Genomic DNA, 115,343 nt, shown 5'->3' on the forward strand with positions numbered 1-115,343 from the left:
AACTTTTGATAAAACAAATTTGATGTTATTAAATTCATTTGCAGAAAAGAATTCAGCACTTTTTAAATGAGCATCTCTTTTTTCATTTTCAGTATTGATTGAATTTACATCAATTTCACCAACAAGTGATTTTAATGTTTTTGTTTTTTCATCATATTCGAATGTTCCATTAAATTTATTAAATTTACCAATAACATTTGAAATCATCATATGTTTTACTTTAAATCCAACATTTGAATGACTTACATCAACATTATATGTACCTGCAAAAAGAGCACTTGAAGCGATAACAGAGGCTAATCCTAATTTTAAAAATTTCATTTTTTTATTCCTTATTTTTTTATAATATATTACTAATTAGTACTTTTAAAGCAAAAAAATATTTAATTTGCTTTGTAAACCTTATTTAATAAATCATATAAAGTATCTAATTCCTCATCACTTAAAACTTCTAAAGCTTTATTTAAATTTTTTGCGTGATTTGGGAAAACTTCTTCAATAATATCTTTACCTTTTTGAGTAATTGATAAAATTGATGCTCTACTATCATTTGGGTCTTTTATTGAAGTAATCCATCCATCTCTTTTTAGATTTCTTACAACAACAGTGATATTTCCTGGTGTACTCATTGTTAATTTTGTGATTGAGCCAATATTTAAATCACCTAGATGATATAAAGCTTCTAATACTTTAAATTGATTAAACGTTAGATTATGTTTTGATAAATAATTTACAGTTAAATTGTTGATTTTTAAACTTGTTCTTTCTAATCTAACAACAGTTTTCATAGATTTATCAGTTCTATAACCATAAGATTTTAAACTTTTATTATTCATTTACATACTCCTTGCAGAATTATATTACTAATTAGTAGTAAATGTCAATAGTAAAATGAAAATTTTTAAATTTTTTTGAAAAATATTGCTTAACCAATTAATAAACTATATTTAGATAAAATGCTTCGTTTTGCTATAAAGAATGAAAAAATAAGGATAATAAAATGCTATTAACACCAGGTCCAACTCCTGTACCAGAATTTGTTAGAAAAGCAATGTCAGATGTAACAATACATCATAGAACTGAAGAGTTTGAAGCAATTTTTAAAAATACTAGAGAATTATTATTAGAATTATATGGAATGCCTGAAGTTGTAATGTTAGCTTCAAGTGGAACAGGTGCTATGGAGGCATGTGTAACAAATCTTACACATAAAAAAGCACTTACTATTAACTCTGGAAAATTTGGTGAAAGATTCGGAAAAATTTGTTCAGCTTTTGGAATAGAATATACTGAAATTAAAAATGAATGGAATACACCCGTATCAGTTGAAGCCGTAGTTGAAGCTGTAAAAGCTGATTCTTCTATTGATGCTATTTTTATTCAGATTTGTGAAAGTGCTGGAGGATTAAGACATCCTGTTGAGCAAATTGCAACTGAAGTTAAAAAAATTAATAAAGATATTATGATTATTGCTGATGGAATCACTGCTGTTGGTGTTGAAAAAATTGATACTACAAATCTTGATGCTGTTGTAACAGGGAGTCAAAAAGCTTTAATGTTACCTCCAGGTCTTGCAATGATTGGTTTATCAAATGAGGCAATTAAAAAAATTGATTCAAAACCAAGAGGTTATTACTTTAATCTTTCAATTGAAATTAAAAAACAAAGAACAAATACAACAGCTTGGACAGCAGCAACTACACTTATTATTGGTTTAGGTGCAATTTTAGAAAAATTAAAAGAAGATGGATTTGATAATTTATATAAACAAACAGCTTTAAGAGCAAATGCAACAAGAGAAGCATTAAAAGCTATTGGTTTTGAAATTTATCCAAAAGTTCCAGCAGATGCAATGACAACAGTTTATACTGAACAATCAAGTGCAATTAGAAAGATATTAAAAAATAAATATAATGTAAATATCGCAGGTGGACAAGATCATTTAGCTGGTAAGATTTTTAGAATTAATCATATGGGATTAGTTGAAGATTATGAAGCTTCATGGGCTGTAAATGCTGTTGAATTGGCACTTGATGATTTAGGTATTAGAACATTTGATGGAACTGCAAATAAAGTTTTTGCATCAAATATGTTTAAAGGGAACTAATAAGAATGATTTTTGAACACGAAATTCCAAAAGGGAGTCGATTATACTTTGGTTCAACGGCGAAAAAGAAGCGGGTATTAGAAAATAAAGTTTGTGAAATTTTAGATAGTGCAGGATTTGAAGAGATTTTAACACCAAATTTTTCTTATTCTCAACATCAAGCAATTGCAAATGAAAGAAAACTAATAAAATTTTCTGATGAACAAAATGAACAAGTATCTTTACGAGCTGATTCTACTTTAGATGTGGTAAGAATAATTACAAAAAGATTAGGAAGAACAACAGCTCACAAAAAATGGTTTTATGTTCAACCTATATTTACTTATCCATCAAAAGAAGAGTACCAAATTGGATGTGAGTGGATAGATCATGATAATATTTCTGATATTATGAATTTAACAGCAAATATTTTAAAAGCACTACAAATAGAACCGATTTTACAAATATCAAATATAAATATTCCAAAATTAATTGCTAGTGAATTAAATATTGATATAGATTTATTAAAAAATGGTGAAATAGCATCACTATTTAAATTAAATTGCGATTGGTTAAACAGATTAATTAAAGTAAAAGATATAAAAAGTTTGGAAAGTGTTATAGAAATGGTTCCAAATAGTATAAAAAAAGAGTTAGAAAAGTTAGTTCAAAAAGCGAAAGAAGTAGATTATTCTAATATAATCATTGCACCACTTTATTATGGAACTCTAAGATACTATAATGGGATTTACTATAGAGTGATACATGAAAATTTAACTTTATGCAAAGGTGGAATGTACTCAAGTGAAGGAATGAGTTCATTAGGTTTTGCACTATATACAGATAATTTATTAAAAATTTTAGAGGATTAAGAATGAGCGCAGATGTAATAGTTGGTATTCAATGGGGAGATGAGGGAAAAGGTAAAATAGTTGACATGTTAGCACAAAAGTATGACATGGTTTGCAGAAGCCAAGGTGGTCACAATGCTGGTCATACAATTTGGGTTGATGGTGTTAAGTATGCTTTACATTTAATTCCTTCAGGAGTATTAAATCCAAATGCAATAAATGTAATTGGAAATGGTGTAGTTTTATCACCTGAAAATATTATTGAAGAAATGAGTCAATTTAAAAATTTAGAAGGAAGATTATTTATCTCAGATAAAGCACATTTAAATCTACCATATCACGCTTTAATTGATCAAGCTAAAGAAAAATTAAGAGGGGCAAAAGCTATTGGAACAACTGGAAAAGGAATAGGTCCAGCGTATTCAGATAAAATCAATAGGGTAGGGCATAGAGTTGGAGAACTTTTAAATCCTACTAAATTAGCTAAATCAATTTTAGAATATTTCGAACAAAATAGAGCAATATTTGATGTATTAGAAATTGCAACTCCTAAAGAAAAAGAATTAATAGAAGAGTTGACTTCTTATAAAGAAAAAATAGCACCATTTATTACAAATACAACAAATATGGTTTGGAAAGCTTTAGATGAAGGTAAAAAAATATTACTAGAAGGTGCCCAAGGAACAATGTTAGACATTGACCATGGAACATATCCTTATGTTACATCATCTTCAACTGTTAGTGCTGGTTCTTGTGCAGGTCTTGGAGTAAATCCAAAAGATGTTGGAGTAGTTACAGGAATAGTAAAAGCTTATTGTACAAGAGTTGGAAATGGACCTTTCCCAAGTGAAGACTTTGGTGATGAAGGTGAAACTATGGCTCAAGTTGGAAAAGAGTTTGGAACAACTACAGGAAGAAAAAGAAGATGTGGTTGGTTTGATGCAGTTGCAGTTAAATATGCTGCAAGATTAAATGGTTGTGATCAATTAGCTTTAATGAAACTTGATGTTTTAGATGGATTTGAAAAAATTAAAATTTGTGTAGCTTATGAATTGAATGGTGAAAAAATTGATTATGTTCCAACTTGTTTAGAAAATGTAAAAGCTATTTATGAAGAGATTGAAGGTTGGGAAAGTGTTGTTGGGATCAGAGATTTTGATCTACTTCCAATTAATGCAAAAAAATATATAGAAAAAATCGAAGAGGTTACTTCTGTTAAAGTTGGAATAGTTTCAACTTCTCCAGAAAGAGTTGATACAATTATAAGGGGGTAGAAAATATGAGGTTAAAATTACATCATACGCCGTATGTCTCGAGAAGAATAACAAGAGATTTAGCTAGTTGTGACTTTGTAGAAATAAGAAAAGACAAACAAAGTATAGAATCTGAAATTGAAAAAATACTTGATGAAGATATTGAAAAAGAGTTTTCTTTAGATGAAAAAGTGCAAGAAATTTTAGATGCACAAGAAGAAGAAATCGAGTATTTGAATGCAGATAGAAGACAGCTTTTTTGGATGACAAAAAAAAGATTAGCAAATGATTATGGTGTTATTTTAAATAATGAAGATAGATTTTCAGATATTGCTCATAAAATATTAGATTATTTATGGGAAGAAGATTTTATTCATTATACTTGTTCAGATAATCAAATAAAAAACGTTATATTTGCTTCTTTAGATGATTTTATAAAAGGTTTTGAGAAAGCGGATAGTGAAGTAATAAATAAATTAAAGAATTATAAAAGAAAACTAATCCCCGGTACAGAAGATTATGATTTAGTTTATCATAGATTATATGAAGAAGAATTAGTAAAAAGAGGATTAATATAAATGCAAAAAGTATGGATATATTTAGAAAATGGAATTTTTTTAGAAGCAAAATCTTTTGGTGCAACGGGTACAGCTGTTGGAGAAATAGTTTTTAATACTTCATTAACTGGTTATCAAGAAATAATTTCTGATCCTTCTTATGCTGGTCAATTTATTACTTTTACAATGCCAGAAATTGGAAATGTAGGAGTAAATGATGATGATATGGAAAGTAAAGTTTGTCACTGTAAAGGTGTGTTAGTTAGAAATTATCATAATGATTACTCAAACTATAGAGCTCAAAATAACTTAGATTCTTTACTAAAAGAGCATGGTGTTTTAGGAATTTGTGATATTGACACAAGATATTTAACTAAAATGATTAGAGATGAAGGAGCTATGATGATGATAGCTTCAACAGAAATTTCTTCTAAAGAGGAACTAGCGAAACAATTAAAAGCAAGTCCTAGAATAGAAGATATAAATTATATTGAATTAGTTTCTACAAAAGAATCATTTATTCATAAATCAGGAGCTTGGAATCACGCAATTAAAGCTTATGATAAAGCTGTAATGAGTGATAAAAAAGTTGTTGTTATCGATTTTGGTGTTAAAAGAAATATTTTAAATGAATTAGTTCAAGCAGGACTTGAAGTTGAAGTTGTACCTTCAAACTTTAAAGGTGAAGATTTAATTGCAAGATTTGAATCAAAAGAGATAGGTGGAGTATTCTTATCAAATGGGCCAGGAGATCCACTTACTCTTGTAAATGAGAAAAAAGAAGTTCAAAAACTTATAAATGCAAATATTCCTATGTTTGCTATTTGTTTAGGTCATCAAATGCTTTCTATTGCTCATGGATATGATACTTATAAACTAAAATTCGGTCAACACGGTGGTAACCATCCAGTTGCAAATAATGGTGTAGTTGAAATTACTGCTCAAAATCATAACTATAATGTTCCTGATAATATTGTTGAGATTGCTGATATTACACATATCAATTTATTTGATAATACAATTGAAGGTGTTAAATATAAAAATAAAGAGATTTTTTCAGTTCAACATCACCCAGAAGCAAGTCCTGGACCACATGAGTCAAAATATATCTTCAAACAATTTGCAGATATTGTAAAATAATTGAAATAAAAAAAGGGGAAGGTTTAAAAACTTCCCCTTTTTTTGATTAGTTAAGTTTATTATAAAACAAACTTCTCAATCAACTGATAAACTCCAGCTGTAGCAATTCCAGCAGCAATTCCAGCAACAATATCATCCCCCATTACACCTAGACCACCCTTTACATCTCTGTCGATTTTACCTATAATTGAAGGCTTCCAAATATCAAATAATCTAAAAAATATAAAAGCAAGTGGAGCCATATAAATTAAGTTTTCATTATTAATTCCACAGATTGATAAAGCTATCCACATTCCTACAAGTTCATCAATCACAATTTCACTATTATCATGAATTCCTGATTCTTTTTCATATGCATCAATTTGTTTTATTGCAATAACCGTTATTAATAAAGATAATAAAAAAAGTGTAGAAACATGTAAAATTTGTAGTAAAAATAATCCTAAAATCAAAGAAACAAAAGAACCCACAGTTCCTGGAGCTTTAGGGCTTAATCCACTAAAACCTACTGTTAAAAAGAATCTTCTTAAATTCATATATTATCCTTTATTTTTTCTTTTCAATATCAAGTTTTTTTCTTTTTTCCCAAAGAGATTTTCTTGATATTCCTAATTTTTTTGATAATTCAGTGTCAGGATATTTATTTTGGTATGAAATAACCATCATTTTAACATAGTCATTAATAGTCATAATATTTGAATTACCTAATAAAATCTTTTCGTTATTAAACTCTATTTTTCTATGTGGAAATTCTTCTTCAGGCTCTAGTGTTGACACAATACAATTTTTATCTTCAATTAATTTATTGATTTGTTCTTTCATATTCTTTTTTAAAGTATGATAATCTGTTAAATAAATGATAGTTTTACCTTGAATAGCATTCATTTGTTTTTGCCAATTTGAAGAAGTTAAGGAAATAAAACAAATAGGTAAATCCATTTTTCTAGCTAATTCAAAAACAAGCTTATCCGCACATTTTTGAGAATTTGTTTCTATTAAAGTTGGAAATGATGGTGGAAGTAAAATTTCACTTGTATCAATATCTGACATTGTAAAATTAAAATAATCTCTTAAAGTTTGTAACTCTCTTCTAATACTTCTACACTCTTTATAATGATAAATTTTTCTTACTAATTCATCCATAATAAACGGTTTCATAATATAATCTTTAGCCCCATCTTTAATAGGATTTGTTACTGTTTCATCAGAAATATAAGATACAAGAAGAAGAATTATAGAAGTTTCACTATATCGTTTGATTATATTTTTACATAAACTAGATGGAAGAGAAGTTGAAAGTAAAATAGTATCGTAATCTTTTGTTAGATTATCAATATTCGGTGATTCAATATAATCACAACTATGTCCATCATCAAGTAATCTTGAAACAACTTTTTGTGCTAGATAGATTTCATTTTCGATAATTAATATATTCATTTTTGTTTCCAATTATAATATTTCAATGTAGCAATACTTTGTACAGCAACTCCTTCAGCTCTACCAATAAATCCAAGCTTTTCCGCAGTTGTAGCTTTGATATTGATAAACTGTTTTTCAAGTCCTAAAAGTTTTACCATTGAATTTTTTATATCATTTTTAAAAGGATTGATTTTTGGTTTTTGTGCAATAATGGTTAAATCAATATTTACTATTTCATAACCAACATTATTGACAAAAGTTACAATCTCATCTAATAGAATTTTTGAATCTATTCCTTTATACTTTTCATCAGTATCAGGAAAAAATTCACCAATGTCTCCAGCTCCACATGCTCCTAATAATGCATCGATAACTGAATGTATTAAAACATCACCATCACTATGTGCTTTAAAACCATAATCATAAGGAAGTTTAATTCCACCAAGATACATATCTTTATTTTCTTCAAAAGCATGAATATCAAAACCAGTACCAGTAAAAAAATTATTTGATGGTTCTTTTAGACATGGTAAATCATCTAATTCATCACCTAAAGTTAATTTTTTACTATCAATACTTCCTTGAACATATTTTATTGTTCCATTTATATTTTTAATTGCAGAACTTTCATCAGTAAATTCTATTTTTGTATTTAGTGCAGATTTTAATATTTGTGTATTTGAAAGTTGAGGAGTTTGAATTAATTTTACATTATCTCTGTTAATTGTATCATTTTCATAAATTACAGTATCTGTAACATTTAGAATGGGAACTATACAATTGGCATTTTCTTTTTCAATTAAAAGAGTTTCTATCACATATTTGGGAATGCAAGCTCTTGCTACATCACTTATCATTACATATTTTGTTGTTACAAATTTTAGACAGTTTAGTATTGATTGTTGTCTTGTTGTTCCACCTTTGACAAAAGTAAATTCATCAGTGAAGTTTTTCATATAATCTAATTCAGTTTCATGAGAAGCAATGATAATTTTATTAAATTGTGAAAAAGAAGCTAATCTTTTTGTCACATGTAACCATAAAGGTTCATTACCTATTCTAATCCACTGCTTTTTAGTTTTGTGTTCAAATCTTGAAGAATTGCCTGCACATAGAACTATAAGTGTAACATCTAACAACAAAAACCCCTTTGTGTAAAAAAGTTACAAATTATAATATATACTAACTTAGCATAAGTTAAGAATTTTGACCAATAACCTCTTTTATAACATCAATTGAGTTAATAAAATGCTCAACATCAAAGTCGTAAAGTACAACTTTTTCTAAAGCTTTTTCAATGTTTTTATCACTTAATGGGTATCTTACATCACACAAGATTTTAACAATTTGTAAAATTTGAGCTTTTTTCTTAAAAGATTCTGGACAATTTTCTATATCTTCTGTAAATGCTATAGGAAAAATTATGTTGTGACTTAAATTCCAATGTTTAAAGATATTTGCAGTAATTCTTGCACAGGTAAAACCTGTAAATTTTTCTTCGCACAAACTTGTATCTTTAGTTTCTTCTAACTCTTTTAAAAATTCTTCAGTCTTTTTTTCATTTTGAATTACTTGTGAAATTACGAATTTACCAACTTCTTGAAGAAAAGCAGGAAGTAATAGTTCATTTTTTAGGTCAAAATTTATAGTAGAAACCCAAGTATTAACGATATTACTAGCAAGTGAACTTGAAAAAATAAAATCATCATTAGTTACAGCATAAGCTAGTAAATTTGATTTGATAGTGTTGCTAATTGAAGAACCAATAGCAATTGAAATAGCAAATTTTATACCTAAAAGGTTTATTGCACGACTTAAAGTATCAACTTTACTTCTAAAACCAAACATACTTGAATTTGCAATTTTTAAAATATTTGCGACAATTAATGGGTCTTTATTTAATATTTCTACTAATTTATTTGTATCTGTACTATCTAATTTTCTAAAATTATCAAGTTCTATGATATTGTTTGGAAGAGGAGGCAAAGATGTAATTTCTTTAATTAATTTCTTTCTCATAAATATCCTAAATTTTTTAATAAGTTAATTCAAAATCATCGTCACTAAGATAAAATTTTATATCTTTTTGATCAAAGCTTTTAAAAATAATACTAAATTCATCTTTTATAAATTTTGTATATCGTTCTAAAATTAGATTAAAAATCTTTTCATTTATTTTTGAATAAAGTAATTTAATCAAGTATTTATGATTTATTTTAATAACATATTTTTCAAATTCATAATCAAAAGTATCAATTTGTTCTACTTCTGAAATAAAAATTTTACATAAACCATAAAAAATTTTTGTTGTTAGAAAGTCGACTAAAATATTTATAGTTTCATCTATACTCAAAGAATTAATCTCTATTCTTTTTTTGATAATTTCTATTTCTTGATATAATTCAAAATCTTTTAGTATAAAAAAATCGTCTAAAAAATTTTCTCTTACATAATCTTTTGTAAATTGAAGGTTTTCTAATATTTTTGCATTTATTTTTTCATAATTTATTTCTAAAATATCAAAATCATTTAATAAAATAAATAAAGCATATAATTTTTTTGCTTCTTCTATTTTTTCTTCATGTGTAGAATAAATAAGTGAAATATTAAGAAAAATTTTTGAACAAATAGAAATAAGATGAAAATCAAAAGTATTTTGAAGAATATATTTAGAAATTTTTTCTAATATTTCATTTAGTTCATTATCAAATTTAGAATTTTTGAATTTTGTTATAAATAAATCAAATATTGCTAATTTAAAAAATTCATGATAATCGTTTTTTATTACTTTTGAATTTACTAAAATTTGGGTGATATGACTATATTTAAAATCTTCAATATCCGATATGAAAAATAAAATTCTATAAATAGTTTCTAAATTTCTATTATCAAAATCTTTATCTGAAAGAATAAAATCTTCAATAACCCAATGATAATCCAATTTTTTGTCAAAATTTAAATCTGAATTATAATTGTACAACAAAGAACTAAGTAATGTTTTTTCAAATTCTTCAATATTTTTTGCAATTTTAATTTCATTTTCTATAGAAAACTTTTTATAATAAACTTTCAAGATTTTTTGAAAATAAGGATTATCAAAAAATCTTGGAGAGTTAGGTATATTTCTTAATTTTTTTAATAATTTAAGTAATAAAATTGAAGAATAATTTTTGAAAATCAAAAACTCTGCATCTTCTGAAATATCATTTTCATAGCCGAAATTGTTGTTTTTTGATAACATAAAACCATCTTCTTGTCTTTCAAGACATAGAAGGTATTTTTCAAAACTTTTACTTAAATCATCTTCTTCCACAGGTATTTCATCTAAATGAGAAAAATAATATAAATATTTTCCTTGAATATTATTTATTTTACTTAATTCTCTATCATTTAAAGAAATAGTAAATTTTATAATATTTATTGTTTCTGTCATTAAATCGATGATTTGATTAACGCTTTTTTTTCTAATTAAATCAATAGAATTAATAGTACATAATTGAATTAATGTTTTTAATAAAATTATATAAGAATCAAAAGTTAACGAAAATAAAACTTTATTTTCTAAAAATAGTGTTCTTAAATGTTCTTCATAAAATCTAAAAACTTTTGAAATAGCTTCTAAATCATAATTATAATAAGAATTTAGAATATTATCATCTGAACCAATAGTTGAAATGTATGCAAGTACATTTATATCTTTTATAAAATGAATATTGTCATCTTTTGTAAGATTTTTTAACTTCTTTTCTAAAAAAATATTTATTTGCTCTTTTAAAAAAATATTATTCAAAAAAATATTTTTCAAATCATTTGGTAAACTTTTTTTATTTTTATGTAATTCTAAAATAAAATTTATCAGATATAAATAACTTTTTTCAGTTGAAGCAATTAATTGATTTTCATTTTCTAAAATATTGTATTTTTCGATAACTAATTCAATTTCATTAATATACTTTTGTTGCTCTAACTCTTTTTGAGTATACAACGAAAAATTAGGAGAGTTATCTAATTGTTTATCATCTAACAAAATAACCTCCTAATATATATTTCTTAATTATTATATAGAAAAGAAACTTATATGAATAATAATTTCAAAATATCTAAAGCACTTAAGCTTATATAAATATATTTGGCTATAATCTAGCTACAAATATAAATAAATACTATAGGATTTTAAAATGAGAAATTGGTTAGACAATCATAAAAATGACAAAATTAGAACTCAAATGTATTATGCAAAAAAAGGAATTATTACTCCAGATATGGAATATGTAGCAAAAATCGAAAAGCTAGAACCAGAACTTGTAAGAAGTGAAATAGCTAGAGGAAGATTAATAATTCCTGCAAATGTAAATCATAAACATTTAGTTCCAATGTCAATTGGTATTGCATCTTCATGCAAAATCAATGCAAATATCGGTTCATCTGCACTAGCATCTAATGTTGAAGGTGAAATAGAAAAAGTTGACGTATGTTTAAAATATGGTGCAGATACAATTATGGATCTAAGTACAGGTGGTGATTTAGACATGATAAGAACTGCTGTTATTCAGCACTCAACAGTGCCAATTGGAACAGTACCAATTTATCAAATTTTACACGATTGTAAGGATAAAATAGAAGATTTATCTATTGATGTAATGTTAAAAGTTCTAGAAAAACAAGCTCAACAAGGTGTTTCTTACTTTACAATTCACGCTGGATTCTTACTTGAATTTATGCCTCACGTTGCAAAAAGAAAAATGGGAATAGTTTCAAGAGGTGGTTCTTTAATGGCTGCTTGGATGATGCATTATCATAAAGAAAATCCTTTTTATGAAGCATTTGATGATATTTTAGAAATTTGTAGAAAATATGATGTTTCTTTATCTTTAGGAGATTCTTTAAGACCTGGATGTTTAGCTGATGCCTCAGATGAAGCACAATTAAGAGAGTTAAAAGTTCTTGGTGAATTAACTTTAAGAGCTTGGGAAAAAGATGTTCAAGTTATGATTGAAGGTCCAGGTCACGTTCCTTTAAATCAAATTGAAAGAAATATGAAATTAGAAAAAGAGTATTGTCATGAAGCACCGTTTTATATATTAGGACCACTTACAACTGATATTGCTGCTGGATATGATCATATTTCATCTGCTATTGGTGCAGCTGTTGGTGGATGGCATGGTGCATCTATGTTATGTTATGTAACTCCAAAAGAACACTTAGGTTTACCAAATGCAGAAGATGTTAGAAACGGAATTATTGCATATAAAATTGCTGCTCACTCAGCTGATATTGCAAGAGGTAGAAAAGGTGCAAGAGATATTGATGATGAAATGTCAGATGCAAGATATGGATTTGATTGGAATAAACAGTTTGAATTGTGTTTAGATCCGGAGCGAGCAAAAGAGTATCATGATGAAACTTTACCTCAGGATGTATTTAAAGAAGCAGAATTCTGCTCAATGTGTGGACCAAAATTCTGCTCATACAAAATTACTCAAAAAATTGTAAAAGAGCATGGTCAAGCAATGATTGATATTGCTGGATAATTAAGATAAAAATTATCCTATTTAAAATATAATGTCAGACTTTTAAATATTATAAGGAATATTATATGACTAATGTAGAAATTATTAAAAAAGAATTAGAAAATATTAAATATCCAGGCTTTGCAAAATCAATTGTAGAGTTTGGATTTGTGAAAGAAGTACAGTTAGATGGTAATAATTGTTTTATCAATTTAGATATTACTTCAACAGCACCAGAAGTTGAAGCTCAACTAAGAAAAGAAATTACAGCACTTAAGTCATTAAGTGGAATAAATGTAACGCTTAATTTTAATAAACCAAAAGAACAAGTTCAACAAAGCAATAGTGTAAGTGGTAAAAATATTGCTCCTCAAATTAAAAAAGTTGTTATGGTTAGTTCTGGAAAAGGTGGAGTTGGGAAATCAACTACAACAGTAAATCTTGCAATTGCAACAGCAATGCAAGGTAAAAGAGTTGGTATTTTAGATGCTGACATTTATGGACCAAATATTCCTAGAATGATGGGATTAAATGGAAAAGAAGTAGAAATAGTTGGAGATAAAGCGAAACCATTAAATGCATATGGAGTTGACGTAATGTCAATGGGAATATTAATGGAAGAAGGACAAGCTCTTATTTGGAGAGGTGCTATGATTATGAAAGCTATCCAACAACTTTTAAGAGATATTTTATGGGAAGAATTAGATATTTTATTTATTGATATGCCTCCAGGAACTGGTGATGCTCAATTAACTTTAGCTCAAAGTGTTCCTGTTAGTGCAGGAATCAATGTAACAACACCACAACATGTAGCTCTTGATGATTCAAGAAGAAGTTTAGATATGTTCAAAAAACTTCATATACCAGTTGCTGGAATTGTTGAAAATATGAGTGGATTTATTTGTCCTTCATGTAAAACTGAGTCTGATATTTTTGGAATGGGAACTTGTGAAGAGTTAGCAAAACAATATAATACTCAAGTACTGGGAAATCTTCCAATTGAGCCTGCTATTAGGGAAGGTGGAGATAGTGGTAAGCCAATAGTTTATTTTAATCCAGAATCAATCTCAGCAAAAAGATATATGATTGCAGCTGATAAATTAATTTCATTTTTAAATTCACAAGATGAAGTTTCTAATGCAGCAATCCAGCCAATAATGCCTGCTGGTGTAAGTGCTTGTTCTCCTGAAGGACAAAAAATAAAAGAAGAACATGAAAAAGCTCAAAAATCAAGTGGTAGTTGTGGGACAGGATGTGGTTGTCATTAATTAAATAAAAAAAGAGTTATAACTCTTTTTTTATCCACATTTATAATATTCTTCGAATAGCTCTTCAACTTTTTCTGTTACAAGCTTTTCATGCCAATTATGTCTTTTGGCAAATAGTTTTATTTCAAAATCTCTTTGTTCTTTAGAACAGAAAAAATATAGTTTTTTTACAAATGGTTTAGGTATTGAAATTACTATTTTTTGGAAAAAGCTCTCTTTACATTCAGCTGAACAAAAAACCTTCGAGATAGGTATTTTTTTAGAGCAGTATTGACAACAATTTGTCATAATAACTCCTTTAATATTTTTTAAAATTTACATTATAACAAGGCATAATTAAACGCAACTTAGTTGCATTTAATTATGCAAAAAAATTATGATTCTTTTCTTGAATTTTTCTCTTCAATTCCAGACATACCAAATCTTCTTGCTAGCTCTTGTTTTACTCTATCGGGACTAATATTTTTACTTGCAAGTGCTACTAATACATGGTAAGCAATATCGGCTGCTTCGTAAATGATTTCTTCTTCATTATTGTCTTTTATTGCAAAAGTAAATTCTCCTGCTTCTTCAACAACTTTTTTAAGCATAGAATTTTGTTTACCTTGTAAAAGTTTTGCAGTATATGATTTTGTAGAATTTTCATTTTTTCTTTCACAAATTGTATGATACAAAGTATCAATTACACCATATGCAGCAGTAGTATTAACTTCAACATCACTAATTATTTCATTTGTTTTTAAATTTGTATAAAAACATGATTTTCTTCCTGTATGACAGGCAACACCTTCTTGATTTACTTTTAGTAATAAAGTATCATTATCGCAGTCAACTAAAATTTCAACAATTTCTTGAAGATGATTTGAACTTTCACCTTTTTTCCAGATTCGTTGACGGCTTCTACTAAAGTAGTGTGCATAATTAGTTTTTATTGTTAATTCAAGAGCTTCTTTATTCATATAAGCTAACATTAAAACTTCGTTTGTATTAGCATCTTGAGTAATTACAGGAATTAGATTGCCCATTTTTTCCCAATCTATTTTATCCAATTGTTCCATTTTAATTTCCTTTAAAATTTCGTGCCAACATCAATTCTTTATTTATATAAATATTAATTCCAAAATCATAGTTAGATTTAATATCATTATTTTTTTCTCTTTGTATTTATTTATCTCTTTATATTTTAAATTTTCATCATATTTTACTTCGGGTTTAATCTTTAAAATAGATTTGATTTCCTTCTCATAAATCGAAGGAATTAAGAGAAAATGGAGAGTAAAAATAAGTTTTAAATATTTTTTTCCCATGATGTTAAAGAAGCAGTAATAACTGCTTCTTTAATTATTGATTTACTGATGTATCTCTTATTTTATCTTTTGAGTCAATCCAAATATTTGGAGTTGATCCACCTGGTGTTAAGAAAATTTTAGCATCTTTGTTTTCTCTAAGTGCTTCATTAAATTTTCCTTGAACTTCTATTTGTTGCATTTGTAATAAATTTTGTGTTAAAGATAATGCAATTTCTTTGTTTGCTGCTGCTTGAGCTTTTGCTTCAATAGTTACAGCATCAGCTCTACCTTGCGCTTCAATTCTTTTTGCTTCAGCTTCTCCATTTGCAAGAGCTGCTCTTTTTTCAGCTTCTTGTTTTGCTCTTAAAACTTCGTATCTAACTCTTTCAGATTCTTGATTTGCAATTTGAACTCTTTCGATTTGTTCTTTTATTTTTGCTGGAAGTACAATCTCTCTTAATTGAACTGATTCAATTGAAACTGGTTTCCCTTCAAGTGATTCAATTTGTGATCTAATACCATTTTCAATCATAGTAGCAATTTCATTTCTTTTTGTTGGTAACTCTTCTGCATTAAATCCACCAACAACATTTCTCACAATATTTCTTACCACTGGATTTACAATTTTATCTTCCCATGCTGATCCCCAAGTTGCAATAGTTGCAGGAGCTCCAGGTGCAGTCAATCTATATTGAACAGTAAGTTCAATAGAAACAGGTAAACCTCTTGCATCTAAAATATTAATTGCAGGATTACTTCTAATACTTTGGTCAAAACCAGTACTAGTTTCAATAGTAGCAAAATTCATAAGTCTAACTTTTGTATCAACAACTGTAACTTTTTGGTATCCAGGAAGAATAAAGTGAAAACCTGGATTTAATGGTTGATCATCATATTTACCTAATGTTTGTTTGATTCCTACATTACCTGATTCGATAGTCATAAATGGTTTAAATAAAAATAAAGCTCCAATAATAATAATTACTAAATAGAGCATTCCAGCTTTTTTTCCAAAATTCTTGAAAAATTCTGGTGTTTCAAATGGTGGTTGATAATTTCCCCCTCCATTTGAACCTCCAGAATTATTTTGTTGTCTGTTTTTAAAATAGTCGTTGTCTATTGGCATATTTTTCCTTATATTAAGTATTTAATGGGTTATATTAATTAAGTTTAGTTAACGTATGTTAAATACTTTAAATATTTTTCATTTTTCCCAGCTACCACATCAAAGTAAGCAGATTGAATTTTTTCAGTAATTGGTCCTCTTGAACCACAACCTATAATTCTTGCATCTACATCTCTAATTGGTGTAATTTCAGCAGCAGTTCCTGTAAAGAAAGCTTCATCTGCAATATAAACTTCTTCTCTACTGATTCTTCTTCTTACAACTTCAATTCCCATATCAGCAGCTAATTCAATAACTGTTGCTTGAGTGATTGATTCAAGTGAATTATCATTTGGAGGAGTAATTAGTTTTCCATCTCTAACGATAAAAAAGCAAGCACCAGAAGCCTCTGCAATATAACCTTGGTCATCTCTTAATAATGCTTCATCATATCCAGCTTCAACTGCTTCATATTTTGCCATTTGAGAATTTAAATAATTTGCAACTGCTTTTGCTTTACCCATTCCTGAAGTATTTGGAGTTCTTGTAAAAGATGAAATTTTAACTCTTACACCTTTTTTTAAACCTTCTTCTCCTAAATAAGCTCCCCATTCCCAAGCTGCAACACTTACTTTTACGGGAGCTTCTTTATGATAAAGTCCCATTACACCGTAACCTAAATATACTAAAGGTCGAATATAAGCACCTTCAAATAATTCATTCTTTTGTAATAATTGAATTTGTGCTTTATTTAATTCTTCTAAAGAAAAAGGTACATGCATAAGTGTCATTTTTGAAGAATTTAGTAATCTTTGTGTATGTTCATTAAGTTTAAAAATAGCACATCTTCCATCCACAGTTTTATATGCTTTTGTACCTTCAATAGCACCATTACCATAATGAAGTGTATGACTTAAAACATGTACATTTGCTTCATGCCAATTTACAAAATCTCCATCCATCCATATATATTTTGCTTCAGTCATTTCCTAAAATCCTAATGGTTAAATTTTTTGATTATATTTTATCTAAGATAATTAAAATTAACTCTTAAATGACTTTTTACTCAGAAATTTAAGAGTATTAAATGTACTATTAAAAAAATAAAATAAATAAGGTATAAAAATTATGATTAAAAATATTTTAACTATATTTCTTTTGTTAATTCTTTTTACTGCTTGTTCAACAAATCAATTAAGTTTAAATATAGAAAAAAAAATTGAAAGAGAAAAAGTCTCAGTTGAACTTTTAAATGAGATAAGTTTTATCCTTGTATTATTAAAACAAAATAATTTAGAAGTAATTAACAGTAAATTAATAAATCCCAAATTTGGTGTGTATAAAGTCTATAAAGATGATAATACTAATAAAATAACTTTTACACATTCTTTACAAATAGATGAAATTAGTAATGAAGTTGATTCTTTTGAAATAAAACAAGAGGTGGTTACTTTCAATTGTAGTCCTGATAATGATGCATTTTATGGTTGGAGTAAAGAAGGCACTTTTTTAACACCATATATTAAACCTTATTTATCAAAAATAATGAATGAAGAAAATAAAATAAACATAAATAAATATAAAGAAGATGAGTTAAAAAGAGTTGAATTAATAGAAAAAACAAGTTATGAACTTATAGTAACTTATAATAAAATATTTTATTTAACAAAGATAGATAATAATTGGTATATTACATTAATTGATGAAGTGAAAACTAACTGCAGTAAATAAATGCAACTAAGTTGCAAATAAGAATTCTCTGTTATAATTAAAACTAAAAAAAGAGAATAAAATATGAATACAATACAATCAAATATAGCAAATTTACCTACAAGATATGGAAAATTCAAAATAAAAGCTTATAAACAAGGAACTCAAGAACATTTAGCAATTATGAGTCAAGATTTTGAGACACTTGAATCACCTTATGTAAGGATTCACTCAGAATGTTTAACCGGAGATACTTTAGGAAGTTTAAAGTGTGATTGCCAAAATCAACTTGATTTATCATTAAAATTTATAGCTCAAAATGGTGGATTAGTGATTTATCACAGACAAGAAGGAAGAAATATAGGTTTGGTTAATAAAGTAAATGCTTATGCACTTCAAGACCAAGGAAGAAATACAATAGAAGCAAATTTAGAATTAGGCTTCAAAGAAGATGAAAGAGATTACTCTATTGTAGGACATATCTTTAGAGATTTAGATATAAAAAAATTAAAGTTAATTACAAATAATCCTGAAAAAATGCAGTATGTCGATAGTTTAGGTGTAGAAATAATAGAAAGAATTCCTGCAATTACTAAATCAAACAAATATAATGAAGGTTATTTATCTACTAAAAAAAATAAAATGGGGCATTTACTATAATTTTAATTTAATATAAAAAATAGTAAAAAACTCTTATTTAAAAAATAAAGGTAATAAAAATGAGTCAAAAAGAGTTTTGGAATAGTAAATTTTCAACTGAAGAATTTTTTTATGGACTACATCCAAATGAATTTTTAGCTTCACATTTAGAAACTTTTAAAGAACATAAAAAAATGTTATGTTTAGGTGAAGGTGAAGGAAGAAATGCAATCTTTTTTGCAAAAAAAGGATTTGAAATTACAGCGATAGATGCTTCTGATATAGGTTTATCTAAGTTAGCTAAAAGAGCAGAAGAAGAAAAATTAAATATAAAAACAGTATGTTTAGATTTAAACCACTGGGAAGTAACTGAAAAATATGATGTGATTATGGCTTCGTATTTACATATGTACAAAAATGAAAGAGAGATCTTATTTAAAAAAATTGAAGATTCTTTAAATAAAAATGGTTACTTTGTAGGAGAGTTTTTTTCTACAAAACAGCTTACATATAATAGTGGTGGACCTAAAGATTTAGATTTATTGTATACCGTTGAAGATTTTTTAAATCATTTTGATTCTTGTAAAAAAGAGGTTGTTGAAGAACTTATTGTTTTAGATGAAGGAAAAGGTCATCAAGGCGAGGCTTGCGTTATAAGAGTTGTTATTCAAAAAATTTGATTTAACAACTTTTAACCACTCTTTATATATACTATCTAATAAATATTATCAAATATAATTATAATTAACAAAAGAGAATTAATGAAAGAATTAATAGAAAATTTAATTAGTAAAAAGGTACTAATTATTGATGGAGCTATGGGAACACAGCTTCAAATTGCAGATATAAAAAAGGAAGAATGGCTTTTTGAGGATTTAGATTTAGAAGGATGTAATGAACTTTTAAATTTAACTGCTCCACATATTTTGGAAACTATTCATGATAATTATGCAAAAGCTGGTGCTGATTTAATTTGTACAAATACTTTTGGTTCTATGCCTTGGGTTTTAGATGAATATAATATCGGACATATGTCTTATGAATTATCAAAATTAGGTGCAAGTTTAGTAAAAAAATCTTGTGAAAAATATAGCACACCTGAAAAACCTAGATTTGCTGTAGCATCAATTGGACCTGGAACAAAACTTCCATCACTTGGTCATATAAAATATGATGAGATGTATGAAGGTTATAAAATCATGGCTAAAGGTTTAGTTGATGGTGGAACTGATATCTTTTTACTTGAAACATGCCAAGATCCACTTCAAATAAAAGCAGCACTTCATGCACTAAATGATGTGGCACCACAAATTCCAATAATGGTTTCTGTTACGATTGAGTTAAGTGGAACTATGCTTATTGGAACAGATGCAATGACAATTGCTGCTATTATGGCACCATTTAATATTTTATCTTTAGGATTTAACTGTGGAACTGGACCTGTTCAAGTTCATAAACATATTAAAACATTAAGCCAAGTTTGTAAGTTTCCAATATCAGTTCACTCAAATGCAGGACTTCCTCAAAATAGAGGTGGAAAAACTTATTATCCAATGCAACCGGAAGAGTTTACAGCACATCAAAAAGAGTTTTTAAAAATAAATGGAGTTTCATTTTTAGGTGGTTGTTGTGGTACCACTCCTGAACATATTGAAGCTTTGGCAATTGCAGTTGATGGAATGGTACCACTTAAACCTTGTGGATTTTTAAAAGCTTCATTAGCAAGTTTATTTAATACAGTTCCTTTAAAACAAGAACCAGCACCACTTTTAATTGGTGAGAGAAGTAATGCAACTGGAAGTAAAGCATTTAGAGAACTCTTAAAAGAGAATGATTATGAAGGAACATTAAGTGTTGGTCAACAGCAAGTAAGAGCTGGTGCTCATGTAATTGACGTTTCTGTTGGGTTTGCTGGACGTGATGAGAGATTTGATATGGATGAGGTTGTATCACTTTATTCACAAAAAATTTCACTACCACTAATGCCTGATTCAACTCAAATATTGGCACTTGAAGCTGCTTTAAAACAAATTGGTGGAAGATGTATCATCAACTCAGTAAATCTTGAAGATGGAGAAGAAAAGTTTGATGCTGTTTGTAAATTAGCTAAAAAATTTGGAGCAGCACTTGTTTGTCTAGTAATTGATGAAATTGGAATGGCGAAATCAGTAGAAAGAAAGCTTGAAGTTGCAGAAAGAATCTATGATTTATGTGTAAATAGACATGGATTTGACTCTGCTGATTTAGTATTTGATATGCTTACATTTACAATTGGTTCAGGTGATGATGAATATAGAAATGCAGGTATTGATACTCTTGAAGCAATTAGAGAGTTCCAAATCAGACATCCAGAAGTTGGAACTACTTTAGGATTATCAAATATCTCTTTTGGTTTAGCAGCAAATGCTAGAATTTATCTAAATTCTATCTATCTTGACCATTGTGTAAAAGCTGGATTAACAAGTGCCATTGTAAATGTAAAACATATTTTACCTCTAAATAAAATTAGTGATGAAGATAGAAAAGCTTGTGATGATTTAATTTTTAATAATCAAGAGAATGGTGACCCACTGTTTAAATTTATCGAACATTTTTCAAACGTTGGAGCACAAGAAGAACAAAGTGATGAAGAGTATCAAAAACTAGAACCAATTGAGAAAGTTAAAAAACTATTACTTGATGGAGATAAAGATAGATTATTACCACTTGTTGAAGAGTTAAGACATACAGTTCAACCAGAAATCATTGTAAACGAGTGGTTGATAGATGGTATGAAAATTATTGGAGAGTTATTTGGTAGTGGGCAAATGCAGTTACCATTTGTACTTCAAAGTGCTGAAACTATGAAAGCAACTGTAGATGCACTTAATCCTTATTTACCAAAACAAGAAAAAGCTAGTGAAACAACATTAATTCTTGGAACTGTAAAAGGTGATGTTCATGATGTTGGTAAAAACTTAGTTGATATTATTCTTTCAAATAATGGATTTAAAGTTGTAAATATTGGTATAAAAGCTGGTTTAGATACTTTTGTTGAAAAGCTTCAAGAGCATAATGCTCATGCTATTGGAATGAGTGGATTACTTGTTAAATCAACAGCAGTTATGAAAGAGAATCTTGAAGAGTTACAAAAAATGGGAATTAAAGTTCCTGTTTTACTTGGTGGGGCAGCACTTACTAAAAACTTTATTGATGAGTATTGTAGACCTTATTATGATGGACCAATTTTTTATTGTAGAGATGCTTTTGATGGTGTTGTTTCTATGCAAAGAATTGAAAAAGGTGATGAAAATAATACTGCACTTGCTGCTGATTTAATCCAAATTCATGATACAAGCAATAGAGTTGAAGAAGAAGTTGTAGAAATTCCACCTTATGAAGAGATTCCAATGCCCCAACGTGGAAAATTTGTATTTCCTCCAATTTGGGAGAGAATAACAAAAACTGGAAAAGAACTAGATAAAGAGTTGATTTTTAAATGGATAAATCACAGGGTTTTATTTAGACAAAGATGGGGATATAAAAGAGGTAAACAAGATTCTGAAACTTTCTTAAAATATGAAAGAGAAGTTGTTGAGCCAACTTATGAAGCTTTAAAAGCTGAATTAGTTGATAAAGATATTTTTGATCCAATTGCTATTTATGCTTATTATCCTTGTATTTCACACGATAATAAACTTTATATTTTTGATAGAAAATATCTGTTTAACTCTTTAGAAGAGTCTAAAAATGTACCGCCACTAGATGAAGCAATAAAAGTTTTAGAGTTTCCAAGACAAAAAAGAAAACCATTTAGATGTATTGCAGATTTCTTTGCAAATGATAGACTTGATGTTGTTGCCTTTACACTTGCTAGTGCTGGACTTAAAATCTCTGATTATGAAAGAAGTTTATACGATAAAGGTGAATTTAGTAAATATTATCAAGTTCATGGTCTTGGAGTTGAACTTGCTGAAGCTTTAGCTGAGGTTTTACACAAGCAAATAAGACTTGATTTGGATATTGTGCCAAAAGAGGGACATACTTTAAATGACGTTCAAATGAAACAATATGTAGGTTGTAGATATTCTCCAGGATATGCAGCTTGTCCAGATTTAGCTATGAATAGAGATATTTTTGATTTACTAAATCCAGAAGAGTTTGGAATAGAATTATCTGAAACATTCCAAATGCATCCAGAACAAACAACTTGTGCAATAGTTGTAACAAACCCAGAAGCTAACTACTATAATATCTAGGAGTTTTTCTCTTAGATTATTTTTATTATATCAATCAATTAGGAATTAAAATTGTCAAATAGTGCAAAAGGATTACTCCTTACATCTTTAGGTGTATTTATAATGAGTTTAGAATCATTATTTATAAAATTTACGAACATATCATCTTTTCTTTTTTCATTTTATATTGGAATATTTATGTTCGCGTCAATGGCTTCAACATTTTTATTTAAAGATTTTGATTATTTAAAAAAGGCTTTGAAAACTTCATTTCCTTTTTTAATTATTTGTTCAACTTTTATGGCTGTTTCAAATATATTTTTTATAACAGCAGTAAAAACAACAACAGTTGCAAATGTGGTGATTATATTTAGTACATCAGCACTTTTTTCTGCTTTAATTGGATATGTAATCTATAAAGAAAAAGTAAATAAAAATATCTTTTATGCCTCTTTTTTTATGTTTATTGGATTATTTATAATATTCAATGATAAGTTAGAAATAGGAAGTGTAAAAGGTAATATATTTGCTTTATTGTGTACCTTATTATTTTCTGTATCTTTTGTTTTATTATCAAAATATAAAGATATGAATAGGGTTGTTTTAACTGCATTTAGTGGAGCTATTTTAAGTATCATTGCATATTTTTTCTGTGATGAATTAGCAATTGATTTTAAAACATTGATGATAGTAATGATTATGGGATTGTTAATAAGTCCAATTTCAAGGGTATTATTAGGAAATGGAGCAAAATATATAAATGCTAGCGAAGTATCACTTTTGATGTTAATAGAAACAATAATGGCACCAATTTGGGTTTGGATATTTTTAGATGAAGTTCCAAGTTCTTATACTTTTATAGGTGGTTCTATAATTGTAATTACACTTATAATAAACTCTTTATATACTTTAAAAAGAGAGAATAAACTTCCTAATTAAGGAAGTTTATTACATTTCGTACATTTCGCATCAAGACTATATTTACCAGCACCAATAAACATAATAGAAATAGAAGCTAAAAGATAAATCAAAGGAAGTTCAATAACTGGACCACCAGTTTTTCCTAAAGTGAAAATATCTGCGCTATGAGCTAAAAATATTGCAAAAACCATAGTTAAAGCAAAAAACAGAGATGAAATTCTCGTAAATAAACCAAAAATTATAAAAATAGGAAAAACTATCTCTCCAAAATAAACTCCATATGCAATAAATTCAGGTAAACCAGCATTTGTAACTAAAAACTTTATTCCATCAATTCCATTAAATAGTTTTGTAAATCCATGAAATAACATAAGACCAGCAATACTTAATCTTAAGATTAATTTACCAATATCTTCGTTTAAAGAACAAGCTAATTTATTCTCACAACTTATCATAATAATTCCTTTTATTTTTAATTTTTGGATTTATATCTTTTTAATATTAAGTAACTGTTTAGTATGATGATTAAATAACAAAAAATTTAAATTTTCTAAAAAGGATTTCGCATGACATATACATATTTTAATCCAACAGTTATAGAGTTTGGTGAGGGAAAAATAAAATCAATAACAAAATATATTGATAAAGATTTAAAAGTATTAGTTGTTTATGGTGGAGGAAGTATCAAAAAAAATGGAGTTTTTGAGCAAGTTTCAAAAGCTTTAGAAGGTTATACTTGGTTTGAATTTGGTGGAGTAGAACCAAATCCCTCTGTTGAAACTTTAAATAAAGCAGTTGCTTTAATCAAAGAAAAAAATATAGATTTTGTTTTAGCTGTTGGTGGTGGTTCAGTTATTGATGGAAGTAAATATTTAGTATCTAGTGCACTTTATGATGGAGATGGATGGGACTTTTTAGAGGGTAAAGATGTAAAAAATGCTTTACCTTTAGGTGCCATCTTAACAATTCCTGCTACAGGAAGTGAATCAAATGGAACAGCTGTTATTTCAAAAAAATCAACAAATGAAAAAAGATATTTTGCATCATCTTTAACTTATCCTAAATTTGCAATTTTAGACCCAAGTATAATGAGTAGTTTAGATGATAGACAACTTGCAAATGGTTTAGTTGATGCTTTTGTTCATACTTGTGAACAATATTTAACTTATCCAAATAGTTCACTTTTACACGATGGCTATGCTCAGACTATTTTAAGAGGTTTATATACTTTATCTTTAAATTGGCAAAATAGAAGAACTATATTATGGCAAGAGAACCTAATGCTATTAGCTAATCAGGCTTTAAATGGATTTATAGGTTCAGGAGTTCCACAAGATTGGGCAACACATATGATTGGACATGAAATTACAGCATTTTATGGACTTGATCATGCAAGAAGTTTAGCAGTTGTTCAACCACATCTTTTAAGAGTAATGATTGAAGATAAAAAAGAAAAATTAACTCAAATGGGAAAAGAAGTTTTTGATATGCCACATAATTATGAAATGGTAGTTGAAGCAATAGAATATATGTATCATAGTATAGGAGTTTCTACAAAACTAAAAGATTATGATATTGATAATAAAGTTATTGAAAATATAACAGGAGCACTAAGAAAACATGGGATGAATGCAATAGGTGAAAAAGGAAATTTAACTTTAGATAAAGTTGCAGTTATTTTAGAAAATTCTATTAAATAAGTTGAAGTAGCTAAATGGCTACTTTAATGTTTTTTGTAATACTTTATCGTGATATTTACTAAGTGATAATAAAGCTATAATTGAACCAACTAAAGCCCAAGTCATATCACTTTGAGTATCCCAAATATAACCTTGTGTTCCTAAAAAATCATTTGCAGCATCATTTGTAGTAATTGCAACTAACCATTCAACAATTTCATATAAAGCTGAAAGTGCTAAACAAAAGCAGATTATAAAAAAATTTCTCCAAACATTTGTATTTATGATATTTTTTCTAATAATTAGTTCTCTTGCAATCATTGCAGGAACAAATCCTTGTGCTAGATGTCCGATTTTATCATAGTTATTTCTATCTTGATTTAAAAATTCTTTCACATAATCAAAAAAAGGAACTTCTGCATAAGTATAGTGACCACCAATCATCAAAATAATACAATGCATTAAAATCAGAAAATAGATTAAATTTGTAAATTGAAATTTTTTATATGTAATAAAAAGAACAATAAAACCAATGATTGCGGGAAATACTTCTAAAAACCAAGTAAATAAATCTTTTGGATTTATAAGTGACCAAATGAAAAAAGAAAAATAGATAAAAATCCAGATTTTAATCATTATTAATTTCTAGTGGTAAAGTTATAGTAAATTCTGCTCCTAAATACTCTTTATCATTGTAAAAAAATGTATTATTTGATACTTCAATTTTGCCTTTTAAATGTTTATCAATTAATAATTTACTCATATAAAGTCCAATTCCTGTACCATTAAATTTATGTTTTGTAGTAAAATATGGTTCGAATACTTTATCAATAATTTTTTCATCAATACCTTTTGCATTATCTTTGATTTTGATGATTAGATTATTTTCTTCTGTATAAATATAGATAAAAATATATCTTTTTTCTTTTATATCAATTTTTTCTTTTAATGCATCTTTTGCATTTACTAAAATATTCATAAGTACTTGAATAAGTTCATTTTCTAATGATAAAAATTTTGTTTCTTGAGTATTTTTTATTACTACAACTTTGTGTGTATTTAGAGTTGGAGACATTAAATCAAGAGCTTTATTTATAACTTGGGTTATACTTATTTCTGAAATAATTTTTTCATTACTAAAAAAATTTCTAAAATCATCAATAGTATTTGAAAGGTAAGTAGTGGCTTGTTTTATATGATTTATTGATTGAAAAAATTCTTCATCATCTAAAGAATTAAATCTTTTTTTTAGTTCAATTCCTGATGCACAAACACTTATTGTAGAAAGTGGTTGTCTCCACTGATGGGCAATATTTTCAAGCATTTCTCCCATTGAAGCCATTCTTGATTGTTGGATTAAAATTCTATTTTTTTCTTCATTTTTTTTGATTTCTAAACTTATTTTTTTTGATAATTTTTTATTTAATTTTTTCAATAAATATTGTCTATAAATCACCACTAAAGCTAAAATAAAAATAATTATAGAGATTAAAAGTTTATAATTTATATCTTTTTGATAATTGATTGAAATCCATTTATTTAAAATTTCTTGTTTTTGAGCAGATGAAATATCTTCAATTGCTTTATTTAAAATAGAATTTAAAATAGGTTCATCATTTCTTGAGCCAATTCCCAAATTCCAAGTATCATCAAATTTTCCAGTGATTTTTAATTGACCTATATAATTATTTTGTATTTGGTATCCAACTGTTGCTAAACTTCCAATGAATCCAAATATTTCACCTTTTTCTACAAGTTTTAATCCTTCATTGATATTTGGAACATCAATAAAATGAATATTTGGATGTTTTATTTTCAATATTTCAGCATAAGCATAATTACTAACAATTGCAAGTTTCTGGTCTTTTATTTGTTCTAAATTATCAATAAATGGAGCATTGATATTTGCAGCAATTACCAAAGGAGTTGTCAAATAAGGAATAGTAAAATTTAGATATTTTTCTCGTTCAGGAGTTGACATAACAAGTGAAAAAATATCACACTTCTTTTCTTTTCCTTTTTTCATAGATTCATTCCAAGTTTTTGTAGGAACTAAAACAATTGGAGTTTGAATTTTATTTTCAATAATTTTTATATAATCAGCAGCAATTCCAATATGTTTATTATTCTCAATTTTCTCAAAAGGCATCCAATTGGGATCAACACACATCGTAATTTTAGCTTTCTTTTTTAAATATCTTTTTTCTTCATTTGTTAGAAAAATGTTATTCTCTAGGTGTTTTGCATAAATTAAATCATCAACATCTATTTTATTATTTAATAATCCCATAACTCTATATGTATTTATAATAAGATTTATTTTTTCAGTTGTTATTGTTCCTATTTTTCCATTTTTGTCATAAACTAATTTTTTCATTTCATTTGCTTCGAAAAGTAAACTAGCTAAACTTTTATTTTGACTATTATATTTATTTAAAATAAGATTTACTGTTTCCTCTATATTTTCAAAAGCATATTCCCAACCTTTGATAGTTGCTTTATAAAAATCTTTTACTATTTCTGGATTATTTTGTGCAAACTCATTAGTTGTAAATATAAGCTCTTCATAAAAATCAAAACCATAATCTTTTGGGTTAAAAATAGTACTTTCATAACCTTTTTCTCTAAGAATAAAAGGTTCATTTGTTGTATATGCAAGCATTAAATCAGTTTTTTTATTTATCAAATCATCAACATTAAAAGAGTGATTTATCAAGTTTAAATCCGATAAATTTACACCTTTACTTGTAAGCATAGATGAAAAAGTAGCAAATCTTTCTTGTTCATTTGTAATCATTAAGGTTTTATTTTTTATATCATTTAAATATTTTAATTTGGAGTCTTTTAAAGCTAATAAAATTAAAGGAGATGATTGGAAAATTGAACCTAATAATACAATATTTTTTCCATTAGATTTGTCAACAATCAAAGAACTAGAATTTGTACCAAAATCAGCTTTTTTATTTATAACTTCATCTAATACACTTATAGAAGAGTTATACTTTTTCAGTTCAACATCAAGACCAACATCTTTATAAAAACCTTTCTCTTTTGCTACATAAAAACCTGCAAATTGGAATTGGTCAAGCCACATTAATTGAACAGAAGTTTTTTTCAATGTTGAAGCTTTCAAAAATGAAAAAGAGATAAAAAGTAATATAAAGATATAAATTAGTTTTTTTATTGGAAAACCTTTTTTACAATTTTTAACACAATATTATAACAAACTAAGATAAAATAACGAATTATTAAAATTAGGAAAATAAATGTCTAAAGAAAAAACAATAAAAAATAAAATCTTAGAGTATATCTATGTGGTTTCTAAGCAACCAATTTTATTAAAAGATTTATTAGTTGCCAATAGACAGTACAATGAAGGAATGCATGTAGACCCAATAAAATTAGGATTTAGATTGATTCTAATGAGAGCATATGTAGTATATATAGGAATAGTTTTAGCTATTTTAGTACCTATTTCTTTTTTAACTCATAAAGCTTTGGCAAAAATTGATCCACATATTTCTATTTTAGGAGCTATGGTAATAACTGCTGCAATATTTATGGGTTTTAATTTTTTTAGAGATAAAATGAGAGATATAATGACAAAAGAACTGATACAAAAGTCTTGGAAATTACACTTCCCATTTTTTTCTTATGAAGAGTATTCTATGAAAATTGATGAAATTTTTGATAATTCTATAAAAGATGAAGTTTCAAAAAGAGATTTAGAAAAATATATATTAGATAAACTAACTACTCTTTAGTAGCTAGTTTATTTTTTTTCTAAAATTGTATTTAAAGCTAGTTTTGTATTTTCCCATCTATTTTGAGCATTTAACATAACAAGTAAAATATCTTTTTTATCTTTTTTCGCTCTTGCAATCAAACAAGGTCCAGCTTGATTTGTATATCCAGTTTTTACACCAATTACATATTTATCTCTATCTAACATTTTATTACTTGTATGAACTTTATAAAGTCTTTTTGTATTTGTTGCTTTGAACGCATAAGAGTTTAATTTTACAATAGAGTTAAATGTTTTATTTCTGATTGCATATTCTGTTAATTTTAATAAATCATTTGCAGTTGTTTTATGAGCTTTTGCATCAAATCCACATGGATTTACAAAGTTTGTATTTTTCATTCCAAGTTTTTTTGCTTTTGCATTCATCATATTTACAAATTTTTGTTTATTTCCATTTCCTAAATAAATTGCAATTGCAGTTGCAGCGTCATTTGCTGATTTTATAAGTGCTGCGTGAACTAAATCTTTTAGATAAAATTTTTCACCAACTTTAAAATTTAAAATAGTTGGTTCTACTTTTTTCATTTCAGCAGTGATTGTAACTATATTATTCATCTTTTTACTTTCAATTGCAAGCATCGCAGTCATTATTTTTGTAAGACTAGCTGGACTTACCAATTGATTTGCATCTTTTGAAAAGATAGTTTTTTTTGTATTTAAATCCTTAACAATAATAGAATCTAAATCTTTTTGAATCTTCTGAAAAACTTTTGTATCATTATATGAAAATGCCATTGTTGGAACTAAAACTAGAAAAAGAATAGAGAAAAAAAACTTCATTTAAACACCTATTTGGAAATTTGATTTAAGACAGAGACAAATCTTTAGTGAAATTATATACAAATTTGCTTTTTTTTTAGTAAAAAAATTGGTTTATTTATCATACAAAGCAAAAGCTTCTGTATTTCTTTGTTTTTTGAGTTCCATATCAATAAATTTTCCAATCAAATTTTGCTCTTGTTTTGTGGCTAATGTTATTTTTCTTTTAACTGGACGATGTTCATATATGAAAAAATTTGCTTCATACATAGAAAGTCTTATAGGTGTTGCAATCGCATAAGAACTCATAATAAAATTATCTTTACAAAGATTGGAAATATCATCAAAATACTCTTTTGTCCAAAGTTCAAAGTTTACATCACTAGAAAAGGCATCTTGGTAAACAATGTCAAAAGAGTTTTTTTCTAAATTTTTTATATACTCTCTTGCATTTCCTATAAAAACTTCTATTTTGATTTTTTCATCTTCATATTTAGAAGTTTGTGAAATAGAATCTATGATATGTTTAATATTTTCAAACTCTTTTGGAAATGGAAAATCTTTTAAAGATTTAATCAAATTCCCATCAAGCTCAGGTGAATAAAAATTTAGTTTAACATCAAGATTATTTTGTAAAACATAATAAATAGTAGAAAAAGTGTTATATCCAATTCCAAAACAAATATCTAAAATAGTTAGCTCTTTTTTATCTTGATGAAATGTAAAAGTAGGGATTATGTGTTTTGTTAAAGCTTCATTTATAGCACCATCATCAGGATTATGATAGTGTTGCTTATAAAATTGAGAGAAAAGTGTATTTGAGCCATCTTTTGTAGAAACTATTGAGTTTATATTATCTTGCAAATTTAATTTTCCAATTTATAAGCCATTGTCCCAATGGTGCATCTTTTTAGCAGTAAAAATATAAACATCATCAAAAAGGTCAATACAATTTGGTGCTTGAAAACCTATACTTTCTAATAAATCTAAAATTTCATATCTATTATCATTTGATATTTTTTCTAAGATGATTATATTTCCTGAGTTTTCCAAAGCTTTATACATAAGTTTTAAAATCTCTTCTTGATTTTTACAATATGAAAGAATATCACCTAAGATTACGTATTCAAACTCTCTTGCTGTTGCTTTTAATTTGGCACTTGAATCATCTAAAAAAGGAATATATTTTATCTGACCTTGATTTTTTTCTTTGATTTCTTCTAATGTAGAATCAACCAAACCTAAAGAGTTATCTATATGTAAAATAGCAATATTTGTATAATCACTAAATAACTCTTTAAAAAGATTTAGTTTTTCTTGCACTTTTTAGTTTCCTAAAGATTTTAATTTATCATCTGATAAATATAATTTTTCATTTGACATAACACCAATATCTGCTTTTAAAATATCTCTTGCTATATCTTTTGCTTCATCAAGTGAGTGCATTGCACATGTTCCACATTGGAAAATATTTAATTCTGGAATATCACTTTGTTTTTCAACTTTTAAAACATCTTCCATTGCTTTTTTCCAAGCAACGGCAACTTCTTTTTCACTTGGAGTTCCAATTAAACTCATATAAAAACCAGTTCTACAACCCATAGGAGAAACGTCGATGATTTCAACTGTTGGAGAGTTTAGATGATTTCTAATAAATCCAGCAAAAAGATGCTCTAATGTGTGAATACCTTTTTCACTCATCATTGATTGATTTGGTACACAAAATCTTAAATCAAAAACTGTAATATTATCACCTTTTGGAGTTTTCATCGTTTTTGCAACTCTAACAGCAGGTGCCGGCATAATCGTATGGTCAACTCTAAAACTATCTAATAATGGCATAAAAAATCCTTCAAATTTAAAATCTATAAAAATATTGAAGGATTATATCCAAAGAAATGTAAAGGGGTATTAAATCGTAGATTTGTAGTTTGTAAGCATATTTTTTAGATATTTTGTTGCTTGAACTTTTTGGTAATAAGTAAATATGATAATAAAAATAATTCCAATTCCATAGGTAAAAGGAATAGCAAGTATTACTAAAATGGCTAAAATAAGTGTATCGTGAAGTTCTGCATTTACCAAAACTTGTGAAGATTTATCTTTTTTGTTTGTTGAAGTTGTGATTTTTAGGTTGTATTTTAGATATGTATTTATATTGCATTTTGCTATAGATAAACTCTCTTTTTCTATCTTTGTATCATAATCTTTATCTTTTAGAAACTGCTTTTTTACGAACTCAAATAAAGATTTGTTTCCTTCTTTTAGATTTATCTCTTCTTGAAACTCTACATCAAACATACCCATAAATAGCCTTTTTTATTTTGAGTATAACAAAAAAATGAAAATGAATAAAATGTTATTTGTATATAAAATAATCTATTGTATAAAAAAGATGAATATAAGAAAAAGAGAAAATAAATAATATTTTAACTAAGATTAGTAATAAAAATAATAACAAAAGAGTTTTTTATGGAATTGGTTTATTTGTGGGTAAAGAATTATAAGAATATAGTAGAACAAGGATTTAATTTTTCACCTAGATTTAGGTGTGAGTATGATGAAGATACTAAAGAATTAAAAATTATCGATAAAGATGAAACGGGTGAATTTTATCCTAAAAACTTTTTTGGTGATAATATAAATGTAACTGCTATTGTCGGAGAAAATGGAAGTGGGAAAAGCAGTTTATTATTAGGAATTACTAATAGCAAAATAATTATTAGAAGAGATAATCAATTCTATACGAATGATTTTACTAGTGAAATTCATAAGTTTACTAATATAAACAGAGAAAAAGACTATGATATTATTTATATGGATTTTGATTTAATAAAAATTAATCCTATAACAGATTTTTGGGATTTTAGTCAACAGAATATTTATGATAAAAATTTATATAAAAGAATTGAAAATAACTTCTCAGGAAATGTAAATTTTAATATAATTAAATACAAAGAAAATTTTTACAATTTAATTATCAAATATAATGATTCTTTTTTATCTGAATTATTTTTTTACAATCCAATTGAAATAAGATTATCTGATTTTATAAAAACTATTCCTTTTCAGGATAGTCAATCCAAATATATCAATGATAAAATAAAATCTGTACAAAGTAAAAAATACTCAAAAATTAAATTTCTGACTTTTTTATATTCAAAAATTAAAAATAATCCAGAACTATCTAAATTAAAACATTTCGATGATGACATAAGTATTTTAGAAAAAGAACAAGATATTTTAAATTATAGTAGATTTAGTAATCAAGAAGAAATAGATAATATTTATAAGCTATTGCAAGTATTAGAAAATAAAAAAATTCATAAATTCTCAATTGAAGATTTTTATAAGCAAATATATAATGAAAATCGGGAGGCTTTTTTTAAACTAACAGAGCTTGGTTATTTAGAAGTGAATTTGAAAGATAAAACAGGTAGAGAATATTTTGATTTAAGCCAAGGAGAAAGAAAACTTTTTGCAGAATTTTTAATGCTTTTTAATAGTATAAGTAAAAGTGATAAAAGCGAAATCTTTCTTGTTCTTGATGAGCCTGATTTAACACTTCATCCTCAATGGCAAAAAAATTATATAAAAGAATTAATAAAACTACTTTTTAACTTTCCTAAAAAAAAGTTTCATATTATAATAACTTCACATTCTCCTTTTTTATTATCAGACCTACCAAAAGAAAATATAATATTTTTAGAAAAAGGAAAACAAGTTTATCCTTTTGAAGATGGAAAACAAACTTTTGGAGCAAATATTCACACTTTACTTTCTCATGGCTTTTTTATGAAAGATGGTCTTATGGGAGAGTTTGCCAAAGATAAAATAAAATCAATTATAAATTATCATGAAGAACTTTTGAAAAAAAAATTAACTAAAAACGAAAATAAAAAGCAAAGAGATGAAGAAAAAGTAATTTACGAAAAAGAGTATAAAACTAAGTTTAGGCAAATCCAATCAATTATCGGAGATGATTATTTAAAGCAAGTGATTAAAAATCATTTAGTAGAAATAGAAAAGATTTTATACGATGAATATTTGATTGATAAAGAGATAAAAAAACTTGAAGATGAAATTGAAAGATTAAAAAGGTTAAGAAAATAATGATTTTAGTTAAATACAAAGAATTTGAGAAAAAAGATTATTATGAAAAAATTGCAAATTCAAAAATGCAAAAGCAAAATAATTGTAATTTTGAAGAATATTATAATACTAATATAAAAGCCATTTTAAATAACTATTCTCTAGCAGATATTTTAATTGGTGATTTTGATAAGTTATTGGAGATAAAAGAATCTATTAATTTATCAGATACAGATTTTGAAATGATTAAAACTTTTTTTAATTATGATAAAGCAAATTCAAAAGATTTTATTCCATTACTTTCAAAATTACAACCAAAAATATCAAACTTTTTTCAAGAAAATATAGAAGTTCATACTTGTTATTACTGTAATATTGATTTTATAAATACTTTTAGAAAAAACAATGAAACAAAAAATGCTTTTACTTTAGACCATGTTTTAGAAAAAGCAGATTATCCATTTTTAGCATTGAGTTTATACAATCTAGTACCTAGTTGTTATGTATGTAATAGTAAGGTCAAAGATTCAAAAATACCATTTGATAATTTCTCTCCAACAAATAAAGATTTTGATTTTGATAAAAGAGTAAAGTTTAAATCATTTATTTCAAATGTTAATCTTCAAATAGAAAAAGAACAAGATTTTTATATAAAATTGATTGAAAATTATTCAAACAAATATGATAAATATATAGAAAGTTTAAATTTAAACGATAGATATGATTATCACAAATATAAAGTTTTAGAGATGATTCAAAAAAGAAGAGAATATCCAGATAGTAGAATAAAAGAGTTATCAGACTTGACTAAAAAAACGCAAGAAGAGATAAAACAAGATTTATTTGGTATTTACATATCTGAAGATTTACACAAACGTCCACTATCAAAACTAATCAAAGATATAAGCGAAGAGTTAGATTTGATATAAAATCAACTCTAAGCTATCCAATTTTTAAAGACCAAAAGTTACCAAAAGTTCTGAATCTTCGATTTTTACATCTTTTACAAAAGAGCCTTTGAAAGATGATTTATCTATTTTATAAACGGGAATTGTGTTGAAAATATTATCAACGATAGGTTTTGTATTTGCTACAACAGTATCTAAAATAGTTTTATCGATATTTAGATTTGTCATTTTTAACTCATCTAGTTCTATATCTTTTAGGTAGATTGCTGATTTTCCTTTATCAAAATAAGGCTCTCCACTAAAAGTTAGAGTTCCATTTGAATTTGGTATAAAAATTGCAGAGATATTTAGATTTATATTTGCACTAATTCTATTTGTTCCATCTTTTATAAATAGATGAGGTTTTTGAAGTTCCATATTTGCAACTACAAAATCTTGTCTTATTGGAAATTCTTGTGAAAAGTTGTTTAGTTCACTCTCTTGAACTTTTAAAGTCAATCCATCACCATCAAATTTTTTTATACAACCTACAAAAAATAGAAGAGAAAATAAAACCAATAATATTTGAAGCTTTTTTTGAAGATACATTTTTTACCTTTTATTTAAAATTGTGAAATTTTACAAATATAAATAAAAAGTTAGCTTTGATATGAACTTAGTTCATACCAAGATTTTTTCTAACCATTGCTTTATATGCTTTCATATCATCACGTATCATTGTTGGAATAATCTCTTCTTTACAAGCATGAACAATATTTGCAAATTCTGGTTTTGAATAAATTGTATTTCTATCTCTTGCTAAGATAATCAGTCTATTTACATCATCATCCAAAGATATATCACTTCTATCACAAATAGCATCATAAACATTAAAAAAAACTTCTCTATCATGTGAACTCATTTGACAACTGTCATCTAACATTTTAAGAGCTAGTTTTGAAGCGTATTCTATTTGTATTGGTTGAAAATCAAAAGTTGTTGCCCACTCATAAGCTTTTTTAAAATAATCCATTTTTTCTCCTCGTATAATTAATTTTATGAATATATCATCTAGTTTTTAACTAAAAAATATATTCTTCTAAGATTGAAGTACTAACTTCAAATCTTTTACTTTTTACAGTCTATGACTTTAGATATAACAACATTTTTCTCCTTGTAGCAATGATGAATTAAATTAATATTTCTTCTAACCAAACTACATCATTTAAGCCTGTTGATATCTTTAGTTGTTAATCATTTATTAAAAGCTGTAGAGGTAGCTGTATAGCACTTACTACTTATAGATTAACGAGGCTGTGAATCTAGCTTAGGCTAGAACAACTAAAGATTATTATAAACTGAGGTATAAAAAGATGTATTATGTTGGAATTGATATTGCTAAAAATTTTCATGTTGTTACTATCATTGATGATAGTGAGAAAAAAATTACTACTAAACCTATAAGGGTTACAAATTGTATTGATGGATTTTCAAAGTTTATTGTTAAACTTGAAGCTATCTCATCAAATCCAAACGATTTTATAATTGGTCTTGAAGCAACTGGAATTTATGGTGAAAATCTTTTAGAGTTTTTAAATGCTCATGGGTTTAATGTTAAACTATTAAATCCATTTCAAACAACCAGATATAGAGAACAACACACAATGAAAAAAGTAAAAAATGACAATATTGATTCTTGGATTATTGCACTCTTCCTAAAAGATGGCAAATTTAGTTCAGGTTATGTAACTGATGATGAATATCAAAGTTTAAGAACTTTGTATCGTAATCGTGCTTCTATTCAATCAGATATGAAAGAGGTAAAAAAACGAATTATTACTCAAGTAACAGTTACATTTCCCGAACTTGAAAATTTTATTGATATATTTAGTATCACAGGACTTGCACTTTTGGATAAATATCCAACTGCACATCATTATAAACATAGTAGTGTTGATAGAATACTTAAGATATTTAGACATATTCAAGGAAATAGCTTTAATAGTGAAAAAGCCCTAAAAGTTTTAGAACTTGCAAAAAATTCTATCTATTCTGGTAAAGCCAAAGATGCAAGAGCCATAGCTATTAAAAGTTCTATTAGACTTCTTAAAATCTATCAAGATGAGTTATCTATTTTAGAAGATGAAATATTAGCTTTACTTGAAAACAATGGTATTAAAGAAGAAAAAGATGTTCCAACTAATTCATTGATTGAGAACTTAAAAACTATTCCAGGTGTTTCATCTAAAACTATTGCTGCAGTTATTAGTGAATGTGGTGATTTATCAAGATTTACAACACCTATTAAATTTATAGGGTATCTTGGACTATTTCCAACAGAAAATAGTTCAGGTAATTCTAAATCAACAGGTCATTTAAGTCGTAGAGGTTCATCACTAGCAAAACATGCTCTTTATATGGCAAGTGTAAGTTGTATGATACACAATAAAGAGCTCAAGCAATATTATGATACTAAAAAATCTCAAGGAAAATCTAAACAAGAAGGACTTATTGCTGTTTCAAGAAAACTAGCAACTATTATCTATTCCATTTTTAGATACAACACCCCTTATGATCCAGCTCGTGTTTTTTCTAAGTCATAAACAGTAAATTATAAAAGATCACAAGTTAGTACTAAAATCTAAAGATAGCATTCAAAAAAGCTATCACTATACTAATTGCCAACCAAACATTTAAACTTGTTTGATCATAGAAACACTACTAGCAAAATTCTAGATAATTGCATAAAAATAGTGCTTCCAAAATCAAACATCAGCAAGTTTTTTAAACTTGCAATGTTCTTAAAAAATACATTGTTAAAAAACTATTGTCTTTTTAAAATTTTCCTTTAATTTAAGTTATTCTTTATAAAAAGGCTTTAGTCCATATATGGTATATCTAAGTTTGCATCTCTATCACTTGCACTAAAATCAAAGTCACTATTTATAAGAAGTTTTTGAAGATTTTTTTCCAAAACTTTTACTTGAAGTTTGTGATAGTTGTTTGTGTTTATATTTCTTTCTATTTCATTTTTATAAAAACTAAGAATTATCGAGTGAATTTGTTCTTGTTTCTCTAGTAATTCATTTAAAAAAGAGTTTAGTTTTGAAATATCAAAATCAGAAATTTTTGGCAATTTTCTTATTAGATTTCTAACAAACTGTTTTTGATGGTAACCTTCACTCATAGTTAAAAGTTTTGAAGCAGCATACATATCAGCTTCATTCCCTCCATAGTTATATGAGTATCTAAAATGGTCACAAACAATCTCTATATATTTTGGATAATGTTTTAAAACAAAAACTAACTCCTTCAAATCTCCATCAATTAAAACTTGAAATAAAGTTGCTGTTCGTTTTTCTATTTTATCCCAGTGATTACCTTGTTCTTTAAATTCACCAAGAAATCGTTCATAATTCTTTAGTTTCTCTTTTTCTTCCATAGGTTTTTTATATGCAAAAAATATACCTTTATTCTTAAATACTATATTTGATTATTTTTATTTGACTTAGTATAAATTTTGAGCTAAAATCTAACCTTAAATAGTTGATGAAAGGATAAGTTGTTGCTATGTTAAATAGTTATTTTAAAATAGAAAATTTAGATAACAACATTTTTCAACTTTTATTGATGGAGTCTTGGAATAAAGATAATCTTCCAAAAATAATTCAAGATTTAGAAAAAACAAATATAAATAAAAATACAAAGATAATCATAAATTTTGAAAATCTACAAGAATGTGATAGTTCAGCAATTATTTATCTAATATCTTTTTTAAATAAATTTCCAAAAGAAAATATCACTTTAAAAAATTTAAATTCTCACGAAAAGATTTATACTTTTTATGAAAAACATTATCAAGATAAAGTATATGAAGAAGGGAAAAGAAATCCATTTTTTGATAATTTAGGAAAAAAAACTTATGAGTTATATATATCTTCAATTCATTTCTTAACTTTTGTTGGAAAAGTTTTTTATTATTTTATCTATTCTCTTTTTAATCCTAAAATGATTAGATTTAGAGCAATGTTAAAGTATATAGATACTTCAGCTGTAAATGCACTTTTGATTGTAGCAGTTACTTCTTTTTTGGTTGGCGTAGTTATTGCTTATCAAGGAGCAGTTCAACTTGAAAAATTTGGAGCAAATATTTTTGTAGTTGAGATGATAAGTATAACAATGTTTAGAGAAATTGCCCCACTTGTAACTGCTATTGTAATAGCTGGACGAAGTGCAAGTTCATATACAGCAGAAATTGGAGCTATGAAAATAACTGAAGAGATAGATGCTATGAGAACTATGAATTTTGAACCAACTTTGTTTTTAACACTTCCTAGAATTTTTGCTTTATGTATATCGTTGCCTTTGTTGGTTTTTTTCGCTGATGTTATAGGTGTTTTGGGTGGAATGGTGATAGCTTATACAAGTTTAGATGTTTCTTTTGTAGAATTTATAAATAGATTACAAAATGAAGTTCCAGTAAAACACTTTATTATGGGAATTTTTAAAGCAATATTTTTTGGATTTGCGATAGCTATTATTGGATGTTATAGAGGTTTTCAAGTACAAAACAATACAACAAGTATAGGAAAATATACAACAATTAGTGTTGTAAATGCTATCTTTGTTGTGATTTTAATTGATGCAGTTTTCTCTGTAATTTTCACACAAATGGGAATTTAAATGAAAATTATAAAAGTAGAAAATCTAACAACAGCTTTTGGTGATAATCTAGTTCATAATAATATTTCATTTCATGTAAATGAAGGTGAGATATTTGGGGTTTTAGGTGGAAGTGGTTCAGGGAAAAGTGTTCTTGTAAAACAAATCGTTATGCTAAATCAAATCCAAAAAGGAACTATAAAAATCTTTGATAAAGATATCTCAAAATTGGATATTAACGAAATTAAAGATATGAAATTAAAATTTTCATATCTATTTCAGTTTGGAGCCTTGTACTCTTTTTTAAATGTGATAGAAAATATTTCAGTGATGCTAAAAGAGTATACGAATTTACCAGAAAATTTGATAGAAAAAATTGCATATACAAACTTGGATATTGTAGGGCTTCCAAAAAGTACAGCAAAACTTTATCCCAGTGAACTTAGTGGCGGAATGAAAAAAAGAGTAGCACTTGCAAGAAGTTTAGCAATGCAACCAAAGATTTTATTTTTAGATGAACCTACAAGTGGATTAGACCCAGCAAGTACACAAAAAATAAATGAATTATTGCTCTATTTAAAAAATAGTTTAAATATCACCATAGTTATAATAACCCATGATTTAGAGACTATAAAAACTGTACTAGATAGATTTATCATCATCAAAAAAGATATAATCTTTGATGGAAATATATCTGAAGCAATGAAATCAGATGATGAATTTATCAAAGATTTTTTAACAAATAAAAAGGCTACTTAATGGATACTAAAATTAATTTTTTTAAAATAGGGGTGTTTGTAAGCTCATTATTTATTTTACTTGTTATTGCTATTTTTTGGTTAGGAAAGTATGGAATACAAGATAAAAAATATGATGAATATTCAATATTCTTTATGGAATCTGTTTCTGGTCTTAGTATAGGTTCAGCTATAAAATATATGGGATTTGAAGTTGGAAATGTAAGTGAAATAAAAATAAACCCAACAAATTCAGAAGAGATACAAATAGATATACAAATCCAAAAAGGTACTCCTATAAAAGAAGATAATTATGCAATCTTAGGAAATCTTGGAATTACAGGACTTAAATATATTGAGTTAAAAGGTGGAAGTAATAGCTCAAAACTTTTAAGTGCAAATGAAGATGGCATAAAAGTTATAAAATCAAAAACATCAGCTTTGACAAGTTTTGTTGACTCAACTGAAGATATAACAAAAGAGGTGATGATACTTTTAACTCAAATGAAAAAAGTTTTAAATGATGAAAATGTTTCAAATCTTTCATCACTTTTATCAAAGAGTGAAAAAAGTATGGAAAATTTACAACAATTTAGTTCTTATTTGGTTAAAAATGAGAAAAAGATTGATGAGGTAATGAGAAGTATAAATGAAATGACATCAAAAGGTGGAAAGTCTTTTGATTCAATGAAAACAACAGCAAATAATTTTACAAATTTATCAAAAGAGTTACAAACACAAATAAATAGTGGTGCATACAATATAAAAGATATAACACAAGAGAGTTTTGATAATCTTAATAGTGTTTTATATAGTTTAGAAAATAGTTTAGTTCAAATACAAAATTTAATAAATACAATTAGTGAAAGCCCAAGCGATTTAATACTAAAACAAAAAAATATAAAATACGGACCAGGGGAAAAAGATGAAAAATAGTGTTTTAATATTAACAATTTTTTTATTGTTTGCAGGATGTAATCTAAAACAAAATAGTATAGATATAAATCATTATTCTATAGGTTTTAAATCTATACAGATAGTAAAAAATAATAAATTAGATTCAATTTATATTGAAGAACCAAATGTAAATAAGAGTTTTAATCTTACTTCAATTTTTTATAATACAAAACCATATTTATTTGAAGAATATGCAAAAAATAGATGGATAAATCTTCCAAGTGATATGATATATAATCAACTAATAGACTCTTTTAATACAAGTAAAATTTTCAAAAATGTTATATCTAAAGATTCTAAAATAGAACATGAATATACTTTAAAAACAGATATTATAAAACTTTATCATAGTTTTGAAAATGATAACTCTTATGCTATTTTAAATATAAAATTTGATTTAGTAAAAGATAAAAAGATTTTAAAATCTATTACTTATGATAAAAAAATTCTATGTAAAACAAATAACGCATATGGTTTTGTAGAAGCATTAAATAAAGGTTTAGATGAAGTTGTAAATAATTTACTAAGTAGTTTCTCTTCTATCTAATCTTTTGGCTATTAATGGTGCAATATTCATAACTATTAAAAGCCTTACTATATGATGTAAGGTTATAAAAGGAAGATTTGCTCCTACTAAAATAGCTATTAGATTTATCTCAGATTGTCCACCTGGCCCATAAGCAAGAAGAATTGAAAGAATAGGAAAATGAAAAAGATTATATGTTATTGAGATAAATACTGCACAAAGAATTACTAAAATTAAAAAATGTCCTAAGGTTGAGATAAAAGTTTTTACAATAGTTTGAAGACTTACTCCTTTAAATGTAAAACCAATAATTGTTCCAAATACAACTTGAATAAATTTTAAAAATTCATCAGGAACTGGCGTGTGAATAAAACCTGTTGAGTGAACAGCGATACTTATAAGCATTGGTCCCATTAAATATGCAGCAGTTATTTTCACTTTTTTAGCAATAATTGCTCCAATATATCCTAAAATAATTAAGATAGTTAACTCAAATAAATCAATATTTTTTATTGGAATTGTAATAAGTTTATTTCCACTAATATCTATGTGAAAAATATATTGAATTATAAAAGGCAAGGTAACAACAACAAAAAAAAGTCTAGAGCTTTGCATCAAAGTTATCTTTGAAATATTTGCTTTTATCTCTTCTCCAATAATTACCATTTCAATTACACCACCTGGCATAGAACCAAGATATGAAGTTTTTATATCATAGTTTAGAAACTTATGATAATAATATGTCCCACAAATGATAGTTAAAATAGTAAAAGGAATTACAAGTAATAAAGAAAAGAAATAAACATCAATATAATCTAATATTTCTGGTGTAAAGGCACTTCCAATAGTAAGACCAATCAAAATTCGTGCAGGTGGTGAAAATGTTTTTGGACTTTGAATAGGAAGGTTATCAAATCTTATAGCAATAGATGATGCAAAAATAGCTCCTAGAAGCCAAGGAAGTGGTAAATGTAAATATATAAATAAAATTGAACCACAAACACCTATAAAAAGTGCAAGCAACATTTTCAAGATGATTTGCATATTTATCATTAAAAGCCTAAGATTTTTTTTGTTTGTAGTATATTATGATTGGTTTAAAGTTTCAACTTTTATGAGGAAAATTGAAATTTTTAAAAGTTAATTGTCCTAGAAAGTATCTAGGACAACTATTTTTACATTCTGATTTCTTCTCTTTTTTGTAAGAAAGCCCATCTTTCATCAATTCTTTTTTGCCACTCATCAATCAAATATTCATATTCAGGTTTGAATAAGTGTTTAAATCTAGGTTGAGCACCTAAATAATCTCTTACAGGAATTATATTTTTTGGTCTATAAGTGATGTTTAATTCTCTTCCATCAATGATTTCATATAATGGGAAAACAAGTGAATCAACAGCTAAATCAGAAACTTCAATAGTTTGATTTGGAGCAAATTTCCATTCAGTTGTACATGCACTCATTGCATTTATAAATACAGGACCGTGAGTATCAAAACCTCTTTGGATTTTTTTAACCATATCTTTCCATTTATTTGGAGCAACTTGAGCAACATAAGGTGCACCATGAGCTGCCATAATTGAAACAATATCTTTTTTCTGTCTTTTTTCACCATAAGAATGGCTTCCTGCTGGTGCTGTTGTTGTACTTGAACCAATTGGTGTTGAAGATGATCTTTGACCTCCTGTATTTGCATAAACTTCATTGTCTAAACAAACATACATAAAGTCGTGTCCTCTTTCAAAACATCCAGAAATCCATTGGAATCCAATATCATAAGTTGAACCATCTCCACCAAATGTTACAAATTTTGGTTGAGGAGTATCAGCACTTATTCTTCCTTTATTTCTTAAAGCTTTGTTCATTGTCTCAACACCTGCCATTGCAGTTGAAGAGTTTTCAAATCCAATATGAATCCAAGAACAATCCCAAGAAGTGTGAGGATAAATAGCTGTACAAACTTCTAAACAACCAGTTGAAGCTGATACAACTAAGTTGTCATTTGTTGCATTTAAAACTTCTCTAACAATAATTGAGTGGGCACAACCTGGACATAAAAGGTGTGAACCCTCAAATCTCTCAGCTGCTGTTGAGAAAGTTTTTAAGTTTTTAATCTCTTTTTGAGTATTTACTAATGTACTCATTTTTGTGCTCCTTGCGCATTATAGAAGCTCAATTCTGGACCTCTTACTCCAACAAATCTTTGGATTTTTCCAGATAATTTACCTTCTTTTGCTTCTTTGTCTAAAGTTCTATAAATATCTTTTAATGCTGCAACAGTCATATCTCTTCCACCTAACCCATAGATTAAGTTAGACATTAATGGTCTGTTTTGAGTATTTATTAATGCTCCAGAAACTTCGTTGAATAATGCTCCAACAGTTCCTCCTGGTGCACTTCTATCCATACAAGCCACTGCTTTTACACCTTGTAAAGCTTCAGCCATTTCTTCAAGAGGGAATGGTCTAAATACTCTTGGTGCTACAATACCTGCATTTATACCTTCTTCTTTTAGTTGTTCAACTGCAAGAATAGCAGTTTCATAAGTTGTACCTAAACAAACTATTGCAATATCAGCATTTTCAATATTATAAGTTTCAACAAGTTTATATTCTCTACCTGTTAATTCTTTGAACTCTTTAAATACATCTAAAATAACTTTTTTAGAACCCATTAAAGCGGCATGTTGTTTTGCTTTGTGTTCAAAATGCCAATCTTGTTCAGTTTGAACACCATGAGTTACAGGTTTATCAAAATTTAATAAAGCATTTACTTGTAAATAATTACCTATAAAATCACATGCAACTTTATCTTCTAAGGGTGTAACATTTTGTGCAGTGTGAGATGTCATAAATCCATCTTGGTTAGAAATTACTGGCAATCTAACATCTGGATGTTCTGATATTTTAAATGACATTAAAGTCATATCATAAGCTTGTTGAGGGTTAAATGCATCAAGTGATATCCAACCTGAATCTCTTGTAAGATATAAATCTGAGTGGTCTCCATTTACATTTAAAGGTGCTGCTAATGCTCTATTTACTAAACATAAAACAACAGGTATTCTCATTCCAGATGCTTGATATAAAACTTCTATCATAAGTGCTAAACCTTGAGATGATGTTGCAGTTGCAACTCTTCCTCCAGCAGCTCCTGCTCCAACACAAGCAGACATGGCAGCATGTTCAGATTCAACCATAATTACTTCACCATCGATGTAACCATTTGCATGAAACATTGCATAGTTTTCAACTGTTGCAGTTGAAGGTGTAATTGGGTAAGCTGCGACAACATCAACATCAGCTTGTCTTAAAGCTTGGGCATTTGCCATATTTCCATCCCAAACTTCAACTTTTTTTAATTCCATTACTCTTTTATTCATTATTCACCCTTTTTTTGTTTCGCTGGCCATTGAGATAAAGCTTCTTCAGCTGTAACATATTCATTAAACATTAATAGTGATTTTGGATTTGTAGGACAAACACTTACACATAATCCACAACCTTTACAGTGTTCATAATCCACACCTTTCATCTCTTTATTTCTTGCAATAATTGATGAATCTGGGCAGAAAATCCAACAGTTTTGACAGTCAATACATGTTTCAGAATTCCAAACAGGTTTAATAACTCTCCAGTCTCCAACAGACATACTTTTTGAACTTGTTTCAGAATAAAGTCTATCTTCTGGTTGAATTTCAGCAATATTATAATCTACACTTCCATCGAATGTATAAAGAGCAGCACCTGGTACTAACTCATCCCATCCCATTTCTCTAATTGGTTTACTCATTTTATATCCTTCTAATGAACTTCGTCATAAGCTCTTTGGATTGCTACCATATTTGCTTCAACTAGATTTGGTGGCAATTTTTTTAGTACACTTTTCATTTTATCTTTAAAGTATTCTAAGTCATACATTCCACTAACTTTCATAAATGCACCAAGCATTGGAGTGTTAGGAATCGCTTTTCCAATTGTATCTCTTGCAATTTGGAAACAGTCAAGTATAAATACTCTATCTTTAATTTCTTGAAGTTCAGGAACTAATGAAATTAACTCATCTTTACTAAGGTGAGTTGTAATAATATATTTAGTTGTATCTTTGCCATTAGCAGTAAAATCGTCAGTTATAGCAAGACCTGGATCTAATATAAATACAAAATCAGGACTCATATATTTTTCGTGGTTTAAAATTGTATTATCATCAATTCTATTGTAAGCAGTCATAGACGCACCTCTTTTTGCAGATCCATAAAATGCAAATGCTTGAACTTGTTTTCCAGATTCAGCAACAATTGAACCAAGACCTTTTGCCCCAGTAACAGCACCTTGACCTGCACGGCTATGCCATCTAATTTCTAACATAGTGGCTCCTTATTTAAAATATTAAATTTGACTTAAAAAATTTAATTAGTCTGTTGTATTATAGAAAATTTTAACTTAAATCAACTTTTATTTTATAAATTTGTAAGAAAAGTGAGATAAAAATTCACACTTTAGAGTAGTAAAAAGAACATAAATCTAAAAAAAACAAAAAAAATATGAATTGTTTATGAGCCTAAAAAGCCCTTAATATAGTGTATTAATCTAATAATTTAATAAAAAATAAAATATCCTATTTATTATAGAATTAAAAACTTGTTTTTATATATTTAAATAAAAGTAATATTTAAATTTAAGCAATATTTAATATTAAATATTGCTAGAGAGAAATTTAATTGCTTCAAAAGAATCTTTTTTTATGTGATTAGTGTATTTTTTAAGTTCATTTTCTTCTCCATATCCACATAAAACACCAATTGAATTTATATTTGCTTCATTTGCAGCAATTAAATCAAGTTTTGTATCACCTATCATCCATACTGAATCTTTTTTTCTATCATAATTCATTTGTGTTAATGTAACTAAGATTGGTTCAGGATGTGGTTTAGGATTTTGTACGTTTTCTCTTCCTGTTACTATTTCAAAAAATTGTGAAATATTAAAATGATCTAATAAAGGAATAGTATACATTCTAGTTTTTGTAGTAACTACACTAACTCTTGCAATTTTAGATGCAAGTTCAACTGCTTCATAAGCATTTTCTAAAAGAGTTGTTTGTTCTTTTGAAATAATTCTATATCTGTTTTTATATGAATCAACAAAATCCCAAACTTTTGACTCATCAACACCTAAATTTTTATACATTATATCAAGAGGATAACCAATCAAATTTTTTATATCTTTATCTGTTCCATTAAAATTAAAATTTAATTCATTAAATGAGTGTTTAAAAGTTGAAACTATAGCATCAGTTGAGTCTATTAATGTTCCATCTAAATCAAAAAGTATTATTTTATTCTTATTAATCAAATTTTATTCCTTTTATATTATTCTTCAATTTCCCAATCTTTTTGATTGTGCATGATACCTATAAACGCAGGTTCAATATTTTTTATATTTTTATTTATTACAGTTATTCCATCTGGAATATATAAAAATAAATATGGTAAATCATCACTGATAAGTTTAAAGATTTTTTTATAAATAATAGAGAGTTCATCTCTGTTTATCGTTCCCATACCTTTTTCAATTAATCTGTCTACTTCTTCATTTTTATAAGAAACTAAATTAAACCCACCTAATTTTGCACTTGAGCTATGCCAAAGAGGATAAGCATCAGGCATAAGAGCAAGTGCCCAACCTAAAAGTATTGCTTCGAAATTTCTTGGATGAACAACTGTATTTAAGAATGCTTGCCATTCCATAACTCGAATTTTCATTATAACACCAGCTTTTTGTAATTGATACTGCATAATTTGAGCTGCATTTATTCTTGTATCATTTCCTGTATTAGTTACTACTTCAAATATTAAGGGATTATTTTCATCATAACCTGCTTCTTTTAATAATTTTTTTGCTTTATTTATATCTTGAGATATTGGTTTTATATCATCATTATATGCAAAAGAACCAGGTAAGAAAGGACCATTACAAACTTTTCCATAACCAAAGAAAAGAATATCTACTAATTCTTGTCTATTTATAGCTAATGATAAAGCTTCTCTTACTTTTTTATTTTTAAATTTCTCATTATTTAGATTAAATCCTAAATAAGCAAATGTAAAACTTTGTTTTTGCAAAATTGTATATGTATTTTTAAAATCAGAATCTATTTGTCTATCTGCTTGAATTGGATCAAGTCCACCAATATCAAGTTTTTTTTGTTTCAAATATAAAAATGAAGTATTTGGGTCTGGTAAAAATTTATATAAAATTTTTTCAATTTTTGGTTTACCTTCGAAATAATTCTCATTTGCAATAAGTTCTATATCTTCTCCCGTTTTAAACTCTTTTAACTTATATGAACCTGTTCCTATAGGATTTTTATTAAATGAACTTGTCATTAAATCTTTTTCATCTTTTAAAAGATGATAAGGTAAAATCCCAACAAACCAAGTTTCAATAGCTTTAAAATAAGGTTCTTTATAAATTATTTCAAGTGTGAAATCATCTAAAGCTTTTACACTTTGAACTTCAGTGAAATTTGATTTTATAGAATTAAAAACTTTGGGATTAATAATTTGTTCATAAGTAAAAATTACATCTTTTGCAGTAAACCTAACATTATCATGCCAAAGAACATTATTTCGAAGTTTTACAATTAGTTTTGTAGGTGTTTCAAAATAGTATGATGATGCTAAATCAACTGTTGGATTCCCATTTTTATCATATTTAAATAATCCATTAAATAGCCAATCAGATATTTCACTACTTGCAGTATCATTGGATAATATTGGATTTAATCTACTTGGACTTGATGTCATTGACAAATTTAATGTACTCGCAGTTAAATAAGTAAAAAATAATAGATTATAAATAAAAATTTTCATGGTGCTATTGTATTGTTTTTTTATAAAAAAAGGCATAAAAAAAGGAGCAACTTTTGTCGCTCCTTCTTGAAAATAGTAAAGAAATATACTCTTTGAAAATACCAATTATCTTTTTGAGAATTGAGAAGATTTTCTTGCTTTTTTCTTTCCGTATTTTTTTCTTTCAACAGATCTAGCATCTCTTGTTAACAATCCATAAGGTTTTAAAACTGTTCTGAATTGCTCATCAAAAGCAACTAATGCTCTTGAAATACCGTGTCTAGCAGCATCAGCTTGAGCTGAATAACCACCACCAAGAGTTTTTACAACGATATTAACAGAAGTTTCTTGTTTAGAAACGTTTAATGGTTGCATAACTCTTTTTTTAATTGATTCATGACCACCTAACCACGCATCTAAAGTTTGACCGTTGATTGTTAATTGTCCATTACCAGACTCTAACCATACTTTTGCTACAGATGTTTTTCTTCTTCCAGTTGCATAAACTTTTGCCATTACAATTATCCTTTAATTTGCGCAGTATGAGGGTGTTCACTTCCTGCATATACTTTTAATTTTTTTAACATAGCTTTACCAAGAGTTGTTTTTGGAAGCATACCTCTAGTAGCTAGTTTATATAATTTTTCTGGATTTTTTTCAAACATTTCAGACATTTTGTGAGTTTTTGTACTACCAAAATAACCTGAGTGAGTAAAGTAATTTTTACTTTCTAATTTTTTACCAGAAAATTTTGCTTTTGATGCATTTATAATTACAACAAAATCTCCGCAGTCTACATTTGGTGTGAAGCAAGGTTTATTTTTACCTCTTAAGATAGTAGCTACTTCTGTAATGATTCTTCCGAATACTTTATCAGTTGCATCAACTACTATCCAATCTCTTTCGATTTCGTTAGCATGTGCCATTTGAGTAAATTTCATTTATTTTCTCCGCTTTTTTAATGAGGTGCAATAATAGTGTACTAATACTTAAAATATACTTAAATTAAGTATATTTTAATAATTTATATAAAATTGAGAACCTTTTTTTATTTCAGACTTGATTTCAAGCCTAAAATTATGTAAATTTAAAATAGATTGAACAATAAAAAGACCTAAACCTAAAGAGTTATTCCAGCCATTATTTGAAATTCGGTAGAATTTTTGATTGATATTTTCCAACTCTTTTTCTTCTATACCTATTCCTTTATCCACAATACAAATTGAAGTTTCAGAAATATTTACAATAACTTCATTTTCAGAATATTTCAAAGCATTCTCTATTAGATTAGAAATAGCCATAGAAATAAGTGTTTCATCAACTTTTAAACTTATATCGTCTCCTATAATTAAGATTTCTCTATTTTTATATTTATCTTTTAAATCACTAATACAATTTTCAATCAATTTTTTCATAGAGCAAGGAATTAAAAGTAGTTCTTGTTTTCCTTCTTCAAGTTTTAATGTTAGTCTTAATTTATCAATAATTTGAGACATTTTATTTGCATTTGTATGAATTTTTGTTAAAAATTTATTTTTCATAATTTGAGGTATTTGTTCATCATTTAATATGGTTTCACTATAACCTGAGATTATTGCGATTGGATTTTTAAATTCATGGGAAATTGCAGATATTATTTCATCTTTTTGTCTATTTGAAAGTTTTAGTTTTGCTGTTTGTTTTGCTTTTTGTTTCTCTTTTTTTGATAATTTCATTGCAACTTTATTTAAAAGTTTTGTAATTTTATAAAATTCATAAGTATATGTTGATTTTAGTGGAAAAGAAGTTTTTTTATTTGTTAATTGAGTTAAAAAATATAAAACATTATCAGTCTCTTTTTTTATTCGTAAACTAATAAAGTAAGTAGCTAAAAAAGCAATGATTAGAAAAAATGTTATATACATAAAAATTTCAAGAGTTAATTTCATAAAATTATCAGTGATTTTATTTGTATAATCTGCCATTCTTATATAATATATAGAAGTGTCTATATTGATTTTTTTTGCAATATACAATAACTGTTTTTGTACAGTTTCAGAATTTCTTGTATCTTTTCCAATTCCTACATTTTTTGCTTGAATTATTTCAACTCTATTTGCATGATTATTTATATGAGCTAAATCTTTATCACTTTCTGCTATAACATTACCACTTTCATCAATTATTGTAATTCTTAAATTTAATTTTGTATGTAAATCTCTTACGATACTTCTAATATTATTCATATTATTTGAATTTTTTAGAACAATAGATAATGTATCAATATTTTGTATAAGATTTTTTTCTATCTGATTTAAATATAAGTTTTTTGCCCAAAAGTAAGTAACTAAAGTGAGAGTAATTAAAATAGCAGCAAAAATTGTTATATAAGTTCTTAAAAAAAGTTGATGTATTTTTAACAAAAAATATAACCTTCACCCCTAATTGATCTGATATAATCTTTTGTTCCTTTAGGGTCAATTTTAGCTTTTAATCTTTTTATTGCAACATTTACTGTTTTTTCCTTTTTATCAAAAGAGTCTTCCCAAACTTTATTTAATAAATGTTCTCTTGTCATTAAAATATCTTTGTTTTTAATAAATTCTAATAATAAATCATGCTCAAGATGTGTTAATTCAACTTCTTTATCATTTATAAAAAATTTTTTATTTGAAGATTTGTAAACAATATCTTTTACTTTTAAAATATCTACTTCTTTTGAACTTCTTTTGATAACAGCTTTTATTCTTGCGCAAAGTTCTTTAATATTAAAAGGTTTTGTTATGTAATCATCTGCATGAGAATCAAAACCTTCAATAATATCTTCATCATTATCTTTTGCACTTACATAAATAACAGGATTAGAATAACCTTGTTGTTTTATTTCATTGATAAAGCTTGTTCCTTCAATTCCTGGAAGATTTCTATCCATTAAAATCAAATCAATTTGTTCCTCATCTAAAATCTTTCTAACATTTTTATCAATTGTTAAAAAACCAATAGTTTCATAACCTTCTTTTTGTAAGGTATATTCAAGAAGTTCTAAAATATCTTCTTCATCTTCAACAATTAAAATAAGTTTATTATTCATCAGGATTTAACTCTTTTTTAGGGAGAACTTTTTTATTTGGTCTTTCATCATCATATTCAATAACGGTATCTCTTGAAATTTTTATAACACCTGGTGAAAATTTAATAGCAAGTATTCTAAACATAAAAAAAACAAAGATTACAAATAATAGAAAACTAATATCAAAGTAATCTCTACCTTTATTTGTTGTTAATATAATAACATCTCGGATTAAAAATATGATGAAAATATCAATAATATATCGAAGTCGTAAAGTCTCTTTTTTGATAAAATCAGAGACCATTTTTACAACTTCCATGATTACAATAAATTCTAACATTAAAATAATTGCTTTGTAAAACTCTTTACCTGAAGCAATTATTCCAATAAATATAATAGAAGCTGCAAGAACTTCAAAATTTGTACTAAAGTATGCTTTAATTTTATTAATAGCTTTTTTCATAAGAGAAAGTATACCATAAAGATTATGATTGTACTATATCTCCTCCTATCTGTGCAAATTGTAATAGATTTGCTATAGAAACAGCTCTATCTGCAATTTTCTCTAATCTTCTTAATGCACTTAAAGTATCAAAATACTCTTTAGATAAATCAAGTTTTTTTGTGATTAGTTTTAAAATATTTTTTTCAATCATTAAATATAAATCATCCGTTTTACTCTCTTCAACAATAACTCTATGATATTTTTCTTCAATATGAGCAGCATTTGTTTCATCAATAATTGAAATTGATGTTTTAAGTGATAAAAGAGCTGATTTTAATAATGGAACGGCATATTCTAAAATCATACTTGTATTTAAATCTTCAGAATATGATTTTTTGAACATTTTTGCAAAATCTTTTGCATTTGCTCCTGTTCTTACTAATTCATTTGTAATTTTTAGAAATGAAACTAATTGTCTTAAATCTTTTGCTTCAGGTGAATACAAAGCTAGAGTTGTAACAATGATATTATCAATTTCATTTGATTTAATTAGAAGTTTTTTTTCTGTAACACTTACATTTGCTAAATCTTCTATTTTTCTCTCTTCTAATGCATTCAAACATATTTCTAATGCTTCAACAACATCAACACCAATTTTTAAAATTTCGTCTTTAATATTTTGTAATTTTGATTCATAAGGCTTTAACATTATCCAAATCTCCCTGTAATATAATCTTCTGTTTTTTTATTATGTGGATTAACAAAAATAGTTTCTGTTTCATCATATTCAATCAATTTTCCTAAATGGAAAAATGCTGTATAATCTGCAACTCTTGCTGCTTGTTGCATATTGTGAGTAACAGTGATAATTGTGTAATCTTGTTTTAATTCAAGCATTAAAGCTTCAATTTTTTCTGTACTTATTGGATCAAGTGCAGATGTTGGTTCATCCATTAAAATAACTTCTGGTCTAACGGCAATTGTTCTAGCAATACAAAGTCTTTGTTGTTGACCTCCACTAAGTGAAGTTCCAGGTTGAGTTAATTTATCTTTTACTTCATTCCATAAACCAGATTTTATTAAAGAAGTTTCAACTAACTCATCACACTCTTTACCTTTTTTAATAATCCCATGTTTTAGTGGAGCGTAAGCTACATTGTCATAAATTGATTTTGGAAAAGGATTTGGTTGTTGAAATACCATTCCAATTTTTTTTCTAACACTTACTTCATCAACATCTTTATCATAAATATTTTTGTTATCAATTATAATTGAACCATCAATTCTTACTATTGGAATCAAATCATTCATTCTGTTTATACATCTTAAAAATGTTGATTTTCCACAACCAGAAGGTCCAATTAGTGCTGTTATTTTATTTTCATATAAATCTGCTGTAATATCAAATAATGCTTGATTTGAACCATAAAATAAGTTCAAGTTCCTAACATCAATTTTACTTTTATTATCATTTGTAATCATTTTTTATTTTCCTTCTTACCATTTAACTTCTAATTTTTTTCTCAAATAAATTGCAATAGCATTTAATGAAATTAAGATTGTTAATAACACCATAATTCCAGCAGCAGTTTTTTCAACATACATACCTTCTGGCATTCCAGCCCAAGTAAACAATTGTGCTGGCATAACAGTTGATGCTTGTGTAACCATTGAAGGAGCATCAGGAATAAATGCAATCATTCCTATAATAATCAATGGTGCAGTCTCTCCCATAGCTTGTGCTAACCCAATAATAGAACCAGTTAAAACTCCTGGAAATGCTAAAGGTAAAACATGGTCTTTTGTAACTTGAATTTTATTTAATCCTAATCCATAACCCGCTTGTCTTATACTATCAGGAACAGCTCTTAGTGCTGCACGTGAACTTACAATAATAATTGGCAATGTCATAAGCGCAAGAGTTAAACCTCCAACAAGTGGCGAACTTCTAGGCATTCCAAAAAGATTGATAAATATTGCAAGACCTAAAAGACCAAATAGTATTGAAGGAATAGCTGCAAGGTTATTGATGTTTATTTCAATAAATCTTGTAAATTTATTATCTCCTGCAAACTCTTCTAGATAAATTGCAGTCATAACTCCAATTGGGAATGCAACAAGCATTGTAATAATTAATGTTAAAACAGAACCAATAATTGCTGAATAAAGTCCTGCATATTCTGGAATTTTTGAATCACCATTAGTAAAGAAAATAGTATTAAATTTTTTTTCTATTAATCCTTGTGCATATAATTCATCAACAATTGCAATCTCTTTGTCTTTTAATTTGTGGTTATGTCCTTTTAAATATTGATCAACTTGATCATCTGCTAAAACCCAAAGATGTTGAGTTGAATCCATGTATTCAGGATGTTGTTTTATCAAAACAGGAATATCTCTAAGCCAAGCTCTTGAAACAATATCTCTGAATTTTTTTTCAACGGCAAATCTTGAATCATCTATTGATTTAGCATTAAAAGTAACATCAACTTTTACATAGGCAATTTTAAATGCAGGTACACCTTTTCCTACAATATCAAAAAGGAAAAATACTAAAAAAGCAACAGAAAAAATTAGTGAAGTTAATGTAAACTTTTTAAATCTTGCTGCACTTGCATGTCTACTTTTTAAAGTAGGGTCATAAAATGGATTAGTTTGTTTGTTTTTCTTTTTTCTTTTTATCATAATGTATTCACTTTATATTTTTCTTTGAATTTTCTAATTAGGGACAACGAAATCATATTTAGAATTAGAGTTACTATGAATAGTATTAATCCTAAGGCAAATGCTGATAGAGTTTCAGGTGAATTAAACTCAAAATCTCCAACCAGTGAATTTACAATAGTTACGGTAACTGTTGTCATATCTTCAAGAGGATTCCAAGAAAGATTTGGTCTAAGTCCTGCTGCCATAACAACAATCATTGTTTCACCTAAAGCTTTTGATAAAGCTAAAAGAGATGCAGAAATAATTCCTGGCATTGCAGAAGGTAAAACAATATTTTTTATTGTTTCTCCATGAGTCATTCCTAATCCAAATGCTGCTTTTCTTTGACTATCTGGAACAGCACGAATAACATCATCAGATAAAGATGAAATTACTGGAATAATCATAATTCCCATAACAATACCAGAAGCTAAAGCACTATTAAATGTAGCTTCTAATCCTACTGATTCTGCTACTTTAACAACAAGAGGTGCAACAGTAATTGCAGCAAAAAATCCATAAACAACTGTTGGAATACCTGCTAAAACTTCAAGTAAAGGTTTTAAATAATCCCTTAATTTTGGACTTGCATATTCACTCATATAAATAGCACTACCAAGCCCAATAGGAATAGAAACAGCTAATGCAATTAAAGTAATTACAAATGTTCCAGCAAAAATTGGAAGTGCTCCAAATTGGCTACCAACAACTCCTGGACTCCAAACTGTACCAGTTATAAAATACCAAAAACTTCTTAATTTGAAAAATTCGATGGCTTCGAATAAAATTGAGAATAAAATACCAAAAGTAGTTAAAATTGAGATTGCTGCTGCACAAATAAGCCCAATTTTGATTAATTTTTCAATAAGTTCTCTCTGTTTTTTTCTCGATTCAAAAGTGCTCAATACTTTTGCCTTTATATTAAATTTTGTAAAATTTTAATTAAAGTTGATTACATAATGGTTACATTATAAGATGCTAGAAATTGGTTTGTCTGAACCTTTAGATGCTTTTTTTAAGATATTTAAGGAGTTGTCAAAATTATTTATATTTGATTCACCATTTATTTCCATAATTGCAGAAGATACAGATAATAAATCAAATTTTCTTTCCATATTAAATCTATCTTTTGAAATAATATATCCATTCTTTTTGTCTTCTTTTGAATAGATATTTTTAGCACTATTTTTAAACTCTTCTTGAATTTCTGCTGTTAAATCATAAACTTCTTTATATTCATAATTTTTCAATCCTACAAAAAAATCATCTCCTCCAATATGTGCAATAAAAGCATCTTTTGGATAACGTTTTTGTAATAGTTCTGAAAAAATTAGAATTGCACGATCTCCTTGCCTAAAGCCATAAATATCATTGAAAGGTTTAAAATCATTAAAATCAAAATAGATTATATGAGTTATAACTTTTTGATTCTTTTTTAAACTTTTTTCTATAAATTTCTCAATTTGATTATTCCCTGGAAGTTTAGTAAGAGGATTTTGATTTGTTGCTATTTCAATATTTCTTTTATAAGATAAAGTTAAAAGAGAATTTAAATTTATAAAACCTTTATACTTGTCTGAATCAGTTATAAATATACCTAAAGAATCATTTGCTTTTAAATTATACATTTCAAGTATTTTATCTATGCCCCAAGAAATTTCTACAGATAAAGCAGGTTTTATATATTTTATTAATGTTGAAGAAACAGTTTGATTTTGTGCAAGTGATAATCCATATTGAGAATAAGAGATTTTTTTTATATCGCTTTCATAGATAATTCCTAAAAAGTTTTCAAATTCATCAATAATTGGAACAAAATGTATTTTAGTATTTTCTTTAAAGTGAACAAATAAATCATACAAAGAAGTGTTTACGCTCAAAGGTGTAATTTCTTCTATAAATTCATCATTAATAATATTAGTTGCATTTAATCTTTTATCATCATTTATTAATGTGATAATATTTAAATATGTACTTGTAATATCATTTATTTGTAAAGTTGGTCTTTGAACTAAATAACCTTGAATAAAATCCGCACCAATATCTTTACAAGTATAAAACTCTTTTGCTGTTTCAATTCCTTCTGCCACAACTTGCATTCCCATAATATGCGCCATTTCAATAATAGAAGAACAAAAAAGTTTTTTCTTTGAATCTTGGTCAATATTTGTAATAAAAAATCTATCTAATTTTATAACGTTTGCTTCACTAAAATATAAAAGTTTTAATCCTGAAACACCAATCCCAAAATCATCAATTGCAATTGTATAGCTACTTTGTTTATATTTTTGAATCATAGTAGAAAGGGCATTTTGTTCTATTGCTGTTCCTTTTTCACTTAATTCAAAACAGATTCTATCTTTATTTAAACCATATTTTTTTAAAATTTTTGCAGTATTTCCTTGAGAATATTTTTTGTTATAAATTATTCTATTGTCAAGATTATAAAAAAGTTTTATATTATCTATTTTAATTTTTGAAAATTTACTTATAGCCTTTTCTCTTAATTGTAAATCAAGTTCATATAAATAATCATCATTAAAAGCTAGGTTAAATAAATCATCAATTGATGTTAATTCTGGAATTAAATTAGTATTTCGTAATAATGCTTCAACTGCATATATTTTGCCACTATGAGAATAGATTATAGGCTGAAAAGCATAATCAAGTTTTTCTATTATTTCAGTCCAATTTGGCATAGTTTTCCTAAAAATTACATTATTAAGTTTTTATCTCTTTGTTCGCGTTAACAGATAAAAACTTAATAATGTAATTTGCATGTTAAGATAAAGAAAGAGAAAAACTCTTTCTTTTTTTATAATTAATGTTTTAAAGATTCTAAAGTTACTTTTTCGTTATTCATAACTTTTGTTCTTGCAGCTGCTCTTACATCATCAGTTAATGATACAAGACCAAGTTCAGTTAAGATACCATCACTTCCAATCATTTTTTCAGACATAAATAAGTTCGTATAATCTTTTAATGCTGGAACATCTTTTGCGTGTTGATTTTTAATATAGAAATACATAGATCTAGCAATTGGGTATTTACCAGATGAAATTGTTTCAACAGTTGGCATAGTATTTTCGATACTTAATCCAACAACTTTATCTTTGTTTTCTTCTAAAAATGAATATCCAAAAATACCAATTGCAGCTTCATTTTTAGTTAATTTTTGAACGATTAAGTTGTCATTTTCACCAGACTCAACATAAACACCATCTGTTCTTAAAACAGAATAAGCTTTATATTTTTTATTTGCTTTTTCATCAGCTTTATATAAATCAGTATAAACTGGCATTTTTTCAAATACATGTTGTAATACTAATTCTTCAATAGAGTCTCTTGTCCCAGATGATTTAGGTGGTCCGTAAACAATAATTTCTCTATTTGGTAAAGATGCATCAATATCTGACCATTTTTTATATGGATTTGCAATTAATGTTTTACCATCTTTTGATGGAACTTCTTGAGCTACTGCTAATGCTAATTGTTCTTTTGTTACATTGAACCCTTTAACTTTTGCAGATTGAGCAATTGCAATACCATCAAATCCAATTAATGCTTCAGTGATATCTGTTACACCATTTTCTTCACACATTTTAAATTCTTTGTCTTTCATTCTTCTTGAAGCATTTGTGATATCTGGAGTATTTAAATCAACACCAGCACAAAATAGTTTCATTCCTCCACCAGTACCAGTTGATTCAACTACAGGAGTAGGAAATTTTGTAGTAGCTCCAAATTCTTCAGCTACTGATGATGAAAAAGGATATACAGTAGAAGAACCAACAATTTTAATTTGGTCTCTTGCACTTAACGTAGTTGCTAATAAAGCACTTGCAATTAAAGCCATAGATGTTTTTTTGAAAGTCATTTTTATCTCCGATAATTTTTTTTACCGTGAAAGTTTAATGTTAGTTGGTTACATTTTGGTTACTATAAGGAATAGTTAGTTTTGTTGTTTAATAAATTTTTCTTGAAATTCTTGGTAAGTTCTTACGAAAAGTTCTTCGTTATCTTCAGGTTTATAAATAACTGCTTTTACCCAAATGTCATTTTCTTGTATCTTACAGAAATTTAGAGGAATATAAAATTTTTTATTTTTGTAGTGAATATAAGTTGTATTTAGTTCTATCATAGATAAAAAAAGCTAATGGATTATAATCCATTAGCTTCGATAAGTTTAGATTGATGATCAGCAATAAGAGGATCAATTACTTCATCAAATAAACCATCATTCATGATGTAGTCAAGTCTATAAAGAGTTAAGTTGATTCTATGATCACTGATTCTATTTTGTGGATAGTTATAAGTTCTAATTCTTCCACTTCTATCACCAGTGCCTACTTGCTCTTTTCTAGTAGCACCTTCTGTTTCCATTTTCTTTTGCATCTCAATTTCATAAAGTTTTGCTTTTAAAACTTTCATAGCTCTGTCTTTATTTTTATGTTGAGATTTTTGATCTTGGTTTGTTACTACTATACCAGATGGAATATGAGTGATTCTAACAGCCGAGTCTGTAGTATTTACAGATTGACCACCATTTCCACTGGCTCTCATAACATCAATTTTTAAATCATTAGGATCAATTTCAACTTCAACATCATCAACTTCAGGCATAACTGCAACAGTAATTGCTGATGTGTGAACTCGTCCTTGAGATTCAGTTGCGGGAACCCTTTGAACTCTATGAGTACCACCCTCAAATTTTAGTTTTGAATAAACGTGGTCACCTTTAACAAGAATAACTATTTCCTTGTATCCTCCAGATTCACTCTCACTTGAACTCATAATTTCAACTTTCCAACCATTGTTTTCTGCATATCTTAAATAACCTCTAAATAAGTCACCTACAAATATTGCAGCTTCATCTCCACCTGTACCAGCTCTTAATTCTAAATAGATATTTTTATCATCATTAGGATCTTTAGGAATCATTAAAAATTTAATATCTTCTTCAAGCTTTGGTTTTTTTATTTCTAATTCTTTTAACTCTTCTTTTGCTAAGTCTCCAAGTTCAGAATCATCTAGCATAAGTTTATTTTCTTCAATATTATCTATTAATTTAATATATTCTCTAGCTTTAGAAACAATAGGTTGAATACTTGACTGTTCTTTTGAAAGATCAGTCATTCTTTTTATATCAGCAGTAATATCTGGAGACATTAATAATTCATTAATTTCCTCAAATCTGTTGATAAATGGTTGTAGTTTATCTTTTAACATAAATTATATAGCGTTAACTTTTACTTGTAATCTACTAACTCTTCTTGCAGCAGTACCTTGTTTTAAAATACCTTTTGATACACAATGATGTAGGTATTTGTTTGCTGCTTTCATAGCTTCTACAGCTTTTTCTTTATCAGCTATTTCAATTGCAGATAATACATTTTTAGTTACGTTTTTGATTCTAGTTTTATAAAATCTATTTCTCTCAGTCTTAATCTTTGTTTGTCTAGCTCTTTTTTCGCAAGATTTATGATTTGCCATTTTTTTTAACCTCTTTGTAAAAATTTTAAGGGTAGAATATTACCCAAAGTAACTTAAAGAGAGTTTAATTTTAGGAAGGTTTAATGAAACTATTCGGAACAGATGGCGTTAGAGGTAAGGCAGGTGATTTCTTAGATGCAATTACAGTATTGAAATTAGCAAAAGCTGCTGGAATCTATTTTAGAAAGCATTCAACAACTAAAAAAATTCTTGTAGGAAAAGATACAAGAAGAAGTGGTTATATGATAGAAAATGCACTTGTAAGTGGATTGACTGCTGTTGGATATGATGTAATTCAAATTGGACCAATGCCAACACCTGCAATTGCATACTTAACTGAAAGTATGAGATGTGATGCAGGAATTATGATAAGTGCATCTCACAATCCTTTTGAAGATAATGGTATTAAATTTTTTGACAATCATGGTGATAAGTTAAGTATTGCTGCTGAAGAAGAGATTGAAAAAATATTTAGTGATGTTGAATTAATGACAAATGAGCAAGTAACTGGTAAAGAAATTGGTTCATCAAAAAGAATTGATGATGTTATTGGAAGATACATTGTTTCAATTAAAAGTTCTTTTCCTAAAGATTTAACTCTAAAAGGTCTTAGAATTGTTCTTGATTGTGCAAACGGAGCAGCATACAAAGTAGGACCAACAATTTTAGAAGAGTTAGGTGCTGATGTAATAACAATTAATAATAAACCAAATGGATTTAATATAAATGATAATTGTGGAGCAATGCATCCAGAAACTGTGGCAAAATTAGTAAAAGAGTATAGAGCTGATATTGGATTAGCTTTAGATGGTGATGCGGATAGATTGGTTGTTGTTGATGAAAACGGTGAAATTGTCGATGGTGATAAATTAATAGGTGCACTTTGTGCTTATTTAAAAAACGAAAATCTTTTAGAAGGCAATGGTTGTGTAGCAACTGTTATGTCAAATAAAGCTTTAGAAGATTATTTAGGTAGTCATAAAATAAAACTATTTAGATCTAATGTTGGAGATAAATATGTTTTAGAAGTTATGAAAGAAAAAAGCATAAACTTTGGTGGTGAACAAAGTGGACATATTATTTTTTCAGATGTAGCAAAAACAGGAGATGGATTAGCATCTGCTTTACAAGTTTTAGCATTGATTATTAAATCTGGAAAAAAAGCAAGTGAAGTTTTAAATCCATTTGAATTGTATCCTCAAATTTTACATAATATGAAAGTTAGTGAAAAAATACCATTAAATGAAATTAAAGGTTTAGACGAACTTTTAAAACCTTTAAGAAATAAAGGTTTAAGAGATTTGATTAGATATTCAGGAACTGAAAATAAAATAAGACTTCTTTTAGAAGGTAAAAATAAAAAAGATGTTGAAGATGGAATGCAAACTTTAATATCATTTTTTAAAAAAGCATTATGAAAAAAGAGTTAAAAATTGCAGCAACTATATTTGTAGTTGTATTTATAATAGACCAAGTTGTTAAATATGGTTTTGCAAATTTAGGTTGGGATGTTGATGGTCCTTATATGTCTTTAAAATTGGCATATAACTATGGAGTAGCATTTTCAATGTTCTCTTTTTTAGAGCATTATTTGAAATATATTCAATTATCAATAGTTTTAATAGCAATGATTTATTTATTTATGAATAAAGATATTTTTAAAGAGTATTATGTGCCAATAGCATTACTTTTTGCAGGTGGATTATCAAATATACTTGATAGATTTACTTATGGTGGAGTAGTTGATTATTTTTATTGGCATCATTGGTTTGAATTTGCAATTTTTAACTTTGCAGATGTTATTATAGATTTAGGTGTGGTTATAATAATTTACAAGCAAATTAAGCAATCAAGAGAAGAAAAGAAGAAAAACGAGATTTAATACTAGATTTGTAGCTTAAAATAAATTTAGATATAATCCAACAAATTTTAGAAAATGACAGGAATATTTTATGGGTCAAACAATAACAGAAAAAATTTTTAGTGAACATGTAGGAAAAGTTGTATATGCAGGTGAAATCGTAAGAAGTCCAATTGATATGGTAATTGGAAATGATATTACAACTCCTATTTCAATTAGAGCTTTTGAAGATGGTGGTTTTGAAAAACTTGCTAATCCAGATGGTTTTGCAATTGTTTTAGACCACTTTATCCCAGCAAAAGATATAGCTTCTGCTAACCAAGCAAAAATCTCAAGAGATTTTGCAATGAAACACAATTTAAAAAATTTCTTTGATGAAAAAGATATGGGAATTGAGCATGCATTATTACCAGAAAAAGGTTTAGTAATCCCTGGTGATGTTATTATTGGAGCAGATTCACATACATGTACTCATGGTGCATTAGGTGCTTTCTCAACAGGTATGGGAAGTACAGATATCTCTTTTGGAATGATTACAGGTGGTAACTGGTTTAAAGTTCCAGAATCAATTAAAGTAGTATTCAAAGGTAAACCAGCACCATTTGTTACAGGAAAAGATTTAATTTTAGAAATTATTAGAATTTTAGGTGTTGATGGAGCTTTATACAAAGCTTTAGAATTTACTGGTGATACAATTCAATATTTATCAATGGATGATAGATTCTCTTTATGTAACATGGCTATTGAAGCAGGTGCAAAAAATGGTATTGTTGCATATGATGAAATTACAAAAGAATTCTTAGATAAAGTAAGTGCTGCAAATGGTGGATTAAGAGCTGAACCAAAAATTCACTATTCTGATGATGATGCAAACTATTGTCAAGTTATTGAAATAGATGTAGCAAAATTAGAACCAGTTATTGCATATCCTTTCTTACCATCAAATGGTCACTCAGTTTCTCAAGCAGTTAGTGATAATATTAGAGTTGATCAAGTATTTATTGGATCATGTACAAATGGAAGATTAAGTGACTTTAAAATGGCTGCTGAAATTTTAGCAGGTAAAAAAGTAGCACGTCATGTAAGACTTATCTTAACTCCTGGAACTCAAAAAATTCTTAGAGAAGCAACAAAACTTGGTTACATTGACACTTTAGTTGATGCTGGAGCAGTTGTTTCAAATCCCACATGTGGAGCATGTTTAGGTGGATATATGGGGATTTTAGGAGATGGAGAAGTTTGTATCTCTACAACTAACAGAAACTTTGTTGGAAGAATGGGTTCAAGAAGTTCAAAAATTTATTTAGCAAATAGTGCAGTTGCTGCAGCATCTGCAATTTCAGGATATATAACAGATCCAAGAAGCTTATAATGGATATACTTCCATTTGAAATACCTTGTGTAATTTTAAGTGGAGGTAAAAGCTCACGAATGGGAGAAGATAAATCTCTTCTCCCTTTTCTTCATAATAATTCTATAATTGAATATCAATACCAAAGATTAAAACCTTATTTTAAAGATATTTATATCTCTTCAAAAACGAATAAATTTGATTTTATTGATGAAACAACACTTATTTTAGATGAAAATAAAGATATATATTCTCCAATACTTGCATTAGATACAATTTTTGAGAAATTAAATAATCAAAAAATTTTTATAATAACTGTTGATACTCCATTTGTAACTATAGATTCAATAAAAAGAATTATTGATGAATCAATTGATGTAGATATATGTGTAGCTGAAACTGAAAAAATACATAATTTATGTGGTGTATTTTCATCAAATATAAGTTTAACTATTAAAACAATGCTAAAAAAAGATATACATAAAATTTTTTATTTGATAAAAAATAATTTACATAAAATTATAAATTTTTCTAATGATGATGAATTTATGAACATAAATAATAAAAATGAATATGAAAAATCATTATCTTATATAAATAAAAATAATAATTCTTATAAATTTTAACAACTAATATATAAGTGGCTTATTATATCTTTTTTGTTATTCTATAGACATAGTTTTTATAAAAAAAAGGAAATTAAAATGGCAAAAAATGAACTAGAAGAAGCACTAGAACTAGTTGATTCAGAGATAAAAAAAGCTGGAATTTCAAGAAGAGAAGCTTTTAAGTTAGCAGGATTAGGTTCAGCAGCTTATTTATTTTCAGGAACTAATGCAGAAGCAAATACAGAGGCAAAAGCAAGTGAAGCAACAGGGAAAATTGTGATTATTGGAGGGGGATTGGCTGGTATTTCAACTGCAGCAAGATTAGTTAATCATTTATCAAATCCTGATATTACAATTGTTGAACCAAATCCAAAATCAGTAACATATCAACCAGGGACTACATTAGTTGCATCAGGAATTTACAAAAAAGAAGATATTGATTACAATACAAAAGATTTTTTACCAAAAGGTGTAACTCTTTTAAAAGATAAAGCAATTGATTTTAATCCAGAAGCAAATAAAGTTGCATTAGAATCAGGGGAAACACTAACTTATGACTTTTTAATTGTAACTGCTGGAATAGCATTAGACTATGGTGCGATTAAAGGACTAGAAGAGATAGGAGATGCTTATACAGCAGGAGATGCTTCTAAAATACTAAAAGTATTTGGCGATTCTGGTGTTACATCTGTTTATAATGTTGATTCTGCTGTTGCTATGTGGGAACAAATGCAAAAATTTGTACAAAAAGCAAAAGATGGACAAAAAGTAAAAGGTGTGTTCACTGACCCAAATACTGCAATAAAATGCGGTGGAGCACCAAAGAAAGTTATGTATTTAACAAATGCTAGATTAAATGAAGCAAAAGCAAGAGCGAATGCCGAATTAACATTTTATGCAGATAGTGGAAAATTATTTGGTGTAAAAGAGTATGCAGATGCAATTGAAAAACAATTTATAGCAAGAGATATGAAATGGAATTTTAATCACAATTTAATTGCAGTTGATATAAATAAAAAAATTGCAACTTTTGACAAACACTGGCAAGAAAAAGGTGCATATGATAAAGATCTAGAAGAGTATGAAATGGTAACTAAACATCAAAACATTGAAGTACCATTTGATTTCTTACATATTACACCTCCACAAAAAGCTCCAGATGAAATAGGAAAATCTGCAATTGGTTCAGCTAAAGGGTGGGTACCTGTTAATAAAGAAACATTGCAACATGTAAAATATAAAAATATTTTTTCATTAGGTGATATTGCCGCTGTTCCTATGGGTAAAACAGGCGGAAGTGTAAGAAAACAATATAAAGTATTGGTTGATAATTTAATTGCCGTAATGGAAGGGAAAGAGCCAACAGCAAAATATGCTGGTTATACAGTTTGTCCTTTAATAACTGATATAGGAAAAGTAATGTTAGCTGAGTTTGATTGGACAGCAAAACCAACTCCATCTTTCCCTCTTGATCCAACACAAGAAAGATATATTTGGTGGTTATTAAAAGTTTATTTATTAAAACCTATGACACAGTATGGTATGTTAAGTGGCAAAGCATAAGGTTAATTCTTGAAAAATGAATTAACAATTTTTTTATGTGTTCTTATACTCTTAAGTATAGGAATGCATTACAAAGAGTTTTTAAATTATCCTCTTGAACATTTTTTTGCATTGCCCAATTCATCTGTATATGGATTTGGATTTTTACATCCTTTATTTTTTTCAATTATTATTTATATATTGTTATTAATACCGAGGTTTGTTTTTAGATTAATTTTGAGAAAAAAGTAAAAAAATATTTTAAATAAAAAAAAGGGTAGAAAGTTTCTTTCTACCCTTTTTTATGTTTTTGCAAATTTATTTTAGTGCAGCTTTAGCAGTAACTACTAATGATGCAAATGCAGCAGAATCATTCATAGCCATATCAGCTAAAATTTTTCTATCTAATTCTAAACCAGATAATTTTAATCCGTTCATGAATCTTGAGTAGTTAATATCATTTAATCTACAAGCTGCATTGATTCTTATAATCCATAATTTTCTAATATCTCTTTTTTTCTGTCTTCTATCTCTAAAAGCATAAACTAAAGATCTTTCTAATTGTTCCTTAGCTTTTCTAAAGTGTTTTCTTCTACCACTGAAGAATCCTCTAGCAGCTTTTAATACTTTCTTATGTCTTCTTCTTCTAACAACACCAGTTTTAACTCTAGGCATATATATTTCCTTTCTTAACCATTATTTCTAATAAGGTGTCAGCAATAAGCTGAACTTTTCCATCTTTGATGGAGGGACAAAAATTACTTAAATTTTAAGTAATTACGCTTTACATAATGCTACAAGTATTCTTCCAGCATCTGTACTATGTACAGTTTTTGGTCCTCGTAGGTTTCTTTTTCTTTTTTGAGTCATTTTAGTTAAGATATGGCTTCTAAAAGCTGAACCTCTTTTAATTGACCCATTTTTCTTCACTTTAAATCTTTTTAAAGCGCCACTAACAGTTTTCATTTTTGGCATTGAAGAATCCTCCTTATAAATTTGCATTTTCATAATATTAATGAAAAAGTTTTGGATTTTACTGAAATTTTGTTTAGTTTAAGTTTAAATGTAAAAATTTAAGGGGAGAAAAGAAGAGTTTTACTTCTTCTTTTATTGTGAGTTTAGTCTTTTTTAGGAAGAACCATAAGATTTACGTATCTTCCTTCAAGTTTAGGTTCTTTATCCATAATAGCAATGTCTTCTAGCATAGGCCAAATTCTGTTTAGTACATCAATTCCTGATTGAGGATTAGCCATTTCTCTACCTTTTAAGAAAACTCTAAATTTAACATGATTTCCTTCATCCAAAAATTCTCTTGCATGTTTAACTTTGTAATTGATATCATTTTCAGCAATTTTTACTGAAAGTTTAATCTCTTTTATTACAATAACTTTTTGATTCTTTTTAGCTTCTTTTTTCTTTTTTTCTTGTTGGTATCTAAATTTACCATAATCCATAATTTTCGCAACAGGTGGTTTTGCATCAGGTGCAACTAAAACTAAATCTAAGCCCATTTCATCTGCAAGATTTAATGCATCAGAAGTTGAAATAATTCCATAATTCGTCCCCTCATCACTTGTACACCTAACTTCTTTTGATGTAATCATTTCATTCATGATTACATCATCTTTTCTTTTGTCTTTACTCAAATTTTGCTCCCGTTTTTGATTTCATTTAGCATTGAAATAAATTCTTCTTTGCTCATGTTTGATTGTTCTCTAGTTCTTCTATTTCTTAATGCAACAGATTTATTAGCAACTTCTTCATCTCCAATAACAACTATCATTGGAACTCTTTGCTTTTCTGCCATTCTAATTCTTTTATTTAAACTTTCATTCATGTTGTAAATTTCAGAATCCATATCATCTTCTAATAAACATTTTTGTAATTCTTTTGCATATTCAATATGAGAATCAGCAATTGGCACAAAAATAACTTGTGTTGGAGCAATTATAAATGGAAATTCTCCCGCACAGTGTTCAGTTAAAATACCAATAAATCTTTCAAAAGAACCAAGTATCGCTCTATGAATCATAACAGGTTGTTCTTTTTCACCTTTTTCATTTATATATTCAACTTCAAATCTTGAAGGTAAATTCATATCAACTTGAACTGTACCACATTGCCATTTTCTTCCAATAGCATCAAGAATTTTAATATCAATTTTTGGACCATAGAAAGCTCCACCACCTTCATCAATTCCATAAGAGATATTATTTTCATCTAAAGCATCCATAATACCTTTTGTAGTTTTTTCCCAAAAAATATCATCACCAATAGCTTTTTCAGGTTTTGTAGAAACTTCAATTTCATATTTAAAATCAAAAACTTTTAATAAAGTATCAACAAACTCTAATACTTCAAAAATAACTTGTTTTATTTGATCTTGTGTACAAAATATATGTGAATCATCTTGAGTAAATTCTCTTACTCTAAATAATCCATGCATAGCTCCACTCATTTCATGTCTATGAACAACACCATATTCAAAAAGTTTTTTTGGTAGTTCTTTATATGAAACAAGATTATTTTTAAATATTTGAATATGTCCAACACAATTCATTGGTTTTATTCCATACTCTTGATCATCAATAGTAGTAAAATACATATTTTCTTTATAGTTTGCATAGTGACCAGATATTTTCCACATTTCTGCTTTTAAAATTTCAGGTCCTCGAACAGGTTCATAACCTCTAATTCTGTGCGCTTTATAAAGTAGGTGTTCTAATTTACTTCTTAATCTTGCACCTTTTGGTAACCACATAGGCAGACCAGCACCAACATCATCATTAAATGTAAATAGTTCTAATTCTGTTCCTAATTTTCTATGGTCTCTTTTTTTAGCTTCTTCAAGCATTCTTGTATAATCAAAAAGTGCTTGTTTATCAAAGAACGCAATTCCATAGATTCTCGTAATCATTTCATTCTTTTCATCACCGCCAAGATAAGCTCCAGCTACTCTTGTTAATTTGAAACTTCTAATCATTCTTGTATTTGGTAAGTGAGGACCTCTACATAAATCTTCAAAATCACCTTGCTTATAGATTGTTAAAGTTTCATCTTTGATATTTTTTAGAACGGCTTGCTTTAATTCATCATTTTTAAACTTTTCAAAGAATTCTTCTTTTGAGGTTTCATGTCTTGTGATAGGAAGTTTTCTATCCGCAATTTCTTTCATTTTCTTTTCAATAGTAGGTAAATCGTCATCTGAAATTTTACTTTCTACTTTGAAATCATAGTAAAAGCCTTCTTTTACAACTGGTCCAACGAAGAATTTTGCCTCAGGATAAAGTTCTTTGATAGCCTGAGCCATTAAGTGTGCACATGAGTGTCTTAAAATATCTAAAGATTCTTTTGAATCATCAGCTTTTATCTCTTCTCCTTGGATATTTAGCGCGTCTGCAGTTTGAAGGTCATAAATTTGACCATCTTTTAATATTCCAATAGGTTCCAATAATTTCCTTTTTTTCTTAATTATTTATTAAATTATGTTTATTTTACCTCAAAATGACTTAAACTTAATGAGATATGATTTAATTTAGTGAAATTTTGTTACAATTGGCTATGATTTTAAATGTATCAAAAATAAAAACAGAAAGTTTATTGTTATTTTGTAAAGATTTAATTTTATCATATAAAGATAAGATTGATACTAATAATTATGGTATTGATAAAGAGATTATTGACAATTTTAATGATATTGGAAATGATATGTTAAAACAAATTTTGAACGTAACATTTCCTGAAAATTATTATATACAAAATAGAAAACATTATAGAATTAAAGCTATTTTAGATGGATACAATTTTATAAATAAAGAAATATCAAAAAACTTGAAAGAAAATGAATCTTTTAATCCTTCAATGCTTTATTTTTCACTTCTTGCTCTTTGGTTTAAAGAATTAAATAAAGAATCTCGTTCTAAAGAATATATATATTTTATTTTATATCCTTATTCACATATTTACGATGATTTATTAGTTAAAATGAAAAATAAAGAGTTTAAAAATTTAAATATAAAAATGATTGAATTAGCTGAAAAAATTATTTATAAATTTGATAAATATGATTTAAAATAAAAGAGGAAACCTCTTTTATTTTATAAAATTAGAATTTATATCTCATATAAGCTCTAACATCTTGTGCTTCAGATACTGCACTTCCTGCCGCTTCAGAAATAGCTACAGGTGTTCCATCAGCTCCAAAGAATGAGTTTGAACCTGTGTAGTCATAATCCATAAATACATAACTAACACCAAAACTTAAAGCTTTAGTTAATTTTTGAGTTCTATAAACTTCCCAAGCTTGACCTCTTGTTGCAATTTTACTTCCAGCATATGTGTCTTCGCCATAAGTCATTGATCTCCAGTATTTACTTCCTTTATTCCATTCAAATCCTATTTTTGCATTGTCTGGATCGATTGGACAAGGTGCATTTACTCCTAACCAAACAGAATATCCATTTTCAGAATCAGTTGAACCTAACATTCCACCTGGAATATCATTTGGATTTGTTTTACTCATTGCAAATGAAGCAAAAGCAATAGTATTATCTAAATAATCAGAAATACCATTTCCAATTCCTTCAGTTTTAAATAAAACCGTTGCTAAATCAATATCACCAACATCTTTAAATGAAGGTGTTGCCATTTGTAAAGCATAAGCATTATTTACATCTGTTGGATTCATAGAATAATTATAGTAGGCTGTATTAAAATTATTTAATGATTGTCCATCAAATCCAATTAAATTCCAAGCATGTGAATATTGCATATGAACAGAATATTGACCATCATCATATGGTACGGCAATAAATCCTAACATATCAACATCAACATTTTTATCATCATCAGATGCATAAGCAGTACCTGACATATCAAATCTAGGTTTAGCATTAGTTAAACCTCTTCCTCCACAGATTTTAAACCAAGAACCTGTAAGTCCAGTTAAACTTTGTGTATCAAATTTAAGTGAGAAACCATCAAATTCAACATCAACTGTATGTGATAGCGGAGAGTTTGGTTGTTGATCATTTCTAATATTGATTGGTAAACCATCTGTTGAAGGTCGTCTTCCAACTGATGCTGCCCATGGAATATCAGCTCCAAATAATTTTTCTTTTTGATATAACCAATAAGCTTCTTTTAATTTTATACTATTATCTGTTGCATTTTCATTTGTAACCCAGTCAAAGTTTGCATAACCTGGATTTGTATTTGATTGGCTATGATCAGCTGTATCTCCAAAAGCTTTGTTATAAGATAATTTACCATGGAATGATGAATTATCATCTGCCTTGTATCCCATACCTAACCATAATCTATTTGTTAGAAGTGCGTTATTTTTAGATTTTGAACCATCAACATGTTTATATTGGATATTATCAACTTGTGTTCTAAAATCAACATCCCATTTTAAATTATCATTTCCACTTTGAATTTTTGCAGCTGTTGCAGTTTTTGAAACTGTATCAAGTTTTTTTTCAATTTTCTCAATTCTTTTTTCATCAACTATTGTAACTGCTGGTGTTTGAGTTTTTTGTTTAGCTTCTTGTTCAGCCATTTTTTTCTCTAATGCATCAAGTTTAGCTTTCAATGCTTGTATTTGATTGTACATTTCTTTATTTAAGTCATTTGCAAATGATGTTGTAGTTAAAGCAGCAACCACAGACATTGCAATTAAATTTTTTTTCATATGATTCCTTTTATATTTGACTTCTGAATTTTACGACAATGCATTAAAAAAGGGTAAGTTCACTCACCCTTTAAAATAATTTCTTGAAAAAACATATTATTAACAAGAAGGAACATTTCCTGAATCACTTGCAAATTCAACTGTAAAGTCAAAAATATGTTCCATTGCAGATTCTTTAACATCTCCTGCTTTTACATTTGGACAAATAGTAATAACTTCTTTTTCAAAGTTTCCAGATTCTTTGATTTGTTTCCACTCTTCTTGTGTATGTTTTGCAGCAAATTTTGCTCCTGTCATTCCACAAGGTTCTTTTAGTAATTTACTAAAAAGTTTTTGTCCTTTAACTGCATCAGCTGATAAAGATGTTGATGCAACACCAAGTGCTAATGTACCCGCAATAATTATATTTAATAATTTCATATTATACTCCCTAATGAAAAATTAGGTACAATTATATCTAATGTATATAAAAATGCTCTTAGAAAATTAAATAAAAAGTGAACTAAAATGAAATATTTTTTATTAAAGGAAATAGTACAATATTTATCTTTAAATGCCCAAAATATCAAGTCAATAAGGAGAATAGACAATAATTTAATTATAATTGAATTTAATAATAGAAATATAGTCTATTTTGATGTTTCTAAAGGAAATGCAAGAATATTTAAGCATAAAAAGATTTTATCTTCTAAAAAAGATTTTAATGCGCCATTTGATGTAAGTTTACAAAAAAGATTTAACAACTCGAAAATAGAGAATTTTGAGCTTTATAACGAAGATAAAATTATAAATATTAAAGTAAATTCTTCATCTTCTTATAAAAAATTAACAACAATATTACAATTAGAGTTTACAGGAAAACACACAAATATAATCATTTTAGATGAAAATAGAGTAGTAATTGAAGCCTTAAGACATATTGATGAATTCTCTTCAAGTAGAGTTGTTAAAGTGGGACATAAGTTAGATGAAGTTCCAAAACAAAATTTTATTCCAAAGATGGAAGAGATTACTAATATTGAAGATTATTTGTATGAAATTTATGAAAAAAGTGAACTTGAAAATTTAGAAAATATAAAAAAACAAAAAATTTCACAAATTGAAAAAAAAGTGACAAAACTAAAAAAGACTATTGAATCTTTACCAAAAAAAGAAGAACTAGAATTTGAATCAAATAGTTTATATGAAAAAGCAAACTTAATTTTGTCAAATTTACATAATATTAAACCTTATCAAAAAAGTTTTAAAGTTTATAATTATGAAGGCGTTGAAATTGAAATTGATTTAGAAGGAAAAGCAAGTGCTTCAAAATATTCAAATGATTTATTTAAAAAAGCAAAAAGAGCGAAACAAAAAGCATCAAATATCTCTTTAGAAAAAGATAATTTAACTGAAAAGTTAGATTATTTATTAAGATTGATAAATAATCTTAAAAATGCAACTTCAATTGAAGAGTGTGAATTTTTATTGCCTAAAAAAGAAAGAAATCAAACTAAAACAAAAAAAGCACAATCTTTTGAAAGTTTCTTTTTTGAAGGTTATAAAATAATGTTGGGTTCTAGTGAAAGGGAAAATATTTATTTACTAGAAAATTCAAAAGCAAGTGATTTTTGGTTTCATTTAAAAGATAGACCATCTTGTCATGTAATTGTACAAAATACAAAAAAAGAAATTCCTCAAAGTGTGATAAACCAAGCAGCAACTTTATGCGTAAAATTTTCAGTTGATTATTCAGGAACTTATGAAGTAGATTTTACACAAAGAAGAAATGTTAAAATTCAAGTAGGAGCAAATGTTTTATACAATCCTTATACAACAGCAGTTGTAAGAATTTAAAGAGAATTAAATATAACATTAAAAGAATGAAATTTTACAAAATATTTTAAGTTTAAAAAAAAGAGTCATATAAGAGATATTTTGATAATATAATTTTGTTATTAATTATAAGGAGAAGGAATGAATAAAATTAAAACATTGGGATTGAGTATTGCTGTATCTGCATTATTTTTTTCAGGTTGTGCTACAACGGAACTACAAACAAGTTCAAAAATGACACAAAGTGTATTTATAAATCCTGTAGCAAAAAGTAAAAGATTAATTTTTGTTTCAAGTAAAAACACAAGTGGGCAAAAAATAAATCTTGAAAATAGTATTTTAACTGAGCTACAGGCAAAAGGATACACTATTGTAGAAGATCCAGAACAAGCAACTTATGTTTTAATGATGAATGTTTTATATTGTGATAAAAAACAAGAAAATAACGCAGCAGGTGGAGCAGTTGCAGCTGGTGCAGCTGGTGCTGGAATTTCTGCTTATAATAATGGTGGAGCAGGACAAGCAATTGGTGTTGGTTTAGGAGCTGCATTAGTTGGAGGTTTATTAGCAAAAGCTACAGAAGACACAATTTATCAAATGCAAGTTGATATTTTAATTAGAGAAAAAGCAAATGGAAAAGTTTATACTTCAAGTGCAACAGCAAATGGACAATCAAGTGTAAGTGATTCTGGTAAAGCTGGATTTATGAATACTTTCTCAGGAAATATTAAAAATACAGATGCATCTGGTAAATTAAATTCAAATATGGCTAATGCTACAGCTCAACAATATGAGACAAATTATATAGAACATAAAACTATGTTATTTGCAGAAGCTACAAAAATGAATTTAACATTACAAGAAGCTACACCAATTTTAGAAAAACAAATAGCAAATCAAATTGCTGGATTATTCTAATATCTTTTTAATTTAACATCCTATTTTTTAATAGGATGTTTCTTATTTAAACTAACATTAATTAAAACAAACAAAACAAAGTAACCAAAAGCCAAAATTTAGTATAATTAAAAACTTTTAACTTTAAGGTTTGATAAATGTCTGAGATAATAAACGAGAGTTCAACTCGTATAAAAACAGGAATTGTTTTAATTTTAGCTATGTTAATACTTGGCTATATTGATTCATATTTTTTATTTTGGTTAGTATTTGGAATTATGTTAATGATTTCAATTTCTGAATCAAAAAAATTATATAGTTTAAAAAGTGATAGTATTTACGTTTACACTGCTTTATTGTGGTTTGCAGCATTTTTTTATCCAATGCCTATTGATTTGATTTTTATTGTAGCAATTGGTTATGCTTCACAATTAGCTTATAAAAGAACATTGAATCAAAAACTGTTTTTGCCTCTTTTGTATCCCACAGCATCATTTTTATTTTTATTGACGCTTTATAGTGAGTATGGAGTAATGACTCTTTTATGGTTATTGGTAATTGTTGCAAGTACTGATATTGGAGCTTATTTTGTTGGTAGAACATTTGGAAAAACAAAATTTTGTGAAACAAGTCCAAATAAAACAGTTGAAGGTGTAATTGGCGGAATTGCATTTGCTGTTGTTTTAGGAACATTATCTTCTATTAATGAAATAAGTATCATTGGCGCAATAATTGTTTCAGCTATTGTATCTTTTGCTTCAGTATTTGGTGATTTATTTGAAAGTTACTTAAAAAGAGAAGCAGGATTAAAAGATAGTGGTTCTATTTTACCAGGTCATGGTGGAATTTTAGATAGAACAGATGGCTATTTATTTGGTGCAATTGCGATGCTTGTAATTTTAAGGATAATCATTTGATACTTCTTGGAAGTACAGGTTCAATAGGCGTAAATACTTTAAATATTGCACGAAAATTTGATTTGAATGTTGAAGTTTTAGTTGCAGGAAGAAATATAAAACTGCTAAATGAACAAATAAGAGAGTTTAAACCTAAAAAAGTTGTTATTGATAGAAAAGAAGATATATCTTTAGTTTGTCATGATAATGTTTCTTTTGGAGAAACTGCTATTTTAGAAGCAATTGAAAATAGTAGTTCTAAAACAGTTGTAAATGCACTGGTTGGATTTTTAGGATTAAAACCAACATTAAAAGCTATAGAATGTGGTAAAAAAATTGCTTTAGCAAATAAAGAATCACTTGTTGTTGCTGGAAAATTTATAGACCAAAAAAATTTAAGTCCAATAGATAGTGAACATTTTGGGCTTTGGTATTTACTTCAAGATAAAAAAATTGATTCGATGATGATAACTGCAAGTGGTGGATCTTTTAGGGATTATCCACTTGATAAGCTTTCAAATGTTTCAATTAAAGAAGCTCTTGCCCATCCTAATTGGTCAATGGGAAATAAAATTACAATTGATAGTGCAACTATGACAAATAAAATGTTTGAATTAATGGAAGCTGCTTGGCTTTTTGACATTAGAAAACTAGATGCAATAATAGAAACAAAATCACTCATTCATGCTTTTATAAATTTTGTTGATGGAAGTACAACTGCACATATTGCTAATACTTCAATGCAACTTCCAATAGCTTATGCAATACTTGGTCGTTGTGATGAACAGATATTAAAACCTGTAAATTTAATTGATATTGGAAATCTTGAGTTTAAAAAAATAGAAGTTTCAAGATATCCAATTTGGGAAATAAAAGATGAAATATTAAATAATCTTGATTTGGGTGTAGTTTTAAATGCTGCTAACGAAGTTGCAGTATCAAAATTTTTAAATTCTCAAATAGGATTTTTAGATATTTCAAAAATTACAATGAATGCAATAAAAAAATTTAATAACGTTAATCCAACTTCAATAGATGAAATTTTTCAAATAGATAAAGAAGTGAGAAAATATTGTGAATTATGATTTGATTATACCTTTTGCTATTTTGCTTATTTTAGTTATTTATTTGATTTATACAAGAAATAATTTTGAAAAGAATATTACAAATTTATATGAGAAAAAATTTGAAGAGTGGAAAAAACATAGTACAATAGAAGATAATAAAACTTCACAAAAAGAATTAGTTGGTTTTGTTTTCAAAAAAGACTATAAAATAACAATTGAGTTTTTAGATGAAAATGTGGAGTCACAATTAAATAGAGGAAAATTTGAGATAACTAAATATAAAGGATAGATAATGAAATATCTATTTGTAATTTTGATAATTTTTTCATTTTTAGATGCAAAAATTAATAGAGATAGTCAAAAAGAAGTGGTTATTGATGATGTTGCAAAACTTATGTGGCTTGATAATATTTCAGTTATTAAAACTTTAAAAAATCATGAAAATGCAGCAAAATATTGTAAAGAAATAACACATTTAGGATTTAATAATTGGCGATTGCCAAAAGTTGAAGAGTATGAGTTAATAGTTGATAAAACTAATACAAAGACATATATAAATAGAGCATTTAAATATAATGTTCCTGACGGTTATTGGGCAGCAAAAGCTCATTGGAGAACACTTTGGTATTATGCTGATTATATGCATTTTATAAGTGGGACACCGTATTATGATAATCGTATTAAGAAAAAATATGTTAGATGTGTAAGAGATTATTAAAGGATAGAATTTGAGTAAAAGAGTATTAATACTTCATGGACTTGGAGGAAGTGATTATCCTCATTGGCAATCACAACTTGCAATGGATTTAATTAAAGAAAATTATGTAGTTTCATTTCCTATATTTCCAAGTAGAAATAACCCAAAGTTAGAAGAATGGAAAGAGTTCTTAAAAAATGAAATAAAACATTTTAAACCTGATATTGTAGTTTGTCACTCTTTGGCAAATATATTATGGTTTCATACATGTGATGAGTTTGATATAAAACTTGATAAATTGATGCTTGTTGCACCTGTTCGAAATGAAGTTTTAGAAGATGCAAAAACATTTTTTCCATATCCAATAGTAAAAGATTTAAAAGCTTGTGAAATTATAATGGCATCATCAACAAATGATCCTTATATGAGTTTAGAAGAAGCAATTGAACTTCAATCAAAACTAAATATCGGTATGAAGATTATGGAAAATGCAGGACATATAAATGCTGCTTCTGGATTTGGTAAACTTGATTGTGCACTTGATTGGATAAAACGAGTTGATGAATGTGAAATTAATAAAGAGCAAAAATGATTTTAAGTATAGAAAGTAGTTGTGATGATAGTTCTATTTCAATTACAAAAATAGAAACAAATGAATTAATCTATCATAAAAAAATATCTCAAGAATTACAGCATAGTGTTTATGGAGGAGTAGTTCCAGAGCTTGCAGCTAGGCTTCATATTGAAGCACTTCCTAAAATACTTGAAGAGTGTAAAGAGTATTTTCCTAAACTTAAAGCAATAGCTGTTACAAATGCTCCTGGTCTTTCTGTTACACTTATGGAAGGTGTAACAATGGCAAAAGCTTTAAGTATTTCTTTAAATCTTCCTTTAATTGCAGTAAATCATTTAAAAGGTCATATTTATTCACTTTTTATAGAAAAAGAAGCTGTTCTTCCTATTACTGTTTTATTAGTTTCAGGGGGACATACACAAATTATTGAAGCAAATAGTTTAACTGATATGAAAGTTATTGCAACTACGATTGATGATAGTTTTGGTGAGAGTTTTGATAAAGTTGCTAAGATGTTAGGACTTGGTTATCCAGGTGGTCCCGTTGTTCAAGAGTATTCTTTAAAAGGTGATGCAAATAGATTTGAGTTACCAATTCCACTTAGTCAAAGTCCAAAAATAGAGTTTAGTTATAGTGGACTTAAAAATGCAGTTAGACTTCATATTGAAAAACTTGAAAATAGAGAATTTGGAATTATCGAACAAGATAAATATGATATCTGCGCAAGTTTTCAAAAAACAGCAGTTGACCATATTTTGCAAAAACTAAAAAAACAATTTAAACAAGAAGTTCCAAAAAACTTTGCAATTGTTGGAGGCGCTAGTGCAAATATTTATTTAAGAGCACAAATAGATGAACTTTGCAAAAAGCACAATATGAACTTATATCTTAGTGAACTTAAATATTGTAGTGATAATGCAGCAATGATTGGACGAGTTGCAGTTGAACAGTACAAAGTAAAAGATTTTATAAGTATAGAAGAAATTGATATACAAACAAGAATAAAGGAGTTTTGATGAGTTTAGCAGATATGTTATCAAAAGGATTAGGTTCAAAACTTGAAGGAAACAGTCACGATACAGTAAAAGAGGATAAAAAAAATCCCAAAAAATCTTCAAATGAATTAATACCAAAAAATCAACATCAACTGGTTTTTACATTTGAGAAAAGAAATGGAAAACCTGTAACTTTAATTGGAAGATTTTATATTGAAGAGAGTGAGAAAAAAGAGGTTTTAAAACTTCTAAAGAAAAAGCTTGCTTGTGGTGGAGCGATAAATAATGAGTGGCTTGAAATTCAGGGTGATTTTAAAGATAAAATCAAAGAGATATTAATAAAAGAGAACTGGAAATTTAAAAACTAAATCATTTAAGGAGCTGTTATGCAAAAAATATTTGATGAGGTAAATTCTTTAGATAAAAGATGCTACGAAGGGTTTTTCTTGAATGAAGATATTTTAATGGAGCATGCAGCTTTTAGTATGTACTCTTACATAGAAAATATCTTTGAAGAAAATAAATCAGTATTGATTGTTTGCGGAACTGGAAATAATGGAGCTGATGGTTTAGCTCTTGCTAGACTTTTACATAAAAAATTTGATGTAAGTTTATATCTTGCAAGTGAACCAAAATCTTCTATGGCAAAACTTCAATACAAAAGAGTTAAAACTTTAAATATAAAAGAAGTAAATGAACTATTTGAAGCTGATATTGTAGTAGATTGTTTGTTTGGAACAGGTTTAAACAAACCACTTAGTGAAAAATATTTAAATCTAATTGATACTTTAAATTCTTATAACTCTTTTAAAATAGCTTGTGATATTCCAAGTGGAATAAATCATTTTGGACAAATAAACAATTCAACTTTTGAAGCAGATGTTACTATTACTATGGGAGCATTAAAAACTTCGCTTTTTAGTGATTTTGCAAAAGATTATATTGGTGAAATAATCGTGTCAAATCTTGGTGTTCAAAGAGAGATTTACGAAACACAAACTAATAAATTTTTATTAGATGAAAGTGATATGAACTTGCCTTTTAGAAATAAAAAAAATTCTCATAAAGGTTCATATGGACATTTAAATGTAGTTGCAGGTTGTAAAAAAGGTGCGGGAATAATTGCAGCAAAAGCAGCTTTTGGATTTGGAGCTGGACTTGTAAGTGTAGTTTGTCATGAAAATCTTGATTTACCTTATCATATTATGCAAACTCATTTTATTAGTGAAAACTGTACAGCAATTGCAATTGGTATGGGTTTAGGAAAATATGAAACAGATGAAATAAGAAAAATTTTAAATAAAGATGTATCAAAAATAATTGATGCTGATTTATTTTATGATAAATTAATTTGTGAAGTTTTAGACCAAGAAATAGTTTTAACTCCTCATCCAAAAGAGTTTATATCTTTATTAAAACTTTGTGAAATAGCTGATATATCTGTACAAGAGTTACAAAATAATAGATTTTTATATGTTGAAAAGTTTTGTAAAAAATATCCAAATGTGGTTTTACTATTAAAAGGTGCAAATGTAATTATTGCTCAAAGTGAAAAACTTTATGTAAATAGTTTTGGAAGTGCAGTTTTAAGTAAAGGTGGAAGTGGTGATGTTTTAAGTGGTCTTATAGGTTCTTTATTAGCTCAAGGTTATAAGCCACTTGAAGCAGCAATAAGTGCAAGTTTAGCACATGCTTTTGGTGCTAGAAATTATAAAAAGAACAATTACTCTTTAATACCTTCTGATTTAATTGAAGAGATTAAAAAATTATGAAAGCAATTATAGTTCAAACAACTTGTTCTTCTAAAGAAGAGGCTAAAAATATAGCAAAGATTTTGATAGAAGAAAAACTTGCAGCTTGTGTACAGTTGAGTGAAATAGAATCCTTATATAATTGGAAAGAAAAATTCTGTAGTGATAATGAAACACTTTTAAATATAAAAACAAGAAAAGATAATTTTGACAAAATTAAAAGCAAAATATTAGAATTACATAGTTATGATTTGCCTGAAATTATTCAACTCGATATTGCAAATGCAAGTGAAGAATATTTAAAATTTATAGGAGAAAATACAATATGAGTGATATTTTAAAAATAGGTAAATATGAATTTAATAGTAGATTAATCGTTGGAAGTGGTAAATATAAAGATTTTCAAACAACTAAAGATGCAACATTAGCTTCAGGAAGTGAGCTAATTACAGTTGCAATTAGAAGAGTAAATATAACTAATCCAAATGAAGAGAATTTACTAGATTATTTTAAAGATACAAATGTAAAATTATTACCAAATAGTGCAGGGTGTTTCACAGCAGAAGAAGCAATTACAACTTTTAGACTGATGAGAGAAGCAACAGGAATAGATATTATTAAACTTGAAGTTATTGGTGATGCTCAAAAAACTTTGTATCCAGATGTAATTGAAACAATCAAAGCTTGTGAAATCTTAAAAAAAGATGGCTTTACAATCATGGCTTATACAAGTGATGATCCAATTATTGCAAAAAGATTAGAAGATGCAGGTGCAGATGCTATTATGCCATTAGCTGCACCAATTGGTTCAGGACTTGGAATCCAAAATAGATATAATATTGCCTTTATTAGAGAAGCTGTAAAAGTTCCTGTTATTGTTGATGCTGGTGTTGGGTGTGCTTCAGATGCTACAATCGCAATGGAATTAGGTGCAGAAGCTGTTTTAACTAACACAGCGATAGCTTGTGCCCAAAATCCAATTGCTATGGCAGAAGCAATGAAATATGCAGTAATTGCAGGAAGACTTGGTTATAAAGCAGGAAGAATCCCTAAAAAGCCTTATGCAACAGCTAGTTCTCCAGTTGATGGGTTGATTCAATTTTAGTTATTTTGGAGAAATTTTGAAGAATTTTAGAATTTCTCCTAAAAACCCTTGACAAAGTTAAATATATTTAATATAATTCCGTCCACTTTTTGTGAAACTTCAAAAACATTTTTGTCGGGGCGTAGCGCAGTCTGGTTAGCGCACCTGGTTTGGGACCAGGGGGCCGGAGGTTCGAATCCTCTCGCCCCGACCATTTAATTAATTTAAATCTTGTGGTAGGTATAGCTCAGTCGGTTAGAGCATCGGGTTGTGGTTCCGAGGGTCGTGGGTTCGAGCCCCATTACCTACCCCATTTATTTTTTATTGCTTCCATAGCTCAGCTGGATAGAGCAACGCCCTTCTAAGGCGTAGGCCGTACGTTCGAATCGTACTGGGAGTACCACTTTTTGGTTTAGGTTTACCATCTAAATCTTTTTTTGAAAAATTATGCGGATGTGGTGAAATTGGTAGACACGCCAGACTTAGGATCTGGTGCCTCACGGTGTGGAAGTTCGAGTCTTCTCATCCGCACCACCTTTTAAAAATCCCCCTTTTTTCGGTATCTTCAAAGACTTTTAAAAATCTTGGTGTCATTTGAGTGTCAATCAGTGTCAAAAACTTTCATTAAATATTTTTCCAAAGTTCCTATTTTTATTAGGAATATATTTTGAATAAACTTCAAGTGTCATTTTAGTTGAAGAATGTCCAGCAATTTTACTAACATAATTTACATCTTCCCCACTTGAAATCATTGTTGAACAAAATGTGTGTCTTGTATTATGTATCTTTCTATATGGAATATCTGATTTTTCTAAATCTTTTTTCCAGTAATTTCCTCTAATTTTTGAAATATCCCAAAAATGAGTTCCCTCATTATTTATAAATACATAAGAATTTTGTTTTCCAGTTATTTTAAATTGACTTTTTAGAAAAGGTATTAAACTATCAATAATTGGAATAGTTCTAAATGAATCCCATTTTGGAGAACCAATTACACCTCTTCCAACTTGTGATTTAATTTCAATAGTTTTATTAAAAAAATCTACATTTTTCCATTCTAAACCTATTGCTTCTCCACCTCTTACTCCTGTTGTAAATAAAAACATATAAAAGTTTTTCATTTGTTGATTTTCACAATTAGAAATTAACTTTTGAATTTGTTCCATAGTAAAAGGTTCAATATCTTCAACATCTTTAACTCTATTTCTAGTTGATAATTGACTTGCTAGTCTAATTGGATTTTTTGAAACAATTTCATCTCTCATTGCGTCTTCATACATTGTTGAAAGTATTCCTCTAACCCCTTTTATGGTTTTAATAGCATACCCTTGTTCAATCATTTTATTCTGCCATAAAGTTATGTCAGTTCCTTTTATAGTATCAATTTTTTTATTCCCAAAAATAGGTTTTAAATGTTTCTCATATTTACTTTTATAATCATTTTGTGTAAATGTTTTTCTGTTTGAACTTTGAAGTTCAAAAGATTTTTTCATACATTCATCAACTGTTGGCATTATATTTTTAAAGAACTCCCCACTTATAATTTTATAGTGTAATTTGGGTATTATTGATTTTTCTGCTAATTTTTTATTAGCAGGTGTATTGTCAAGGTTTAAAGGTTTTCTATATCTAATTCCATTATGAGTGAAATCAACCCATAGAGTTTCTTTAAAACCATCTTTATTTTTTGATTTTTTCACATATAGTTTCATTGTGTGTTTCCCTTTTTTTGTTTAACCACAAATCAACCATAAATACTTTGTAATTATAATTGAAATTAGGCTAAATTAGACTTAGTTAAGCGGCTATAGAAGAAATTATTTCTTCTATAGTAGTATCAATTTGGTTTTTCATATAATCATTGTTAGAAGTAATTCCCATAACCCATTTATCAAGGGATTCTTTGTCAAACATTCTTTTTCTTTCAACTTGGTAATAATGAATATTTACAATGAACTCACCTTTTTTAACCATAAAATCAATAGAATCTTTTGAATAACCTAAATAGTGAGCAGTTTCAGTTGTTGATAACCATCTTTTCTCAACTCTATTTTCTATTTTTTCATTTAATTGTAAAAGTAGTTTATAAATATTAGGAATTTGCTCTAATGCTTCTAAATTTATATTCATAATATTTCTCTTGTATTGATTACTGAACCAGTCATAAATACTTCATATTTTGTATCTATTGTTCCACCTTTTTCATTTTTTGAATTTGTTGATTTTCTCCCAAGAGCTTTAACTTTTAAGCCATAATCTAAACAATACTTACCTATAAGAGGATGAGAATAATTAAAATATGAAATATCTCCTTTTACTAGGGCTAAATCTTTTAATAATTCCTCATGGTTAAAGTTATCTCCATATTTTCCATAGTTTGCAACACAACCACCTAAAATTTTATTCATTTTAGAAGCAATTTTATTTTTTTCTTTTTCAGTAGATACTTCAAGAAATTGCTTGTTTAATTCAGCTCTTTGTTTTTCAAATTCTGAAATAGTCAAATGACATTCATTAAAATATGGAGGGTCAAAAGTTGTATGAGTATCTTCTTTTTTACTGTTTTTTTTCAGTATTTCTTTATAATCTTTATTTTCAATTCTAACATTTACAGAATTGTATAAAAAGTTATATAATTCAACTTTTCCCACAAAATTAAAATATCTATCAAATTTGTTTAAATCTTTTGGAACGCTAAAAGTTGTTGAACCATCTTCTTTTGTTTTATAATTTCCTCCAAAATTATTGTTTAATAAAAAAAGTAGAATTGAAGAAGTTAATGTGCTTCTGTTTTTTCCCTCTTTATTTACTCTGTAATTAAAAATCTTTTCAAGTCTTTTAATGAATAAATTTGTATCTTTATATGTTGCTTCAAACATATTAGTTTTTTGAAATAGTTTTTGAATGAAGAAAGAAATATTTTTTAAAATATTTTTATTCTCACTTTTAGATTTAACATGATTATTTAAACAAGCAATAGCAGGATTTAAATCATTTAAAATAACTTTGATATCATTTTCTTTTATTACACTATATGAAGAATAAAAACTTCCAACCCCTCCCATAAATGGGTCTACAAATTTTGTGATAGTTTTTGAAGTAGTAAGTTCTTTTAAATGTAAATTTATAAATGAGTAAAATTTCTTTTTCCCTCCACATAAAGCATATAAAGTATGTAATGACATTTTATTGAAACTAAAAAATTTAGAATTCTTTTTAGCATAATCAATAAGGGCATTATTTGATAAGTTATTTATTCTAAAAATTACATTTTTATCATTTGTATAAGATAAAAGTGAAAATATATAAAATAGATTAAAGAATAAATCTACTGCTGAATTTCTATGTTCAAATAATATTTCTTTTAACCTTATTTCATTAATTTTTTTATCATTTATAACTTCTTTTCTAATAATATCATTCTTAGGTTTTAAGATATTTTCTAATTTAGCATTAAGTAAATTGATATATAATCTCAACTCTTTTAAGTTTTCAGTTTTTTTCATATCTTCAATAATAGGATATATAAAATCTAATTTTGTATTTGGATTTATTTCATTCAAATTTTTAAATAAGGTAGATAATGGTTTTTGAATAGAATCATTATCAATATTAGAAAATGGATTTAGTTCCTTTTCTATATATTCAGTTATTTTTGTTTTTTTATGCTTTGTTTCTGCATACACATTAATTGGTTTTTTGTTTTGAATTGTTTTCACTTTCAGTCCTTTGTATTTTTGATTTGACTGAAAGTCTAGTTATTGTAAAATCTCACAAGTATCAACTAAAAATTAAAATGGAAAACAATGAAAGATTTAAAACCCTTAAAACCGAACTTAGAAAAAGAAATTGATAAAATAAGAAAGAAAAAACATACATCAATAAATTGGTATGATTTAGAAAGTGAAATTGATAGAATTAAAGATTTTGATACTTTTGAAGAAAAAGAAGTGTTATTGTATGAATTCCAAAAACTATTTTCTAATCAAAATAAATCAATAATAAATGCCTATGATAAAGATTTAGTTATTTATAAAATATTAGAAACAATAATTTTGAATAACCCTATTCAAGTAAGTGCTACAGAATTGAAAGAAAAAGAATATTTTATTGATAGTGGTATAAAAAATGCAGTTGATAAATCTTTAAAGGTATTGAATCTTTATGAGATAATAGATAAAAATAAAATTACTCTTCAACAAAATAGGAAAGAATATACATTAAATTTAAATAAGTGGTATAAAAAATCTAAATATAGAATAAATGATAATGAAGTGTTGGCTATTTTAGCTCCACTTATAACTTCATATATAAATATTGGTTTTATAAATGAATTTAATATTGAAATCTTTTTTGAAAAAATATCTAATATTATTGAATATACTATTCAACCCTCTGCTGAACACAATAAATATTTTGAATTAGAATATGAAATTACTTTTGCTATTGAAATGAAAGATAAATTATATCTCTTGATAAAAAATAGAAATACTTATGAAGAAATAGAAATTGCACCTATATCAATTATTTTTAATAATGGTAAAAAATATTTGAGATATAAAAATAATGAAACAAATAAATATGAAACAAAAGAGTTAAATGATTTAAAACTTAAATTAGAAGAGGATATAGAAGATACAAATATTTTCAATGCTAATATATCAATGCTAAAAGCAGAAGATATAAAAATAAAACAACCACCTAAAAAAGCAGAACCAAAACAAATAAAACTTCTTTTAGAGTGTGATAGTGTTATATATGAATACTTTAATATGCTTCCTTTATCAAATATGATTATCTATGATGAAGAAAAAAAATTAAAAGAGTTTTCTAAAAAATATAACTGTGATTTTATGCCAAATAAGTTTTATATTGAAGCAACAGATTATAAAGAAAAATGTATTTCTGTAATTTTTCATTGTTTAGAAAATGTAAAAATTATAGAACCAACTGAACTTAAAAATGACATTATAGAAAGAGTAAAAATATTTACTAAAAAAAATAATATTGATATTTGTAAGGAAGATAATACACCACCAACCCAACCTATAAAACCTGATAATAATCAAACTTCAAAAAATGAAACACCAATTGAAAATATTGAAATTGATAAAAATGGATTGGTGGAAAAAATAAAAAACTCTAAGGGTGGTAATTTGAATTTATAAGGGGTTTTGAAAGGGGTTTAACCCATTCACAAGAGAGAGAAAAAACTTTTTAAAGTTTATTTCCTATCTTGAAAAGGGTGATGATTTTTAGTCCAATTTCCCATTTAACAAAAAGGGAAAATGGTGCTATATAATTTTTGTAAATTTACAAAGGTTATATATGAGAAGACTAAAAAACTGGACTGTCATAATGAAGAGTATAAGTCAAAAAAATAAAGACAATGTAAAGTCTTTTTTGAATTTATATGAATACATTTATGACTTAAAAAATCAACACCCTAACCATAACTTAAAAGAGTTCCACAAGGTTGTGGGATTTGAGGATAGACACCCTCAAATATCTAAAAACTTTTTAAACCTGCAAATGAAAATTGACATAGAGAAGAATTTTCTAATAAGTGGTAAAAAAGCAAGTGGAAGAAAATCAAGTTATGGGAAAAGCATTCTTTTATCTTTGCCTTCTTCTATACAATTAGAAGAAAAAGATTATAAAAGAATAAGAGATTTAATACTTATAAGATTAGTTAATTTTATAAGTTCTGAATACAAATTAAATTATGATAAATCTCAAAGAGATAGATTTATCAATAATTATATTCTCTCAACTGCTCATTTACAAAATAGCAACAATCATATAAATATTTTAGTTCCTAATGTTTTTATAGATTACAAAAATGAAAATAAACTGTTAAGAATTGACTTAGGCAAAAGAAGATTTTCTTACTTTATAAAACAAAGTTTCAACTATATAATGCTTCAATATTTTAATAATAACTATTTAGATTATGAAATCCAAGCCCATAATAAAATCAGTAAGAAAACAAATTCACAATATTACTATAAACTAAAACAAGTGGAAGAACAAAAACAAGACTTAACCCATCAAATCTCTAATATGAAGAACTTATTTAACTTAACTAATGAAAACTTTACTAAATTGCAAAAAAGAGTAGATATCTACCTAAATAGAATGGATACAGCAATACAAGAGCAGAACAAAGAAAAATTTGAGAAAAATAAAGAACTTATTGAAAGAAATTTAGAAAAAATAAAAGAAGAACTTCAAAAAGATTATTCAAAAACACCATCTAAACCTGACTTGTTGTCAATATTTGACAAGATAAAAATAGAACTTGAAAATAAATCTTATACTAATACAAAATCAGGATTAACAAGGTAAAAAATGGACTCACTTCACACAATATCAAATAGACAAAAAAAACAAATTGAAAAATTTGAAGAACATAAACCAAAATTAGATTTAGTAATTAACTGCCTATATAGAAGTGAATTGCTAACAGAGGAAGAAAAAGAGCATTTAGAAGTTTCATTAAAATATATTATTCATATTATGGATAAATATAAATTATCTGAAGGGTTGGACTTCTAAAATGTTTTTACTTTTACAATTCTTAATGGACACAACAGATATTTTAGAAATATTTTCACAATTTGAAAAAAAGAAAGGTGCAAGTTCTAATTCTATTTCTTTAAAACCTAAACCCCCTAAGGGATTTTTTGATAAAAGAAAATAAAATTTCTTCTATCTTCAATCATAAATTAGCAGTCATGAAGCAAGAAAAATAAATTTTTTTATTAAAAATATAATGCTCTAATTTTTTTAATTGCTTTATGTTTAAATAGTTAATATTATTTAGGAAAGTTCTTCTTAATTAATAAAACCATCTCAATGGGTTCTAATGGTTCGCTAATTTATTTCTTATAGAAAAAAGCAAAACATTAAAGGAGTAAAATTTTATTTCAAAAATTTATTCATAAAATCTTTATAGCAAGAGCGAATTCATCAAGGCTATATATCTTACTGAATTATATGTTTTTAAAAAAATGAAATAAACTCCTATAAAATAGGCTCTGTGTTAGGTTCTATAATTCTTAAAATAGAGTAATTAGGGCTTTTTTACAATTTATTGTGCTTTCCTTAGTTTTAATTTGATTTATTGTTTTTATTGCTATAAACTGAAAATAAAGAAAGGTTTTATAGTAAATGGAAGAAGAATTTGTAATATATAAACCCAAACCTTTAATTTATATCAGCAATTTAACACAAAGAGAAAGGTTAATAGTTAATTTTTTAATAAAATTGGTTAATACCCAAAATAAAGAAGAAAACCCTAAATATGTGTTTAGAGTAGGAAACATAAAAAATATTTGTAATATTAGGGATTTTGAAGCAATTAGAGCTATTTTATATAATCTATTTGAAACAAATTTAGAAATTGATTTATTAAAAAATAAAAGAAAATTAAAAATAATGAAAAACATATCAATGAAGAAATCAGAAGTGAGCATTACTTTTTCAAATGAATTTATGGAATTATTTAAAATAAATTCCTATGCTAATATTGATATAAAAGAACAAACAAAACTAAAATCAAAATATTCAATTATTGTATATGAAATGATAAAAGATTATTATAGAACAAATAATTCATTTGTTCAAATTCCTCATATTGAAATTGATACATTTAAAAATCTAATGGGATTTAAAAATATTTCTAATTATGATTTGAAAAAAATTGTATTAGAAAAAATTATTGTAGATATAAATAAAAACACTAATTTTAATTTTACCTATAAATTTTTAAATAAAATTGGAAGTAAAAAACCTACTCATATAGAATTGAAATTTTCCAAAGAAAAATCAATTATTCCTAAAATTGAAAATAAAAAATCTGATGCTGAAACTTTGAAAGAAATTGAAAAAAAAATGGAATGCCTAAGGCTTAAAGATATTGAGAATGAAAAAAAAATGGAATGGTTAAAACTTGAAGATATTAAAATTGCTAAAAGAAGAGACGCATTAACCAAACAAGAAATATATTGTGAAGAAACCACAAGCAGGTATGAAAGATATATGAATGACTATGAGAAAAGGATTGATGAAAAGAGGGGTGAGGAAGAGTAATATTGAAACAATAAAGCCTTATAAGTATTTATTTTACTTATAAGTATATATTAAGTGAATTAAGTTTATTATTTCAAATATAAGGAGTTAAATTATGACTGAAATAATAAACAAAATATTAGAAAATTCTAAGAGAGCTTATAAAAAAAGTATTTTAATTAATAATGAAGAGTTAGAAGAGTTACTTTTTTCAATAATTACAGATACAAAAAGAGTTTTGGATGAAGTTACTAGTGAAGAAAAAAACATAAATAATGTATCTTCTCAAAATAGAACAGAAGAAGAAGAAATTAAAAGAGTAAGAAAAAAAATTCCTTCATGGTTTTCTAAACCAAATCAATATAACCATAAAATTTTAGTGGCTTATATGAAATTATCTAACAAAAATAAAAATACAATAACTATAGAAGAATTGGAAAAAGAAGCAGGATTAAAAAATAGTCAAGTTTTTATTTCAAATTTTAATCAAATGAAAATTATATCTTATAAAAATCATGGAAAAGTTTTTACTGAAGAAAACGGGATTGTTACTTTGTGGTTTCCAATTGCTGATTATATTGTAGAAGAATATGAGAAAATGAAATAAGGTGGATAATGTGAGAAAGAACTATAATAAAGGGGGAATTTAAATGAGTGGTAATCATCAATATACATCTGACTATGAAAAAGATTTTTTGTTAAATGAGTTGAAGTTAAAACAAATTAGAAATACTACTATTTTTATTAAAAATGATATTTTTTGTTTATCTCCCTCTTTATCGTTAAATAAAAGTAAATTTTATTGGTTTGATTTAAGAGAAATTAATATAAGTAAATTTAATGGAATGAAATATTTAAAATTTTTAATTTTAATAAGAGTTGTAGATAAAGGTTTTATATTATTAAATTTTGAAGAAATAGAAAAGATAATGCAATCGCACACAAAAGAAGAAAAAAATCTATTGAAAGTATGGGGCTTTAAAATTGAGATAAAAGATAAGTCTGTAAAAATAATAAATAAAAAAGATAAATCTATTTTGTTATCTTCTTTTTTCAACAAGGAAGAGATTAAAATAAATTTTTTTGAGGGAATAAATAATGATTAAAATACTAACAATTATTTTTATCTTTAATACTCTTTTATTTGCAAATAAAGAAGTCTATAATAATATAATCAAAAATTATGAGCCAAAAAAAATGAGTAATATTGAACTATCAGAAGAACAATTAAATCAACTTTGTGGAGAAAAACATTTTTCAACTGAATGTGAGATAATAAGTTTATCTATAGATAATGAAACTACAAAAAAAAGAATAGTCTATATATTAGAAGAAATAACAAAAAAATATAAACTTGATGAAAAATTAGCAATTAATCTAAATACTAAATTTATGAACTATATTGAAGAAAATCAAAAAATTGATAATATAGTTTCTTTTTGTAATTCTTCACTTTGTTCTTTGAAATCTATTCAATCAGGTTTGGAATCTTTTGAAAGTGCTTTAAAATTTGTCTTAAATAATAAAATTATTAAATCTGATAATAAAGAATTATCAAGTTATTTCAGTTTGAATGATATAGACAATCTTTATTTAGATAATTATAATTTTATTGTAAATACAAAAAAGGGTGCAGAAATAGAAAAACCTCTTATTTTTAAAAATGATTTTTTACAGATAGAAAAACTTTGGAATCAATATGAACTAAGTTTAAAAAAATTTTTAGAAAAAACAAGCAAATTTGACTTGGAATGGATACGAGTATTTTATGAAATTAAATATAATTATTCAATTAGACTAAAGGAATATTTTCAAGAGATAAATTCTCAAAATAAGTCAAATGAAATATATGAAAGATATGCCATTTTAGAGTTAGAAAAATATTCTAAAAATAATAAATTTTTTGACAATATTGATAATAATGACTTAAACCATAATTTAGAAAAAAAATATAACCTTAGTGAGAATGAAGTTTTATTATTATATTCATCATATAATAAATTTAACTGCCATATTTGTGTTCCAAAAATGAGTTGGTTTTATCTAAAAAATGAAAATAATAAATGGAAAATCAAAAAATCTATTATAAATAAAGAGACACAACTTGGAACATGGGGAAGTTTTGTAGTGCCAAGATTAATTAAGCCTAAAAAAGATTTATTCGTTTTTAAATATGATTTTACTTATGTTAATCAAGGTTTTAGTGAAGATTTTGTTACACTTGAATTATTTAATAATGGAAAATTTGAAGAAATATTTCATAATGAATTCGGTTTGAATGATGCTGGTGCATATGATACTATTAAGAATGATTGGGGAAGCAGAATTGATTTTGTAAATAGTAAAAATGAAATACCAAATTTATTAATAGAAAAAATAGGTTTAAAGAATTCAAGAATTTTTTATGATAAAAAAATTTATATTTTCAATAAGGGTAAATACAAATTAATAAAAGAAAAAGGGAAGATATAATAATGATAGATAAAATGTTTGATTCTGGAATCACTGGTGGAATAGTTGCTTTAATTGCATTTTTAATAACATTTTTAATATTTAAGATTATAAAAAAAACTCTAAAAGAAAAAAGTTTTTTTATAGTTTTTGGTATATTAATGACTATTCTTTGGATAGGTTTAAAGACTTTTCCTATTGATTTAAATTCTGGTGATAATGCAAAACTGATTTCTAATAATATAGAATATAACATCATTATTAAAAATGATTATATCGACATTAATGGGTATAAATTGTCTTCTAATGATTTTAAATTAATAAGTGAGTTATTTAAAATAGATATGAATAAGTTATCAACATATGATTTTTATGGAATGATGGAATATAATCCAATCACTCCAATTCCAATTATGAAGAGTTCAATTTTAAAAAGTGATAGTCCTCTTTATCATAGTATTTTTATAAACTTTGAAAAATATTTTCAACCAATTTTAATTGATAATATAAAAATAGAAAGAAATATGTCATCAGAATTTGTAAGAAAATATTTAGGTGAGCAATACTTCAAACCTGTAGTGAATAAAGATAAATATAGTAATTATAAATATGAGACTGAAACACGCAAAATAATTTTTGGTTTTACAGATAATAAGTTAATAGATATGGAAATCTTTTTAATAAAAAATGTAATGAATATTTAAAGCAATAATATTAAAAAAATAGCCAAATTTAATTGGCTATTTTTTCTTTTACAAAGATATTTAATCATACATAAATATGAATAAGTGATTTTACAGTGATACTATAACCTGATTTTCTTCCACTTGTTTTACATAATCAACTTTTGATAAAAACTTTTGGAATTCAGCCCATCTAATGGCTACTAAACTTTCATTTTGTGAGAAACTTTTTAATACTGAACTTTGAAACATTGACATAAAAATAAAACCTTTTAATAATAATTAAATAGGTTTTATTTTATCTAAAAGTAGCAAAAAGTTATGAGTTTGATTTTCTTTTCTATTGATTAATTATTCAAATATACACCCCATTTTTTCCAACATACCTTTAATATCAGGTTCAACTAAATAAGTTCTATTTTCTGAAACATTTCTTAAATAAGCCTCACAATAGTCTTCAATAAGACTTTTTATATATTTCACATTATGTGATGCTTCTTCTTCTGAACAATAAACACTTGTTTGACTGTTCCAAACCATACCTTTTAAACAATATACAATTGAATTTTCAATATCTGATAACTCTGGTGATACTAAATCATAATTTGTTATACTCATTTTCATTTCCTTTAATTTTTTTGTTTTTTGTATAGTAATTTTATAGCAATAAAAAAACCTTGCCAAATTAAAATGATAGGTTTAAAAAGAAATTTATAAATTTATAAAAAAGATAGGGAAAGCCTATCTTTTAAAATATTTAATATGTTAATTTTCCTTTTTCTTTTGTCTTTACAGTTTCAAAACCATATTTACTTTTAATGTCTTCCATAGATTTTTCATTTGGGTTTCTTCCTTTCATTTCACCATAAAACCATAGCTTTTTTTTTGAAGCCCATTTAAAATTTAGTTCTTTTAGTTTTTCTTTGATTTCTCTTGTGTCACCTGAAACCCATACCCAAGAACCAACAACTTCAATTAAAATATTTTCATAGTGTAAAATTTGAGAAATGATTTTTTCTATTTCTAAATCAAATTTAAACTCATTTGAAAAGTAAATCCCATTTTCTAAAATATTTGTATAAATACTATTTAACATTTTAAAAAGTTCATCACTTCCTCCAACATCAGGGTGTAATTTTTTTGCTAATTGTTTATAAATCTTTTTAGCCTCATTAATACCATCTATACCTTTAAATTGTTCTTCTATTTGTGAATGTGTCATTTTGTCTTTCCTTTAAAAAAATTACCTTTTTTGAAGATTTTTGAGGGGATTGTCTTTTATCTTCTTTTTTTAATTTTAGAAAATAAAAACAACTATCAAAAAACTTTTTTAGGTTTTACCTCTCTCGTTAGTTTCATCGGGTTTTGTAGGAATGTAAGGAATGAATTTTTATTTATAATAAAATATAAAATAGCAATAGTTTTATTTTTAGTATCATTAAAATAATTTGTTAGAGTGAAATGAGAAAAAAACTTGAAACTAACAAGTGAGTAAAATGCAAAAAGAAAAGTTTTCTGTTTGGTTTTATTTTAGGTGTGATAACAAAAATTAAAAAAGTTAGAAGATTTATTTTGTGAGGTATTTGTAGTTATATTTTTGGTGATTTATATTTTTAATTAATTCTGGTGTCATTATGGTGCCATTCTTAACCATTTTTTAAGATTAAGGTGCTATAATTTCACCATCATAAAGCGTGTATTTATGGTAATGAGTGGTATTAAGTAGTTAATTTTAGATTTTCTTCTCATCCGCACCACTATATGAAGCGGGAGTAGCTCAGTTGGCTAGAGCTTCTGCCTTCCAAGCAGACTGTCGCGAGTTCGAGTCTCGTCTCCCGCTCCATTTAAAAGCCTTATATAAGAAGTAAAGTAACTTTTTGTGTAAGGCTTTTTTTAACCTTATTTTTTAATGCTTCCATAGCTCAGCTGGATAGAGCAACGCCCTTCTAAGGCGTAGGCCGTACGTTCGAATCGTACTGGGAGTACCACTTTAAGCGGGAGTAGCTCAGTTGGCTAGAGCTTCTGCCTTCCAAGCAGACTGTCGCGAGTTCGAGTCTCGTCTCCCGCTCCATTTAAGAGGCTTTATATAAGAAGTTATACTTTTTATATCGCCAATTCAAGAGATAAATGCATAAATTCACCAAACTAAGCTGTTAAAACTTTTGCAACTTTAGCATAAAAAACCTCAGATGGAGTTTTGTAACCAAGAGATTTTCTAGGTCTGTTATTTAACCTGTTTTGTATTTCTCTAATTTCTCTTCTTTTGACTTTAGTGAAATCTGTTTGTTTTGGTAAATACTGACGTATTAAACCATTTGTATGTTCATTTAATCCTCTTTCCCATGAATGATATGGATTTGCAAAGTAAAACTTTGTATCTAAAGCTTTTGATACTTCTTCATGATAAGCAAACTCTTTACCATTATCAGAAGTAATTGTATGAGTAATTGCTTTTATTGGATAAAGCATATCAATTAAAGCTTGTGTAACCACATCAGCTTTCTTAGAATCAACTTTTTTGATGAGAGTAAACTTTGTTGCTCTATCAACTATTGTAACTAATGCTCCAATATGGTTTTTACCAATGACTGTATCAATTTCAAAATCACCAACTCTTTTTTTGTATTCAACAACTTTTGGTCTTTTCTCAATTGATACTCTATTTTTAATAATTCCTCTAGAGTTATAGTCATTTCCTCTCTTGTGATACTTTTTGTTTTTATGACGTAGCATTAAATATAACTTTCCACCATGGCATTTATTTTTGTAGATATATTGATAAATAGTTTCATGTGATACATAAGAAAGCTTTTGTAATTTCATTACTCCTGATATTTGTTCAGGAGACCAATCTAATTTTAATTTATCTTTGATGTAATTCATTACTTTTCTAGTAAGCTTTAAATGCTTTGATTTATATTTGTGTCTATAGAAACTAAACTGTTCAGCAAGTTCTGGTTTATAAATACCTTCAGAACTATTTCTCTTTATCTCTCTACTAACAGTGGATTGTGAAATACCTAAAGTATTTGCTATTTGAATTTGAGTGTATCCAACTTTAGTGTAAGCAGATATTTGATATCTTACTTTTAGGGTTAACTGTGTGAATTTTCGCATAAATATTTTTCCTGTTTTTGGCGAAATAAGGATAACAAAATATTTGTTAACCCCACTTACACCTTTTCTTCAGAAATTATGCATTTATGATTTGAACTTAGGTATAAAGCCTTTTTTTATTTATATATACCTAATAATTCTTTTACTTTTTTATAAATCTATAGTTAATTTTGGATATAAAAAAAGCCCTTGTAGTAATCCTACAAGGGCTTAATATAAGATATTTAGAATAAACTATTTAAATATCGATAAAAGAACACCAGCAGCAACTGCTGAACCAATAACACCAGCTACATTAGGACCCATCGCATGCATTAATAAAATGTTCGATTTGTCATAAAGTTGACCTTCTTTACTAACAACCCTTGCTGCCATTGGCACAGCAGATACTCCAGCTGCTCCAATTAAAGGATTTATCTGACTCTCTTTTGAACTTACTAAATTCATTATTTTAGCCATTATTACACCCATCGCAGTCCCTGCAGAAAATGCTAAAAGACCTATTGCCATAATTCCTAAAGTCTCTGCTACTAAGAATTGCTCTGATGCTAGTTTTGAACCAACACCTAATCCTAAAAATATTGTTACTATATTAATTAATGCGTTTTGCATTGTATCAGAAAGTCTATCAACAACTCCTGATTCTCTTGCAAAATTACCAAAGCATAATGCTCCAATTAATGGTGCAGCATCTGGAAGAATTAATAATGTTAAAGATAATACTACTAATGGAAAAACAATTTTCTCTAACTTAGAAACTTTTCTAAGTGTAGACATTTTTATTTTTCTCTCTTTTTCTGTAGTTAATGCTCTCATAATTGGTGGCTGAATTAGTGGTACTAATGCCATATATGAATATGCTGCAACTGCAATAGCTCCAAGTAATTCAGGTGCTAGTTTTGAAGCAACGAAAATAGATGTTGGTCCATCAGCTCCACCAATGATTGAAATAGCAGCAGCTTGTTCTAATGAAAAGTTAATCCCTGGAACAAATTGAGATAATAAAACTGCACCAACAAGTGATCCAAAGATTCCAAATTGTGCAGCACCACCTAGAAGGGCAGTTTTTGGATTAGCTAATAATGGACCAAAGTCTGTCATAGCTCCAACACCCATAAAGATTAATAATGGGAAAAATTGATTTGTAATACCCATACTATAAATAATTCCTAGCATTCCATCATGTCCTGCCATATTTGCAATTGGTATATTTGCTAATAATCCACCAAATCCAATTGGAATTAATAGTAATGGTTCAAACCCTTTTTTAATTGCTAAATAGAACAATAAGAAACAGATGAAAATCATGATGATTCTTCCATACCCTTGAGCAAAGAATGTCATCTCTTTTCCATGTGAATCTAGTACACCAGCTTGCGGTTCAAACAAAGCTTTAATACCAGTTGTTGCATAAAATGAATCAACTAATTCACTCATCGTTTTTGAATGATAAGGTTGTTTCTCTTCAGTTGGTGTTTCAACACTAGGTGTTGAAGCAAAACTATTTAGTGCAAATGCACTAAACAGAAGAAAAAAAGCTATAAGTATATTTTTTCTCATCAAATTATTCCTCATTAACCAATAATGGCTAATGTTTGACCTTCATCAACAGCTTGCGTATTTTCAACTAAAATTTTAGTAATAACTCCAGAAACTGGTGCAGTTATATCTATTTCCATTTTCATAGCTTCAAGAATCATGATTTGTTGATCTTTTTCAACTCTATCACCTTCTTTTACTAAAATTTTCCATACTGCTCCATTTACTGCGGCTGGTACTTCTGTTCCACCATTTGAAGAAACTGGTGCAGGTGCTGAACTTACTGTATTTGAAACAGGAGTTACTTGAATATCTGCATTACCTTCAGCAATTGTTACATTAAACTTTTGACCATCAACTACAACTGTATAGTTTCCATTTGCATTTGCCATTTTATTCTCTCCTAATTTACAATCTTTATTATCTTCACAAACTGTATCAATTTTTCTTACATTTAAAGGTGATTCACCTTTTAAGAATGCAATTCCTTTTTCATCACAAGCAGCAGCAATAAAGATATTTTCTTCAGTTGCTTCAATTCCTTCAATTTCTAATCTTTGTTTCCAAACAGAGATTTTTTTCTTTTCATCTCTATCTGCTATATCTAAAGGATTTTCTTTTGTTGGTTCAAGTTTTAGTTTTTCAGCTGCAAGTTTTACAACTTCTGCATCTGGTTCAACAGGAGTTTTACCAAAGTAACCTAAAACCATTTTTCCATATCCAGGAGCAATTTGTTTCCATGGACCAAACATTACATTTGCGTATGCTTGTTGCCAATAAAACTGAGAAACAGGAGTTACAGATGTACCATATCCACCTTTTTCAACAACTTCTCTCATAGCTTTAATAACTTCTGGGAATTTATCTAAAGTACCATTATCTCTCATCATTTGAGTATTTGCAGTTAATGCACCACCTGGCATTGGAGAGAATGGGATTAAAGGAGAAACTTGAGTAGCTTCAGGAGGAATAAAGTAGTCTTTTAAGCAATTAGCCAATACATCTTGGTATTTTAGAATTTTATCAATTTCTAAACCACCTAAATCATAATTCTTGCCTTTTACTGCATGAAGCATTGTAAGAATATCAGGTTGGCTTGTTCCACCACTTACTGGACTTGCAGCTAAATCAATACCATCAGCTCCAGCTTCAAGTGCAGCAAGATAACAGGCAACTGAAACACCTGCTGTTTCATGAGTATGAAGTCTAATATGAGTATCATTACCCACTAATCTTCTTGCCATTTGGATTGTTTCATAAATTTTTTGAGGTGAGCTTGTCCCTGATGCATCTTTAAAGCATAAAGAATCAAATGGCAAGCTACTATTTAGAATTTGTCTTAAAGTTTTTTCATAAAAAGCTACATCATGAGCACCAGTACAACCTGGAGGTAAATCCATAAGTGTAACAACTACTTCATGATTTAATCCATATTTTTTAATACATTCAGCACTATATTCAAGGTTTTGAACATCATTTAATGCATCAAAGTTTCTGATTGTTGTTGTTCCATGTTTTGCGAACATTTTTGCATGTAAGTCGATTAATTCTCTAGAACCTGTATCTAGCATTACTGTGTTGATACCTCTTGCTAAAGTTTGTAAGTTTGCATATGGTCCAACGATTTCTCTAAATTTATCCATCATTTCAAATGCGTTTTCTTGTAGATAGAAGAATAAAGATTGGAACCTTGCTCCTCCACCAAACTCAAAGTGAGTTATACCTGCTTCTTTTGCAGCTTCTACAGCCGGAAAGAAATCATTCATTAGGACTCTTCCTCCAAAGACAGATTGAAATCCATCTCTAAAAGTTGTATCCATGATATCTATATATTTTTTAGACATATATTTTAACCCTTTAGATTTTTATGATGTTGTACAGCTGCTACTATTGCAGCTATTTTTGCAGTCTCTGTATTTGTACTATTTTTTATTGGTGTTGTATTTACAACTTTCTTCTCTTCTTGTGGAAAAAATCTTGTTAATATTATCCCTTGTGCTTTTAGTACTAATATCATGATTATTAGGAATGCAAATACTACTCCCATCCCTAAAAACATAAACTTTACTGATTCTGCGATTAAGTTTACTTCTTCCATAAGGAAATCCTTTAGTTCTGATTAATCAATAAATGATTTAAACGGGTGTAATTTTAGGGAAATTTAACAAAATGTTCTTCTTTTTAAGTGCTAAATAAATTGTTTTTTAGTGCTTATTTTATAGTTATTATGTGTTATAATGATACTATGAAAAAAGAAACGTTACAAAAAAGAACAAAAATAGCAAATGACATAATGTACTATATTTATACTCATATAGAAACAAATATAGACATAGAAGAATTAAGTATTGATTTAGGCGTGAGTAAATTTCATATGCATAGAATTTTCAAAGAAGCATTTGGAAAAAATATTTATGAAAGCATTAAATCAATTAGACTTCAAAAAGCATCAAATCTACTTTTAACAAATAAATATTCGACAATTTCTAATATAGTAAATCAGTGTGGATACTCTTCCCAATCATCATTTATAAAAATCTTTAAAGATAGATTTGATATGAGTCCTAAAGAGTGGAAAAATGGAGGATATAAAGAGTATTCAAAAAAGATACTTCAACAATCTCAAAAAGCTATGCAATCTACAGCAGATTTTAGGAATATAGTTCCTTCTATTGTAAAAATGCCAGCAATTGAGAGTTTTTATATTAGAAATAAGGGATATAATGTAAATATTAAAGAGACATGGCAGAAGCTTCAAACTTGGGTATTAACAAATAATATTAATTCCTATAAAAGAATTGCTCTTTTTCATGATAATCCAACCATTACTCCTTTAAATGAGTGCCAATATATTGGTTGTATAGTAGTTAATGACAAAGATGATGTAAAAAGTGATAGATTGCCAAAATTTAAAATAGCAGAAGGTGTATATGCGAAATTTGATTTAAAAGGAAAAACAGGAGATGTACTTCCATTTATTCACTGGGTATATCATGAGTGGTTACCAAAAAGTGAATATGAAACGACTACAAAGCCTTCTTATGCTGTTTATAATAAATTAGATTTTTTTGATGAACATGATGAGTTTGAATTAAGCTTTTATGTATCGATAAACTTTTGATTAATAATATTTAACTATAATTGCGCAAATTTTTTTATAAAAAAAGGTAAAAAATGATTTTCTATTTACTCTCAATTGTTGTTGGCTTTGTAATTTTAGTTTGGAGTGCAGACAAGTTTGTTGAAGGGGCTGCAAGTACAGCAAAACATCTTGGAATGCCAAGTTTATTAATTGGTATTTTAATAGTTGGATTTGGTACAAGTGCACCTGAAATGGTTGTATCAGCAATCGCTGCAATGGAAGGTAATCCTGGTCTTGCTCTTGGAAATGCAATTGGTTCAAATATAGTGAATGTAGCACTTATTTTAGGAATTACAGCTTTAGTTACTCCAATAGTTGTAAACTCAAAAATTATCAAAAAAGAAATACCTCTATTGTTAGTTATTGTTTTAATAACTGGATATTTATTATTAGATAATTCATTAACATTTTTTGAAGGAGTAATCCTTTTAGCTGGATTTTTTAGTTTAATTATTTGGTCTATTTATACAGCTTTAAAAAGTAGAGGCGATACTTTTGGAACAGAAATGGATGCAGAATTAATAGAAAATGAATTAAGTTTAAAAGCTGGAATTATTTGGCTTATTGTAGGAATAGTTTTACTAATTGCAAGCTCAAGATTATTAGTTTGGGGAGCTGTTGGTGTTGCTCAAGAATTTGGTGTTAGTGATTTAATTATTGGATTAACAATAGTTGCACTTGGAACTTCACTTCCAGAGCTTGCAGCATCTGTAGTTGCTGCAAGAAAAGGTGAACATGATATTGCAATTGGTAATGTTGTTGGATCAAATATGTTTAATTTATTGGCTGTAATTGGTATCGCAACGGTTATATCTCCTATGAATAATATTCCAATTGAAGTATTACAAAGAGATTGGATAATTATGTTTTTATTAACAATCATTCTTTTAGTTATGGCATATAGTTTCAAAAATAAAGAAGGTGTGATTACTAGAGTTGAAGGGTTAATTTTAGTTGCTTGTTATATAGCCTATAATACATACTTAGGGATTAATTTAGCAAGTGGGTTATAAGTAGGAATTATTTTGAAAAAGTATGATTTTATTTTTTGGTTTATATTAGGATTAATTGCATTATTTTATATTTTTAAAGGTAATGATATTTATAAAGAAAAATATGAAACAATAAAACAAAAAAGTGAGATAAATAAAAAAGATTAATTAGAAATTAGCGGTAACCATCTTTTTAGAAATTCTTTTCTTGAGTAGCTTACCGCTCCTAAATCAAATTTATATTGCATATAAGGATGACCTAAATTCCAAAAAGAAAACTTTTCTTCTTTTAAATAATTTGCTAATAAAACTAATTGAAGTTTTCCCCAATTATTGTATTTTTTATCACTTGAAGAAAATCCTGTAAGTGAAGTATAAATTGAATTTATTTTATAACCAATTTCTCCTGCGATTAACTCTTGCGAGTTTTTATCATAGAGTTCTATGCTCATTATTTCAAAATTTATATTTGAATGTTTATAATTGATTAAAGATAAAATTAAGTTTTTATATTTATCTCTCAACCAATTTGTTTTATGATAAATTTCCAATTTTTCTAAAACTAAATTGATATTTTTGTTGATATGAAATTCATAGCTATCTTTATTTAAAAGAGATTTTACTTTTTTACTAATATGTAAATTTTCAAAATCAAGTATTGCATAATCAAATTGTATTTCAGGAAGAAGATAAAATTTATCATTTAATGTTATAGAAGTAGTTATAAAACCAAATGAAGCTAATTCTATATAAAAATCCTTTGAAAAGTCTTCACTTAAATAGTAATTAGACTTTTCATTCGAATATATAAAATTAAATAAGATATCTTTATTATTTAATTCTTCTTGAGAAATTAAATAAATTATATTTTTTTTATTCAATATCAAACTTTACAATTTATCTATGAGGTCCTCTATCATCTTTAAATTGTCTTTGTTCTTTATAATATGGTTTATCATTATTATAATGCTTTTTCATATTGTGATTTTGTTTACTATACTCTTTGTCATAGTAAGGTCCATATATTGGCTGTCTATTATCTCTAAACTGATGAGTTCTATTCCAATCATTATTTTTATGGTAAACATATTTTCTATAATGCGGATGAGAAGGTCTGAAATTACCTCTTCTATGTAATCTATCATAATAACTATATCTACTATCATAAAGGAAGAAAATATTGTTATAAAAATAACCAGTTCTATCAAAGTATCCAAAATAGTAACCAAAATTATCGTAGTAACCATATCTGTTATAATCAAAACTTCTATATCTGTTATCATATCTATGATCATCTGATCTAAAACCAATATCTAATATGGCATTATTACCTATTGGAGTTTGGATTCTCACACCTATATCAGCTGAAAAAAGTGCGGGTGATATACTTAAAAGTGAAATTAAAATCAATTTTTTCATAATTTATCCTTTTGGTTATTTTTAAAATTATGAAGTACAAGTGTGAATGAATTGTGATTTATAATCTTTTACGTTTGCTTTGATTATAATCAATTTTTAATTTTAAGGTTTTTTTTGAATAGTTTAATAACCAATAATCAAATAACAAATTTTTATAATAATATCACAGAATTACTACAAGAGTGCGATAGTTTTTATTTTAATGTAGCATTTATAAATTTTTCAGGAATACAACTACTTTTAGATAGTTTTAAAGAGTTAGAAGAAAAAAATATAAAAGGTAAAATATTAACTTCGACATATCTAAATTTTACGCAAATAAAAGCATTAGAAAAAATTAAAGAGTTTGAAAATATAGAGTTAAAAATCTATGATTGTAATAGTTCAAATATAGGTTTTCATAGTAAATCTTATATATTTGAATTTAAAGATGAATATAAAATTTTAATTGGTTCTTCAAATATAACTGCAAGCGCTTTTAAATCAAATATTGAGTGGAATGTAAAAACAATAACAAAAAAAGATGATGTTTTTTTAAGAGATATTTTAAATGAGTTTGAATCTCTTTGGAAAGGTTCAATTGAAGTAAATGACAAATTTTTAACTTCATATTCTAACTTTCTAAATTCTCAAAATAAAGAGTTTCAATCTTTTAGTTTAAATCAAATAAAAACAAATTTTATGCAAGAAAAAGCTTTACAAAAATTACAAAATTTACGAACTAAAGGTGAAAATAAAGCTTTAATTATTGTTGCAACTGGATCAGGAAAAACTTATCTAAGCGCCTTTGATGTGAAAAAATTCAAAGCAAAAACAATGCTTTTTTTAGTTCATAGGGAAAATATTTTAATAAAAGCAAAAGAGAATTTTGAAAATATTTTGCCAGAAATCAATTCATTTGGGTTATATACAGGAAATAAGAAAGAGCAAAATAAAAACTATCTATTTTCAACTATTCAAACTATGAGTTTAAATTTTTTAGAGTTTTCACAAGATTTTTTCGAATATATAATTATTGATGAAGCTCATCATGTAACAAGTTCTAGTTATAAAAAAATCTTAGATTATTTTAAACCAAAGTTTTTATTAGGACTTACTGCTACATCAAATCGAATGGATGGAAATTCAATTTATGAAGTTTTTGACGAAAATATAGCACTTGATTTAAGGCTAAATGACGCACTAGAACATGATTTAATAGTTCCTTTTCATTATTATGGAATTACAGATATAAAAAGTATAGATTATGAAAATGTGGATTTAACAAAGATTGATGTTTTAGCCAAACTTTTAAGTGTGAATAAAAGGGTCGATTTTATTGTTGAAAAAATAAATTTTTACTCAAATAGCGGAAATAAAAGAAAAATTCTAGGTTTTTGTGTTTCAAAAGAACATTGTAATTTTATGGCAAATGAATTTAATAAAAAAGGTATAAACTCTATAACTCTTACAAGTGATGATTCAATTTCTAAAAGAGAAGAGAGTATCAAAAGACTTGAAAATGAAAATGACAGTTTAGAAGTAATTTTCACAGTTGATATTTTCAATGAAGGTATTGATATTCCATCAATAAATATGGTTTTGTTTTTACGTCCAACTAATTCACCGATAGTTTTTATTCAACAATTAGGAAGAGGTCTTAGAAAATATGAAAATAAAGAGTTTTTAACGGTTCTTGACTTTATTGGAAATCATAAAAAAGCTTATTTAATCGCATTAGCTTTGGTTGGAAATAAAATGATTGATAAAGAGAGTATTAAGCTCTCACTTCAAAATAATTTTGCAGATTTTAAAAATGCTTTTATAAGTATGGATGAAATTTCAAAAAATAGAATCCTTGAACAAATAAACAAAGAAAATTTCAATCAATTAAAATATCTAAAAGAGCAATATTTTGAGTTTAAAAATATCTTAGGGAAAATTCCATCATTGGTAGATTTTTTGCAATTTGAAGATGTGATAAATCCTTTAAAATTTATAAATGAAAGTAAATCTTACATTGAATTTTTAGCAAAAGTTGAAGATGATAAAAAGTTAAAAGCGTTAGTTTTAAATGAAAACTTTACAAAAGCTATAAGATTTATAGAAAATGAATTTCCTATAAAAAGAATTTATGAATTTGTGATTTTAAAATATCTTTTAAACAATGATTTTTGTGATATTGACATTGCTTTTAAAATTTTGAATAAGTATTTAGATAGAGTTGATGATCAAACGATAATTCATAGTTTCTTATATTTAAATCAAGACTTTTTAGATTCAGCTCAAGTTGGTAGATATTTAAAACTTTTGAAATTTGATGGAAAAGTTGCAAAAAAAACAAAAGAGTTTGAAGAACTTTTGAAAAATGAGAATTATAAAAAAATCTTTGAAGATAGTTTGAATTTTGGAATTTATAATTATGAAGAGGAGTTTAGCTCAACTGATTTTGGAAAACCATTTCTAAAACTTTATTCTAAATACAATATGTTAAATATTGCAAAACTTTGTAATTTCCCAAAAATTCATAGTTCATTTAGAGGAAGTGGATTTTTAAAATATGAAAATGATTTCTTTTTATTTATAAATCTAGAAAAAGAGAAATTCTCAAAATCTGCAAATTATCATAATACTTTTTTATCAAAAAATATTTTTACTTATCAAAGTAAACCAAGTCATTCTTCTGATAAAGGTGATGGTGAAAGATTGTGTGAAAATAAAAAGTTTAGTGTAAAGCTTCATATATTTGTGCGGAAATTTGCGCAAGTTGATAAAAAAACACAAGATTTTATATATCTTGGAATTGCAAATAGCATAAAATATTGGGATAATAAACCAATAAATTTAGAATTAAAACTTGAAATTCCACTTTCAAATAAGCTATTTGAAGAGTTTACAAAAATAGGTTAATAATTTATCTTCTTTTTATGAAACTTTGATACCATTGCGAAAAATAAATCATAAGTTGTAAAATAATGAAAGAAGAAGAGAAAAAGAGTCTTATTGAAAAAGTTTTTATAAAAGTAAATAAAATTGATAAAGTTCTAGAAAATAGAGTTGATGTTATTTTATTGAAAATGATAAATATGCTTAAATATTTTTTTATTTTAGCGATGATTTTGTATTTAGCAATTTGTATTATGAGTTTATCTCATAAAATTGTCTCTTTTACTCTTGCTCAAGGTGCTTTAGATTTTGCATCAAGTAAAAATATTTTGACAGATGGTTTATTTACCTTAATTGTTATTGCAATTGTAAAAACATTATTTATAAAAAATGGTTTTGATTACGCTTTAACCTTTTTAGAAATTGCTTTCGTTGTAATTATTAGAAAGTTAATTTTATTAGAAACAATTCCTAGTGAAACTGATTTATTAATTGCTTTAGGATTTACATCTTGTGCATTTTTTATATTGATAGTGTATATACATAATCTAAAAAGAAAATGGAAAAAAGAAGATCATCATCATAAATAAAACTATTCATTAATTGGAAGTTTTATTTTAAATTCTGCTCCTTTGCATTTTATATTGTTATATATATATTCTTTATTAGAAACAAAAATTTCACCATTCATATGTTTTTTTATAATTTCAATAGACATATAAAGTCCAATTCCTGTTCCCTGACTTCGATGTTTTGTCGTAAAGTATGGTTCAAATATTCTATCAATAATTTCTTCTTTTATTCCACCTGCATTGTCTTTGATTGTTAAAATAACATTTGAATTTTCTTTATAGATATTAATAAAAATATATTTTTCTATATCATTTTTATCTTCAAAAGCATCAATTGAATTATTTATAATATTTAGAATTACTTGTATAAATTCATTTTCAAGTCCTAAAATATTAATTTCTAAGCTACTTTTTATAACTTGAATATTTCTATTTTTTAATTTACTATTAATAAGATAAATAACTTTATCTATTGGAGTGTTAATATTAAAAGAAGAAACCTCTTTATCATTACTAAAAAAGTTTCTAAAATCATCAATAGTATTTGAAAGGTGCTGTGAAGAGTTATTTATAATATCCATTGTTTCATAAAATTCTTTATCATCAAGCATTTTTAAATCTTTTTTCAATTTAGCAGCAGTTGCGACAGTAGAAATTACTGAAAGAGGTTGTCTCCACTGATGAGCAATATTTTCTATCATTTCTCCCATAGCAGCCATTTTTGATTGATGATTTAAAATATTCTCTTTTTGTATTAATTCCCTACTTTTTTTCTCTACAAGCAATTCTAGATTTTTATTTATTTCATTTAATTGTTTTGTTTTTTCTTCAACTTTTGTTTTTAAAGTTCTATTTATATTTTTAAGAGTTAAATTTCTGTAAATAAAAGCCAATGAAATCAATAAAATAACTAGTACCATCTTCCAAAAAATATCATAGTTAAAACTTGTTTGAAACTGTACATTGTTCCATTTATTTATAATTGAATTTAATTCATTTATAGAAATTGAAGATATGGCTTTATTTAAAATGGATTCTAGAATGGGATAATCATCTCTAATCATAAATTTTAAACTAAAATTTAAGCCTGTATTACCAGAAATCTTTAAATTGTCAAAATTGTATTTTGCAATATTATAAAAAAGTACAGGTTGAATATCTATAAAAGCATAAGCTTTACCCTTAGAAACTAAAGTCAATCCTTCTTTTATACTATTTACAAGTATAAAGTTCATATTTGGGAATTTATTTTTTAATATATTATGCGCCGTGAAATTATTTCCAATTGCAATTTTTTTGTTTTTTATTATAGAAATATTTTCGATAAAGTTTTCATCTTTTTTTGTAACAATGGATATTGGAAAACTTGCATATTCTTTTGAAAAAGTTGCATATTCTTTTCTTTGAGGAGTTTCTCCCACACTGAAAATCAAATCACTCTTTTTATCTTTTATGCTATTTAATTGTTGAGAAAATGTTTCATAAAATTCATTTTTTGTTTTTAAATTAAGTTTATTTAAAATTAATTTCCAATATTCCGAAGAGATACCAATTGGGTCACTATTTTTCGATTTGAAAGTGAAAGGTTCCCAAGAATTAGAAATAGAAACTTTTATAATATTATTTTTTATAAAGTTTAACTCTTCATCTGTTAGTTTAAGTGGTTGTTTAAAGTTTTGATAATATTGCTCATTTTCATTTAGAATCCATTTTTTTTCTAAATTTAATAGTTCTATAGTTGGAATTTTAATAAAACCTTTATTGAAAATTTCTGCTTTTTCTTTATTTGTTGTTATTGCTTGAGTTTTAACTTTTGTTATTAAATTATCTAAAGGTTTTATCAAATGGAATAAATTATTTTGAACAGAGAAATATTCTATTGCTAATTTATCATCATAAATTAAATCAATTTGGTTATTTCTTAAAGCATTGATTGATTCTACATAGTCATTATAAATTATAATATTTGAATCTGGAAATTTATTTAAAATAATATCTTTATAATCATTTCCAATTAATCCTATTTTTAAATGTTCTTTCATTTCTATAAGAAAATTATTTTTTGTTAAAGTAAAAAATGTACTTTTTGTTTCATAGAAAAAATCTGAAGAAACCATCCAATCTTCAAATGAATTTGTACCTATAAAAAAATCAACTTTTCCTTCTTTTACTAAATTTATTGCATTTTCCCATAAATTCCCATCAACAAATTCTATTGTATAATTATTATATTTTGCCCATAATTTCCAAATATCTATATATAAACCAGCTTCTTTACCATCTTGATTATATGAAAATGGAGCATAGTTTGGGTCATAAGAAATTTTAAAATCTACATCTTTTGAATAAATATTTAAAAATAATAAAAAAATTATTAGTAGTATTTTCATTTTTACCTAGAATAAATGAAGTATAGATATATTTAATAATATATTGAAGAAGATTATAACAAACTATTGTTAAAAATATAAAATTTCATCAGTAATTCAATCTGTATCCAACACCTGATAAGTTTATTATAGATTCTTTACCTACTTTTTTCCGAAGTTTATTTAATAGATTTTTTAAAGCCGAATCTGTAGCTTCATATTCATCTTCCCATATATGAGCTTTTAATTCATCTGTTGAAATAACTCTATTACTATTTTGTATTAATAAATCTAATAAATTTAGTTCTTTAGATGTAAGTGAAATTTCTTCGTTATTTATATTATTAATTAATTTTTTTTGCAAAACATTATATGTTATGTTATTCTTAAATGAGATAATGTATCTTGAATTATCTAAAATCTCATCTACACAATTATATAAAGCAGTATTTAAACTTTTGAAATCTACAGGTTTTGTAAGATAGTCAATAAGTTTTAATTTTGTAGCTTCTAATAAATATTTTTTATCTGTATATGCACTTAATATAATAATTGGAATAGTTTTATCAATTTTTCTTAGTTCTTTTATAAAATCTATACCTGAAATATCAGGTAAATTTATATCAGAAATAATAATATCAATTCTACTATTTTGTAATAATTCTTTTGCTTCTTTTATGTTCTGTGCATCAAGTACATTTTCACAAAATAATTGTAAAGTTTTTTTTACATTTTCTTTAATAGTCTCTTCATCCTCAATATAGAGAATATTTAAGGTTTTTAGAATTTTATTGTAGTGATTACTGATAGTCATTTTTAAGCTCTCTGTTTATAATTGTTTATGTTATAATATTAAAACTTAGAAATAATTAATAATTTTAGAATTACATTTGTTAATATTTGATTAATATTAAATTAAGTTTTAACCTAGTAAAGTAACATAAAAAATTATTTAAGAGATCTCTTAAAAATACATAATTGGAGTTAAAATGTTTAAAACAAAAATATTAAAATTTGCTTGTATTTCATTTTTTGCAAGTTCTTTTTTACACGCTGCAAGTTTAAAAGAGAGTGTAGAAAGAGTTCTTTCAACAAATCCTGAGGTAATAGCTGAAAGAAATAATCAAGAAGCTTTTAAAAAATATATTGATGAAAGAAAAGCTAATTATTTACCAAGAATCGATATAGATGGAAGATTAGAAAAAAGTAATTCTGACAAAAGATATGATCAACCAAATTCAAATAAGTATGTAAATGGTTCAGATCAAGAAGATGGATATAATGTTGGAATAGCATTAAATCAAATGCTTTATGATGGTGATTTAACTCCTAGCCAAGTAAGAGAAGCAAAACATAATGATTTAGCAAATAAATACAGAAGTGATAATAATATAGAAAATGTTGTTTATGAAACAATTACAGCTTATACAGGTTTAGTTCAATATGACGAAATGTTAGGATTAACTAAAGATATGATCACAACAAATGAAGAGAATCTTCAAATTGCAAAAGAAAAAGAAGCAATTAGTGGTGAAATTTTAGAAACATACGAAGTTGATTCAAAACTAAGTTTTGTGAAAGAAAAATATTTAGAAGAAAATGATTTAAAAAGTTCAAGAATTAGTACATTTAAAAGATATGTAGGAATTGACCCAACAGGAAATGAATGTAGACCTAAAATGGATTTATCAAAGATTCCAAATAGTTTACAACAAATAGTTGAACTAGCTGTTTTAAGGAATAATGAAATTCTAGAACAAATAGAAAGAGTAAAAGCTCAAAGAGAAAAAATTGCACAAGCAGATGCAAAATTTTTACCAAATTTTAGTTTAGAATTAAAAGCATTAACAGATAATGATTTATCATTAAATGAAGAAGGAATTGAAAACCAAGTATATGGTCGAATAAATTTGGCTTGGAATTTATACAATGGTGGTGGAGATCATGCCGTATCTAAACAAGAAGAACTATTTTTAGCGGAACAGAAAGAGAGACTTGATGCAGTTACAAATAAAGTAGTTGAATCGTTAAAAGTTAATTATCAAAGATTTTTAAAAAATAAAGATAGAATATCTGTGCTAAAAGATTATGTTGTTGCAAATGAAAATATAGTTGAAGTATATAAAAGTGAATTTGAATCAGGAACTAGAACATTTGTTGATATTTTAGATGCTCAAACAGTTCTTTATGAAGCTAAAAAAAGTTTAGTAAATAGAGAATATGAATTATACAAAAATTATTATGATATTTTGTTCTCTTTATCTATGGTAACTGATACTGTTCTAGATCCAAAAAATGATGTTTGTTCTGATGAAAAAGCTTTAAATAATATCGTTTCAGAACAAAAGCTAGCTGCACAAAATAATAATGAATCAAGTGATTTAAAAGCACTATTAGGTGATGAACCTACAGAAATAAAAAAAGCTGAACCATTAGTTGCTCCTACAAAAATGCCAATTGAAAATAAATCTGAATATGCAACTTTTTTAGAAGCTCCAGCAGAGTACTATACGATAAATATTACAACGACTGAAGGATTAGAAAATGCAAAAGAGTATGTTAGTGCAAATGGCTTAGATAAAAATAGTTCGTATACTTATCCTTTTGGTCCAGAAATGAAGAGTGCTAAGGTTATTTATGGTATATTTAAATCAGTAAAAGATGCTAATATTGCAATGGAAAATTTACCTACTTCTATAAGAGTAAATAAACCATATATTGATAATATCTCAAAACATCAAAAATTATATTCAAAATATAATAATTAGGATTTCTAATAAAAAGGTAAATATTGGAAAATAATGACTCTAATTTAATAGAAAATGAAACATTAGGAAATTTAAAAGATAGAAGAAAAGTAGATGACTTGTTAGGTTGTCTACTTTTTTTATCTAAATATCACAACAGAGAAACATCTGCTGAATCTCTAACTTTCGGTTTACCAATACATAAAAAATCAATGAACATTTCTATGTTCCATCAAGCAGCTTCTCGAATAGGCTTAGTTACTAAAACAGTAAAAAGAGAAAAAGTAAAAGATATTACTAAACTTGCATTGCCTTCTGTTTTAATCTTAGATAAAAATAGAGCTTGTGTTTTAGTTGATTATAATTTGAAAGAAGGTGTAGCTCAAGTTATTTTACCTGGATTAATCGCAGGTGAAACTCAAATGACTATTCAAAAAATTGAAAGTGAATATACTGGTGAAGTAATAATTATTAAACCTGAATATAATTTTAATAATAGAATTGAAAAAGAAGTTGTTGTAGATAATCCTAAAAATTGGTTTTGGGGTACTTTAAAGAGAAATAAAGGAATATATCAACAAGTAGTTGCTGTATCATTATTTATTAATATTTTTATATTAGCAACTCCTTTATTTACGATGAATGTATATGATAGAGTTCTTCCAAATAATGCAATAGAAACATTGTGGGCTTTATTTATAGGAATTTCTCTTGTTATGATTTTTGATTTATTATTAAAGGTATTACGTTCTTATTTTTTAGGACTTGCAAGTAAGCGAGCAGATACAATTATGGCAAATAAAATATTTAATCATTTATTAAATATTAAACTTGAGTCAAAACCTGCATCAACAGGTCAATTTGTGAGTAGGTTACAATCTTTTGAAAGTGTAAGAGAATTTTTTACAAGTGCAACAATTGCAGCAATTGTTGATTTACCTTTTGTTTTAATTTTTATTTTAGTTATATTTTTTATTGCGGGACCCTTAGCATATATTACAATTACGACTGTTATTATATCTTTATTGTTATCTTGGTATTTACAAAGACCATTAAAAACAATAATTGAAAAATCTGTAAAAGAAGAACAAATAAAACAAACTACACTTATTGAAACTGTTTCTGGATTAGAAATTATAAAAAGTGTAAAAGCTCAAAATAGAATGAAAACACATTGGGATAACTCAATAAATAAAACAGTATATTTTGCTGATAAAGGTCACTTTTTATCTCAAACAATTAGTTATTTTACAGCCTTTATTTCACAATTTTCAAATATTGCAATAGTAGCTGCAGGAGTTTATTTAGCGCAAGATGGTGAAATCACGATGGGAGCAATAATTGCTGCAATGATATTAAATGGTAGAGTAATTGCACCAATTTCCCAACTTGTTGGTATGATTATAAAATTTGATAGAACAATGCTTTCTTTAAATAATCTTGATGAAGTAATGAGAATGCCTGTTGAGAAAGAGAATAAGTCATATATAAGTCGTCCTAATTTAAGAGGAGATATTGAGTTAAAAGATGTTCAATTTTCATATAAAGATCAAAATCACCAAACATTAAAAGATATTAATTTAAAAATAAAACAAGGTGAAAAAGTTGCAATTCTTGGAAAAATTGGTTCAGGTAAATCAACATTATTAAAACTTATTATGAATTTGTATGAACCAACAAAAGGTTCAGTTTTAATTGATGGATTAGACACAAGACAAATAGATCCTACAGATTTAAGGCATTCTATTGGAAGTGTTCCTCAAGAGCCATTTTTATTTATGGGTACAATAAAAGACAATTTAACTATTGGTGAACAGTATGTTTCGGATGAAGAGTTATTAAGGGTTTCAAAAGTTGCAGGTTTAGATGAATTTTTAGGTAAACATGAAGCTGGATATGATTTATTAGTGGGAGAACGAGGCGATGGGCTTTCAGGAGGAGAACGACAATCTGTAACATTAGCTCGTGCTTTAATTTCTGACCCAAATATTATAATGTTAGATGAACCAACAAACTCAATGGATAGACAATCTGAAAAATCTTTTATTAATAGATTACAAAATATTGTAAGTGAAAAAACTTTGATAGTTGTAACTCACAAAACATCTTTACTTCAATTAGTTGATAGAATTATAATAGTTGAAAATGGTAAAATCATTGTTGATGGACCAAAAGATGAAGTATTTACTACAAAAGTAGGTTAAATTATGAATACTATTGACAAAAAAGATATTCCAATGAAAAATGCTGAACATTTACAGATGTCAGGAGAAACGTTAAAAGTTAATGAAGATAATAAAAAAGTAGAAAGAAAGATCAAAAAACAAAAAGGTTTTTTTTCAAAAATATTAAATGATTTTAAAAATTTATATGGTTTAGGAGACAAAAAAGAAGAAGATTTAGAGTTTATTTATACTTCTTATTCAAACTCAAATGAAAAACCAAGCTCAGTAAGTAGAGTAATTTTTATGCTTATTACTGGAATATTTTTGATTTTCTTACTTTGGGCAAGTTTAGCTGAAATAGATGAATTAGCAAGAGGAAATGGTAAAGTAATTCCAACAGATAAAATTCAGACTGTACAATCTTTAGATGGTGGAATTATTTCTGAAATTTTTGTTAAAGAAGGGGATATTGTAAAGTTTGATGATCCTTTGATGAAAATAGATACAACAAGATTTCAAGCAACTTTAGAAGAAAGTAGACAAGAATATTTATCTTTATTAGCTCTAAAAGCAAGATTAGAAATAGAATCAACAATAAATATAGAAAAGGATTTACCAGAATTAAAATTTGATGAAAAAGTTTTAGGTGATTCCTCTCGATATGATATTAATGAAAAATTGTTATTAGAAAATAGATTTAGAGAATTAAAATCTTCTATAAATGTACTTCAAAATCAAGAAAGTCAAAAAATACAAGAGTTAAAAGAAATAGAAAGTACAATAAAAAAATTAACGGATAGTTTAGGTTTTATAGAACAGCAAAGAAAAACTATTAGAAAATTGGTTGAAAGAGGAATTAAATCTAATTATGATTTACTTGATATAGAAAAAGAGTACAATCAGACAAAGGGTGATCTACAAACTGCTAAGCTTTCAATTTCTAGATCAAATTATGCAATTTCAGAGGCACAAAATAGAATACAAGAAAAAATAAATACTTTTAAATCTGAAGCTTCAACTGAGTTACAAAAAACGGTAAGTCAAATAAATAGATTTGAAGCAAAATTGATAGGTGATAGGGATAAAGTAGCTAAAACTACAATTACATCTCCAGTTGATGGAATTATAAAACAATTGAATTTCAATACAATAGGTGGAGTTGTTCAATCAGGAATGGATTTAATAGAAATAGTTCCTTTGAGTGATGCTTTAGTTGTTGAAGCAAAAATTGATCCTAAAGATATAGCTTTTATTAATCCAAGTCAAAAAGCAATTATTAAAATTACAGCATACGATTTTTCAATTTATGGTGGATTAGAAGGGAAAATTGTAGAAATTTCAGCTGATACAATTGTTGATAAAGATTCAAAAGAAGGAAAAAGTTATTATCGTGTATTAGTAAAAACTGATAAAAATTATTTAGAAAGAAAAGGTAAAAAACTACCAATTATTCCAGGAATGATAGCTACAGTAGATATTGTTACAGGGAAAAAGACAATTTTAGATTTTATTTTGAAACCTATACTTAAAGTTAAACAAGAATCCTTACATGAAAGATAATTGAGTACAATTATCTTTTTCTTCATTAAATAATAAATTAAAAAACTTTTTAGAGACTTTATTTTTGTAAGATTATTCAATAGAGTAGTGCATAAAAAATTATTTAAAATATAAATGGAGTAATCAAATGAAGTTAACTATAAAGTCTGAAGGTCAAGATAAAGTTGTAGATTTAAATAAAGATTTACAGTTTAATGTTAATAA

119 protein-coding genes and 7 tRNA genes (2 of these 126 running past the window's edge) are annotated in these 115,343 nt (G+C 26.7%); 63 read left to right on the forward strand and 63 right to left on the reverse strand.

Annotation, left to right across the window (positions count from 1 at the left end):
- Together ADFLV_RS00955 and ADFLV_RS00960 are read right to left on the reverse strand one after the other, a co-directional pair.
- On the reverse strand, positions 1-321 hold the 5' portion of the coding sequence (locus ADFLV_RS00955) for a YceI family protein (RefSeq protein ID WP_014472912.1). The gene continues 246 nt to the left of window position 1, outside the view; 321 of the gene's 567 nt are visible here — the first part of the coding sequence; the start codon lies at positions 319-321; the stop codon falls past the left edge of the window.
- Positions 322-383: 62 nt separating this feature from the next.
- Positions 384-836, reverse strand: a complete 453-nt coding sequence (locus ADFLV_RS00960) for a MarR family winged helix-turn-helix transcriptional regulator (protein WP_129011735.1) — start codon at positions 834-836, stop codon at positions 384-386.
- Positions 837-1,000: 164 nt separating this feature from the next.
- Here ADFLV_RS00960 and ADFLV_RS00965 point away from each other — a divergent pair, with 164 nt between their 5' ends.
- Genes ADFLV_RS00965 through carA form a run of 5 tightly spaced genes read left to right on the forward strand, consistent with a single transcriptional unit; the run spans position 1,001 to position 5,887 of the window.
- Positions 1,001-2,107 (forward strand): pyridoxal-phosphate-dependent aminotransferase family protein, encoded by a 1,107-nt coding sequence (locus ADFLV_RS00965; protein WP_129011736.1) that lies wholly within the window; start codon positions 1,001-1,003, stop codon positions 2,105-2,107.
- A 5-nt stretch (positions 2,108-2,112) separates the two neighbouring features.
- A complete protein-coding gene (locus ADFLV_RS00970) occupies positions 2,113-2,958 on the forward strand; it encodes an ATP phosphoribosyltransferase regulatory subunit (protein ID WP_014472915.1) in 846 nt (281 codons plus the stop codon).
- Between the two features lie 2 nt (positions 2,959-2,960).
- Positions 2,961-4,211, forward strand: a complete 1,251-nt coding sequence (locus ADFLV_RS00975) for an adenylosuccinate synthase (protein ID WP_129011737.1) — start codon at positions 2,961-2,963, stop codon at positions 4,209-4,211.
- Positions 4,212-4,216: 5 nt separating this feature from the next.
- Positions 4,217-4,768, forward strand: a complete 552-nt coding sequence (locus ADFLV_RS00980) for a DUF507 family protein (RefSeq protein WP_014472917.1) — start codon at positions 4,217-4,219, stop codon at positions 4,766-4,768.
- The gene (gene carA / locus ADFLV_RS00985) at positions 4,769-5,887 is read left to right on the forward strand and encodes a glutamine-hydrolyzing carbamoyl-phosphate synthase small subunit (protein WP_129011738.1); all 1,119 of its coding nucleotides are present in this window, start codon (positions 4,769-4,771) and stop codon (positions 5,885-5,887) included.
- 59 nt (positions 5,888-5,946) lie between these two features.
- Here carA and ADFLV_RS00990 read toward each other — a convergent pair whose 3' ends face one another.
- Genes ADFLV_RS00990 through ADFLV_RS01010 form a run of 5 tightly spaced genes read right to left on the reverse strand, consistent with a single transcriptional unit; the run spans position 5,947 to position 11,333 of the window.
- Positions 5,947-6,423 (reverse strand): phosphatidylglycerophosphatase A family protein, encoded by a 477-nt coding sequence (locus ADFLV_RS00990; RefSeq protein ID WP_129011739.1) that lies wholly within the window; start codon positions 6,421-6,423, stop codon positions 5,947-5,949.
- A 10-nt stretch (positions 6,424-6,433) separates the two neighbouring features.
- Positions 6,434-7,324 (reverse strand): response regulator, encoded by an 891-nt coding sequence (locus ADFLV_RS00995; RefSeq protein ID WP_014472920.1) that lies wholly within the window; start codon positions 7,322-7,324, stop codon positions 6,434-6,436.
- Entirely contained in the window at positions 7,321-8,445 is a 1,125-nt protein-coding gene (locus ADFLV_RS01000; RefSeq protein WP_129011740.1) for a bifunctional 2-C-methyl-D-erythritol 4-phosphate cytidylyltransferase/2-C-methyl-D-erythritol 2,4-cyclodiphosphate synthase, read from the reverse strand. The genes ADFLV_RS00995 and ADFLV_RS01000 overlap by 4 nt, the downstream gene beginning before the upstream one ends.
- A 58-nt stretch (positions 8,446-8,503) precedes the next feature.
- Positions 8,504-9,325 (reverse strand): HDOD domain-containing protein, encoded by an 822-nt coding sequence (locus tag ADFLV_RS01005; RefSeq protein ID WP_014472922.1) that lies wholly within the window; start codon positions 9,323-9,325, stop codon positions 8,504-8,506.
- Positions 9,326-9,341: 16 nt separating this feature from the next.
- The gene (locus tag ADFLV_RS01010) at positions 9,342-11,333 is read right to left on the reverse strand and encodes a hypothetical protein (RefSeq protein ID WP_129011741.1); all 1,992 of its coding nucleotides are present in this window, start codon (positions 11,331-11,333) and stop codon (positions 9,342-9,344) included.
- Between the two features lie 151 nt (positions 11,334-11,484).
- Here ADFLV_RS01010 and thiC point away from each other — a divergent pair, with 151 nt between their 5' ends.
- Positions 11,485-12,837: a phosphomethylpyrimidine synthase ThiC gene (gene thiC, locus ADFLV_RS01015; RefSeq protein ID WP_014472924.1), complete on the forward strand. Its 1,353-nt coding sequence runs from the start codon at positions 11,485-11,487 to the stop codon at positions 12,835-12,837.
- Between the two features lie 65 nt (positions 12,838-12,902).
- Positions 12,903-14,084, forward strand: coding sequence for an Mrp/NBP35 family ATP-binding protein (locus tag ADFLV_RS01020; RefSeq protein WP_014472925.1), 1,182 nt, complete (start codon positions 12,903-12,905; stop codon positions 14,082-14,084).
- A 30-nt stretch (positions 14,085-14,114) separates the two neighbouring features.
- On the opposite strand, the gene ADFLV_RS01025 is transcribed toward ADFLV_RS01020, so the two are convergent.
- The 4 genes from ADFLV_RS01025 to ADFLV_RS01040 all read right to left on the reverse strand — a co-directional run bounded on the left by ADFLV_RS01025 (position 14,115) and on the right by ADFLV_RS01040 (position 17,464).
- Positions 14,115-14,372, reverse strand: coding sequence for a hypothetical protein (locus tag ADFLV_RS01025; protein ID WP_041654612.1), 258 nt, complete (start codon positions 14,370-14,372; stop codon positions 14,115-14,117).
- Positions 14,373-14,458: 86 nt separating this feature from the next.
- Entirely contained in the window at positions 14,459-15,142 is a 684-nt protein-coding gene (gene hisIE, locus ADFLV_RS01030; RefSeq protein WP_129011742.1) for a bifunctional phosphoribosyl-AMP cyclohydrolase/phosphoribosyl-ATP diphosphatase HisIE, read from the reverse strand.
- Between the two features lie 283 nt (positions 15,143-15,425).
- Positions 15,426-16,499 carry an SPFH domain-containing protein gene (locus tag ADFLV_RS01035; protein ID WP_014472929.1) on the reverse strand — a complete coding sequence of 358 codons (1,074 nt, stop codon included), beginning with the start codon at positions 16,497-16,499 and terminating at the stop codon, positions 15,426-15,428.
- Between the two features lie 44 nt (positions 16,500-16,543).
- Entirely contained in the window at positions 16,544-17,464 is a 921-nt protein-coding gene (locus ADFLV_RS01040) for a branched-chain amino acid transaminase (protein WP_129011743.1), read from the reverse strand.
- Positions 17,465-17,606: 142 nt separating this feature from the next.
- Between ADFLV_RS01040 and ADFLV_RS01045 the strand changes: the two genes are divergently transcribed.
- The 5 genes from ADFLV_RS01045 (at position 17,607) to ADFLV_RS01065 (ending at position 23,983) form a co-directional block, all read left to right on the forward strand.
- On the forward strand, positions 17,607-18,209 hold the full coding sequence (locus ADFLV_RS01045; RefSeq protein WP_129011744.1) for a hypothetical protein: 603 nt from the start codon (positions 17,607-17,609) through the stop codon (positions 18,207-18,209).
- 63 nt (positions 18,210-18,272) lie between these two features.
- A complete protein-coding gene (ribA, locus tag ADFLV_RS01050) occupies positions 18,273-18,848 on the forward strand; it encodes a GTP cyclohydrolase II (protein ID WP_014472932.1) in 576 nt (191 codons plus the stop codon).
- 59 nt (positions 18,849-18,907) lie between these two features.
- On the forward strand, positions 18,908-19,507 hold the full coding sequence (locus ADFLV_RS01055) for a methyltransferase domain-containing protein (protein WP_129011745.1): 600 nt from the start codon (positions 18,908-18,910) through the stop codon (positions 19,505-19,507).
- Positions 19,508-19,588: 81 nt separating this feature from the next.
- On the forward strand, positions 19,589-23,065 hold the full coding sequence (gene metH, locus ADFLV_RS01060) for a methionine synthase (protein WP_129011746.1): 3,477 nt from the start codon (positions 19,589-19,591) through the stop codon (positions 23,063-23,065).
- 51 nt (positions 23,066-23,116) lie between these two features.
- On the forward strand, positions 23,117-23,983 hold the full coding sequence (locus ADFLV_RS01065; protein ID WP_129011747.1) for a DMT family transporter: 867 nt from the start codon (positions 23,117-23,119) through the stop codon (positions 23,981-23,983).
- Here ADFLV_RS01065 and ADFLV_RS01070 read toward each other — a convergent pair.
- A complete protein-coding gene (locus tag ADFLV_RS01070) occupies positions 23,980-24,420 on the reverse strand; it encodes a DoxX family protein (protein WP_129011748.1) in 441 nt (146 codons plus the stop codon). The genes ADFLV_RS01065 and ADFLV_RS01070 overlap by 4 nt on opposite strands.
- Before the next feature lie 111 nt (positions 24,421-24,531).
- On the opposite strand from ADFLV_RS01070, the gene ADFLV_RS01075 reads away from it, so the two are divergent.
- A complete protein-coding gene (locus ADFLV_RS01075) occupies positions 24,532-25,665 on the forward strand; it encodes an iron-containing alcohol dehydrogenase (protein WP_129011749.1) in 1,134 nt (377 codons plus the stop codon).
- An 18-nt stretch (positions 25,666-25,683) separates the two neighbouring features.
- Here ADFLV_RS01075 and ADFLV_RS01080 read toward each other — a convergent pair whose 3' ends face one another.
- On the reverse strand, positions 25,684-26,280 hold the full coding sequence (locus ADFLV_RS01080; protein WP_129011750.1) for a DUF2238 domain-containing protein: 597 nt from the start codon (positions 26,278-26,280) through the stop codon (positions 25,684-25,686).
- The gene (locus ADFLV_RS01085; RefSeq protein WP_129011751.1) at positions 26,273-28,762 is read right to left on the reverse strand and encodes an ABC transporter substrate-binding protein; all 2,490 of its coding nucleotides are present in this window, start codon (positions 28,760-28,762) and stop codon (positions 26,273-26,275) included. The genes ADFLV_RS01080 and ADFLV_RS01085 overlap by 8 nt, the downstream gene beginning before the upstream one ends.
- A gap of 148 nt (positions 28,763-28,910) precedes the next feature.
- Here ADFLV_RS01085 and ADFLV_RS01090 point away from each other — a divergent pair, with 148 nt between their 5' ends.
- Complete coding sequence (locus ADFLV_RS01090) at positions 28,911-29,408, forward strand: hypothetical protein (RefSeq protein WP_014472940.1); 498 nt, start codon at positions 28,911-28,913, stop codon at positions 29,406-29,408.
- Positions 29,409-29,416: 8 nt separating this feature from the next.
- Here ADFLV_RS01090 and ADFLV_RS01095 read toward each other — a convergent pair whose 3' ends face one another.
- The 5 genes from ADFLV_RS01095 to ADFLV_RS01115 all read right to left on the reverse strand — a co-directional run bounded on the left by ADFLV_RS01095 (position 29,417) and on the right by ADFLV_RS01115 (position 32,515).
- Positions 29,417-30,229, reverse strand: a complete 813-nt coding sequence (locus tag ADFLV_RS01095; protein ID WP_014472941.1) for a D-alanyl-D-alanine carboxypeptidase family protein — start codon at positions 30,227-30,229, stop codon at positions 29,417-29,419.
- Positions 30,230-30,322: 93 nt separating this feature from the next.
- A complete protein-coding gene (locus ADFLV_RS01100; protein ID WP_129011752.1) occupies positions 30,323-31,072 on the reverse strand; it encodes a tRNA (5-methylaminomethyl-2-thiouridine)(34)-methyltransferase MnmD in 750 nt (249 codons plus the stop codon).
- A gap of 15 nt (positions 31,073-31,087) precedes the next feature.
- Positions 31,088-31,531 carry a hypothetical protein gene (locus tag ADFLV_RS01105; protein ID WP_014472943.1) on the reverse strand — a complete coding sequence of 148 codons (444 nt, stop codon included), beginning with the start codon at positions 31,529-31,531 and terminating at the stop codon, positions 31,088-31,090.
- 3 nt (positions 31,532-31,534) lie between these two features.
- On the reverse strand, positions 31,535-32,050 hold the full coding sequence (gene luxS, locus ADFLV_RS01110) for an S-ribosylhomocysteine lyase (protein WP_129011753.1): 516 nt from the start codon (positions 32,048-32,050) through the stop codon (positions 31,535-31,537).
- Positions 32,051-32,119: 69 nt separating this feature from the next.
- Complete coding sequence (locus tag ADFLV_RS01115) at positions 32,120-32,515, reverse strand: hypothetical protein (protein ID WP_129011754.1); 396 nt, start codon at positions 32,513-32,515, stop codon at positions 32,120-32,122.
- Positions 32,516-32,680: 165 nt separating this feature from the next.
- Between ADFLV_RS01115 and ADFLV_RS01120 the strand changes: the two genes are divergently transcribed.
- Both ADFLV_RS01120 and ADFLV_RS01125 read left to right on the forward strand, forming a co-directional pair.
- A complete protein-coding gene (locus tag ADFLV_RS01120; protein WP_129011755.1) occupies positions 32,681-34,321 on the forward strand; it encodes an AAA family ATPase in 1,641 nt (546 codons plus the stop codon).
- On the forward strand, positions 34,321-35,229 hold the full coding sequence (locus ADFLV_RS01125; protein WP_129011756.1) for an HNH endonuclease: 909 nt from the start codon (positions 34,321-34,323) through the stop codon (positions 35,227-35,229). The genes ADFLV_RS01120 and ADFLV_RS01125 overlap by 1 nt, the downstream gene beginning before the upstream one ends.
- A 24-nt stretch (positions 35,230-35,253) precedes the next feature.
- Here ADFLV_RS01125 and ADFLV_RS01130 read toward each other — a convergent pair whose 3' ends face one another.
- Together ADFLV_RS01130 and ADFLV_RS01135 are read right to left on the reverse strand one after the other, a co-directional pair.
- Entirely contained in the window at positions 35,254-35,796 is a 543-nt protein-coding gene (locus ADFLV_RS01130; RefSeq protein WP_129011757.1) for a DUF1439 domain-containing protein, read from the reverse strand.
- A 67-nt stretch (positions 35,797-35,863) separates the two neighbouring features.
- Positions 35,864-36,220 (reverse strand): hypothetical protein, encoded by a 357-nt coding sequence (locus tag ADFLV_RS01135; protein ID WP_129011758.1) that lies wholly within the window; start codon positions 36,218-36,220, stop codon positions 35,864-35,866.
- 340 nt (positions 36,221-36,560) lie between these two features.
- Here ADFLV_RS01135 and ADFLV_RS01140 point away from each other — a divergent pair, with 340 nt between their 5' ends.
- Entirely contained in the window at positions 36,561-37,790 is a 1,230-nt protein-coding gene (locus ADFLV_RS01140; RefSeq protein WP_129012243.1) for an IS110 family RNA-guided transposase, read from the forward strand.
- Between the two features lie 275 nt (positions 37,791-38,065).
- On the opposite strand, the gene ADFLV_RS01145 is transcribed toward ADFLV_RS01140, so the two are convergent.
- Positions 38,066-38,629, reverse strand: coding sequence for a hypothetical protein (locus ADFLV_RS01145; protein ID WP_129012121.1), 564 nt, complete (start codon positions 38,627-38,629; stop codon positions 38,066-38,068).
- A 128-nt stretch (positions 38,630-38,757) separates the two neighbouring features.
- Here ADFLV_RS01145 and ADFLV_RS01150 point away from each other — a divergent pair, with 128 nt between their 5' ends.
- Genes ADFLV_RS01150 through ADFLV_RS01165 form a run of 4 tightly spaced genes read left to right on the forward strand, consistent with a single transcriptional unit; the run spans position 38,758 to position 42,090 of the window.
- Positions 38,758-39,870, forward strand: a complete 1,113-nt coding sequence (locus tag ADFLV_RS01150; RefSeq protein ID WP_129012122.1) for an MlaE family ABC transporter permease — start codon at positions 38,758-38,760, stop codon at positions 39,868-39,870.
- Positions 39,871-40,608, forward strand: coding sequence for an ABC transporter ATP-binding protein (locus tag ADFLV_RS01155; protein ID WP_014472952.1), 738 nt, complete (start codon positions 39,871-39,873; stop codon positions 40,606-40,608).
- Positions 40,608-41,522, forward strand: coding sequence for an MlaD family protein (locus ADFLV_RS01160; protein ID WP_014472953.1), 915 nt, complete (start codon positions 40,608-40,610; stop codon positions 41,520-41,522). The genes ADFLV_RS01155 and ADFLV_RS01160 overlap by 1 nt, the downstream gene beginning before the upstream one ends.
- The gene (locus ADFLV_RS01165; protein ID WP_014472954.1) at positions 41,512-42,090 is read left to right on the forward strand and encodes an ABC-type transport auxiliary lipoprotein family protein; all 579 of its coding nucleotides are present in this window, start codon (positions 41,512-41,514) and stop codon (positions 42,088-42,090) included. The genes ADFLV_RS01160 and ADFLV_RS01165 overlap by 11 nt, the downstream gene beginning before the upstream one ends.
- Here ADFLV_RS01165 and ADFLV_RS01170 read toward each other — a convergent pair.
- From ADFLV_RS01170 to rpsT, 21 genes are all read right to left on the reverse strand, one after another.
- A complete protein-coding gene (locus ADFLV_RS01170; RefSeq protein ID WP_129012123.1) occupies positions 42,067-43,122 on the reverse strand; it encodes an AbrB family transcriptional regulator in 1,056 nt (351 codons plus the stop codon). The two genes, ADFLV_RS01165 and ADFLV_RS01170, sit on opposite strands and share 24 nt — an antisense overlap.
- 122 nt (positions 43,123-43,244) lie before the next feature.
- A complete protein-coding gene (locus ADFLV_RS01175) occupies positions 43,245-44,213 on the reverse strand; it encodes a thiamine pyrophosphate-dependent enzyme (protein WP_014472956.1) in 969 nt (322 codons plus the stop codon).
- A complete protein-coding gene (locus ADFLV_RS01180) occupies positions 44,210-45,451 on the reverse strand; it encodes a 2-oxoacid:ferredoxin oxidoreductase subunit alpha (RefSeq protein WP_129012124.1) in 1,242 nt (413 codons plus the stop codon). Before ADFLV_RS01180 ends, ADFLV_RS01175 begins: the two co-directional genes overlap by 4 nt.
- On the reverse strand, positions 45,451-45,861 hold the full coding sequence (locus ADFLV_RS01185) for a 4Fe-4S dicluster-binding protein (RefSeq protein WP_014472958.1): 411 nt from the start codon (positions 45,859-45,861) through the stop codon (positions 45,451-45,453). Before ADFLV_RS01185 ends, ADFLV_RS01180 begins: the two co-directional genes overlap by 1 nt.
- An 11-nt stretch (positions 45,862-45,872) precedes the next feature.
- On the reverse strand, positions 45,873-46,436 hold the full coding sequence (locus ADFLV_RS01190) for a pyruvate flavodoxin oxidoreductase subunit gamma (RefSeq protein ID WP_014472959.1): 564 nt from the start codon (positions 46,434-46,436) through the stop codon (positions 45,873-45,875).
- A gap of 327 nt (positions 46,437-46,763) precedes the next feature.
- Positions 46,764-47,423, reverse strand: a complete 660-nt coding sequence (locus ADFLV_RS01195) for an HAD family hydrolase (RefSeq protein ID WP_014472960.1) — start codon at positions 47,421-47,423, stop codon at positions 46,764-46,766.
- 17 nt (positions 47,424-47,440) lie between these two features.
- A complete protein-coding gene (locus tag ADFLV_RS01200; RefSeq protein WP_129012125.1) occupies positions 47,441-48,943 on the reverse strand; it encodes a peptide-binding protein in 1,503 nt (500 codons plus the stop codon).
- Between the two features lie 105 nt (positions 48,944-49,048).
- Positions 49,049-49,438, reverse strand: a complete 390-nt coding sequence (rpsI, locus tag ADFLV_RS01205; protein WP_014472962.1) for a 30S ribosomal protein S9 — start codon at positions 49,436-49,438, stop codon at positions 49,049-49,051.
- 5 nt (positions 49,439-49,443) lie between these two features.
- Entirely contained in the window at positions 49,444-49,863 is a 420-nt protein-coding gene (gene rplM / locus ADFLV_RS01210) for a 50S ribosomal protein L13 (protein WP_014472963.1), read from the reverse strand.
- A gap of 75 nt (positions 49,864-49,938) precedes the next feature.
- Positions 49,939-51,324: a sensor histidine kinase gene (locus tag ADFLV_RS01215; RefSeq protein ID WP_129012126.1), complete on the reverse strand. Its 1,386-nt coding sequence runs from the start codon at positions 51,322-51,324 to the stop codon at positions 49,939-49,941.
- The gene (locus tag ADFLV_RS01220; protein WP_014472965.1) at positions 51,318-51,992 is read right to left on the reverse strand and encodes a response regulator transcription factor; all 675 of its coding nucleotides are present in this window, start codon (positions 51,990-51,992) and stop codon (positions 51,318-51,320) included. Before ADFLV_RS01220 ends, ADFLV_RS01215 begins: the two co-directional genes overlap by 7 nt.
- Entirely contained in the window at positions 51,985-52,434 is a 450-nt protein-coding gene (locus ADFLV_RS01225) for a phosphate-starvation-inducible PsiE family protein (protein ID WP_129012127.1), read from the reverse strand. The genes ADFLV_RS01220 and ADFLV_RS01225 overlap by 8 nt, the downstream gene beginning before the upstream one ends.
- Positions 52,435-52,456: 22 nt before the next feature.
- Positions 52,457-53,125 (reverse strand): phosphate signaling complex PhoU family protein, encoded by a 669-nt coding sequence (locus tag ADFLV_RS01230; RefSeq protein WP_014472967.1) that lies wholly within the window; start codon positions 53,123-53,125, stop codon positions 52,457-52,459.
- A complete protein-coding gene (gene pstB, locus ADFLV_RS01235) occupies positions 53,125-53,898 on the reverse strand; it encodes a phosphate ABC transporter ATP-binding protein PstB (protein WP_014472968.1) in 774 nt (257 codons plus the stop codon). The genes ADFLV_RS01230 and pstB overlap by 1 nt, the downstream gene beginning before the upstream one ends.
- A 15-nt stretch (positions 53,899-53,913) precedes the next feature.
- Complete coding sequence (gene pstA / locus ADFLV_RS01240) at positions 53,914-55,098, reverse strand: phosphate ABC transporter permease PstA (protein ID WP_041654990.1); 1,185 nt, start codon at positions 55,096-55,098, stop codon at positions 53,914-53,916.
- Entirely contained in the window at positions 55,098-56,027 is a 930-nt protein-coding gene (gene pstC / locus ADFLV_RS01245) for a phosphate ABC transporter permease subunit PstC (RefSeq protein WP_129012128.1), read from the reverse strand. The genes pstA and pstC overlap by 1 nt, the downstream gene beginning before the upstream one ends.
- Positions 56,028-56,090: 63 nt before the next feature.
- Positions 56,091-57,821, reverse strand: coding sequence for a GGDEF domain-containing protein (locus ADFLV_RS01250; protein ID WP_129012129.1), 1,731 nt, complete (start codon positions 57,819-57,821; stop codon positions 56,091-56,093).
- Positions 57,822-57,943: 122 nt separating this feature from the next.
- Complete coding sequence (locus ADFLV_RS01255; protein WP_129012130.1) at positions 57,944-58,999, reverse strand: substrate-binding domain-containing protein; 1,056 nt, start codon at positions 58,997-58,999, stop codon at positions 57,944-57,946.
- Between the two features lie 75 nt (positions 59,000-59,074).
- Positions 59,075-59,263, reverse strand: a complete 189-nt coding sequence (locus ADFLV_RS01260) for a DUF1653 domain-containing protein (RefSeq protein ID WP_129012131.1) — start codon at positions 59,261-59,263, stop codon at positions 59,075-59,077.
- A 20-nt stretch (positions 59,264-59,283) separates the two neighbouring features.
- Positions 59,284-60,351, reverse strand: coding sequence for a peptide chain release factor 1 (prfA, locus tag ADFLV_RS01265; protein WP_129012132.1), 1,068 nt, complete (start codon positions 60,349-60,351; stop codon positions 59,284-59,286).
- Between the two features lie 3 nt (positions 60,352-60,354).
- On the reverse strand, positions 60,355-60,615 hold the full coding sequence (rpsT, locus tag ADFLV_RS01270; protein ID WP_014472975.1) for a 30S ribosomal protein S20: 261 nt from the start codon (positions 60,613-60,615) through the stop codon (positions 60,355-60,357).
- Positions 60,616-60,698: 83 nt separating this feature from the next.
- Here rpsT and glmM point away from each other — a divergent pair, with 83 nt between their 5' ends.
- From glmM to ADFLV_RS01295, 5 genes are all read left to right on the forward strand, one after another.
- Positions 60,699-62,033, forward strand: coding sequence for a phosphoglucosamine mutase (gene glmM / locus ADFLV_RS01275; RefSeq protein ID WP_129012133.1), 1,335 nt, complete (start codon positions 60,699-60,701; stop codon positions 62,031-62,033).
- Positions 62,030-62,497 (forward strand): signal peptidase II, encoded by a 468-nt coding sequence (gene lspA / locus ADFLV_RS01280; RefSeq protein ID WP_014472977.1) that lies wholly within the window; start codon positions 62,030-62,032, stop codon positions 62,495-62,497. The genes glmM and lspA overlap by 4 nt, the downstream gene beginning before the upstream one ends.
- Before the next feature lie 70 nt (positions 62,498-62,567).
- Positions 62,568-63,848 carry a 3-isopropylmalate dehydratase large subunit gene (locus tag ADFLV_RS01285; RefSeq protein WP_014472978.1) on the forward strand — a complete coding sequence of 427 codons (1,281 nt, stop codon included), beginning with the start codon at positions 62,568-62,570 and terminating at the stop codon, positions 63,846-63,848.
- A complete protein-coding gene (mobA, locus tag ADFLV_RS01290) occupies positions 63,848-64,453 on the forward strand; it encodes a molybdenum cofactor guanylyltransferase MobA (RefSeq protein ID WP_129012134.1) in 606 nt (201 codons plus the stop codon). The genes ADFLV_RS01285 and mobA overlap by 1 nt, the downstream gene beginning before the upstream one ends.
- A 78-nt stretch (positions 64,454-64,531) precedes the next feature.
- Positions 64,532-65,998 (forward strand): NAD(P)/FAD-dependent oxidoreductase, encoded by a 1,467-nt coding sequence (locus ADFLV_RS01295; protein ID WP_014472980.1) that lies wholly within the window; start codon positions 64,532-64,534, stop codon positions 65,996-65,998.
- A 297-nt stretch (positions 65,999-66,295) separates the two neighbouring features.
- Here the strand turns inward: ADFLV_RS01295 and rplT are convergent, their stop codons facing one another.
- From rplT to thrS, 4 genes are all read right to left on the reverse strand, one after another.
- Entirely contained in the window at positions 66,296-66,652 is a 357-nt protein-coding gene (gene rplT, locus ADFLV_RS01300; protein WP_014472981.1) for a 50S ribosomal protein L20, read from the reverse strand.
- 102 nt (positions 66,653-66,754) lie between these two features.
- Positions 66,755-66,952, reverse strand: a complete 198-nt coding sequence (gene rpmI / locus ADFLV_RS01305) for a 50S ribosomal protein L35 (protein ID WP_014472982.1) — start codon at positions 66,950-66,952, stop codon at positions 66,755-66,757.
- 143 nt (positions 66,953-67,095) lie between these two features.
- The gene (gene infC, locus ADFLV_RS01310; protein ID WP_014472983.1) at positions 67,096-67,623 is read right to left on the reverse strand and encodes a translation initiation factor IF-3; all 528 of its coding nucleotides are present in this window, start codon (positions 67,621-67,623) and stop codon (positions 67,096-67,098) included.
- The gene (thrS, locus tag ADFLV_RS01315; protein ID WP_129012136.1) at positions 67,620-69,428 is read right to left on the reverse strand and encodes a threonine--tRNA ligase; all 1,809 of its coding nucleotides are present in this window, start codon (positions 69,426-69,428) and stop codon (positions 67,620-67,622) included. The genes infC and thrS overlap by 4 nt, the downstream gene beginning before the upstream one ends.
- Positions 69,429-69,523: 95 nt before the next feature.
- On the opposite strand from thrS, the gene ADFLV_RS01320 reads away from it, so the two are divergent.
- The gene (locus ADFLV_RS01320) at positions 69,524-70,054 is read left to right on the forward strand and encodes a hypothetical protein (protein ID WP_228712413.1); all 531 of its coding nucleotides are present in this window, start codon (positions 69,524-69,526) and stop codon (positions 70,052-70,054) included.
- Positions 70,055-70,082: 28 nt separating this feature from the next.
- On the opposite strand, the gene ADFLV_RS01325 is transcribed toward ADFLV_RS01320, so the two are convergent.
- Both ADFLV_RS01325 and ADFLV_RS01330 read right to left on the reverse strand, forming a co-directional pair.
- Positions 70,083-71,669: a DUF3373 domain-containing protein gene (locus ADFLV_RS01325; protein ID WP_129012137.1), complete on the reverse strand. Its 1,587-nt coding sequence runs from the start codon at positions 71,667-71,669 to the stop codon at positions 70,083-70,085.
- Between the two features lie 99 nt (positions 71,670-71,768).
- A complete protein-coding gene (locus tag ADFLV_RS01330) occupies positions 71,769-72,089 on the reverse strand; it encodes a hypothetical protein (protein ID WP_014472987.1) in 321 nt (106 codons plus the stop codon).
- Between the two features lie 87 nt (positions 72,090-72,176).
- Between ADFLV_RS01330 and ADFLV_RS01335 the strand changes: the two genes are divergently transcribed.
- From ADFLV_RS01335 to ADFLV_RS01410, 16 genes are all read left to right on the forward strand, one after another.
- Positions 72,177-73,505, forward strand: coding sequence for an NFACT RNA binding domain-containing protein (locus tag ADFLV_RS01335; protein WP_129012138.1), 1,329 nt, complete (start codon positions 72,177-72,179; stop codon positions 73,503-73,505).
- 120 nt (positions 73,506-73,625) lie between these two features.
- A complete protein-coding gene (locus ADFLV_RS01340) occupies positions 73,626-74,402 on the forward strand; it encodes a complement resistance protein TraT (RefSeq protein ID WP_014472989.1) in 777 nt (258 codons plus the stop codon).
- A 137-nt stretch (positions 74,403-74,539) separates the two neighbouring features.
- A complete protein-coding gene (locus ADFLV_RS01345; RefSeq protein WP_014472990.1) occupies positions 74,540-75,298 on the forward strand; it encodes a phosphatidate cytidylyltransferase in 759 nt (252 codons plus the stop codon).
- Complete coding sequence (gene dxr, locus ADFLV_RS01350) at positions 75,295-76,362, forward strand: 1-deoxy-D-xylulose-5-phosphate reductoisomerase (protein ID WP_014472991.1); 1,068 nt, start codon at positions 75,295-75,297, stop codon at positions 76,360-76,362. The genes ADFLV_RS01345 and dxr overlap by 4 nt, the downstream gene beginning before the upstream one ends.
- Entirely contained in the window at positions 76,352-76,633 is a 282-nt protein-coding gene (locus tag ADFLV_RS01355) for a hypothetical protein (protein ID WP_129012139.1), read from the forward strand. Before dxr ends, ADFLV_RS01355 begins: the two co-directional genes overlap by 11 nt.
- A 3-nt stretch (positions 76,634-76,636) precedes the next feature.
- Complete coding sequence (locus ADFLV_RS01360) at positions 76,637-77,062, forward strand: Lcl C-terminal domain-containing protein (protein ID WP_014472993.1); 426 nt, start codon at positions 76,637-76,639, stop codon at positions 77,060-77,062.
- A gap of 10 nt (positions 77,063-77,072) precedes the next feature.
- On the forward strand, positions 77,073-77,633 hold the full coding sequence (locus ADFLV_RS01365) for an RBBP9/YdeN family alpha/beta hydrolase (protein ID WP_014472994.1): 561 nt from the start codon (positions 77,073-77,075) through the stop codon (positions 77,631-77,633).
- The gene (gene tsaD, locus ADFLV_RS01370) at positions 77,630-78,631 is read left to right on the forward strand and encodes a tRNA (adenosine(37)-N6)-threonylcarbamoyltransferase complex transferase subunit TsaD (protein WP_129012140.1); all 1,002 of its coding nucleotides are present in this window, start codon (positions 77,630-77,632) and stop codon (positions 78,629-78,631) included. The genes ADFLV_RS01365 and tsaD overlap by 4 nt, the downstream gene beginning before the upstream one ends.
- Entirely contained in the window at positions 78,631-78,978 is a 348-nt protein-coding gene (locus ADFLV_RS01375; protein WP_228712414.1) for an SUI1 family translation initiation factor, read from the forward strand. Before tsaD ends, ADFLV_RS01375 begins: the two co-directional genes overlap by 1 nt.
- A gap of 18 nt (positions 78,979-78,996) precedes the next feature.
- Complete coding sequence (locus ADFLV_RS01380; RefSeq protein ID WP_129012142.1) at positions 78,997-80,382, forward strand: NAD(P)H-hydrate dehydratase; 1,386 nt, start codon at positions 78,997-78,999, stop codon at positions 80,380-80,382.
- Complete coding sequence (gene cutA, locus ADFLV_RS01385) at positions 80,379-80,690, forward strand: divalent-cation tolerance protein CutA (protein WP_129012143.1); 312 nt, start codon at positions 80,379-80,381, stop codon at positions 80,688-80,690. Before ADFLV_RS01380 ends, cutA begins: the two co-directional genes overlap by 4 nt.
- A complete protein-coding gene (locus ADFLV_RS01390; protein WP_014472999.1) occupies positions 80,687-81,466 on the forward strand; it encodes a thiazole synthase in 780 nt (259 codons plus the stop codon). Before cutA ends, ADFLV_RS01390 begins: the two co-directional genes overlap by 4 nt.
- Positions 81,467-81,581: 115 nt before the next feature.
- Positions 81,582-81,659, forward strand: a tRNA-Pro gene (locus ADFLV_RS01395).
- 22 nt (positions 81,660-81,681) lie between these two features.
- A tRNA-His gene (locus tag ADFLV_RS01400) sits at positions 81,682-81,758 on the forward strand.
- A 13-nt stretch (positions 81,759-81,771) separates the two neighbouring features.
- Positions 81,772-81,848 (forward strand) — tRNA-Arg (locus ADFLV_RS01405).
- Between the two features lie 46 nt (positions 81,849-81,894).
- Positions 81,895-81,979 (forward strand) — tRNA-Leu (locus tag ADFLV_RS01410).
- A gap of 77 nt (positions 81,980-82,056) precedes the next feature.
- Here ADFLV_RS01410 and ADFLV_RS01415 read toward each other — a convergent pair.
- From ADFLV_RS01415 to ADFLV_RS01425, 3 genes are all read right to left on the reverse strand, one after another.
- The gene (locus ADFLV_RS01415; RefSeq protein WP_129012144.1) at positions 82,057-83,157 is read right to left on the reverse strand and encodes a tyrosine-type recombinase/integrase; all 1,101 of its coding nucleotides are present in this window, start codon (positions 83,155-83,157) and stop codon (positions 82,057-82,059) included.
- 85 nt (positions 83,158-83,242) lie between these two features.
- Positions 83,243-83,575, reverse strand: a complete 333-nt coding sequence (locus tag ADFLV_RS01420) for a helix-turn-helix domain-containing protein (protein ID WP_129012145.1) — start codon at positions 83,573-83,575, stop codon at positions 83,243-83,245.
- Positions 83,572-85,164: a DNA adenine methylase gene (locus ADFLV_RS01425; RefSeq protein WP_129012146.1), complete on the reverse strand. Its 1,593-nt coding sequence runs from the start codon at positions 85,162-85,164 to the stop codon at positions 83,572-83,574. The genes ADFLV_RS01420 and ADFLV_RS01425 overlap by 4 nt, the downstream gene beginning before the upstream one ends.
- Positions 85,165-85,251: 87 nt before the next feature.
- Between ADFLV_RS01425 and ADFLV_RS01430 the strand changes: the two genes are divergently transcribed.
- The 8 genes from ADFLV_RS01430 to ADFLV_RS01465 all read left to right on the forward strand — a co-directional run bounded on the left by ADFLV_RS01430 (position 85,252) and on the right by ADFLV_RS01465 (position 92,673).
- Positions 85,252-86,613, forward strand: a complete 1,362-nt coding sequence (locus tag ADFLV_RS01430; RefSeq protein ID WP_129012147.1) for a hypothetical protein — start codon at positions 85,252-85,254, stop codon at positions 86,611-86,613.
- Positions 86,614-86,773: 160 nt separating this feature from the next.
- A complete protein-coding gene (locus ADFLV_RS01435) occupies positions 86,774-87,793 on the forward strand; it encodes a hypothetical protein (RefSeq protein WP_164968548.1) in 1,020 nt (339 codons plus the stop codon).
- Positions 87,794-87,796: 3 nt separating this feature from the next.
- Positions 87,797-88,003 carry a hypothetical protein gene (locus tag ADFLV_RS01440; protein WP_129012149.1) on the forward strand — a complete coding sequence of 69 codons (207 nt, stop codon included), beginning with the start codon at positions 87,797-87,799 and terminating at the stop codon, positions 88,001-88,003.
- A 615-nt stretch (positions 88,004-88,618) separates the two neighbouring features.
- Positions 88,619-89,539, forward strand: a complete 921-nt coding sequence (locus ADFLV_RS01445; RefSeq protein WP_129012150.1) for a replication initiation protein — start codon at positions 88,619-88,621, stop codon at positions 89,537-89,539.
- A gap of 94 nt (positions 89,540-89,633) precedes the next feature.
- Entirely contained in the window at positions 89,634-90,125 is a 492-nt protein-coding gene (locus ADFLV_RS01450; RefSeq protein WP_129012151.1) for a hypothetical protein, read from the forward strand.
- A gap of 43 nt (positions 90,126-90,168) precedes the next feature.
- On the forward strand, positions 90,169-90,624 hold the full coding sequence (locus ADFLV_RS01455) for a hypothetical protein (protein WP_129012152.1): 456 nt from the start codon (positions 90,169-90,171) through the stop codon (positions 90,622-90,624).
- The gene (locus ADFLV_RS01460) at positions 90,617-91,990 is read left to right on the forward strand and encodes a hypothetical protein (protein WP_129012153.1); all 1,374 of its coding nucleotides are present in this window, start codon (positions 90,617-90,619) and stop codon (positions 91,988-91,990) included. The genes ADFLV_RS01455 and ADFLV_RS01460 overlap by 8 nt, the downstream gene beginning before the upstream one ends.
- Positions 91,991-91,992: 2 nt before the next feature.
- Complete coding sequence (locus tag ADFLV_RS01465; protein WP_129012154.1) at positions 91,993-92,673, forward strand: hypothetical protein; 681 nt, start codon at positions 91,993-91,995, stop codon at positions 92,671-92,673.
- Between the two features lie 90 nt (positions 92,674-92,763).
- Here ADFLV_RS01465 and ADFLV_RS01470 read toward each other — a convergent pair whose 3' ends face one another.
- From ADFLV_RS01470 to ADFLV_RS01480, 3 genes are all read right to left on the reverse strand, one after another.
- A complete protein-coding gene (locus ADFLV_RS01470; RefSeq protein ID WP_164968549.1) occupies positions 92,764-92,910 on the reverse strand; it encodes a hypothetical protein in 147 nt (48 codons plus the stop codon).
- Positions 92,911-93,003: 93 nt separating this feature from the next.
- Positions 93,004-93,270, reverse strand: coding sequence for a hypothetical protein (locus ADFLV_RS01475; protein ID WP_129012155.1), 267 nt, complete (start codon positions 93,268-93,270; stop codon positions 93,004-93,006).
- A gap of 139 nt (positions 93,271-93,409) precedes the next feature.
- Complete coding sequence (locus ADFLV_RS01480) at positions 93,410-93,874, reverse strand: hypothetical protein (protein ID WP_129012156.1); 465 nt, start codon at positions 93,872-93,874, stop codon at positions 93,410-93,412.
- Between the two features lie 544 nt (positions 93,875-94,418).
- On the opposite strand from ADFLV_RS01480, the gene ADFLV_RS01485 reads away from it, so the two are divergent.
- From ADFLV_RS01485 to ADFLV_RS01495, 3 genes are all read left to right on the forward strand, one after another.
- Positions 94,419-94,495: transfer RNA gene (locus tag ADFLV_RS01485), tRNA-Gly, on the forward strand.
- Positions 94,496-94,563: 68 nt separating this feature from the next.
- Positions 94,564-94,640, forward strand: a tRNA-Arg gene (locus ADFLV_RS01490).
- 6 nt (positions 94,641-94,646) lie between these two features.
- Positions 94,647-94,723, forward strand: a tRNA-Gly gene (locus tag ADFLV_RS01495).
- Positions 94,724-94,797: 74 nt separating this feature from the next.
- Here the strand turns inward: ADFLV_RS01495 and ADFLV_RS01500 are convergent.
- The 4 genes from ADFLV_RS01500 to ADFLV_RS01515 form a co-directional block, all read right to left on the reverse strand.
- The gene (locus tag ADFLV_RS01500; protein ID WP_014473003.1) at positions 94,798-95,769 is read right to left on the reverse strand and encodes an IS30 family transposase; all 972 of its coding nucleotides are present in this window, start codon (positions 95,767-95,769) and stop codon (positions 94,798-94,800) included.
- A gap of 234 nt (positions 95,770-96,003) precedes the next feature.
- Entirely contained in the window at positions 96,004-97,329 is a 1,326-nt protein-coding gene (locus ADFLV_RS01505; protein WP_014473004.1) for a sodium ion-translocating decarboxylase subunit beta, read from the reverse strand.
- 14 nt (positions 97,330-97,343) lie between these two features.
- On the reverse strand, positions 97,344-99,152 hold the full coding sequence (locus ADFLV_RS01510) for a biotin/lipoyl-containing protein (RefSeq protein ID WP_172658744.1): 1,809 nt from the start codon (positions 99,150-99,152) through the stop codon (positions 97,344-97,346).
- 5 nt (positions 99,153-99,157) lie between these two features.
- The gene (locus ADFLV_RS01515) at positions 99,158-99,406 is read right to left on the reverse strand and encodes an OadG family protein (RefSeq protein ID WP_014473006.1); all 249 of its coding nucleotides are present in this window, start codon (positions 99,404-99,406) and stop codon (positions 99,158-99,160) included.
- A gap of 147 nt (positions 99,407-99,553) precedes the next feature.
- Between ADFLV_RS01515 and ADFLV_RS01520 the strand changes: the two genes are divergently transcribed.
- The 3 genes from ADFLV_RS01520 to ADFLV_RS15190 are packed head-to-tail and all read left to right on the forward strand — an operon-like array spanning position 99,554 to position 101,610.
- On the forward strand, positions 99,554-100,429 hold the full coding sequence (locus ADFLV_RS01520; protein ID WP_129010299.1) for an AraC family transcriptional regulator: 876 nt from the start codon (positions 99,554-99,556) through the stop codon (positions 100,427-100,429).
- A 53-nt stretch (positions 100,430-100,482) separates the two neighbouring features.
- Entirely contained in the window at positions 100,483-101,463 is a 981-nt protein-coding gene (locus ADFLV_RS01525; RefSeq protein WP_129010300.1) for a calcium/sodium antiporter, read from the forward strand.
- 12 nt (positions 101,464-101,475) lie between these two features.
- A complete protein-coding gene (locus ADFLV_RS15190) occupies positions 101,476-101,610 on the forward strand; it encodes a hypothetical protein (protein WP_258239361.1) in 135 nt (44 codons plus the stop codon).
- Here the strand turns inward: ADFLV_RS15190 and ADFLV_RS01530 are convergent.
- The gene (locus ADFLV_RS01530) at positions 101,607-102,323 is read right to left on the reverse strand and encodes a GNAT family protein (RefSeq protein ID WP_014473009.1); all 717 of its coding nucleotides are present in this window, start codon (positions 102,321-102,323) and stop codon (positions 101,607-101,609) included. The genes ADFLV_RS15190 and ADFLV_RS01530 overlap by 4 nt on opposite strands.
- Before the next feature lie 16 nt (positions 102,324-102,339).
- Positions 102,340-102,861 carry a hypothetical protein gene (locus tag ADFLV_RS01535; RefSeq protein ID WP_129010301.1) on the reverse strand — a complete coding sequence of 174 codons (522 nt, stop codon included), beginning with the start codon at positions 102,859-102,861 and terminating at the stop codon, positions 102,340-102,342.
- Between the two features lie 114 nt (positions 102,862-102,975).
- Here ADFLV_RS01535 and ADFLV_RS01540 point away from each other — a divergent pair, with 114 nt between their 5' ends.
- Complete coding sequence (locus tag ADFLV_RS01540; protein ID WP_129010302.1) at positions 102,976-105,750, forward strand: DEAD/DEAH box helicase; 2,775 nt, start codon at positions 102,976-102,978, stop codon at positions 105,748-105,750.
- A gap of 65 nt (positions 105,751-105,815) precedes the next feature.
- Entirely contained in the window at positions 105,816-106,316 is a 501-nt protein-coding gene (locus ADFLV_RS01545; protein ID WP_014473012.1) for a hypothetical protein, read from the forward strand.
- Between the two features lie 2 nt (positions 106,317-106,318).
- Here ADFLV_RS01545 and ADFLV_RS01550 read toward each other — a convergent pair whose 3' ends face one another.
- Positions 106,319-108,688 carry a transporter substrate-binding domain-containing protein gene (locus ADFLV_RS01550; protein ID WP_129010303.1) on the reverse strand — a complete coding sequence of 790 codons (2,370 nt, stop codon included), beginning with the start codon at positions 108,686-108,688 and terminating at the stop codon, positions 106,319-106,321.
- A gap of 88 nt (positions 108,689-108,776) precedes the next feature.
- Entirely contained in the window at positions 108,777-109,481 is a 705-nt protein-coding gene (locus ADFLV_RS01555) for a response regulator transcription factor (RefSeq protein WP_129010304.1), read from the reverse strand.
- Positions 109,482-109,656: 175 nt separating this feature from the next.
- Here ADFLV_RS01555 and ADFLV_RS01560 point away from each other — a divergent pair, with 175 nt between their 5' ends.
- The 4 genes from ADFLV_RS01560 to ADFLV_RS01575 form a co-directional block, all read left to right on the forward strand.
- Positions 109,657-111,435 (forward strand): TolC family protein, encoded by a 1,779-nt coding sequence (locus ADFLV_RS01560; RefSeq protein ID WP_129010305.1) that lies wholly within the window; start codon positions 109,657-109,659, stop codon positions 111,433-111,435.
- Between the two features lie 23 nt (positions 111,436-111,458).
- A complete protein-coding gene (locus ADFLV_RS01565; protein ID WP_014473016.1) occupies positions 111,459-113,618 on the forward strand; it encodes a type I secretion system permease/ATPase in 2,160 nt (719 codons plus the stop codon).
- 3 nt (positions 113,619-113,621) lie between these two features.
- Positions 113,622-115,139, forward strand: a complete 1,518-nt coding sequence (locus ADFLV_RS01570; RefSeq protein ID WP_129010306.1) for an HlyD family type I secretion periplasmic adaptor subunit — start codon at positions 113,622-113,624, stop codon at positions 115,137-115,139.
- A gap of 127 nt (positions 115,140-115,266) precedes the next feature.
- Positions 115,267-115,343, forward strand: the start of a protein-coding gene (locus ADFLV_RS01575; protein ID WP_172658745.1) for a Calx-beta domain-containing protein. Its footprint extends 13,342 nt past the window's final position; only the first 77 of its 13,419 coding nucleotides appear in the window; its start codon is at positions 115,267-115,269; the stop codon falls past the right edge of the window.

Source organism: Arcobacter defluvii (assembly GCF_013201725.1).
In the GTDB taxonomy this organism is placed as follows: domain Bacteria; phylum Campylobacterota; class Campylobacteria; order Campylobacterales; family Arcobacteraceae; genus Aliarcobacter; species Aliarcobacter defluvii.

Coding starts and splice junctions, on each gene's coding strand:
- ADFLV_RS01515 (WP_014473006.1), bottom strand. CDS start 99,406: ATGGAAGAAGTAAACTTAATCGCAGAATCAGTAAAGTTTATGTTTTTA.
- ADFLV_RS01055 (WP_129011745.1), top strand. CDS start 18,908: ATGAGTCAAAAAGAGTTTTGGAATAGTAAATTTTCAACTGAAGAATTT.
- rplT (WP_014472981.1), bottom strand. CDS start 66,652: ATGCCTAGAGTTAAAACTGGTGTTGTTAGAAGAAGAAGACATAAGAAA.
- ADFLV_RS01190 (WP_014472959.1), bottom strand. CDS start 46,436: ATGTTAGAAATTAGATGGCATAGCCGTGCAGGTCAAGGTGCTGTTACT.
- rplM (WP_014472963.1), bottom strand. CDS start 49,863: ATGAAATTTACTCAAATGGCACATGCTAACGAAATCGAAAGAGATTGG.
- ADFLV_RS01185 (WP_014472958.1), bottom strand. CDS start 45,861: ATGAGTAAACCAATTAGAGAAATGGGATGGGATGAGTTAGTACCAGGT.
- ADFLV_RS01040 (WP_129011743.1), bottom strand. CDS start 17,464: ATGACTGAAGCAAAATATATATGGATGGATGGAGATTTTGTAAATTGG.
- ADFLV_RS00970 (WP_014472915.1), top strand. CDS start 2,113: ATGATTTTTGAACACGAAATTCCAAAAGGGAGTCGATTATACTTTGGT.
- ADFLV_RS01325 (WP_129012137.1), bottom strand. CDS start 71,669: ATGAAAAAAAATTTAATTGCAATGTCTGTGGTTGCTGCTTTAACTACA.
- ribA (WP_014472932.1), top strand. CDS start 18,273: ATGAATACAATACAATCAAATATAGCAAATTTACCTACAAGATATGGA.
- ADFLV_RS01140 (WP_129012243.1), top strand. CDS start 36,561: ATGTATTATGTTGGAATTGATATTGCTAAAAATTTTCATGTTGTTACT.
- ADFLV_RS01090 (WP_014472940.1), top strand. CDS start 28,911: ATGTCTAAAGAAAAAACAATAAAAAATAAAATCTTAGAGTATATCTAT.
- ADFLV_RS01330 (WP_014472987.1), bottom strand. CDS start 72,089: ATGAAATTATTAAATATAATTATTGCGGGTACATTAGCACTTGGTGTT.
- ADFLV_RS01535 (WP_129010301.1), bottom strand. CDS start 102,861: ATGAAAAAATTGATTTTAATTTCACTTTTAAGTATATCACCCGCACTT.
- ADFLV_RS00975 (WP_129011737.1), top strand. CDS start 2,961: ATGAGCGCAGATGTAATAGTTGGTATTCAATGGGGAGATGAGGGAAAA.
- ADFLV_RS01155 (WP_014472952.1), top strand. CDS start 39,871: ATGAAAATTATAAAAGTAGAAAATCTAACAACAGCTTTTGGTGATAAT.
- metH (WP_129011746.1), top strand. CDS start 19,589: ATGAAAGAATTAATAGAAAATTTAATTAGTAAAAAGGTACTAATTATT.
- ADFLV_RS01455 (WP_129012152.1), top strand. CDS start 90,169: ATGAGTGGTAATCATCAATATACATCTGACTATGAAAAAGATTTTTTG.
- ADFLV_RS01550 (WP_129010303.1), bottom strand. CDS start 108,688: ATGAAAATACTACTAATAATTTTTTTATTATTTTTAAATATTTATTCA.
- ADFLV_RS01095 (WP_014472941.1), bottom strand. CDS start 30,229: ATGAAGTTTTTTTTCTCTATTCTTTTTCTAGTTTTAGTTCCAACAATG.
- ADFLV_RS01340 (WP_014472989.1), top strand. CDS start 73,626: ATGAATAAAATTAAAACATTGGGATTGAGTATTGCTGTATCTGCATTA.
- ADFLV_RS01525 (WP_129010300.1), top strand. CDS start 100,483: ATGATTTTCTATTTACTCTCAATTGTTGTTGGCTTTGTAATTTTAGTT.
- ADFLV_RS01180 (WP_129012124.1), bottom strand. CDS start 45,451: ATGAATAAAAGAGTAATGGAATTAAAAAAAGTTGAAGTTTGGGATGGA.
- ADFLV_RS01500 (WP_014473003.1), bottom strand. CDS start 95,769: ATGCGAAAATTCACACAGTTAACCCTAAAAGTAAGATATCAAATATCT.
- thiC (WP_014472924.1), top strand. CDS start 11,485: ATGAGAAATTGGTTAGACAATCATAAAAATGACAAAATTAGAACTCAA.
- ADFLV_RS01225 (WP_129012127.1), bottom strand. CDS start 52,434: ATGAAAAAAGCTATTAATAAAATTAAAGCATACTTTAGTACAAATTTT.
- ADFLV_RS01475 (WP_129012155.1), bottom strand. CDS start 93,270: ATGAGTATAACAAATTATGATTTAGTATCACCAGAGTTATCAGATATT.
- ADFLV_RS01345 (WP_014472990.1), top strand. CDS start 74,540: ATGTCTGAGATAATAAACGAGAGTTCAACTCGTATAAAAACAGGAATT.
- ADFLV_RS01020 (WP_014472925.1), top strand. CDS start 12,903: ATGACTAATGTAGAAATTATTAAAAAAGAATTAGAAAATATTAAATAT.
- ADFLV_RS01260 (WP_129012131.1), bottom strand. CDS start 59,263: ATGATAGAACTAAATACAACTTATATTCACTACAAAAATAAAAAATTT.
- lspA (WP_014472977.1), top strand. CDS start 62,030: ATGAAAAAAGAGTTAAAAATTGCAGCAACTATATTTGTAGTTGTATTT.
- ADFLV_RS01460 (WP_129012153.1), top strand. CDS start 90,617: ATGATTAAAATACTAACAATTATTTTTATCTTTAATACTCTTTTATTT.
- ADFLV_RS01250 (WP_129012129.1), bottom strand. CDS start 57,821: ATGCCAAATTGGACTGAAATAATAGAAAAACTTGATTATGCTTTTCAG.
- ADFLV_RS01075 (WP_129011749.1), top strand. CDS start 24,532: ATGACATATACATATTTTAATCCAACAGTTATAGAGTTTGGTGAGGGA.
- ADFLV_RS01570 (WP_129010306.1), top strand. CDS start 113,622: ATGAATACTATTGACAAAAAAGATATTCCAATGAAAAATGCTGAACAT.
- ADFLV_RS01220 (WP_014472965.1), bottom strand. CDS start 51,992: ATGAATAATAAACTTATTTTAATTGTTGAAGATGAAGAAGATATTTTA.
- ADFLV_RS00980 (WP_014472917.1), top strand. CDS start 4,217: ATGAGGTTAAAATTACATCATACGCCGTATGTCTCGAGAAGAATAACA.
- ADFLV_RS01465 (WP_129012154.1), top strand. CDS start 91,993: ATGATAGATAAAATGTTTGATTCTGGAATCACTGGTGGAATAGTTGCT.
- ADFLV_RS01560 (WP_129010305.1), top strand. CDS start 109,657: ATGTTTAAAACAAAAATATTAAAATTTGCTTGTATTTCATTTTTTGCA.
- ADFLV_RS01435 (WP_164968548.1), top strand. CDS start 86,774: ATGAGAAGACTAAAAAACTGGACTGTCATAATGAAGAGTATAAGTCAA.
- ADFLV_RS01445 (WP_129012150.1), top strand. CDS start 88,619: ATGGAAGAAGAATTTGTAATATATAAACCCAAACCTTTAATTTATATC.
- mobA (WP_129012134.1), top strand. CDS start 63,848: ATGGATATACTTCCATTTGAAATACCTTGTGTAATTTTAAGTGGAGGT.
- ADFLV_RS01170 (WP_129012123.1), bottom strand. CDS start 43,122: ATGATAAATATGCAAATCATCTTGAAAATGTTGCTTGCACTTTTTATA.
- ADFLV_RS01360 (WP_014472993.1), top strand. CDS start 76,637: ATGAAATATCTATTTGTAATTTTGATAATTTTTTCATTTTTAGATGCA.
- ADFLV_RS01175 (WP_014472956.1), bottom strand. CDS start 44,213: ATGAGTACATTAGTAAATACTCAAAAAGAGATTAAAAACTTAAAAACT.
- rpsT (WP_014472975.1), bottom strand. CDS start 60,615: ATGGCAAATCATAAATCTTGCGAAAAAAGAGCTAGACAAACAAAGATT.
- ADFLV_RS01380 (WP_129012142.1), top strand. CDS start 78,997: ATGCAAAAAATATTTGATGAGGTAAATTCTTTAGATAAAAGATGCTAC.
- ADFLV_RS01390 (WP_014472999.1), top strand. CDS start 80,687: ATGAGTGATATTTTAAAAATAGGTAAATATGAATTTAATAGTAGATTA.
- ADFLV_RS01420 (WP_129012145.1), bottom strand. CDS start 83,575: ATGAATATAAATTTAGAAGCATTAGAGCAAATTCCTAATATTTATAAA.
- ADFLV_RS01555 (WP_129010304.1), bottom strand. CDS start 109,481: ATGACTATCAGTAATCACTACAATAAAATTCTAAAAACCTTAAATATT.
- ADFLV_RS01255 (WP_129012130.1), bottom strand. CDS start 58,999: ATGACTTTCAAAAAAACATCTATGGCTTTAATTGCAAGTGCTTTATTA.
- ADFLV_RS01200 (WP_129012125.1), bottom strand. CDS start 48,943: ATGAAAATTTTTATTTATAATCTATTATTTTTTACTTATTTAACTGCG.
- rpsI (WP_014472962.1), bottom strand. CDS start 49,438: ATGGCAAAAGTTTATGCAACTGGAAGAAGAAAAACATCTGTAGCAAAA.
- prfA (WP_129012132.1), bottom strand. CDS start 60,351: ATGTTAAAAGATAAACTACAACCATTTATCAACAGATTTGAGGAAATT.
- ADFLV_RS01115 (WP_129011754.1), bottom strand. CDS start 32,515: ATGGGTATGTTTGATGTAGAGTTTCAAGAAGAGATAAATCTAAAAGAA.
- ADFLV_RS01470 (WP_164968549.1), bottom strand. CDS start 92,910: ATGTCAATGTTTCAAAGTTCAGTATTAAAAAGTTTCTCACAAAATGAA.
- ADFLV_RS00995 (WP_014472920.1), bottom strand. CDS start 7,324: ATGAATATATTAATTATCGAAAATGAAATCTATCTAGCACAAAAAGTT.
- ADFLV_RS01160 (WP_014472953.1), top strand. CDS start 40,608: ATGGATACTAAAATTAATTTTTTTAAAATAGGGGTGTTTGTAAGCTCA.
- ADFLV_RS01440 (WP_129012149.1), top strand. CDS start 87,797: ATGGACTCACTTCACACAATATCAAATAGACAAAAAAAACAAATTGAA.
- ADFLV_RS01285 (WP_014472978.1), top strand. CDS start 62,568: ATGGGTCAAACAATAACAGAAAAAATTTTTAGTGAACATGTAGGAAAA.
- ADFLV_RS01005 (WP_014472922.1), bottom strand. CDS start 9,325: ATGAGAAAGAAATTAATTAAAGAAATTACATCTTTGCCTCCTCTTCCA.
- ADFLV_RS01510 (WP_172658744.1), bottom strand. CDS start 99,152: ATGTCTAAAAAATATATAGATATCATGGATACAACTTTTAGAGATGGA.
- ADFLV_RS01135 (WP_129011758.1), bottom strand. CDS start 36,220: ATGGATTATTTTAAAAAAGCTTATGAGTGGGCAACAACTTTTGATTTT.
- ADFLV_RS01080 (WP_129011750.1), bottom strand. CDS start 26,280: ATGATTAAAATCTGGATTTTTATCTATTTTTCTTTTTTCATTTGGTCA.
- ADFLV_RS01480 (WP_129012156.1), bottom strand. CDS start 93,874: ATGACACATTCACAAATAGAAGAACAATTTAAAGGTATAGATGGTATT.
- ADFLV_RS00960 (WP_129011735.1), bottom strand. CDS start 836: ATGAATAATAAAAGTTTAAAATCTTATGGTTATAGAACTGATAAATCT.
- ADFLV_RS01025 (WP_041654612.1), bottom strand. CDS start 14,372: ATGACAAATTGTTGTCAATACTGCTCTAAAAAAATACCTATCTCGAAG.
- ADFLV_RS01125 (WP_129011756.1), top strand. CDS start 34,321: ATGATTTTAGTTAAATACAAAGAATTTGAGAAAAAAGATTATTATGAA.
- ADFLV_RS01130 (WP_129011757.1), bottom strand. CDS start 35,796: ATGTATCTTCAAAAAAAGCTTCAAATATTATTGGTTTTATTTTCTCTT.
- ADFLV_RS01070 (WP_129011748.1), bottom strand. CDS start 24,420: ATGATAAGTTGTGAGAATAAATTAGCTTGTTCTTTAAACGAAGATATT.
- rpmI (WP_014472982.1), bottom strand. CDS start 66,952: ATGCCAAAAATGAAAACTGTTAGTGGCGCTTTAAAAAGATTTAAAGTG.
- ADFLV_RS01335 (WP_129012138.1), top strand. CDS start 72,177: ATGAAATATTTTTTATTAAAGGAAATAGTACAATATTTATCTTTAAAT.
- ADFLV_RS01415 (WP_129012144.1), bottom strand. CDS start 83,157: ATGAAACTATATGTGAAAAAATCAAAAAATAAAGATGGTTTTAAAGAA.
- luxS (WP_129011753.1), bottom strand. CDS start 32,050: ATGCCATTATTAGATAGTTTTAGAGTTGACCATACGATTATGCCGGCA.
- carA (WP_129011738.1), top strand. CDS start 4,769: ATGCAAAAAGTATGGATATATTTAGAAAATGGAATTTTTTTAGAAGCA.
- ADFLV_RS01545 (WP_014473012.1), top strand. CDS start 105,816: ATGAAAGAAGAAGAGAAAAAGAGTCTTATTGAAAAAGTTTTTATAAAA.
- ADFLV_RS01505 (WP_014473004.1), bottom strand. CDS start 97,329: ATGAGAAAAAATATACTTATAGCTTTTTTTCTTCTGTTTAGTGCATTT.
- ADFLV_RS01120 (WP_129011755.1), top strand. CDS start 32,681: ATGGAATTGGTTTATTTGTGGGTAAAGAATTATAAGAATATAGTAGAA.
- ADFLV_RS01035 (WP_014472929.1), bottom strand. CDS start 16,499: ATGCCAATAGACAACGACTATTTTAAAAACAGACAACAAAATAATTCT.
- ADFLV_RS01230 (WP_014472967.1), bottom strand. CDS start 53,125: ATGTTAAAGCCTTATGAATCAAAATTACAAAATATTAAAGACGAAATT.
- pstB (WP_014472968.1), bottom strand. CDS start 53,898: ATGATTACAAATGATAATAAAAGTAAAATTGATGTTAGGAACTTGAAC.
- ADFLV_RS01145 (WP_129012121.1), bottom strand. CDS start 38,629: ATGGAAGAAAAAGAGAAACTAAAGAATTATGAACGATTTCTTGGTGAA.
- ADFLV_RS01045 (WP_129011744.1), top strand. CDS start 17,607: ATGATTAAAAATATTTTAACTATATTTCTTTTGTTAATTCTTTTTACT.
- ADFLV_RS01520 (WP_129010299.1), top strand. CDS start 99,554: ATGAAAAAAGAAACGTTACAAAAAAGAACAAAAATAGCAAATGACATA.
- ADFLV_RS00965 (WP_129011736.1), top strand. CDS start 1,001: ATGCTATTAACACCAGGTCCAACTCCTGTACCAGAATTTGTTAGAAAA.
- hisIE (WP_129011742.1), bottom strand. CDS start 15,142: ATGGAACAATTGGATAAAATAGATTGGGAAAAAATGGGCAATCTAATT.
- ADFLV_RS00990 (WP_129011739.1), bottom strand. CDS start 6,423: ATGAATTTAAGAAGATTCTTTTTAACAGTAGGTTTTAGTGGATTAAGC.
- glmM (WP_129012133.1), top strand. CDS start 60,699: ATGAAACTATTCGGAACAGATGGCGTTAGAGGTAAGGCAGGTGATTTC.
- ADFLV_RS01450 (WP_129012151.1), top strand. CDS start 89,634: ATGACTGAAATAATAAACAAAATATTAGAAAATTCTAAGAGAGCTTAT.
- ADFLV_RS01295 (WP_014472980.1), top strand. CDS start 64,532: ATGGCAAAAAATGAACTAGAAGAAGCACTAGAACTAGTTGATTCAGAG.
- cutA (WP_129012143.1), top strand. CDS start 80,379: ATGAAAGCAATTATAGTTCAAACAACTTGTTCTTCTAAAGAAGAGGCT.
- tsaD (WP_129012140.1), top strand. CDS start 77,630: ATGATTTTAAGTATAGAAAGTAGTTGTGATGATAGTTCTATTTCAATT.
- ADFLV_RS01150 (WP_129012122.1), top strand. CDS start 38,758: ATGTTAAATAGTTATTTTAAAATAGAAAATTTAGATAACAACATTTTT.
- ADFLV_RS01430 (WP_129012147.1), top strand. CDS start 85,252: ATGAAAGATTTAAAACCCTTAAAACCGAACTTAGAAAAAGAAATTGAT.
- ADFLV_RS01165 (WP_014472954.1), top strand. CDS start 41,512: ATGAAAAATAGTGTTTTAATATTAACAATTTTTTTATTGTTTGCAGGA.
- ADFLV_RS01375 (WP_228712414.1), top strand. CDS start 78,631: ATGAGTTTAGCAGATATGTTATCAAAAGGATTAGGTTCAAAACTTGAA.